Source organism: Mucilaginibacter sabulilitoris (assembly GCF_034262375.1).
Taxonomy (GTDB): Bacteria; Bacteroidota; Bacteroidia; order Sphingobacteriales; family Sphingobacteriaceae; genus Mucilaginibacter; species Mucilaginibacter sabulilitoris.
Window position 1 is genome coordinate 6224380 of the sequence record NZ_CP139558.1, and the last position, 115343, is coordinate 6339722.

The 115343-nt window shown below is 43.7% G+C and carries 95 protein-coding genes and 1 pseudogene (1 of these 96 running past the window's edge); 39 read left to right on the forward strand and 57 right to left on the reverse strand.

The features are described 5' to 3' along the window. The first annotated feature begins 448 nt into the window (after nt 1-448). The 3 genes from SNE25_RS26265 to SNE25_RS26275 all read left to right on the forward strand — a co-directional run bounded on the left by SNE25_RS26265 (nt 449) and on the right by SNE25_RS26275 (nt 3973). Nucleotides 449-2044 (forward strand): pentapeptide repeat-containing protein, encoded by a 1596-nt coding sequence (locus SNE25_RS26265; protein ID WP_321561993.1) that lies wholly within the window; start codon nt 449-451, stop codon nt 2042-2044. Nucleotides 2045-2577: 533 nt separating this feature from the next. Then, complete coding sequence (locus SNE25_RS26270; RefSeq protein ID WP_321561994.1) at nt 2578-3552, forward strand: hypothetical protein; 975 nt, start codon at nt 2578-2580, stop codon at nt 3550-3552. Nucleotides 3553-3799: 247 nt separating this feature from the next. After that, nucleotides 3800-3973: a hypothetical protein gene (locus SNE25_RS26275; protein WP_321561995.1), complete on the forward strand. Its 174-nt coding sequence runs from the start codon at nt 3800-3802 to the stop codon at nt 3971-3973. Between the two features lie 259 nt (nt 3974-4232). Here the strand turns inward: SNE25_RS26275 and SNE25_RS26280 are convergent, their stop codons facing one another. From SNE25_RS26280 to SNE25_RS26320, 10 genes are all read right to left on the reverse strand, one after another. Then, complete coding sequence (locus SNE25_RS26280) at nt 4233-4541, reverse strand: hypothetical protein (RefSeq protein ID WP_321561996.1); 309 nt, start codon at nt 4539-4541, stop codon at nt 4233-4235. A gap of 220 nt (nt 4542-4761) precedes the next feature. After that, nucleotides 4762-4971, reverse strand: coding sequence for a glycoside hydrolase family 78 protein (locus SNE25_RS31980; RefSeq protein WP_456085489.1), 210 nt, complete (start codon nt 4969-4971; stop codon nt 4762-4764). A 76-nt stretch (nt 4972-5047) separates the two neighbouring features. Then, nucleotides 5048-7393: a hypothetical protein gene (locus SNE25_RS26285; RefSeq protein WP_321561997.1), complete on the reverse strand. Its 2346-nt coding sequence runs from the start codon at nt 7391-7393 to the stop codon at nt 5048-5050. Between the two features lie 377 nt (nt 7394-7770). Continuing rightward, entirely contained in the window at nt 7771-10074 is a 2304-nt protein-coding gene (locus tag SNE25_RS26290; protein ID WP_321561998.1) for a family 20 glycosylhydrolase, read from the reverse strand. 62 nt (nt 10075-10136) lie between these two features. Continuing rightward, nucleotides 10137-11423: a glucose/galactose MFS transporter gene (gluP, locus tag SNE25_RS26295; RefSeq protein WP_321561999.1), complete on the reverse strand. Its 1287-nt coding sequence runs from the start codon at nt 11421-11423 to the stop codon at nt 10137-10139. Between the two features lie 2 nt (nt 11424-11425). Continuing rightward, nucleotides 11426-12196, reverse strand: a complete 771-nt coding sequence (locus SNE25_RS26300) for a phytanoyl-CoA dioxygenase family protein (RefSeq protein ID WP_321562000.1) — start codon at nt 12194-12196, stop codon at nt 11426-11428. A gap of 10 nt (nt 12197-12206) precedes the next feature. Continuing rightward, a complete protein-coding gene (locus tag SNE25_RS26305) occupies nt 12207-13025 on the reverse strand; it encodes a sugar phosphate isomerase/epimerase family protein (RefSeq protein ID WP_321562001.1) in 819 nt (272 codons plus the stop codon). Nucleotides 13026-13036: 11 nt separating this feature from the next. After that, entirely contained in the window at nt 13037-14779 is a 1743-nt protein-coding gene (locus SNE25_RS26310) for a RagB/SusD family nutrient uptake outer membrane protein (protein WP_321562002.1), read from the reverse strand. 13 nt (nt 14780-14792) lie between these two features. Next, nucleotides 14793-17999, reverse strand: a complete 3207-nt coding sequence (locus tag SNE25_RS26315) for a SusC/RagA family TonB-linked outer membrane protein (RefSeq protein ID WP_321562003.1) — start codon at nt 17997-17999, stop codon at nt 14793-14795. Between the two features lie 118 nt (nt 18000-18117). Beyond that, nucleotides 18118-19704 (reverse strand): beta-N-acetylhexosaminidase, encoded by a 1587-nt coding sequence (locus SNE25_RS26320; RefSeq protein WP_321562004.1) that lies wholly within the window; start codon nt 19702-19704, stop codon nt 18118-18120. Between the two features lie 68 nt (nt 19705-19772). Here SNE25_RS26320 and SNE25_RS26325 point away from each other — a divergent pair, with 68 nt between their 5' ends. Next, the gene (locus SNE25_RS26325; protein WP_321562005.1) at nt 19773-20660 is read left to right on the forward strand and encodes an AraC family transcriptional regulator; all 888 of its coding nucleotides are present in this window, start codon (nt 19773-19775) and stop codon (nt 20658-20660) included. A 1000-nt stretch (nt 20661-21660) separates the two neighbouring features. Further along, entirely contained in the window at nt 21661-23592 is a 1932-nt protein-coding gene (locus SNE25_RS26330; RefSeq protein WP_321562006.1) for a glycoside hydrolase family 97 protein, read from the forward strand. A gap of 323 nt (nt 23593-23915) precedes the next feature. On the opposite strand, the gene SNE25_RS26335 is transcribed toward SNE25_RS26330, so the two are convergent. From SNE25_RS26335 to SNE25_RS26345, 3 genes are all read right to left on the reverse strand, one after another. Continuing rightward, nucleotides 23916-24605 (reverse strand): TlpA family protein disulfide reductase, encoded by a 690-nt coding sequence (locus SNE25_RS26335; protein WP_321562007.1) that lies wholly within the window; start codon nt 24603-24605, stop codon nt 23916-23918. A gap of 420 nt (nt 24606-25025) precedes the next feature. Continuing rightward, on the reverse strand, nt 25026-25784 hold the full coding sequence (locus SNE25_RS26340) for a DUF3108 domain-containing protein (RefSeq protein WP_321562008.1): 759 nt from the start codon (nt 25782-25784) through the stop codon (nt 25026-25028). Then, complete coding sequence (locus SNE25_RS26345; protein ID WP_321562009.1) at nt 25781-26716, reverse strand: TolB-like translocation protein; 936 nt, start codon at nt 26714-26716, stop codon at nt 25781-25783. Before SNE25_RS26345 ends, SNE25_RS26340 begins: the two co-directional genes overlap by 4 nt. A gap of 157 nt (nt 26717-26873) precedes the next feature. Here SNE25_RS26345 and SNE25_RS26350 point away from each other — a divergent pair, with 157 nt between their 5' ends. The 4 genes from SNE25_RS26350 (at nt 26874) to SNE25_RS26365 (ending at nt 30110) form a co-directional block, all read left to right on the forward strand. Next, nucleotides 26874-27551: a hypothetical protein gene (locus SNE25_RS26350; protein ID WP_321562010.1), complete on the forward strand. Its 678-nt coding sequence runs from the start codon at nt 26874-26876 to the stop codon at nt 27549-27551. 19 nt (nt 27552-27570) lie between these two features. Next, a complete protein-coding gene (locus SNE25_RS26355) occupies nt 27571-28578 on the forward strand; it encodes a sensor histidine kinase (RefSeq protein WP_321562011.1) in 1008 nt (335 codons plus the stop codon). After that, nucleotides 28575-29267, forward strand: a complete 693-nt coding sequence (locus tag SNE25_RS26360) for a LytR/AlgR family response regulator transcription factor (protein ID WP_321562012.1) — start codon at nt 28575-28577, stop codon at nt 29265-29267. Before SNE25_RS26355 ends, SNE25_RS26360 begins: the two co-directional genes overlap by 4 nt. 192 nt (nt 29268-29459) lie before the next feature. Continuing rightward, nucleotides 29460-30110, forward strand: a complete 651-nt coding sequence (locus SNE25_RS26365; RefSeq protein WP_321562013.1) for a hypothetical protein — start codon at nt 29460-29462, stop codon at nt 30108-30110. Nucleotides 30111-30221: 111 nt separating this feature from the next. On the opposite strand, the gene SNE25_RS26370 is transcribed toward SNE25_RS26365, so the two are convergent. Then, on the reverse strand, nt 30222-30647 hold the full coding sequence (locus SNE25_RS26370) for a DUF4267 domain-containing protein (protein ID WP_321562014.1): 426 nt from the start codon (nt 30645-30647) through the stop codon (nt 30222-30224). Nucleotides 30648-31474: 827 nt separating this feature from the next. Then, complete coding sequence (locus SNE25_RS26375; protein ID WP_321562015.1) at nt 31475-32947, reverse strand: DUF1593 domain-containing protein; 1473 nt, start codon at nt 32945-32947, stop codon at nt 31475-31477. Between the two features lie 519 nt (nt 32948-33466). Between SNE25_RS26375 and SNE25_RS26380 the strand changes: the two genes are divergently transcribed. Next, nucleotides 33467-37153: an ABC transporter permease gene (locus SNE25_RS26380; protein ID WP_321562016.1), complete on the forward strand. Its 3687-nt coding sequence runs from the start codon at nt 33467-33469 to the stop codon at nt 37151-37153. Nucleotides 37154-37372: 219 nt separating this feature from the next. Here the strand turns inward: SNE25_RS26380 and SNE25_RS26385 are convergent. The 4 genes and pseudogenes from SNE25_RS26385 to SNE25_RS26400 form a co-directional block, all read right to left on the reverse strand. Continuing rightward, a pseudogene (locus SNE25_RS26385) lies at nt 37373-37630 on the reverse strand (oxidoreductase); the annotation flags it as partial. Between the two features lie 83 nt (nt 37631-37713). After that, complete coding sequence (locus tag SNE25_RS26390) at nt 37714-38700, reverse strand: type II toxin-antitoxin system HipA family toxin (protein ID WP_321562017.1); 987 nt, start codon at nt 38698-38700, stop codon at nt 37714-37716. After that, nucleotides 38697-39026 (reverse strand): HipA N-terminal domain-containing protein, encoded by a 330-nt coding sequence (locus SNE25_RS26395; RefSeq protein ID WP_321562018.1) that lies wholly within the window; start codon nt 39024-39026, stop codon nt 38697-38699. Before SNE25_RS26395 ends, SNE25_RS26390 begins: the two co-directional genes overlap by 4 nt. Further along, the gene (locus tag SNE25_RS26400; RefSeq protein WP_321562019.1) at nt 39026-39241 is read right to left on the reverse strand and encodes a helix-turn-helix domain-containing protein; all 216 of its coding nucleotides are present in this window, start codon (nt 39239-39241) and stop codon (nt 39026-39028) included. The genes SNE25_RS26395 and SNE25_RS26400 overlap by 1 nt, the downstream gene beginning before the upstream one ends. A gap of 482 nt (nt 39242-39723) precedes the next feature. Between SNE25_RS26400 and SNE25_RS26405 the strand changes: the two genes are divergently transcribed. Then, nucleotides 39724-41163 carry a sensor histidine kinase gene (locus tag SNE25_RS26405; RefSeq protein WP_321562020.1) on the forward strand — a complete coding sequence of 480 codons (1440 nt, stop codon included), beginning with the start codon at nt 39724-39726 and terminating at the stop codon, nt 41161-41163. A gap of 18 nt (nt 41164-41181) precedes the next feature. On the opposite strand, the gene SNE25_RS26410 is transcribed toward SNE25_RS26405, so the two are convergent. Beyond that, complete coding sequence (locus tag SNE25_RS26410) at nt 41182-41553, reverse strand: response regulator (protein WP_321566251.1); 372 nt, start codon at nt 41551-41553, stop codon at nt 41182-41184. Nucleotides 41554-41906: 353 nt separating this feature from the next. Here SNE25_RS26410 and SNE25_RS26415 point away from each other — a divergent pair, with 353 nt between their 5' ends. Continuing rightward, nucleotides 41907-42563, forward strand: a complete 657-nt coding sequence (locus tag SNE25_RS26415) for a hypothetical protein (protein WP_321562021.1) — start codon at nt 41907-41909, stop codon at nt 42561-42563. Next, a complete protein-coding gene (locus SNE25_RS26420; protein ID WP_321562022.1) occupies nt 42560-43906 on the forward strand; it encodes a PAS domain-containing sensor histidine kinase in 1347 nt (448 codons plus the stop codon). The genes SNE25_RS26415 and SNE25_RS26420 overlap by 4 nt, the downstream gene beginning before the upstream one ends. Before the next feature lie 65 nt (nt 43907-43971). On the opposite strand, the gene SNE25_RS26425 is transcribed toward SNE25_RS26420, so the two are convergent. Further along, nucleotides 43972-44340 (reverse strand): response regulator, encoded by a 369-nt coding sequence (locus tag SNE25_RS26425; protein WP_321562023.1) that lies wholly within the window; start codon nt 44338-44340, stop codon nt 43972-43974. A gap of 40 nt (nt 44341-44380) precedes the next feature. Beyond that, complete coding sequence (locus SNE25_RS26430; RefSeq protein ID WP_321562024.1) at nt 44381-46351, reverse strand: PAS domain S-box protein; 1971 nt, start codon at nt 46349-46351, stop codon at nt 44381-44383. A 291-nt stretch (nt 46352-46642) separates the two neighbouring features. Here SNE25_RS26430 and SNE25_RS26435 point away from each other — a divergent pair, with 291 nt between their 5' ends. The 3 genes from SNE25_RS26435 to SNE25_RS26445 all read left to right on the forward strand — a co-directional run bounded on the left by SNE25_RS26435 (nt 46643) and on the right by SNE25_RS26445 (nt 47817). After that, entirely contained in the window at nt 46643-47083 is a 441-nt protein-coding gene (locus SNE25_RS26435) for an Hsp20/alpha crystallin family protein (protein WP_321562025.1), read from the forward strand. A gap of 234 nt (nt 47084-47317) precedes the next feature. Then, nucleotides 47318-47611 carry a hypothetical protein gene (locus tag SNE25_RS26440; RefSeq protein ID WP_321562026.1) on the forward strand — a complete coding sequence of 98 codons (294 nt, stop codon included), beginning with the start codon at nt 47318-47320 and terminating at the stop codon, nt 47609-47611. Continuing rightward, nucleotides 47608-47817: a hypothetical protein gene (locus SNE25_RS26445; RefSeq protein WP_321562027.1), complete on the forward strand. Its 210-nt coding sequence runs from the start codon at nt 47608-47610 to the stop codon at nt 47815-47817. Before SNE25_RS26440 ends, SNE25_RS26445 begins: the two co-directional genes overlap by 4 nt. A 134-nt stretch (nt 47818-47951) precedes the next feature. Here the strand turns inward: SNE25_RS26445 and SNE25_RS26450 are convergent, their stop codons facing one another. Next, nucleotides 47952-48332, reverse strand: coding sequence for a single-stranded DNA-binding protein (locus SNE25_RS26450; RefSeq protein ID WP_321562028.1), 381 nt, complete (start codon nt 48330-48332; stop codon nt 47952-47954). A 451-nt stretch (nt 48333-48783) separates the two neighbouring features. On the opposite strand from SNE25_RS26450, the gene SNE25_RS26455 reads away from it, so the two are divergent. The 9 genes from SNE25_RS26455 to SNE25_RS26495 all read left to right on the forward strand — a co-directional run bounded on the left by SNE25_RS26455 (nt 48784) and on the right by SNE25_RS26495 (nt 54363). Next, nucleotides 48784-49671 (forward strand): isocitrate lyase/PEP mutase family protein, encoded by an 888-nt coding sequence (locus tag SNE25_RS26455; protein ID WP_321562029.1) that lies wholly within the window; start codon nt 48784-48786, stop codon nt 49669-49671. A gap of 5 nt (nt 49672-49676) precedes the next feature. Beyond that, nucleotides 49677-50531 carry an SDR family oxidoreductase gene (locus SNE25_RS26460; protein ID WP_321562030.1) on the forward strand — a complete coding sequence of 285 codons (855 nt, stop codon included), beginning with the start codon at nt 49677-49679 and terminating at the stop codon, nt 50529-50531. 55 nt (nt 50532-50586) lie between these two features. After that, nucleotides 50587-50766, forward strand: coding sequence for a DUF6496 domain-containing protein (locus SNE25_RS26465; protein ID WP_090463211.1), 180 nt, complete (start codon nt 50587-50589; stop codon nt 50764-50766). A gap of 21 nt (nt 50767-50787) precedes the next feature. After that, complete coding sequence (locus SNE25_RS26470) at nt 50788-51792, forward strand: SDR family oxidoreductase (RefSeq protein WP_321562031.1); 1005 nt, start codon at nt 50788-50790, stop codon at nt 51790-51792. Between the two features lie 85 nt (nt 51793-51877). After that, on the forward strand, nt 51878-52423 hold the full coding sequence (locus tag SNE25_RS26475; RefSeq protein ID WP_321562032.1) for a YciE/YciF ferroxidase family protein: 546 nt from the start codon (nt 51878-51880) through the stop codon (nt 52421-52423). Nucleotides 52424-52522: 99 nt separating this feature from the next. Next, complete coding sequence (locus SNE25_RS26480; RefSeq protein ID WP_243483828.1) at nt 52523-52711, forward strand: DUF2188 domain-containing protein; 189 nt, start codon at nt 52523-52525, stop codon at nt 52709-52711. 47 nt (nt 52712-52758) lie between these two features. Continuing rightward, nucleotides 52759-53424, forward strand: a complete 666-nt coding sequence (locus SNE25_RS26485) for a flavodoxin family protein (protein ID WP_321562033.1) — start codon at nt 52759-52761, stop codon at nt 53422-53424. 43 nt (nt 53425-53467) lie between these two features. Continuing rightward, a complete protein-coding gene (locus tag SNE25_RS26490; RefSeq protein WP_321562034.1) occupies nt 53468-53767 on the forward strand; it encodes a DUF3175 domain-containing protein in 300 nt (99 codons plus the stop codon). Nucleotides 53768-53880: 113 nt separating this feature from the next. Next, nucleotides 53881-54363, forward strand: coding sequence for a CinA family protein (locus SNE25_RS26495; protein ID WP_321562035.1), 483 nt, complete (start codon nt 53881-53883; stop codon nt 54361-54363). Between the two features lie 52 nt (nt 54364-54415). On the opposite strand, the gene SNE25_RS26500 is transcribed toward SNE25_RS26495, so the two are convergent. From SNE25_RS26500 to SNE25_RS26520, 5 genes are all read right to left on the reverse strand, one after another. Then, nucleotides 54416-54970, reverse strand: a complete 555-nt coding sequence (locus SNE25_RS26500; protein ID WP_321562036.1) for a YciE/YciF ferroxidase family protein — start codon at nt 54968-54970, stop codon at nt 54416-54418. Nucleotides 54971-55064: 94 nt separating this feature from the next. Continuing rightward, a complete protein-coding gene (locus SNE25_RS26505) occupies nt 55065-55553 on the reverse strand; it encodes a DUF421 domain-containing protein (RefSeq protein ID WP_321562037.1) in 489 nt (162 codons plus the stop codon). A 146-nt stretch (nt 55554-55699) separates the two neighbouring features. Beyond that, nucleotides 55700-56155: an inorganic diphosphatase gene (locus SNE25_RS26510; protein ID WP_321562038.1), complete on the reverse strand. Its 456-nt coding sequence runs from the start codon at nt 56153-56155 to the stop codon at nt 55700-55702. A 30-nt stretch (nt 56156-56185) separates the two neighbouring features. Beyond that, nucleotides 56186-56647, reverse strand: a complete 462-nt coding sequence (locus SNE25_RS26515) for a low affinity iron permease family protein (RefSeq protein ID WP_321562039.1) — start codon at nt 56645-56647, stop codon at nt 56186-56188. Beyond that, nucleotides 56644-58860, reverse strand: coding sequence for a hypothetical protein (locus SNE25_RS26520; protein ID WP_321562040.1), 2217 nt, complete (start codon nt 58858-58860; stop codon nt 56644-56646). The genes SNE25_RS26515 and SNE25_RS26520 overlap by 4 nt, the downstream gene beginning before the upstream one ends. A gap of 197 nt (nt 58861-59057) precedes the next feature. Between SNE25_RS26520 and SNE25_RS26525 the strand changes: the two genes are divergently transcribed. Genes SNE25_RS26525 through SNE25_RS26535 form a run of 3 tightly spaced genes read left to right on the forward strand, consistent with a single transcriptional unit; the run spans nt 59058 to nt 60359 of the window. Then, entirely contained in the window at nt 59058-60005 is a 948-nt protein-coding gene (locus SNE25_RS26525; RefSeq protein WP_321562041.1) for a manganese catalase family protein, read from the forward strand. Then, the gene (locus SNE25_RS26530) at nt 60005-60166 is read left to right on the forward strand and encodes a hypothetical protein (protein ID WP_321562042.1); all 162 of its coding nucleotides are present in this window, start codon (nt 60005-60007) and stop codon (nt 60164-60166) included. The genes SNE25_RS26525 and SNE25_RS26530 overlap by 1 nt, the downstream gene beginning before the upstream one ends. Beyond that, a complete protein-coding gene (locus SNE25_RS26535) occupies nt 60135-60359 on the forward strand; it encodes a hypothetical protein (protein ID WP_321562043.1) in 225 nt (74 codons plus the stop codon). The genes SNE25_RS26530 and SNE25_RS26535 overlap by 32 nt, the downstream gene beginning before the upstream one ends. Nucleotides 60360-60462: 103 nt before the next feature. Here the strand turns inward: SNE25_RS26535 and mnmE are convergent, their stop codons facing one another. Continuing rightward, a complete protein-coding gene (mnmE, locus tag SNE25_RS26540; RefSeq protein ID WP_321562044.1) occupies nt 60463-61854 on the reverse strand; it encodes a tRNA uridine-5-carboxymethylaminomethyl(34) synthesis GTPase MnmE in 1392 nt (463 codons plus the stop codon). 166 nt (nt 61855-62020) lie between these two features. Between mnmE and SNE25_RS26545 the strand changes: the two genes are divergently transcribed. After that, nucleotides 62021-63079, forward strand: a complete 1059-nt coding sequence (locus tag SNE25_RS26545) for a nucleoid-associated protein (protein WP_321566252.1) — start codon at nt 62021-62023, stop codon at nt 63077-63079. Between the two features lie 87 nt (nt 63080-63166). On the opposite strand, the gene SNE25_RS26550 is transcribed toward SNE25_RS26545, so the two are convergent. From SNE25_RS26550 to proS, 4 genes are all read right to left on the reverse strand, one after another. After that, nucleotides 63167-64465 (reverse strand): IS110 family RNA-guided transposase, encoded by a 1299-nt coding sequence (locus SNE25_RS26550; protein WP_321562045.1) that lies wholly within the window; start codon nt 64463-64465, stop codon nt 63167-63169. A gap of 272 nt (nt 64466-64737) precedes the next feature. Then, nucleotides 64738-65556: a TIGR02757 family protein gene (locus SNE25_RS26555; RefSeq protein WP_321562046.1), complete on the reverse strand. Its 819-nt coding sequence runs from the start codon at nt 65554-65556 to the stop codon at nt 64738-64740. Between the two features lie 116 nt (nt 65557-65672). Beyond that, nucleotides 65673-66812 (reverse strand): cystathionine gamma-synthase, encoded by a 1140-nt coding sequence (locus tag SNE25_RS26560; protein WP_321562047.1) that lies wholly within the window; start codon nt 66810-66812, stop codon nt 65673-65675. A gap of 158 nt (nt 66813-66970) precedes the next feature. Beyond that, a complete protein-coding gene (gene proS, locus SNE25_RS26565) occupies nt 66971-68443 on the reverse strand; it encodes a proline--tRNA ligase (protein WP_321562048.1) in 1473 nt (490 codons plus the stop codon). Between the two features lie 97 nt (nt 68444-68540). Between proS and SNE25_RS26570 the strand changes: the two genes are divergently transcribed. From SNE25_RS26570 to SNE25_RS26580, 3 genes are all read left to right on the forward strand, one after another. Next, nucleotides 68541-69422: a hypothetical protein gene (locus SNE25_RS26570; RefSeq protein WP_321562049.1), complete on the forward strand. Its 882-nt coding sequence runs from the start codon at nt 68541-68543 to the stop codon at nt 69420-69422. Nucleotides 69423-69442: 20 nt separating this feature from the next. Continuing rightward, a complete protein-coding gene (locus tag SNE25_RS26575; RefSeq protein WP_321562050.1) occupies nt 69443-70933 on the forward strand; it encodes an OmpP1/FadL family transporter in 1491 nt (496 codons plus the stop codon). Nucleotides 70934-71070: 137 nt separating this feature from the next. Next, on the forward strand, nt 71071-71472 hold the full coding sequence (locus SNE25_RS26580) for a hypothetical protein (protein ID WP_321562051.1): 402 nt from the start codon (nt 71071-71073) through the stop codon (nt 71470-71472). A gap of 24 nt (nt 71473-71496) precedes the next feature. Here SNE25_RS26580 and SNE25_RS26585 read toward each other — a convergent pair whose 3' ends face one another. After that, complete coding sequence (locus SNE25_RS26585; protein WP_321562052.1) at nt 71497-72030, reverse strand: lipocalin family protein; 534 nt, start codon at nt 72028-72030, stop codon at nt 71497-71499. A gap of 122 nt (nt 72031-72152) precedes the next feature. Between SNE25_RS26585 and SNE25_RS26590 the strand changes: the two genes are divergently transcribed. Continuing rightward, a complete protein-coding gene (locus SNE25_RS26590; protein ID WP_321562053.1) occupies nt 72153-72959 on the forward strand; it encodes an SDR family oxidoreductase in 807 nt (268 codons plus the stop codon). Between the two features lie 20 nt (nt 72960-72979). On the opposite strand, the gene SNE25_RS26595 is transcribed toward SNE25_RS26590, so the two are convergent. From SNE25_RS26595 to SNE25_RS26670, 16 genes are all read right to left on the reverse strand, one after another. After that, on the reverse strand, nt 72980-75289 hold the full coding sequence (locus SNE25_RS26595; protein WP_321562054.1) for a glycoside hydrolase family 3 N-terminal domain-containing protein: 2310 nt from the start codon (nt 75287-75289) through the stop codon (nt 72980-72982). 153 nt (nt 75290-75442) lie between these two features. Further along, complete coding sequence (locus SNE25_RS26600; RefSeq protein WP_321562055.1) at nt 75443-78232, reverse strand: glycoside hydrolase family 78 protein; 2790 nt, start codon at nt 78230-78232, stop codon at nt 75443-75445. 148 nt (nt 78233-78380) lie between these two features. Further along, on the reverse strand, nt 78381-79874 hold the full coding sequence (locus SNE25_RS26605) for a RagB/SusD family nutrient uptake outer membrane protein (protein WP_321562056.1): 1494 nt from the start codon (nt 79872-79874) through the stop codon (nt 78381-78383). A 43-nt stretch (nt 79875-79917) separates the two neighbouring features. Beyond that, complete coding sequence (locus tag SNE25_RS26610) at nt 79918-83241, reverse strand: TonB-dependent receptor (RefSeq protein ID WP_321562057.1); 3324 nt, start codon at nt 83239-83241, stop codon at nt 79918-79920. 247 nt (nt 83242-83488) lie between these two features. Continuing rightward, entirely contained in the window at nt 83489-84652 is a 1164-nt protein-coding gene (locus tag SNE25_RS26615; RefSeq protein WP_321562058.1) for a FecR family protein, read from the reverse strand. A gap of 83 nt (nt 84653-84735) precedes the next feature. Then, nucleotides 84736-85317 (reverse strand): RNA polymerase sigma-70 factor, encoded by a 582-nt coding sequence (locus SNE25_RS26620; RefSeq protein ID WP_321562059.1) that lies wholly within the window; start codon nt 85315-85317, stop codon nt 84736-84738. A 332-nt stretch (nt 85318-85649) separates the two neighbouring features. Then, nucleotides 85650-86267, reverse strand: coding sequence for an alpha/beta hydrolase (locus tag SNE25_RS26625; RefSeq protein ID WP_321562060.1), 618 nt, complete (start codon nt 86265-86267; stop codon nt 85650-85652). A 19-nt stretch (nt 86268-86286) separates the two neighbouring features. Then, nucleotides 86287-87222 carry a ring-cleaving dioxygenase gene (locus SNE25_RS26630; RefSeq protein ID WP_321562061.1) on the reverse strand — a complete coding sequence of 312 codons (936 nt, stop codon included), beginning with the start codon at nt 87220-87222 and terminating at the stop codon, nt 86287-86289. Between the two features lie 370 nt (nt 87223-87592). After that, the gene (locus tag SNE25_RS26635; protein ID WP_321562062.1) at nt 87593-88387 is read right to left on the reverse strand and encodes an FHA domain-containing protein; all 795 of its coding nucleotides are present in this window, start codon (nt 88385-88387) and stop codon (nt 87593-87595) included. A 12-nt stretch (nt 88388-88399) separates the two neighbouring features. Further along, nucleotides 88400-92554, reverse strand: a complete 4155-nt coding sequence (locus SNE25_RS26640; RefSeq protein ID WP_321562063.1) for an FtsW/RodA/SpoVE family cell cycle protein — start codon at nt 92552-92554, stop codon at nt 88400-88402. Between the two features lie 3 nt (nt 92555-92557). Then, nucleotides 92558-93982 carry a PP2C family protein-serine/threonine phosphatase gene (locus SNE25_RS26645; RefSeq protein ID WP_321562064.1) on the reverse strand — a complete coding sequence of 475 codons (1425 nt, stop codon included), beginning with the start codon at nt 93980-93982 and terminating at the stop codon, nt 92558-92560. Nucleotides 93983-94072: 90 nt separating this feature from the next. After that, complete coding sequence (locus tag SNE25_RS26650) at nt 94073-95035, reverse strand: hypothetical protein (RefSeq protein WP_321562065.1); 963 nt, start codon at nt 95033-95035, stop codon at nt 94073-94075. Between the two features lie 39 nt (nt 95036-95074). Then, complete coding sequence (locus tag SNE25_RS26655) at nt 95075-96517, reverse strand: serine/threonine protein kinase (protein WP_321562066.1); 1443 nt, start codon at nt 96515-96517, stop codon at nt 95075-95077. Between the two features lie 239 nt (nt 96518-96756). Beyond that, complete coding sequence (locus tag SNE25_RS26660; RefSeq protein WP_321562067.1) at nt 96757-99048, reverse strand: glycoside hydrolase family 20 protein; 2292 nt, start codon at nt 99046-99048, stop codon at nt 96757-96759. Between the two features lie 352 nt (nt 99049-99400). Then, nucleotides 99401-100234 carry an N-acetylmuramoyl-L-alanine amidase family protein gene (locus tag SNE25_RS26665; protein ID WP_321562068.1) on the reverse strand — a complete coding sequence of 278 codons (834 nt, stop codon included), beginning with the start codon at nt 100232-100234 and terminating at the stop codon, nt 99401-99403. Next, nucleotides 100231-100677, reverse strand: coding sequence for a Fur family transcriptional regulator (locus SNE25_RS26670; RefSeq protein ID WP_321562069.1), 447 nt, complete (start codon nt 100675-100677; stop codon nt 100231-100233). Before SNE25_RS26670 ends, SNE25_RS26665 begins: the two co-directional genes overlap by 4 nt. A gap of 309 nt (nt 100678-100986) precedes the next feature. Between SNE25_RS26670 and SNE25_RS26675 the strand changes: the two genes are divergently transcribed. Both SNE25_RS26675 and SNE25_RS26680 read left to right on the forward strand, forming a co-directional pair. Beyond that, the gene (locus SNE25_RS26675) at nt 100987-101619 is read left to right on the forward strand and encodes a phosphatase PAP2-related protein (protein ID WP_321562070.1); all 633 of its coding nucleotides are present in this window, start codon (nt 100987-100989) and stop codon (nt 101617-101619) included. Between the two features lie 107 nt (nt 101620-101726). Beyond that, nucleotides 101727-102929, forward strand: a complete 1203-nt coding sequence (locus tag SNE25_RS26680; RefSeq protein WP_321562071.1) for a GTP-binding protein — start codon at nt 101727-101729, stop codon at nt 102927-102929. A gap of 2 nt (nt 102930-102931) precedes the next feature. Here SNE25_RS26680 and SNE25_RS26685 read toward each other — a convergent pair whose 3' ends face one another. Both SNE25_RS26685 and SNE25_RS26690 read right to left on the reverse strand, forming a co-directional pair. Then, nucleotides 102932-104431 (reverse strand): gluconokinase, encoded by a 1500-nt coding sequence (locus SNE25_RS26685; RefSeq protein WP_321562072.1) that lies wholly within the window; start codon nt 104429-104431, stop codon nt 102932-102934. Between the two features lie 4 nt (nt 104432-104435). Further along, nucleotides 104436-105551: a bile acid:sodium symporter family protein gene (locus SNE25_RS26690; protein WP_321562073.1), complete on the reverse strand. Its 1116-nt coding sequence runs from the start codon at nt 105549-105551 to the stop codon at nt 104436-104438. A gap of 187 nt (nt 105552-105738) precedes the next feature. On the opposite strand from SNE25_RS26690, the gene rhaT reads away from it, so the two are divergent. The 4 genes from rhaT to SNE25_RS26710 all read left to right on the forward strand — a co-directional run bounded on the left by rhaT (nt 105739) and on the right by SNE25_RS26710 (nt 111859). Then, a complete protein-coding gene (gene rhaT, locus SNE25_RS26695) occupies nt 105739-106824 on the forward strand; it encodes an L-rhamnose/proton symporter RhaT (protein ID WP_321562074.1) in 1086 nt (361 codons plus the stop codon). A 54-nt stretch (nt 106825-106878) separates the two neighbouring features. Beyond that, nucleotides 106879-108999 carry a bifunctional aldolase/short-chain dehydrogenase gene (locus tag SNE25_RS26700; protein ID WP_321562075.1) on the forward strand — a complete coding sequence of 707 codons (2121 nt, stop codon included), beginning with the start codon at nt 106879-106881 and terminating at the stop codon, nt 108997-108999. 193 nt (nt 109000-109192) lie between these two features. Continuing rightward, entirely contained in the window at nt 109193-110467 is a 1275-nt protein-coding gene (locus SNE25_RS26705; protein ID WP_321562076.1) for a sugar isomerase, read from the forward strand. A 3-nt stretch (nt 110468-110470) separates the two neighbouring features. Further along, nucleotides 110471-111859, forward strand: coding sequence for an FGGY-family carbohydrate kinase (locus tag SNE25_RS26710; RefSeq protein ID WP_321562077.1), 1389 nt, complete (start codon nt 110471-110473; stop codon nt 111857-111859). Between the two features lie 91 nt (nt 111860-111950). Here SNE25_RS26710 and SNE25_RS26715 read toward each other — a convergent pair whose 3' ends face one another. The 5 genes from SNE25_RS26715 to SNE25_RS26735 all read right to left on the reverse strand — a co-directional run. After that, the gene (locus tag SNE25_RS26715; protein WP_321562078.1) at nt 111951-112877 is read right to left on the reverse strand and encodes an alpha/beta fold hydrolase; all 927 of its coding nucleotides are present in this window, start codon (nt 112875-112877) and stop codon (nt 111951-111953) included. A gap of 290 nt (nt 112878-113167) precedes the next feature. After that, nucleotides 113168-114016, reverse strand: a complete 849-nt coding sequence (locus SNE25_RS26720; RefSeq protein WP_321562079.1) for a ThuA domain-containing protein — start codon at nt 114014-114016, stop codon at nt 113168-113170. A gap of 309 nt (nt 114017-114325) precedes the next feature. After that, nucleotides 114326-114496 carry a hypothetical protein gene (locus SNE25_RS26725; RefSeq protein WP_321562080.1) on the reverse strand — a complete coding sequence of 57 codons (171 nt, stop codon included), beginning with the start codon at nt 114494-114496 and terminating at the stop codon, nt 114326-114328. A 95-nt stretch (nt 114497-114591) separates the two neighbouring features. After that, nucleotides 114592-115236: a response regulator transcription factor gene (locus SNE25_RS26730; protein ID WP_321562081.1), complete on the reverse strand. Its 645-nt coding sequence runs from the start codon at nt 115234-115236 to the stop codon at nt 114592-114594. 75 nt (nt 115237-115311) lie between these two features. Continuing rightward, on the reverse strand, nt 115312-115343 hold the final stretch of the coding sequence (locus SNE25_RS26735) for a glycoside hydrolase family 88/105 protein (RefSeq protein ID WP_321562082.1). Its footprint extends 1021 nt past the window's final position; only the last 32 of its 1053 coding nucleotides appear in the window; the start codon falls outside the window, past its right edge — the gene reads right to left on this strand; its stop codon occupies nt 115312-115314.

Below are 115343 nucleotides of genomic sequence, written 5' to 3' on the forward strand. Positions count from 1 at the left end.
AAATCAATCATTTGTATCTACTTATACAAATATGAGTAGCCAAAAAATCTGGCACTATCTAAAAACGTTTTGCTAAAGCGTTTCGGCAACTTGCGACGGGGATGTTCCGGTCCGCATTGGGTAAAGGCTTCAATTTTACACAGTTGTACTTTTTGAATTTACTTTTGTATTTTTAGATGCCTTCAATTTTTTATTGGTAAGCACTGAGCACTTTATCTAACAAGTATTTAAAGTGGATGAAATCAAACATTCGTGTCATTACGTAAGTCTTCTTTGGCGAACGCTTATAGAGTGTTTGTTCATTTCTATGCTCTCATTTGCATCTTTTGCACAAAAGCAATCTCATCAAGGCAGGGAAATATTTGTTTTGAATAAAACCAATTACACTGACTTGTTAAAGGATACATGTCAGTATAAACTTGTTTCCTACGCGGAGTTAAGGTCGAAGATGAAAAGTAATAAACGGCTGTTTAAATTAAAATTTTCGGGTAAGGATTTGGCGAAAATACTTTCTGAAGACATAGGGCAAAAAGCATCCTTTCTTGATATCACCAGATGTTATATCTATGATGGATTGAATTGTAGTCATAAAAATATTAATTGGAATTTGGGCGTTGAACTTAGCTATTTTGATGGTGAAATACTATTCGATAATGCAATATTGAAGCGTTCTATAGGATTTGAACGTTGTGCTTTTCTGAACGGTTTCAGTGCTGAAAACGCTGTATTTGAAGACCAATTTTATTTGGACAGATCTTATGTACAAAAAGGAGTTTACTGTAACGGAGCTGTATTTCAGGGCCCGCTCGATCTTAGTTCCGATTATTTCGATAATGATGACGGCACACCAGTAAATATCTCAGTAAGTTTTAGGAATGCCAAGATTCAAAAAGAGGTAACTTTTAATCATTCAATATTTGATGTAGCTGTCATTTTTGACGAGGCGGTTTTTAATGCCCATACTTCATTCAACAGAGCTATTTTCCACGGAGATGAGAGTTTTGATCGTACGCAATTTAATGATTTGACTTCTTTTCAGGGAATCAGGATTGCCGGATTAATGAGATTTTCAAAGGTCAAGTTTCAGAAATCCGCCTTTTTCCAATCCATTGATACATTGAGTGGTTCAGAGTCTAATGATGTAAGAGGCACGCTTTGCTTTTTTGGAGCGGAATTCCAGGGAAAGGTATTTTTTGACAACTCCAGATTAAATTCAATTCTCTTTCCAATCAGCAACATTAATTTCTATCGTAAAGCACAGGATATTGAACAGGACTTTGAAGGGCTACTTTGTAAAAATTTGGCAAGTTTTAAAAGTCTAAATTGTCGTACGATTGATCTTTACGGGGCGGAATTTCAGAATTTTGTCGATTTCAGCAACGCCGATATTGGCGACTACTTAAATTTTGACAATGTTATTTTTGAAGACAAAGTCAGTTTTTATCAGACCCACTTTCCCGGAACGGAGCGTGATAAATTAAAAAAGACAACTATTGGAGTTTCATTTGAAAATGTGCGATTTGCTAAAGAAATTGAGTTGGATTATAATCAGATAATAAACTGGAAGCTAGCAGATAATAGCGCTCGCGTATGGGCTAACCTTGAGCATGAATTTAAGATAAGCGACAATTTGCTTGCCCAAAATCAGGCTATGTATCAAAAAAATATACTTTTAAAGAAGGGTTTCACAAGTGAGATTTCCTACCTTTTCTGGGGTTTTGGTGTAAGGCCCATCAGGGTGTTATTCTGGCTATTTTTGTTACAACTCATGTTTGTAGCCACATATTGGACACAGACATCGGCACTTGGACTGGATGGATTTATCGGAAAAAAGACTTTATCCAGGTTTAAATTTGTTTGGTCGTTTAGCAGAAAAACAGCAGTGTCGCTATCTTATGGCGTTACGCACTCGAAAACTCCTTTTTTTAAAGGCCTGACTGTTATACACGCTATACTCATAAAAGTGCTCCTCGTTTTTTTTTTAATTTCATTATCAAATGTTTCGCCTTTATTACATGAAATATTTAGCAAGCTTTTGCCATGATAGCTTTATTTACAATGAATCTTATAAAATCATTTTATCTTGAAACTACTCCATATTAAGAGATACGCTGGATTTATTATTTTCGATATCTAGCCTCCAATAAAAAATCACAAATAGCTCTTAATCTAAAATGGAAAGAAAACATCCCGCAATTGTTTCAGATTTGAGAGATAGCTGGCGAAGCTGTAATATCAACAACAAACCAGATTTTCTCAGTGCATTTGAATCACCATTCTTCAAGGCATTGCAAGGCCGCAAATAGCCGCAAATCTTCTAAAAAGGATTCGCGAAGTTCCGCTAAGGGATACCAAAGAACTTTTCTACGGTATAGCTAGTAGCAAGAATATGATTCAGGTCAGGAAATTCAAATGAGATGACTAATAATTGAAGAAATTAAATCCGCTCATCGGTCAATGAGATACAGCGCTGTAAAATACATTGACTATATTGAATAGAAAATATGGCAGTTACCTTAACCATTCGCTATATTTAAGATTTATAAATAGGCATCGAAAAATTCAACCAAAACATCGATGGATAGCACCTTTTTCCAATATATTTTACCGGTCTTGAAGTTTTCGGGATTACTCGCAGCAACGTTTTTTGGAATTGCAGAGCATTTTAATAAGCGGGATAAATCAAAAGAGTCAGAAAGGAGAAAGAGAAAGTGGGGCATTGTTGCCATTTTAATTTCATTTATTATTGCCAGTGGTTCTGAGTTAATAGAGACAATTTCAAAAAGACAAGAAGCAATTGACTCAGCAAAAGCAGCGGAAAGGGCCGCACGTAATGCAGAACGAATTATAAACGATGTGAACCGGACCTTGCACCCGATCTTTCCTATTTCCATAAATATAACTATAGAATTTCGGCTTGACTCGCCAATATTTCATTCGTACCGTAGTTCACTAATCAAAAAGTTGCCTGAGGATGATGAGTTCGCTTTTACAAATCATACCAAATATTTTCCAGACAAAAATAAGTTTCCTGATGCATATGCGCTACTAACGACATCACCCAGAGCAACTTTATTTATCAAAAAGCATGGTTTTGGTAAGATTCATGAAACCAACCTGTCATTTAGATTGGATATTACTGACATCAATAAATTATCAAAAAATAAACTGCTAGACATTCAGAAGAGCAATAACCAACTTGAATATGAAATGACTTTTGAGCATAACATTTGGGTTACTTATCCAACTACGGTAATCACTAACCAAAATAGTTTTTCTGACGGTGAAATAATGTCGACACTTGATTTGTTAAATGCTGATCTTGAAATAGAGATAATGCCATTTAACTACATTAGAAATACAAGATTCAATAATCAAATGGGAAATGCAGTATTTTTAAGCTTTGTTACCCTTACATTTCCCGGAAGACCAGACATATTTATTGAATCTGAAAAAGTGACGAAATTTACTGAACATGGAATGGGGACAAAGCATCGATATCTTTACCGTTTTCCTAAAACTTTTCAGGAATGGAATAAAACAGCGCTTTGAAAAAATAAGGGCCTTAGTGACATTTAACCTGAACTGGCAGGTGATCTAGACAACCTGTAACTGGCCACCATGCAGGCCGATGATTACCGCCACTACAGGTAGTCGGGAATTGCTGCTGATAAATTCAGGGTAAATTGTCAACTTTACTAACAGGATATGTGCAGGAGATTGTTACTCCTGGCAACTTCTGACAATATGATAACCTATAAAATCAGAAATTTTAGTAGAATATGTTTCGACGGAAGACGTGGAAGAAAACTACCAGAAAATCAAAGCAGCAATAAGTACGCTTATTGCTAAGGAAATGGAAAAGATTGAGGTCAGGAAACCGAAAGAGTCAGCTCAAATTGAGGGCGACGAAAAGAAAGAAAAAACAAAAGGCGGGGTTGAAAATAACCAAGAAAAAGATATATCGATGTAAAGCTAAGGCGCTAAATGCACTTTCACTTCCAGGCCGCGTTTTCGTGACAGCGTACTTGATAACCTGCTCTATCTCGAAAGCGCACTCAGGGTTTCGATACTACCGCTACGGGCCGGCTACCAGCGCGGGGTACGCCGAAGCTACAGGGCTTACTGAATACTTGCGAAAACCAGTACTAAGTTGATCCCAAAATGCACCAAAACTAAAAAGCAAGAAAGCCGGTCAATCGACCGGCTTCTCCAAGTAAACATTCATAACCTCAGGGCTTGTTATCGCCCAGGAAGATCCGTTCCGTTAGCGGAACGACCAAGCCCGTATACAGAATCAGAATAACCGAACCCAGAACAGAACTGTACCGACCGCTAAGGTCATAACAGCCGCTGTTTGCTGGCGCATAACAACCGCAGAGCCATGATTTAAAGAGGATATCACCGATCGCATACACCCAGATCACCAGGGAAATCAGTGCGATGACTGCATGAAAAATAGCCCGCTTCTGCTTTTTATCCGGCGGAGTAGTTGGCGAATCGATCACCGCGAAATAAGTCCACACCGGCGTGAGCACCAAGATAATATTGCAAAAGAAGTTTACTCGTATTTTGAAAAATTAAACATGACCATTTAAGTGTTTATCGTGATCAATTTTTGGGTATTTTAGTACATGTTGAATACTTTGTCCTTAGTACTGTTTTGCATATGCTTTTACCAATATTTTAGTAAAACCCCGAATATAAATTCAGGGCTAAGGCGACATTGCGAATTATCCCTAATGCTCCAATGTTTTCGGCTTACCAATTTATGTAACGCTCGGACAAGCGATAACCGCTGATAATCCTGTAAGCTGTTTGTTTTTGCCCAAAGGTATGCGGATCTACAGTTGTCAAGGTCCAACCCAGGCCCGGCGAGAGTTCGTCGATACCATTGGGGTGAACCAAATATTCGCAACGCAAATTTTGAGTGTAGATGCTGCTTTGTGCCTTCAGTAAAAAGGCATGCACAGCATTATAAACAATAATATTTTTTTCAATGATGTAAATTTATTTGTTCACGAAAACGTAAAGCTGCTGGCATATATCAATTAGCCACACTTGATTTGGCCAGCATTTCCCGCCCTTCCAATAATTTGAGTGTGAGCCGGGCTTTAAGTGGCAAACCGGCATCCATCAGCGCATCAAATGAAATTTTATGATTACCTGCTGTTAACTTTGGAATTTTGCCATCAAGCGTAACGTGATCAATCATTTTTCCTTTTTGATCATAAATAACGCCGACATTGCTATTGAAAATAACCAGGCTTTGCCCGGCAAGCAATGTAACCGGAATGCTGAGCCTAAAGGCATTATCAATTTCGATAACCGGATTTTTAATGCCTCCTTTTTCGCCGTTTGCTGCGATAATAAGCTGCGGGCTTTGTGCAGCCTGCTTGTTTTCAAACTCCCAGGCAGATGAAGTTGGCTGACCAGGTTGTAACGTTTGGGCTTGATAAATAAACTCAAATTTATCGAAACGCTGCATGTACCATTTGCCGGCATCTTTTAATAAATGCGCTTCATTAGCCGGGTCTTTAAGCCATTGCTTTTGTTGCCGGTTAAACAAGCCCTGGTGCTGTGCTTCCGTCCATAAATTAATAAGGCTTATAATGTCATTCATATTAGGGTTGGCCAATGCATCCTGGCGTACAACCAGGGCGTAACCGGCGTTAAAGCCCGCTGCCCGCGCCAACATCCAATCGATATCATCTGGACTCGTTTGAGCGGTTATTAAAAACCAGCCAAGCATATTTGGCAAATAATTGTCTTCGTAAAACTTTTGGTTGGCGATCCTGAGATCTGACTGGCTTTCACGAAAGGCCCCATACCAGGGCTCTCCCCAGTTGAGGTAATTATTGATATGCCAGAAATAATGGTTAGCCCTGCTTGAGCCTAACACCATAGGATGGTTGGCCTTTTTAAAAACATCCTCAGCAAAAGTGTTGAACGAAAGATCCCCCATTCCGCTGGCATATGTTCCCTCGTGCCCGTCAAAGTCCATTTGATCTACCCCGGTTTCGTTGATAAAATTTGCGATATTTGCCGCCATTTCCTTTTGCAGTTCCCAGTTAGGGAAAAACACATTATACGGATGATCGATAAGACGGCTTACCTGTTCACCTGCAAGGTGTTCGGTTTTTCGGGTGCCGAAAGCGCCACGAGTACAGCCTGTTAAACGGTAAGGGACACTTTTAGTAACATCCATAAAGCGCACAATTTCATCGCCTATGCGCACACTGTTCAAATCGCTCCTCAGTTTAAAGTATTTATCAGATTTTACTTCAATTTCCGTAGCGTCTGCCGTTATCTTTGCCATGATCGTATCCGTACCGGCTAAAGCCAGGCGCGGATCCGGTACCGGGTTTATATAAGCATCATTAGTGGTAATAAAATTGGAAAGCACATGAAATCCCAAACGTAAACCAATCGCGTGGGCTTTGTCAACACAGGCTTTAAATCCGGCCCGCCCGTTAGGAAAAAGTGACTTCTTGAGCACAAAATGGCCCCAGGTTTCAAAAGGATCCTCTTCATAAACACCCGCCATGCCCATTTTTTTGGCATAGGTTAAAAAGGTATCAATATTGGTTTCGTTAAAGGTACTGATCATGTATGCTTGCCCACTGCCTGTTGATTTTTTAATCCACTGTTTTTTCAGCGTTGAATATGGCAGGCCTTCCTGCCTGATTATAGATTCAATTGCATTTAACACACCAGCGGGCTTACAGCCAAACAATGCTATTGCCGAGCCGTTCAGGCCGCCATCTGAAATAGCTTTTAACGGCACATCCGGCCACCTGTCCCATACTTTAATGTTACGGTCATGGCTCCTGTTAACGGTAAAAGCCTGCAATGACGAACCAAATGGCTTCGCAACGGCTGTTGTTCCCCTTTCATAAACCGCTCCTTCATCGTTAACAAATTCTCCGCCCGATGTTTTTTTGTTAAGGCATTGCAGCCCAACAGCGAACCCTGCCGAACGCACAACACCTACGGTGTTGCCTATCGTATCCGCGATAGTGGTATTTAATGGGCCCCAAATGAGCGCATCGATGCCTTTGCTGATCTCAGTTACCCTAAACGTAATATAACTATCCTTTAGGCCCGTTCTTATTTTTGCAGATTTGCCTTCGGGAAAAAAAATGGTAATTGCATCTTTACCCAAATCAGCACTAACCGGGCAAATGGTTTTACCGGCCTCTACTACCTGCAATAAAAAACCAGGCTTATCTGTAACCGCATAATCCTTTAATGCCGATGCATCTTTTATAGACACTACCTGCCCTTTATTGTCTATTTTAATGGAGAAAGCTTTATTGCGATACTCCTGCTGCGCATGAAGCATCTGTTGAAAAAGCAACAGCAAAAAACAGCTTATGACATTTTTTATCATACCCGATTATTTTTTCTTTTGAATTATTTTGTTCTTAATCCGCTATAACTTATAGAAAATAAAACAATTGTTAAGGCGATCCACTTTATTCTATTAAAAAATACTATTAGGCCAAATTAATCCATTGCAGGCCTTGGTTCGCCATCATCCAGATTCCTAAATAAAACTATATTCAAAACGCCTATTGGTCGAGAAAAGGGTAAATAGCTTTGATAAGATTCGAATTTTGATCGATTTGAAAAACGCACGCTTGTGATTAACCAAGCGTAGAGAACTTTGTAGTTTTATTTCATCTCGACAATTGCTTTAGTGCTACCATCATTCATAAAACAGCAATCTAAATTACAGTTGACTAAAGTTATTGTATTTAACTGGTATTAATTACTTAACCATGATACTGGTATTGGTTTTAACGGGCCGGTTCCCGTACTGTATTTAAGCTCGAGATGAGAATTGCCATCGCCTTGTATATAATTCAGCCGGATGGGATGCATACCTTTTTTTAAAGCGGCCTGCCCGGCTTTTTCCGACTCGCTGTGCATGCCATCATTATTTATAACCTCATCCTCGCCGATATAGAGAACGCCACCGTCGTCGCAGGTTAAAGCGAATGTATAAATTGCTGTTTCTGGTACTTTTATAAACCCGTTAAATTTAATTGCATAGGACGGGCCCTTCAATGGTGCCGAAATTTCAAATGCGCGGATGTTAAAAACACTATCCGGCTCCTGTTTTATGCTTGTTGTAAGCTTAAACTTCCCTCTAAAAAGAGAGCCGCGCAGGCCTGCCTCAGCTATAGTTTTTTCTATGGCTTCTTTGTATGACACTCGTTTAAAATGCAGCGTATATACATCTCCCTGCCTTCCGGCAAGCGTAAATGTCGCCAGTTTCAGGTCAAGTGTATGACTGATCTTAATTGCCTTATGCATAGCCCGCGACTTTACGGTTGGCTGGCTGCCATCTGTCGTATATCGTATTATAAAATGGGGTCGCGCCGGTTGAAAAAAAGAAGTGTGTTTTACAAAAACATGATTTTCAACGATATTTTCAGGATCAGGTATCTTGTAATTGATTTTTAACGCATTCCACCGGAGGTAATGAATATTTAAGCGTTGCAAATAGGTGTTATACAATGGGCGGTAGGTCCAGCCCAGTTCGGCGAGCGCGGTCATCCTGGGCATAAGTAAATAATCGGCCCGTTTTTCGGAGGGTAGCAGTTCCGACCATAAATTTGCCTGAACGCCCATAACACGGCTTTGCTCATCTTTATTCAGGTTGTAGATGGTATCCAGCGGATTATAATGATATACGCTGAATAAGGCATTCCCTTCCGGGGGCGCATCAAAATAAAGGGGGCCATCCGGCGACATAATCAGCTTATTACCGTTGGCCGCTGCTCTCCTGGGGGCGTCAGGTGCCCATGGCCTCCAATACATGACCGTTGCCGATGAATCGATACCACCATCTACTATTTCGTCCCAGCCGATAAGAATTTTACCTTTTGTACGGAAGAAATCTAATATGTAATTATTAAAATAACTTTGTAACTGCGCCGTCGAATGAAAACCTTTAGTTTTCATAAAAGCCTGGCTTACCGGCGATGTTTCCCAGTGGCTTTTTTCAACTTCATCCCCCCCTATGTGAATATACCGCGACGGAAAGAGGGCTGCTATTTCAGTGAAAATATCTTTAGCAAATGCAAGTACAGCAGGATTGCAAGGGCAAATGGGATTGGAAAACCCGTTGGTGAATTTCACCACCGTATCGCACGTTAAATGCGGATAGATCATTTCGGCCGCCATCATATGTCCTGGCATATCTATTTCAGGAATGATCTCGACATGTCGTTCAGCCGCATAATTTATAAAGCCTTTCATTTCTTCCTGGGTATAAAACCCGCCGTATAAGGTTTTTCCGTTAACCTGTTTTAGATGCTGAGGATCAATTTTGAAGTCGGTATTTCCTGTTTGGGCAAATGCTTTCATGCCATTGGAGTCAATATCTATAAATTCGCGCCAGCCGCTTTTGAGGGCAAGGTCGGGATATTTTTTAATTTCAATACGCCAGCCCTGATCATCAGTTAAATGCAGGTGAAGCTTGTTTAACTTATACATCGCCATCATATCAACCATCTTTTTAAGATAATCCATGGAAAGGAAAGAGCGCGCTACATCAAGCATCATCCCGCGCCATTTAAAAGCCGGCCGATCTGCTATTTCTGCCGCGGGTACAGGTATGGAACTGCTTCCGTCATTCCTGCGGTCGGTTGGTATTAATTGCCGCAACGTTTCCGCTGCATAAAAAACGCCTGCAGGTTCCTTTGCCGAAATAACGATTGACCTGGTACTGATACTGAGTTTATAAGCTTCAGCGCCAATTGATGCGTCGTATTGAACAATGATATTATTGCCGCCGGTTGCTTTTTTTAACGGAGAGCTTTCGCCGTCGAAGTAATTGCCAATCACATTTTGCAGAAATACCAGTTCATTATTAAAAATCTCTGCTCCGGGTCTTGCAACAACCGCTGTATGGCTATTGATATTGAAATAACCCTTCGCCGGTTTAAGTATAGCAGGGTAAGGTATAATGTTATAGCGCACCTGTTTTACCGGCTGCGCCTGCAGGCGTGTAAAAAACATGCCGGTTAATATAATACACGCTATAGTTAGATGTTTTTTCATGTTATTTATTTAGGCCTTGAGGCATTTTTTATTTGCTTATGCTTACGTATTGACTGTTGCTGCTAATTCAGCACAGGCTTTTTCTCCGGCTGTTTAACTGACACCAAATATTGCTGAATGCCTGCATAGCCCCACGAACTGTAATAAAGTAAAAAAACATACAGCGGGAACATTACCACATATGCCTGCTGCAGGCCGAGCCTGCCAGCTATCGAGCCAAACAATAACGGTGTTAAAGCACCGCCAACAATGCCGGTAACTAGGTAAGCGGATGCTCTTTTTATATCTGCTGCCAATCCCTCAAGCGCCAACGGCCAAATAGACGGCCAAAGAAGCGCATTGAAAAAACCCGCCAGTACCAGTTCCCATATTGCCCATTTACCCGGCGTAAACAGCAAACCGCAAGTGATCAGCAAACCTGCTGCCGACGAGTAAAACAGCGCCATCCGTTGTTTAATATACCGGGGTATGGCAATAATACCGATAAGGTAGGCTATTATCATTGCCACAAGTGTGAAAGTGGCGAAATATTTTGCATTATAAAAAGGCACCCCTTTATATTCGGCGAAGCTGATGATAGTATCAACAGCCAGCACTTCGGCACTTACCCCGCAGAAGATTGCGATTGCCCCCAGTAGCAGGTAACGGGCTTTTATTGTGCTGCGCCCGGTGTCAGTTGTTTGCTGTTCTTTTATATCCGGCAACGAAGAGTACCGTACCAGCAAGCCCAAAAACACAAGGATGATACCGAGCGAAAAATAAGGCATAACCATACGATGAATTAGGTCAGTCATTACCTCCTGCGCTTTAAGAGGCGATAGCAGCGGCAGCAACTTCTTAACATGATCAATCTCGTCAGGTGTTTTAGTTACAATCTTCAGAAAAATTAAAGGGGCAAATGCGCCCGCTATCTTATTGCATATTCCCATGATGCTCATACGCTTCGCAGCGCTTTCCATCGGCCCCAATATGGTTACATAGGGATTAGCGGCAGTTTGCAGTAACGTAAGACCAGTTGCCTGTACAAATAATCCCGTCAGAAACAGGGTGTAACTTTTGAAATTAGCGGCTGGAATAAACAAAATAGCACCTGCTGCCATCACAAATAATCCATACATCATCCCTTTTTTGAAACCGGTAACCCGTAAAATCCGCGAGGAAGGAAATGCCATTACGAAATAAGAAATGTAAAAGGCGAAAGTCACCATCATCGCTTCGTTTATCGATAGCTGGAGTGATAGCCTGAAATAAGGTATCAGGATAGCGTTAAGCCAGCTAACAAATCCGAAAACAAAGAAAAGGAAACCAATAATCAGCATAGGTGAATTTTTCTTAGCGAATAAAGCCATGCTCATGATTTAACATCGGAATTACGTGCCTGCCGCTCGGCAGCATTACCCGTTCTGCCATGGTCAAAGCCCTGTTCGCGCTCCAAATCGATCATTTGCTTCGGTCTGAAATTAATAATTAACGCGCGCCGGTTGCTCCCAGTAGTATTGCCCCTGCTATAGTGCAAAGTTGCACCATGGTGCAATACGCATGAGCCAGCCTTCAGTTCAATTCCAATACCTTCGGTTTCAGTTGCCTCACATGATAGGGCGCTCCCTGCACCGCCCGCACTGCGATGTGTTCGCAACGGCAGCAAATGCGAGCCGGGAACATACCACATACAACCGTTATCAAGTATGGCTTCATCTAAAGCAAGCCAGAAACTCACTGCCCGTTTATCGGGCATATTGATCCAGTAAGCGGCATCCTGGTGCCACGGGGTAATTGTAGCTGTGTGAGGCGCTTTGTTAATCAGCATATCAAAGTCCATCGCCATATCTTCTCCTTCAAGTTCCTTTGCCAATTTCAGGGATTGTTTATGATATGCCATATCAACCAGGGGTGGAAAAAAGTCGCTCGGCCACATAATTTGGGTTATGTTTTCTACGCTTTTATTATTCCCTAAACCGACCCCAAGGTCAGTCCGGTTTTTGCCGGCATCAATCGTGCCGTTCAGAAACTGGTCATAAATTTCGCAATAGTTGCGAAGTTCTTCGGCAGAAATGATGTTTTCTACCACCAGGTAACCATTTTTTTCAAAAAAAGCCTTTTCGGCCGGGCTTAAAATATTCATATAGGTCTGATTAATTGTCATTATATCTCCGTCTTAAAAATTGCATCATGTAATGATTGATTTCCCACTGGCTGGCCAATGGCTGCCCAGTGAACGGACTGGCCGGCATATAAGGCACAGGCCCAAACTCGGGGGTGATGCTGAGTGTCGCAGCATTGCTGTTTTTCCTTATTTCAAAAATGTTATCCCACCAGTTGAGGTGTACCTGCAATGCCGCGGAATATTCCGGCAGGCGCGGATCAATTACCTGAGGCCCCTGAGGATGGCCCACCCGCGCATGGATATGAAAGCACCTTTCCCTGATCTGACTTAAAGCCAGCGCCTGATCTTCGAGGTACGATTCGCATACGGTGCAGAAATGTGAAAAATCGGCAGTAAAGCCTAAACCCGGGAACCCGTCAAGATACTGTATACATTGCAGAGGATGAAATGCGAAACGGCCGCGGTGTGTTTCATGAAGTATTTTTACACCTGATGCCAGCTCAGCCTCGGCCGCTATTTGAATGAGTTCCCGGTTTTGGTTAAAATTGTAAAAATCTCTTCCGGTATGGCTGTTAATTAATAGGGGGTTAAAAGATATTAACCATTCGATGTTTTTCCTGAAACTGGACCTATAAGCTTTAAAGTCACTGCCAACGGCAAAGCACTGCTGCCCGATGATCAACAGGCCAAGCGCAGCTGCCAGTTCTATAAATTCTTCTTTGTGCATGTAATCGGGAGTAAAACCAAATTCAATACCATCATATCCTGCATTTTTTATTTTATGCAGCATTTGGGGGACCGGCATATCGGCCAGTCCCCACATCGGACAAAAGAACAGTACTTTCATTATCGTTTTTTTTACCAGCCAGGATTATTACCCCCAAGGGCAGGATTGAGTACTAACTGATCTGACGGCAATGGCAGCAGGTAATCTCTGTTATTATTAAACTTGTAGCCATTTGTTAGGGCAGGCACTTTTCCGAATGGCAGGATATAGCCTTTGCTGTCAACGGTGTATTTACTCAACACCGCAGCCGGGAACAGGGTGGCCCATTGTTTTAGTTTAGCACCTTTTGGCTGCCAGCCTGCAATGAGCGTTTTTGCGGCTGCCCATCTGAATATATCATCATGCCTGAAGCCCTCACACGCAAGTTCAATCCTGCGTTCGCGTCTTACCTCGTTAATAACCGGAGAAAGATCAGGGAATGTCCAGTCAGGGTCATTTACAATGCCGGATATATTGAGCGATGGCATCCCAACCCTGCCCCTCAACTTGTTGATGCTTTTATCCGCATCGCCCTGAGTAAGGATGCCCAATTCTGCTTTAGCTTCAGCAAAATTGAGTAATGCCTCGGCAAACCTGAAATAAATAAGCGCTTGGGTTGAGTTTTCAACCTGTTGTGAAGCATCGCTTATATTTCCCTTTAACAGTTCATAACCAGTTGGCGCATTTGCCGAATTGGCAAAATCCGGTTTGGTAAAGATCACGTCAGGAGCGCCTCCTGCCCTGTTACTTGTAATTACAGCACCGTTTGTAAATATAGTTTGCCGTAACCGCGGATCACGATTTTTAACCACCTGCTGCAGCGAGTCATCACCCTGATACAGCGGGCTTACACCAATAGGCTTACCATCGGCACATAAGTAATCATCAACAAGGTTTTTGGTAATACCCCTGTCAAGTCCCAGCGGTACAAAAAGATACCAGTGCTGATATATCCCCAGCGAATTATCAAACTTGCGCCAAAACATCACTTCATTGCTATTGCTGTAATCTGTTTGATTAAATAGCTTTCGGTAACCATCCGCAACACCAACATTATCCAGCGTAAACCCTGCCTCATTATCAATTAAAGTACCGGCTGCATCGGCCGCTTTTTTTAAAAAATCGTTCCCGTTCGCTCCTGTTACACCAAACGGTGTCCCGCTATGGTATTTTTCCCAAGTTCCCTCGTATAGGGCTACCCTTGATTGAAGAAGCATGGCCACCTCTTTATTTATCCTTCCCACCTGGCTGCCGTTCCTTGACGGGAGATACGCGATAGCGTGATCTAGATCGGCCAAAATAGAATCAGCAACAATGTTTCGCGGCAGACGAGCTCCGTACAGCTTTTTATCATCTGAGTTTAAAGCCTTATTGATCCAGGGTAAGGGGCCAAATTTTTTCAGCATATCAAAGTAAAACATCGCTCGAAGAAAGAGCGTTTCGCCAACATAGGGTTTAAGGTTATCCCAGCTATCATTTACTTTATGATAATTGTCCATAAAATAATTGAGTGTGCGTAATTTAGTCCAGTCCCATCCGCCGCCGCTTGCCGGCACCACCGTTTCGCCATTCAGGGCCGAGTTGTAAGGTAATTTAACCATATTATCGCTGCCCATGTCGGCGTCGTCGCCATAAACTCCCACCTGGAAATAATCTGAATATGGAGGGAACATGGTATTATAGTAGTTATTGGTATACAACTTCAGGTCGTTGGTTGATTTCCAGTACTCAGCGTCACTGATAATCACATTAGGCTTCTGATTAAGAAAGTCTTTGGCACATGACGTAACCAGCAAACAGCAGGCAGCCAGGTAAAATATATATTTAAGTTTCATGTTGATTATACTATTAAAGTGTAACATTCAGGCCTGCAGAAAATATTCGCTGTATCGGGTATAGTTTGGCATCACCAACCGCAAGCTCAGGATCTATTGATTGTTGTAATTTGGTAAATGTTGCAAGGTTATCGCCGCTCAGGTAGATACGTACTTTTTGCACACCGATTTTTGAAATAAGCAATGCGGGCAAAGTATAACCTACCTGTATATTTTTAATGCGCAAGTAAGCTGCATTTTGAAGGTAACGGGTTTGTACCTGCATGTTCTTGTTCATTTCCCCGGTCATGTAATACTTAGGAAAAAATCCGTTTGGCGCATTCGGTGTCCACCTGTCAAGATTTTGATCAAGCACAGTACTTTGCCATTCACCTCCAATGATTCCCCAATACATATTAGAGCCTATCCACACATCGCGTTTGGCGACGCCCTGTACAAAAAACGATACATCAAAGTTTTTAAATGATCCGCCCAGCGATAGGCCATAAGTATATTGCGGTGTGTTATTGCCAATAATTTTGAGGTCGCCGTGATTGGATAATGTATTATTTCCGTAATCGATTATCCCGTCTTTATTAAGGTCGTTGTATTTAACATCGCCCGCGGTCCAGTTTCCGCCAAAAATTTTCTGCTGATTAGGCGATGAGGCGACTTCCGCAGCCGATTGGAAAAGGCCGGCTGTTTGATAGCCCCATATTTCGCCCATCTTCATGCCCTCATACCAATCCGACAATAAGCTTGTGGAGTTAGGGTATTTAACCACTTTGCTGGTTGCGTTGCTCAGCACCCCCTTTGCGAAGTAATTGAATTTTCCGATATGGTCCCGCCATGAAACTGTTAACTCAAAACCAGTGGTACGCATGGCTGCATTATTTGCCTTTGGAACGCTGGTACCCAGCACCGACGGCAATGATTGAGCAGGGCCCACAAAATCTGACGCATTGCGCACATACCAGTCATAGGCTATAGCAAGCCTGTTCTTTAAAACTTCGGCATCAAGACCAATATTGGCCGACTTGATGGTAGCCCAGGTAAGGTTCGGGTTAACGAGGCCGGGAGGGGCTATGTAAGCCTGCCTTCCGTCTCCAAATATCCAGTTGGTTGATGTCGGGGCGACGGTGCCCAGGCTTGGGTAGAACGGGTAATAGTTATTGCGGTCGGGATTATCGCCCCACTGATCGCCTAATGAACCGTATGATGCCCTTATCTTCAATACGTTTACCGTCGGTTGTATGGATTTCCAGAATGCCTCTTCAGACACCACATAGCCGGCCGAAACCGATGGATATAAATTCCACCTATGCCCTGCCAGAAAACGCGAAGAAGCATCATATCTTCCGTTCACCTCAAGCAGGTACTTATCTTTATAATTATAATTAAACCTGCCAAAAAAACCTTCAATAGACAGCCGCATATCGTTATCACCAACAGAAGGGGTAGGATTATAGGTTAAATTCAACGAAGGAATATCATTGGAATACAGCAGCGAGTTGCTGGCGTTTAAAGATGTTAAACGAGTGTAATCTTTAATATATCCTCCCAGTAGCTGAAAGTTGTGCGCACCGAAATGCTTATCATAAGAAGCATATATATTGGTAATATAATGATCCTGCTTCAGGTAATTTTCTGCCAAAGAATTGTTTGGATCGGTTTGAAATTCTACAACTTTATTTCCGCTTGGCAGCACGGTGTACACTGTTTTGTTAAAATCGCTCTCGTTGTAATTTTGCCCGTCGTAGGTAAAATTGGCTGTCAAGTTTAATCCCTTAACGGGCTTCAGTACCACCTCGCCGGTTAACATGGGCTTGTCATTGGTATAAATGTCCCGGCCACCCTGGGTAAACAGGTTTATGTTAGAATAATCGGAATAATTTCCGTCGGGATTTTTCAAAGGTGTTGTTGGTAATTTACGGGCAATCTGGTGCATATAGTTCCCCCCTGTTGCCGCGGCATAGGTTGCAGGCGTATTGCTTAACTCGCGTGAAAATGAACTTCTGAAGTTAAGCGTAATGATATCCGACACATTGGATGAAATATTAGCGCGCAGGTTATATCTTTTATAAGTATCCTTCATAAAATTGTACATGCCATTTTTATCCAGCAAACCAGCTCCCACATAATAACTGGAATTGGCACCGCCTCCGTTTACACTTATGTTATGCTGCTGGCTGAATGACCATGGTTTAAAAAATATTTTAAACCAGTCGTTATTGCCATTGCCGGTGTTGGGCCCTGTGCCTGTAAAATAACCTATTCCGGAGCCCAGCCAGTCGTCGTTATTAGGGTCCTTAATGGTTTCGGTTTTCAAAGCACCTGCCTGGTAATCTTTTATGCGCTGGATAGTTTCATCACTGAACCATGGTGCCCTTCCGGAATTTACAAAGGCCTCATTGTAGATGTTTGCGAAATCCAATGAATTAACCATATGCGGAAGGTTAATTGTTTGCGCCAGGGAAAAGTTGTTATTATAGGAAATTGTGGTTCTCTGATTTTTTTTACCTTGCCTGGTGGTAATGAGCATGACACCATAGGGAGCGCTTGAACCGTAAATGGCAGAAGAGGCGGCGTCTTTGAGTATGGATATTGACTCAATATCCGCAGCGTTGATATTGTTGATATCTCCGCCCGGCACACCATCAATAACAATAAGCGGAGATGCTGAAACGCCGAAGCCGGTGTATCCCCTCACATTGATATTTGGAGCTGCAGCCGGCGAACCGCCGCCTGATGACTGGGTTATATTTAAATTGGCTACCTGGCCCTGAAGTGCCTGCGCAACATCAGTAACCGGCCTGTTTTGAAGATCTTTTGATGATACAGTGACAACAGAACCGGTAAGGTCTACTTTCTTACGCTGTCCGTAACCGACTACCACCACATCCTGAAGCGAATTACTGGATGCCTCCAATTGTACTTTTAGCGGCGCGGTCCGCTTAACTTCAACCTCCTGCGTAATAAAACCGATAAACGAAACCACTAACCGGTTTGACGTCCTTTTCAAAGCGATGGTAAAAGTGCCGTCCTGCGCGGTAGTTTTCACATTGCCCGTATTTTTTTCAGTAATAGTTGCCCCGGAGAGCGGCAAACCATCGGCAGATACCACACTCCCCTTTATTACTGTACCTGCTCCGATCCTTTCCTGGGCCAAAAGCAAACATGCAGAGCAACAAAGGAGCATTGCGCATGCAAAAAAAGATCTCAGAAGTAGTTTTCTTCTCATAACTTCTTGTTTTTAAATTGTTTATAATTAATTATTTGGTTTATTCAGGCATAATACTCTCCCTCACAGGTAGTTGGGGCCACCCGTAACACATGGTTATAATAAAATGAGGTAAAGCTTAGTTAAAATCTCCAGCGTAGTAATTTACGCCCATAAGCTCAAGCCAGCGCCTGTGGTATCGCTGTCGGAGCCGGAATGCCGCATAGTCAAGATCATCGGCGGCCGACCAGGCCCGTTCGGCAAGGCCCAGTATGCGGGGAAATAACTGATAGTCGGTTTTGGCGGGTGTTCGGTCTATGTGCGACCAAAAGTTCGCCTGTATTCCCAAAATGTGCTTCTTAAGCGTATCACCAGGCGCGGCGCCTTCAAACGGATTAAAATCAAATACTTTTTTGGTATTTATGGCATCATAGCCATAATCAAAGTACATGTGGGAAGTTGGGGTCATTACAACATCGTAACCTTTTGACGCCGCCTGAAGCCCCGGCTGGCTACCCGTCCAGCTCATCACGATCCAATCTTTTGTTAAAAACTCATTATCATGCAGTATTTCGTCCCAGGCAACCGGCCGCTTGCCTTGCTTAACAACAAAATCATGTAGTTTCTGCATAAAATAGCCTTGAAGCGCACTGGTATTCGGGAGCTTTTCGGCAAATACTACTTCCTGGCACCTGGGGCAGCTTTGCCAATAATTTCTCGGAACCTCGTCGCCCCCAAGATGTAAATATCCGGACGGGAAAAGCTGGGCTGTTTCGCCGATAACCGTTTGAAAAAAATTCAGGGTGGCGGGGTTGCCAACACAAAACACATCATTTACCGCAGGCCCCTTTGAAAATGGCGCTACCGGTGATATTTTATAATTACACAAAAGTTCGGGGTAGGCAAATAAAGCAGCATGACTATGCCCCGGCGATTCAATTTCGGGTACCAGCTCAACATTTCTTGAAGCTGCATAACTCACCAATTGCTGAATATCAGTGGTTGTATAGTACCCTTCAACCTCCTTAGGCTCATGGTATAAGGTATCAAACCTGGATGCTTGTATGTTTAATTGCGAATAGCCTTTAACCGGCATTCGCCAACCCTGATCATCGGTTAAATGAAGATGCAAGATATTCAGTTTGTAAAAGGCCATCCTGTCGATGGTGCTTTTTACATAATCCGGCGACATGAAAGTTCTTGACACATCGAGCATTAACCCGCGCCATTTAAACCGTGGGGCATCTGTAACGTCAACGGCGCGTAGCAATATGCCTTGTTCTTTAACATCTGTCGTTGTTTCAGGCAGCGGCAACAACTGCACCAGGCTAACACAGCCGTAAAATAATCCACCCGAAGTGCCTGCCTCTATCACAACCCGGTTGGATGTAATATTCAAATGATAGGATTCGTTGCCTGTTACTCGTATGTTATTTTTCAGGGAAATACTGTTATTTATAGTCTTTTTTGATTCATTAACTATCGCAAGGCGGTAGCCGGTTAAAATGGCTATCTTTTCCTGAAGAAAAGCGCCCTGATTTGTCAAGTTACCGGCAGCTACAATTTTAGTTGCCGAATTAATTATAAACGCCCCCGGCCTGTATGCTATGTGCTGTGGTTGGGGAATGATATTTTGTGCACCTGCTGTAACAGCGGCCAGCATGCCGGCAAAAAGTGCGACAAATATCTTACTAAGCTTTAAATGGTTATAATAATTTCTTAACATGTTACTAAGGTATATGGCTTATAAATAAAACATTCATAGATTTGAATGATAGTACTATTTTATAAATCATGCACGTAAAAATAAACGCCTCAAAAACAAGAACAATCATTGATTTCCGCCAAAGCGGTTTTAGTGAACTGGTGGTGCTGGGGAAATATAATTACAACAAAGCCGAAGATATTCTGGAAAACCATGTACACGATCGTATGATTGAGATATGCTACAGCGATAAAGGCAGCCAGTGGTTTGCTGTAGAAAAACAGCGGTATTTAGTAAAGGGAGGCGATGTTTTTATACATTACCCTGATGAATTGCATGGATCTGGAGGCTATCCTGAGGAAAAAGGGTGCCTATATTGGTTTATTATCAAGGTCCCTAAAAAAACAAAGGCGCAAAGCACCACCGCTTTCCTGATCAATCAATTAATTGATATGAACAGACGGCATTTCAGGGGTGATGGTTCTATCAAAAAAATGCTTGAAGAAATTTTTAAGGTCAGCCGGTCGGAGGAAGAATCAATGCAAATGCTGAAAATAAAGATTAATCTTTTGTCGCAGCTGTTTTTATTAAAGTTGATTGAACTGGCCAACAAGAAAACAAATGATACGGACAATGAAAGGCTAAGTAAGATCTACGAGTTGATTAACAACAGCATTACCCAAAACTTAACGATAGAAAGGCTGGCCAATGAGGTGAACCTTTCTGAATCCCGTTTTAAGAACTGGTTCAGGGACCTGTCAGGCTTTACCCCCCTGGATTTTGTACAGCGCAAAAGAGTAGAGCATGCTATGGACAGGATCAAACAGAACCCAGATATTAATTTCAAAGACCTTGCTTTGGAACTCAATTTTTCTTCCCAGCAATACTTTACAACGGTTTTAAAAAAATTTACCGGGAAAACACCCAGTGAAATAAAGCAATCAACACTTGAATTGAATACGCCCGGGGAACCCTGACTCCTTCACTCCGAAACGAATCCCAACCGCCGCACCCGTCTGGAGGCATTCTTTTTTACTCCTGAAAACTGCCTGCATTAACAATATACCGCCAAGTATCCTTAGCTGTTACAGTTGCCGGATCAATTAAATCTCTTCGGGGGAACCCATCGCACGCTTAGAATAAAATAAGTCCCTCATAAAATACCGCTGACATCCGTGACGGATAGCGCAACTTCGGTATTTATTACTTACCACCGGCACCCCGGCTTATATCATTTGTCCAACGCCGAAATAGCTTATTTCAGCTATTGAAGACCGTTTGGCCGCGCCATAGATTTGCATTGTCAGAAAACAAGGAAACCATACTTAAACAACTGTTTTACAAAACAATACACAAAAATCTGAAGAAAAATACAGGTATTTAAAAGCAAAAAATCATAAAAAACTAAACCAGCCGGGCCAACAGCCATCGGTGTTGCCTGCGGAACAATAACCGTGTTTAACCTTATTTGGGGCGTTTCCTGTATACTGGATTCCTGGGGGCCGCTTACGCCCACTACTCCGCTAAGTTGAAACTAAATTTTGCACCTTAATGTGTCCTGCAAAATTGTGTCACAGTATTATAACACTCGAACCCGGATTTCTATCACCTTTCGGGTACGCGTGTTTATGGTCGTATTTATTCCTGGAAGAATACGGCGAGTATTACCACCGCATTTTTTTGCTTACAATTTTGATTTCAAACAGTTTTTATCGTATGAAAAAAATACTTCAATGATTGAATCGCTCTTTTTGAAACTAGTACGACATTTTTCGACATTTGCAATAGAGTCCTTCCTTTCAATTCTTTTAACTTAAAAACATGAAAATTTGAATTCTCTCTGTTAAGAATATTAATATAGAGGCGACCAGCTAATTCGCAGTGATAATAAAGTCCATTCATGTAACTATATTGTCCATTTTTTTAATGATGGTAGTTGTTTTAATTTAACAACTGTATTATTACGCCTCTGATCACATGAAAAACAGATTTATTTATTGCGCTTTAAGCTTAACAGCGCTTAATGTATTTTTTTTAACTGCGAACTGCCTTGCTCAAACAAAAGCGCTCGACGTACAATCTGAAGATCACCTGAATAAAATTACCTTGTTTTTAAGCGGAGAGGGAAGGCTATCTTATAATGTAACCCGGAGAAATAAAATAATAATTGCCAGCTCTCCTCTTGGTCTGAGTTGCAACGATCAGGATTTTACATCCGGATTGTCGGTTGTTGCTATTTCGCCTGTTCAAAAAAAAAGAGAACAATATGAATTAAAAGTAGCAAATAATAAAAGTGTAGACCATGTTTTTGAAAGCAGGAGCATTACTCTTAAAAATGAACTAGGAGCATTAATCATAATGGATCTGGTTGCCGGAAAAGAAGGTGTGGCGTTTCGTTACCGGTTTCACGATGGGGCAAAACAAGTTCGGTCAATAAAAGATGAACTTACCGGTTTTCATATTGCACCAAATTCAAAAGGCTGGATGGAGCCGTATAATAAGGCCGGCAAATATACCCCTGGGTATGAAGATTTTTACCTGAACGTAAATTCGGGCGACTCTATTTTCAACCCACGGAACCCGTCTGTCGGTTGGTGTATGCCTGCCCTTTTCAACGTAAATAACAACAAAAATTGGGTATTGATTGCAGAATCGGGCACGGATGGCTCTTATCCTGGCTGTCATTTACAACCAGATGCTAAAGGTGGCATTTATCGAATTGCGTTTGCTGAAAAAGACGAAAAATACACCCTCCCGTTGGCCGACAAAGAACATGCTTATCCCGAGTCAAGCCTTCCCTGGACTATGCCATGGCGGACCATTGTTATAGGAGATCAAGCAGGAGATATATTGCTGTCAACTTTGATCACCGATCTGGCGCCTGCTTCAAAAATTGAAGATATTTCGTGGATAGAACCGGGGAAAGCGGCATGGTCATGGTGGTCTCACCCGGATGATCATTCGCCAGAAATTTACAATGAATTTACAGATCTTTCAGCATCCTTAGGCTTTAAGTATACTCTTTTTGATGCCGGGTGGGAAAAAGCTAACAGAGAAGGAAAGATTATTGACCATGCTATTGCAAAAGGCGTTAAGCCATTGGTTTGGGGTTATTCATCAGAATATTTTGATCCGAAAAAAAGAAAAGCAAGGTTTAAGCAACTGGCCGAGATGGGGGTTAAAGGGGTTAAGATAGATTTTTGGTGCTCGGACAGGCAGGAAGTAATGGCAGCTTTGCAATCGGTTTTTGAAGATGCGGCTAAAGAGCATTTATTAATAGATCTTCACGGCACCACCGTCCCGAGGGGCTGGCAAAGGACCTGGCCAAATTACGTAACAGCCGAGGCCTCACTGAGAACAGAGAGCTACTTTTACGAGCCTAGATTTCCTGAAAAAGCTGCGGAACAAAACACGGTAGTGCCTTTTACCAGAAATGTAGCAGGCCCTGTCGACTATACGCCCTTTGCATTAACCATAAGAAAGTACCCCCGTTTAAACACAGCAGTTCATGAGCTTGCTACAGCCATGACATATACATCGGGGATTATTCATTTTGCAGATTCAAAAGAGGTGTTTGATTCGCTCCCGGTTGACGTTAAGAATCTGTTTAAAGAAATGCCTTCCACGTGGGATAGAACGGAATGCATCATAGCGGAACCAGGTAAATCGTTAGTGCTTTCCCGGCAAAAAGACGCACTTCATTATATTGTAGGAATAAACGGTACCAACAATAAATTACCCGTTAAACTGGATCTCCAAAAATGGGGCGACGGCTTTTCTAAATTCAGGTTAATATCAGAAGGAAAGGATCGATTAATGGAATTCAAAGTGCAAACGTATCCTATCAAGTCCGACTGGTCATATGTGTTGGTTCCTAAAGGAGGCTTTATTATTCAGTTTATTAAATAAGAATAATTTAGGGTTTTAACTCCCGACGCCTGAAAACAAATTTTTCCAAATATTCCAAAGTTAATGGTTTGCTGATGAACTGTATTGAAACCAAATGATTTACAGCACGTTCGATGTTATGTCTGATTATGGCCCTGGCATGCATGCCTTGTTGAGAATCTTTTCAGAGAGAACAAGATTTGCCGGGAAATTAATGTCTTTGGAGTTTGGTTCCCCTAATATACCGCCTGCACCTTCACCTACCGGGTAGGCAACCAGCCGCCACTGATGCAGTATTTGATCTTATAAAACCTTACGAACAAGGTCGCCTTAAATAAGGATTATCATTTTAAAACTTCTTTATTCAATGCTACAATAAGCTCGTCGGCAGTATTAACTACTTTTGTTATAATCCCCGATTTATTAACTATCAAGTGCGTTGGATATAGATTGATGTCTAATTTTTTTGTCAAATAATTCTTCTTGTCAGGAACTGTTGCATAATCGAACCGCGTTTTCTCAAAAAACTTGTTTACATCTTTTTTTTGATCAAATACGAGGCTGACAAAAAGTATATCTTTTCGATTTCTATACTGCTGAACAAGCCGGTTGAGATCTGGAATTTCTTCTCTGCAAGCCTGGCAAGATAAAAACCAACATTTTAGCACCAAAGTTTTTCCCAGACATGTTTGCTGATTATAATCCTTACCATTTAAATCTGTAAAATTAAAATCCGGCAACCGTCGCCCCTCCATTTGAAAATGTTGATAATCCAGCTCCCCCCAACCCTTAAGTGTGCCTTTAACATTGTTTAAAACAGGGCCCTTTACTTTGTAAAGTTTATATAAAGCGAGCTTAGGAGATTGTAAGCGTACAGGTAAGTAATTTCCGGTTGCGAAAAGTTTCAAAAATGTCCGTTTGTTTAAACGGTGTCCATTTGTATCGTAACCAATAAAATCTTCTGACAGCATTAAAAAATCCTGATTATAGTAGAGCAAACTCATAGTGTTCTTTAGAATTTGCGCCGGTTCCATAATTGGTGTCGCAGGGGTTACTTGCTGGCTACAAACAGCGTGTATAGATAAATACGCACTAATTAAGATACAAAAGCAAAATCTCATAATAGCAATTTTAAAATCAACTACCCAGTCGGAGTTCCCTTTTCCTTCATAACCTTGAATTTAAAGCAATCTTCATCATATTTTTTTAACGAAGGTTCTATTCATATAACGTTTACGCAACAGGCTATATTTTAGTTTTACAATATAGTTACCCCGTCGCAGCGCATGCCCACCGGCGGGATAAGGTTTTTCCATTTTCCCTCAATTATATTATAACGCATGCATAGTGGTAACTTCTGCATAGGCCTGTCTGGAAATAACAGCGTCTTCTTCCAGTTTTCTTGATTATACAGTATCTACCATCATTACTTACAATAGCCTGATTTGACGCAATTACATGTTGACATTTACGGGCATTTTGATCTTAGAGCGGTGCATACCCTGCCCGTAATCATCTTCTTCGCGCAGGAATTCATGATCCACTTTACTGATCCAGTAAGTTTCCGTGTAGCTGATTTTGCCGGAAGTGCCTTGGGTAAATAGTTTCCAGCAGTCCACAGGTTTACCGCCGTAGCTGATCACTTCACTGCCGGTCACTTTGTGGGTTACGTATTTAGGGGGACCCAGCCCGGCATCGTAAAAATTAATGGCAAAAACTTTTCCAGCAGCCAGCGGCAGCATTTCAAAAGTTTCAATGTCCAGGTTCCAGTTGTAATTGGGTGCGCTGAAATCAAGTGTAAAGCCTTTTTTGCTGTTATTAGCCACGCTGTCGGCTCCGTTAATGCGTGTAGCAGTCCAGTTATAAGCATTGGTTTTCCCCCTGACGGTCTCTGAGTGATAAATAGGGTCAAAATCGCTGGCCCGGTTAATAGAATAAACGCTGCGATAAGCCATGGTATCGGCGGCATACCAGCGTTGGGTAATCATGATTGCTGGGATGTTGTTGTGTTTTTCCTTTTTGATAGTCCGCAGCCAATACCATAAAAAGCTGCTTTTAGGCATTTTAGGGTTAGTCATCACAATCAGGTACTGGTTCATACCCGGTTTCAAATATTCTGTATGCAGTTGTTTACCGGGCAGTTTAATGGTATCGGTTTGTGCATTGGCCACGGTGGCCGTTGCAAGTAATAGGCAAAAGAATATGTTTTTCATGGCAGATGGATAGCGATCATTAAGATATTGCCACGGTTGTTATAAATGCTGTTGTTTTCCTGCACCAACTGGTCATAATTGAGTGCGGGTTTGGTGAGGTCGCGTTTATAAAAGCCTTTGACACGGTCGGAGGTATAATACAAAGTTTTGTTATCGGCAGAAACATGCGGCGACGAATTATTGTTGCCGTTATTAACCTCTGGGCCAAATTTTTCTTCAGGCGTCCACTGGCCGTTACGGTTAAAGCTGATACAAATATCGTTGCCATCTAAATAAACCAGATAACTTTCATCGGGCGCGATGAATGGATCCTGCACCTCTTTGGCGCCGGGCACCATTACTTGTTGGGGTATTTCGTAACGACCACTTTTCCATCTGGCGTAAAAACTTTGCATCCCTTCCAAGCCTTTGCGGCGTGAACAATAGTAAAGTGTGCCTTTTTGGCTAACAGATGGGGCATAATTATCTACCCCGGTGATGTTAATTGTCGAATCCAGGTGATGCAGGTTGCCCCAGGTATTCCCGGTACGCTCGGCATACCAAAGGTGGGTTACGCGTTGCGGGGTATCCTGATCGGCACCGGGCAGAAAGGGCCGGCTGGATATAAAAAAGAGCATACTCCCATCGGGGGCCACAAACGGGTCGGTGTCGCGGAAGCGGCCGGAAAATGGCACCACTTCGGGTTTTTGCCATACGCCATTTACTTGTTTGGCGCTGATGATCGTCCAATATATATCACCTAAAGAGCTATAAGCGGTAGTACCGTCGGGTGAAAATGATACAGACCATTCGCTGTAAGGGGTGGACAATATGCCGGGGGCAAAAACCTGCGACGTGGCACCACTGTCAATAAGCAGACGTTTTTTTCCTTGCCCAAACAATAGCGCCGGCAGCAGCATTACGGATAAAAGATAAAGGCGGATCCTGGTCATGATTCAAACCTGTTCATTATCTTTTTACCGGACAAAAGAAATCAATCATTACCCTTTTTTTTTCAATGAATTGAACGTGGTGTCCAATCGATTAAAAATAGCAGGGTATTAATTGAAATGCTTAACACCCTGGCTTCGCTGGAATTAATTTGGCAGCATGAAAAAATATTTCTTGTTGGCCCTTTTTACTGGGCTTCGCTTAGTGGGCTTGGGCCAAAACGTGATTATTCCCGGCGATGCGCACTTCAAACTGGAGCGTATTAAGCCTACGCATGATTTTTACCGGAACATTGTTCGGGATGAAAGCGGGAAAATCATGTATGATTTTATGATGGAAAATTACTTATTGATAGATAGCGTCAAAAAGGAATTTGTTTTTGCCCGTTACCGCCAGGTGCCTGCGGGTTATTTTTCAACCGATACTTCCTTTACAGACTGGCATCTTAAACCGTTGCATATGCATGAGATTCACTATAAACAAAAGGTCGATATTCAAATGGGCTTTCAACCAAAGATGGCGACAGTTACCAGAAATGGTATAACTAAAACGTACGCCATGCCTGAAAGCTACTTTGAAGATAACATGATCGAATATCTATTCGGATACCTGGAACTGGAGAAAGGCGTAATTTACACATTAAATAATTTCAATCCCCCTGCGTCGGGCAATGATCCTTATACCATCCGGCGAATTGACGACGAAGCGAATACAACCATATTGGAATTTACACATGCCGAAACCAAGGGCCGCATCTGGATCGATCAGCAAAGCCATGAAGTGTTGAAGCAGGAAGGGCGCAACTCCAAATATCATTATGTCATCACCAAAAAATAAATTCCGACCTTAGCGCCTGATGAAGATTGAGAGACTTTCTGTGCGGCAATTGCAATGGCTGATTTGGTGCGGCGTAGCGATGATCGTTTTTTTTAGCACTGTAGCCGAAGACCCACTGGCGCAGGCATTGGTCTATATGATGATCAATGTAAGCTTTTACGCAGTGATCATCTATGGCAATATCAGCTTCCTTTACCCCAGGTTCTATGAAACCGGGCGCCGGTTGGAATATGTCATTTATTCCGCTTTATATGTCTGTGCTTTTGCGATCGGGCGCGGCTATTTGGCAATTAGTATCTACAACCATTATTTTGCCAAAACACCGGAAAAGATCACTTGGCCGCTTATCCTGGCTTTTATTGCCGGCGGCGCACTGGATTTTATGATGAGCCTGATCTTCCGTATTGCGTTGGCTTATTTCAAACTGAAGCAACAATCCGAGGAGATCAAAGTGCAGAAAAGCAAAGCCGAACTCAATTTGCTCAAAGCCCAACTACAGCCGCATTTTCTGTTCAATACACTTAATAATATTTATTACGAGATCTACACCGAAGCGCCCCGATCAGCCAAACTGGTGGAGCAGCTGTCGGAGATTATGCGCTACTTTACTGATGAAACCCCGAAGGAACAGGTGCCACTATCGGCAGAGATAGGCTTTATCCAGAACTACATTGCTTTGGAAACAATCAGGCTACGCTATGGCGCGGAAGTGAGATTGGAGCAGGAATTGTATAAAGACTTTATGGTGCCGCCAATGCTGCTGATGACCCTGGTAGAGAACGTATTTAAGCACGGTATAGACCCGCAAATAAACAAAAACCCTGTGACGATAAAACTGTATGACCAGAACGGGTACCTGTATTTTCAAACCATTAACGCCAAGGTTGAGCGGGCCGGGCTGCCGCATGGCCTGGGGCTGAAGAACCTGCGGGAGCGATTGTCAATCCTGTACGATGATCAGTTTGAATTGAACCACACCGAAGAGAACGGGCTCTTTATTGCCTCTTTAAAAATACCGGTATCATGAACCTGACTTGTATAATTGTTGACGACGAACCAAATGCAGTAAAGCTGCTGGAGGTGCTGGTGCAAGAACATACTGCCTGGAAATGCCAGGCGCTTTGTTACAATGCGGCAGAGGCGCTGGCTTTTTTAAAAGCTAATCCGGTTGATTTTATATTTCTGGATATCAATATGCCCAAACTGACGGGGATGGAACTGGCAGGTTTATTACCGGCAAATACGCGGATTGTATTTACCACGGCTTATTCGGAATATGCGTTGGACAGTTTTAACTTCCAAACGATTGATTATTTGCTTAAACCAATTACGCTGAAGCGCTTTTTAGTGGCGGTGGGCAAGATCGAAAATTATTTTACGGCGGAACACAAGATCAATACGGAGCAGCGTGTCTTTTTCAAATCGGGCAAAGTGCTGAAGAATGTCCGGCTCAGCGAGATCCTGTATTTTGAAGGGGAGCAGGAATATATTCGGGTGGTGACCCCGGCGGAGCAGTTCCTGATCTACCGGCGGTTAAAAGAATTGCAGGAGCAATTACCGGCAGGTTTTGTGCGGGTTCATAACTCCTATATCGTCAATGCCGAGCATATTGACCAGATCAAGGACAACCATGTGCATATCGGTGATAAAGCCATATCGGTGAGCGAGAAGTTTCGCGAGGAGCTGATGCGACTCGTGGGTCAACGCTTGTTTTAATAGTATTGGAGACTACCCTATTCATTGAATATTTAAGGCAAAGCGTTGATGTGATTTGTTTGGCTTTAGTAGCTGCATTTGATTTGCCGGATGAAAAATTTACTTGTCTTTTTAATTTCACTGTGTAGCCTTGCTGCTGTCGCGCAATCTAATCGCTTTTATTTTAAATTTAACCTTAAACCTGGCCAGCAAATGGGTACAGTGTTCATGCGCACCATTGCCATTTCAGGAAAAGATTTTCCCGGGCTGGTAAGCCGGGTGAGCGGAACTGCAGACTACACCGTAAAAACGGCGACGCCGGATACTGCGAGTTTTACAACGGTTTTCCGTGTCGATGGGCACCCCGCTTCTACACTGGATATTGCCATTAGTGACCAGGGCAGGTCAATTGCTTTTTCAGGTAAAAGGTCTTTGAACCATGAAGGCAGCGGCTTGACATATAACACTTTTTTATGGGGTAACCCGCCGTCAAATTTGAAAGTGGGCGACACCTGGACAGTAAATTTGGTTCAGCCCTGGGAAAGTGGCGGCCCTGGTAAACAAACAGTACGTGTGGAATGGGTAAATCCAAAAAACCACACGATCTGTTTGCGCCGTGACGGGGACAGCGAAGGGTTCTTTGAAGATGAGGCTAAAGAGCTAACGATCAATAAGGGCGGTAAACCGTTGAAGGTAGCGATAGTTCCCGGCAAAACGCATTGGACAGGCTATACCATCTTCAAAGAAGGGTTAATTATCAGTGACGAACTGATGGCGACACGCAATTTGCAATTATGTGCCGATGATCAAATTTACCCTGCCGATGAGCGCGAATATATGATGCTCAATAGCCGGAGTTTCTAAACAGGCCCGGGCGCTAATCATTCCGCTTTGATTAGAATTACGGCTGCACCCCTAAAAAGAAAAGTAAGCGGCCCGGGCATCATGTTTATTTGACCTTTCATCAGCCCATTATCACCGTTTATTTACTGAAGCGTTGATCCGAAAAAGCATAATGCTATTGATAATCATCATTAATGCTGTCAAACCGTGAATTAATAGATGTCCAATATCCCGGGATCCGTTAGTATGCAAGATAATTAAACAGTCAGTTGCTGAGATTACAATAGCCAAAGTAAACACCCATGCCGCCGCTCTTTTCATCCTCATGAATAGAAAGGGCAACAATACCAGACATGAATAAATATCGCGAATTCCTTTGGTCAGACCGTAAGTGATATCATGGCCGTTATGAAAAGGAATGCCATAACCGAAGGCACCAACCTGCGGTTGTAAAATAAAGCGAATGCCGATAAAAATAAATCCCAGGGCAATCAGCCATGTGATCCAATAAAAGACAGAGCGTAAGCCCCAGTTTGCTTCTTTGATTTGTGTTTCCATTTTATTTATGATTTAATGGGATCTCTGGTATAAGTAACCGATACTCGTTCACCTGGGTTAACTAATGCAATCGGGATTACGATTATTGCGTGACCAGCTTTTTTCTTATCCGGGACAAGGATTGGGGTTTGATGCCGACATATGAGGCGATATAATATTGTGGTATCCGTTGTACTAAATCCGGATAGGATCGTAGAAACTGCTGGTATCGCTCTGTTGGGGTATCCTTATAAAAGGGTTTCAGCTGCCGGATGCTGTTTAAGAAAACGTTTTCGATCGCTACGCGGCCAAACCGCCCCCCTCACCTACTTTTCATACAGTTGTTGCAGACCAGCATAACTGATCACCTGTAAAGAAGTGTCCTCAATCGCCTCGATACTGGTATCAGAAGGAATTTTAGGAAGAAAACTCTGGTAGTTGCAAATAAACTCCCCTTCCTTGTTAAAATAGAGCGTTTTTTAGGTGCCCTTATTATCCATATGATAACGCACCAGGCCCTGTTCAATAAATCCAACGTAACAGCATAGCGCACCTTCTTCCAGAAAGTATTCACCTGCTTTTAAATGCATGGGTAAAACAATTCCTTAGCGCGTTTGAGCGACCTAAATGTAAAAACATATTTCAGGTAGCCGGATTGGTGTTCCAAAGTGTGTATTCGTAAGGACTGAAAAGGATTGGAATAAAACAAAAAAAACTCTATAGTAATAGAAATACACAAATAGAAATACACATTTCCGAACATTTTGAGATCCCAAGCTGAAATGAAATTTTTACCCTCACCTTTTTCGACTGTTATTGGCTGTAAAAAAATACCTTGTTGTTATCGTTCATTGCTTTGGAAGAATGGTTACGATTACTCTTTTATATCGGGTTAGCCGGGGCGTTCCTTTATCGGTAACCTTCAAGATGAAGTGAGTAGTTTGGAGACTACCTACCTCTGGCGCTTTTAACTCTGTAATGACAGACATGTTTTCTGCCGGAGTGACCGCTATTGTATTATCCAATGTTCCCGCTTCCCTGTATTGAAACCACTGAAAACTCAGGGCATCTCCATCAGGGTCATAGGATGCACTGCCGTCAAGACTAAATGTCTCGCCGGATTTTATAGTGAGCTGTTCAGGCATATTGAGTTTCGCAACCGGTGGGTGATTGGCAGCTTTATAATCCGTATTGCACCAAGCCATTCTTGCCGCAAAATCATTCTGGATTTCTTCTCTCCATCTCCAAATCGTTACATGATTGTCTTTGTATGTACCTGTATCTTTTACAACGGCTCTTCCCCATTTGCCCTGCACCCAAGGTGTAAATTCGTCTTCGGCATTTGTCCAAAATGGTCTCGTCTCTTCTTCCAGCGGAACAATCCATTTCATCTTGGGGTCAAAGGGTGGTTTGTAAAATTCATAACGTCCACCCCAACCTCCCCAGTTTGGATGCTCCGGATTGTTCAGTCCATTTGGAATCAGCGAGAGCCAGGACGGGGTATCACCCTCCATGCCAAAAGACACATCTGGATAGATGGCCCCGAGCGACCCATGTCCCTGCTGGACATTTCGCATAAGCCAATCATTGCTGACAACTTCGTTGTTGGCGCCGGGAAATACGCTTAAGATTGCTGACCATGTAGCCGCATAATAATTTCCCGGGCTTGCGATGTAGAATAGATCGGGGAAATTCTTGCGTATCCATGTCCCCGAATTATCCTGATCCGAAATCGTGTATACTCTGAGCTTACTTATCAACCTTTTTGCTTCCCCTTCGCTTTTAGTCTCCCTGATTTTCCAAAGTGCTTGCGCCAGTATATTCGGGCCGCCCCAAACAGTTACCCATAAAGGGCGGCTGTCATTCTTTTCAAGCATCTTGATGACCCAATCCGAACCTTCCGAATCTTCGCCTTTTCCTACGCCTTCCATCCCATAAACCGGAAGGCCTTTTTTTACCAGGCTTAATAATTTTTGCGCTGTTGGAAATCCTGGTTCATGTTTTAGAAGATTAGGTTGCACCTTCTCATAACTATGAATGACTTTTTCAATGAGTTCTGGGCTAACCTTTCTTGATTGGTGAATGGATGTTGAAGCAATAAGTCCTACAATGTCGATTTGATTTGCGTATAGCATTAACCGGACCATCGACATAAAATCATCAGGCTCGTTTCCGATGTCTGTAATGACAATCAGGCGATGTTTGGCAATTGTTTGTCCAGAAGCCGTAATGTGTGTTGCAAGTACAATACTTAATACAAGTAGCGCAATTAACATTAGTCTTGTTTTCATTATTTTACTTTTTAATTTGGTAGGTTTCATGTTTTGCTAATTGATTTTGAGTCGTTTTTACTGCAATCTTATTACCACCCGCCCACGGCCCAGGTTTTGAATGCGGGCATAAGTTTTTTTTGCATCTCTCCGCCGTTGAAACGTAACTCCCCGATAAGAATTCTCGTTAGTTTTATTGCGAAGTCGGGCTTTCCTAATTCAGAAATTTTGAGAGCATACGGACGGCCTGCCTTAAACTTCGGAAAATGCAACATCTATTTGCCATCTTTATCAGTTTTCGCTTTTGTACTTACTTTACCAAGCGTTGCAACAATCAAAGAACCCGGAGCCGCGTTGCCATTGTGAAGTATCTTGGAAAACGGGCGGATACCCCGGAAGTTTGAAAGCATGCAACGCTGTATTGTTCAATCAGGATTAACCTAACAAAATGTATAGTCTTTTCAGGACGGGTCAATGAACAGCGTAAAAGCGAACACCAGCTGTTCGGTTGTGTTACAGTTACCGCGTACCAAAGCGTTTTATCTTGGTGAATATTAAAGCATTGTAAATTTGGAACAGGAATTGAGTCCTTTGTACACATTGAAAACTTATACATTCCATATCAACGTTTACGACTTCGTGTTTTTGGAAGCTATTTTCGTCGGACTGGCTTGTGCCATGCTTTTATGGTTCGCCAAAAGGCCACAACAGACCGCACACAGAATTTTTGCCATAGCCTTGGTCATTATCGTTTTGTATATTGCCCGACTGTTAGCTATTGATGTTCGCCTGGCTACTTACATTCCTTATTGGAGCCGTATGCCGCTGCAGTTTTCGCTGGCTTTTGGTCCTCTTTTTTATTTTTACATATTAAAAATAACCCGCCCGGCGTATAAATTCAAGTCTAATGATCTGCTGCACTTCATTCCGTTATTGCTCGAGCTATGTGTTCAGCTATTGGAGATCAATGAAAGTATTAAAACGGGCAAAGCTACTTATGAGACACCGGCTTTTGTCCGGATTAACCCCTTGTTACAAATATTGTTGTTGATCTCAGTTTTCGTATACCTATACGCATCCCACAAGCTGATACGAAATTTTTATCGGCGTCTTCAATTTAACAATGGTGACCGGTATAGATATGAAATGCGGTGGTTACATCGCCTGGTAATCGGGTTCAGCCTGCTTGGGCTATTTTGGATGTCTTTTGCTACCGCAGACTATTTTTATTATCACCGCCAGTTAGGTATCCACGCCTATTATCCGTTATACCTGCTTTTAGTGATGCTGACTATTTATACAGCAGCCGTTACTTTCAAGAGGACTAAAACTTTGTTGCGCTCAGCTACAACTCCTGTTTTTAAACCGGCACCGCCGCCAGAATCGAAACAAAAGGGCATTTGGCTCAAGAAGTCCATGAAAACAAACATGTATTACCAGGACCCCGAGCTTAATTTGCCCTTGCTCGCTGAAAAATTAAATCTTCCGCACCATGAATTATCCCGCATAGTTAACACAGTATTGAAAAAAAGCTTTAGTGATTTTGTTAATGAATTCAGAGTTGCAGAAGTGATCCGGAAAATGCAGGATCCAGCTTATGGCCACCTGACCTTGCTCGGCATAGCATTTGAGTCCGGATTTAGTTCAAAGACCAATTTCAACCGAACTTTTAAACAAATGACCGGAAAAAGCCCGGCAGTGTATAAACTTGAGCTACAAAAAGAGCGACCGTATTATAATATGGAACGACAGCCACGTTTCGCCGGAGTAATTTTAAACCAGGAAACGGCTCAGCAGCGGGCCGTTAAGAAATCCAATCGGAACGGTATGTTTAAAAATTATTTCAAGATCGCCTGGCGCACCCTGGTACGTCATAAAAGTTATACCACCATCAACATAGCGGGTCTGGCGATAGGCATTGCAGCTTGCCTGCTCATATTTTTAGTTGTTCAATACGAAACTAGTTTCGATGACTTTCATACTAATAAGGACCGCATTTATCGCGTAGTATTAGTGCGAAACGGCCCTGACGGGTCACATGCGGGTTCCGGAACACCAATGCCCTTAGCTGATGGCATAAAGATTGACTTCCCACAGATAAAGCAGCTGGGGAATATCTTTCAAAATGGCGGATCGCATTACATGGTGGGCAATGAGCGTGATGGAGGACAATTGAAAAAGTTTAAAGAAGACCTCGCGTATTATGCTGATCCTGGTTTTTTTGAAATCTTTGATTTCAAGTGGCTGGCTGGAGATAAAAACACCGCTTTGGCGGAGCCTAATACCGTTGTTTTATCCCGCGATGAAGCCGATAAATTCTTTGGCGACTGGCATAAGGCGATGGGCAAAACAATAAGGTACGAAAATCAGCGGGACCTGAAAGTGACCGGCATTTTAGAGAATACCCCACCCAATACTGATTTCCCCATGAGACTCGCTATTTCCTGGGCTACAGTCACCGGACAAGGCGGCGATTTTAATCGCAGTATGCAGGATTGGGTAAGCACTTTCGGAAGCAGGAATTGTTATATGATTTTACCCTACGATGTAAATGAGAAGCAGTTTAACACCGCCCTGGCAACGTTGGCGAAAAAACATGTGCCAGCGCCCTATAATAAAAATGAGATCTTTCAATTACAGCCATTGAAAGATATGCATTATAGTACTGAAACGGGTGTTTACAGCGGTCGCACTTTCAGCAAGGAATTGATCAGTGCGATCAGTTTGATCGGCTTGTTCCTGCTCGTTATAGCTTGTGTAAACTTTATCAACCTGGCTACAGCCCAGGCCGTAAACAGGTCTAAAGAGGTTGGCGTGCGTAAAGTTTTGGGCAGCAACCGTTACCAACTGGTATTGCAATTTATTACCGAAACCTTGATCATAACTTCGTCTGCTGTTGTATTGGCTACTATAATCGCAATGGTGGTCTTGCCTATGTTAAACAATCTGCTCGAGGTCCAGCTAAGCGCCGCCTTCCTGGCCGATCCGATGGTAATTTTGTTTTTAGTGAGTGTCGTCATCGGTGTTACACTTTTGGCCGGCTCCTACCCGGCGCTCGTGTTATCTGGATTTAATCCAATAGAGGCGTTAAGAAACAGGATCAGCGCCAGTAGGGCAAGTGGAATTTCCCTGCGCAGGGTATTGGTAGTGGCGCAGTTCTGTATCGCACAGTTCCTGGTAATCGGTACCCTCGTGCTCATTTACCAAATGAATTATTTCAAAAATAAATCCCTCGGATTTAACAAAGATGCCGTGATCACAGTTCCTTTCCCTGCCGATAGCATTGGCAGATCAAGAGTTGATGTACTGAAAGGCCAGCTGCTGGAGCAACCGGGAATCAAAGACATTAGTATTAGTTTGTTCGGCCCTTCGGATAATAATGATTGGTACAGTGATTTTAAATTCAACAACTCGCCCAAACCTGTTGATTTTGCCGCATGCCTTAAATGGGCCGATCCGGAGTATTTTAGGTTATACGATATTCAATTTTTGGCGGGCAGCCCTTATAATAAATCAGATACCGTATCTGGCTATGTAGTTAATGAGAGATTAATACACATGCTTGGAATTACCGACCCGAGACAGGCCATAGGCAAATACATTATGTTATGGGATAAAAAGATCTTGAATGCGCAGATTACCGGTGTAGTGAAAGATTATAATGTGGGCTCGCTCCGTAACGCTATACCACCGGTTTTGATGGGGCCCTGGAAAAGACAGTATTCGAAGCTGAATATCAAAATCCAAACCGAGCACGTGAAACAGACACTTGTTGGTATTGAGCACCTGTGGAACAAAACATACCCGGAAGGTGTGTACGAATATCAATTCCTCGATAAAACAATAGCGGATTTTTATAGGAATGAAGATGAATTATCTACGCTTTATAAAATATTCGCTGGCATAGCCATATTTATTTCCTGTCTTGGTTTATATGGCTTAGTATCGTTTATGGCTGTTCAACGTACTAAAGAAGTAGGGATACGCAAAACTTTAGGTGCTTCCGTAGGGCATATCGTGTACCTGTTCTCCAAAGAGTTTACACTGCTTATTGTCATTGCGTTTGCCATTTCGGCCCCCATAGGTTACTATTTCATGCATAGATGGCTACAGGATTATACCTATCGGATCAACATCGGGCCGGATATTTTTATCGTCGCGATATTAGTCTCAGTGATAATTGCCTGGACAAGTGTAGGTTACAAGGCTATAAAAGCGGCACTGGCTAACCCTGTAAAGAGCCTGAGGAGCGAATAATTCAATTTATATAATGAAGTTTAAGTATAATCAAACAGGTCGAATGCTGGTCATCGGGTCCGGCTTACATTGATCAACACTGTTTATTGTAAACTTTCCGGCACCTGCCAGGATGCCGGAGAGTTCCTGCCAACACTTCAAACGGCGTCAGCATGATTTAACCCTGAGATAGAGGAATTAGTTGATTAAGCGGGCTTTCAGTTTTGATCATCCTATTTTTTAAAAGCTGGTTTTTAAGCCTGTTTTGTACCTGTTCTTAAACTCTTCGGCGAATTGTGCGGCTTTGTTATCGGACATACCTACCGGCCGGAATCCCTCCGGCAGATTAGCAGTATGGGCAATTCGACCGATATGCATTAATTGCAGAAATATCTTAGAGCCGCCCTCATACACAGCTTTGGTAACAGCTTCCCAGCCTTTGATCTGCGCTTGAAAAAAGATGCCGGGAATACGCGGATAGCCTAAACCCTCCTGCGTTGGTACGGCGCCTTTCCTTTGAGCTACCGCACAAAAGCTTGGCTACAAACTTGAGCGAATACTTTCTTTTCTTTAGTATTTCCCTATTTCTTTTGTAATTGTTTGAGCCGGCCTTGATAGGATTGCCAGTAGTGTCGTTTTGCGGTTTCGTCTAAGAACGAGGAAAACGTGAACCGCTCAACAGCATCTGATTGTGAAACCATTAATTCCATCATTTCATTAAATACTTTTTCCGCGATACCTGCTTCCCTGGCCAACACACTGAATTGATGGCTTAATTTACCTTGTGCCATGTTTTTTGGCAATAGACCGTCATCAAGTGCGAAGTCCCGGTCGCTTATATGGGCACGACTATTCAACAGATCATAAGCAGGGCTGAGACGGTAATCGCCAAGCGGCGTTTCCAGTAACGAGAAATTCTTAAAGTGAGCATCTCCATTCGAGAATAAATAATTGAAAATTAATAGTTTCAGTAGCTTTGGCGCTTCGAGTTTATATGCCGGTACGAATTTTTCCATCAGTTGGAATAGCTCAAGGTAATTTCCTTCGTATTTATAATGTTCACCGTGCGTTTGCGGTGTTCTGCCTGCAAGCGAAGCAAAATCATCTTGCGCCAGTTTGCTGCCATCCGGCTTAACGTCGAACCGTTTGGTAATATATGCAGGCGCGCCATTTTTAAAAAAAATCAGAGCATTCTCGGCGGTTTCAATACCGTAGACCTGGCGGGCGATTTGCATCGTTACATGCTCATTTGCCGGCATCTGATCTGATTTTCGGCCAGCATTTGGAATCGGTTTAAGAATATATTTTCCACGCTCCCCCTCGCTAATCAGCCTAAGTTTGTTCTTTTCCAGCAAGACCGAGAATTTCTCCTGTACACCTGAGATGGACATTCGTTTCCTGTTTTCTTCAAATAATTCATCAGTTTCCGGATTAGAAGCGGGAGAATCGTAAGGTAGAATGTGGCTGACCTTTTTGCCATTGAAAACCCGGACGAGACAAGTACGGCTATAGGTATCGTAACCGGGCGCTAATGTGCCGGGGCAATATTCAATTTCTGGTATACTCATTCGTTGTCAATTTTATGTATGGTTACCGCGCCGATGGTATCGTTTTTTGCAATAGTGATCAATAACCCGAAATAATCATCCCGGTCCAGGCGGTTGAGTTTACATACGACCTGCTTATTGGAGCCTTCCGGCAGCATATTATAAAAAAAGGGGAAAAGAAATTCGGAGTGATATGCTTGGTGCCTCTTTGGCAAGGTAAGGCTAATGGCCGCTTTGCCTGGGTCGTCGACCCAGGAAGGATCATACGCAAATGAGAACGATCCATCGTCATGCTGGGTTAATGTACCGGCTGCTTCATCTTTAAATAATACTTGTGCCGTTCTCATTAATTATTCGATTTCGTCTTTATTTTCATGGTTATTTCGAGGCCTAATGCATCTCCAAGTTTTTGCAATGTTATTATGGTTGGATTTCCTTTCCCGCTTTCGAATTGCTTGACGGTTCTCAATCCCACGCCCGACAATTCTGCCAGCGTTTCTTGTGTAACCTGGAGTGACTCCCGCCGCTCCTTTATCATCTTTATAAGTTTTTCAAAGTGCATTATGTTGCTCTATTTATTACAAATATATTATTTATAATTGTAAGGACATTAAAAAGTGTAGTACAATGCACTTTTTAATGTCGACTTCAGGTTTTGCAAAGAAGCCAAGCAAAAAGTGCAGTATATTGCTCTTTTATGCATAGATTACCTAGAGGAGCTTTTTATTTTCATGTATATTGCCAATTAAAGTTATGTAATTGAAAGTTTTCACCATGGAAATTGTAAACCCATCTGTATTTTATAACAGATGAGCAAATTTATACAAAGACAGATAGCACCTATCAAGACCCAACAAGCAAAATTTCCTGTTTTAAGTGTCACTGGTTTCCCCAGCAATCAGGTAAGACAACCTTGTTAAAAGAGCTTTTAATCTATAAATTAATCTTCTTATAGGTTGGGTAAGGATAGAGATGATGCTTCGGTTGGTATCAAACACTTTAGGGTCTAAACGTGTTTACTAGAAGTTGATAAATCGTTTGTCTATGCAACAGAAAACAGATCCCAAGGATTTCGAAAAAAGATTTCGGGAATGCGACGATAAATTTAATACCATATTTAAACGTACCAGTGCAGCCAGCAAGATAATTGCGCGAGATCTGACCATTTTAAAGGTCAATGACGCACTGGCAGAATTAATGGGATACAGCGCAAGTGAAATTGAGGGAACCAAGATACTGGAACATGCCTGTGAAGACTATCGCAAGCATTGGCATGAGCTACAAATGGAATTATGGTCAAATGAGGTCCCTTTTTTTAAACTCCAGGCCTGCCTTTATAAAAAAGACAAATCCTTGGTATGGGTAAACGTTACGACTATCCTTTTTGAGGACCGGGGCGAAACTTATGGGTTCACCGTTCTCGATGACATTACCGGGCTGAAAGATTTCGAAGAAAGTCAAAAACGGTTGAACATGGCTTTGAAGTATTCAAAAATGGCAGTTTGGCAAATGTCATTAAAAAACAATGCGGTTCACCGTTCCGAAGGACATGACGAGCTATTTGGCTATGACAAGCTGCAGCCAAAATGGACAATTGAAAGTTATCTGCCACTGATATGGGAGGAAGACCGCCCTAAGTTCTTGTCGGCAATCCGATCACTGCCCGACCATAAATCCGTGGATCTTCAATTACGGCTTATAACAAAGGATGGATCGCTTAAATGGGTGAATTTTCAAGGCACAATAGAAGATGATCCTTCCGGTAATGCCGACAAAATATTGGGAACAATAGCAGATATCACAAGGGATAAACTAACCGAGCGGCACAAAGACGATTTTATAAGTATCGCCAGTCATGAACTCAAGACGCCGATTACCAGCTTGAAAACATCCCTTCAGCTTCTTGCCAGGATGCAGGAAGACTTACCAGATAGGCTAAAAGCATTAGTAGCCCAGTCCAATCGAAGTGTGGATAAAATTGTTGTCCTGGTTGATGATCTGTTAAATGCTAGTAAGACACACCAGGATCAACTTAACTTGAAAAAGACGACATTTAATTTATACAGGGTTATCGAAGAATCCAGTGGACATTTGCGTCTCGAAGGTTCCCATGATGTAGACATTAGCGGCCGTTCAGACCTGATGGTTACTGCCGATGCCGAACGCATTGAAAGGGTCATTATTAATTTCCTGAGCAATGCCATTAAATATGCGCCAAACGCCCGGAAAGTTAATATCAATATCGAAAAGACCGGGGCGGCAGCAAAAGTATCGGTTACAGACTATGGACCGGGGATACCTGAAGCTAAGCTTTCTCTTCTGTTTAATCGCCATTATCAGGCGGGTAAATTGGATACTCGATATACCGGGCTTGGACTTGGACTATTTATCAGTTCTGAGATCATCAAAAGGCATGGTGGAACGATAGGGGTGGATAGCAAAGTCGGTTCCGGGAGTACCTTCTGGTTTACCATCCCACTTTAGGTGTGCGTTACGCCGCTTTTATTCTTTTTCTGACTTGTTTACATACTTGTGAACTATAAGATATAAAAGGTCCAGATCAAAAGGCTTCCTGATATAGGCGTCAAACCCGGCTTTATCGTAGTGTTCATGAATATTGCTGTTGCAACTCATCGCAATCACCGGAAGGTAAGGAAATCTAGATTTTATCGCCCGGCACATCTCAGCGCAGGTATCCCCGGAAAGTTTGTAGTCCAGCATAACGAGATGCGGCCGTGCCTGATCGATTAAATTAATATAATCGCTTTCACAATTTTCGATGGGACAAATAATAAAATTTTCCAGTTCCAGTGCAACTGTTAAGGCACGCATCACGTCTGCGTCCGTTTCCTGAATAACTATGGTTTCCTGCATCACGAAAGCGAATTAGATGTAGTTTCGATGGAAATAATTAAAGTTAAGAACTATTATCAGAAATTGCCAATTACTTTCTTGGTTACCGGCAATCTGGATTCCTGGTTATAGAAAGCTATTACAGCAAGGTAAGCGGCGACATCTGTAGCAGCCAGTCATATTGGCGTTCGATCAGCCGCTGATTCCTTGGTACCTGGTACAGGAACGTCTCAGTTTCCGATGGTTTACCTCAAAGATCAGTTTTTAATTGTTTAAACAAATGTTGTATTAGTTCGTTAACCCATTGCCCCTGGCAGTTCGGGGTACGAATTTCGCTTTTTTAGAGTACAGTAAATGCTTTCACTCGGTCCAATATGGAAAACAAGTACGAATTATACTTTGAAGGCGGCGGCGAAATGGGCGCTTTGATCCGGTCTTACGATTGGGCATCCAGTGACCTCGGAGATCCAAATACCTGGTCACTAAACCTGCTGAACACCATCAGTATTATGCTGAACTCCAGGTTCCCAATGTTCTTATGGTGGGGACCGCAATTAATTCAGTTCTATAATGACGCCTACAGACCCAGCCTGGGAAATAACGGCAAGCATCCCGGGGCCTTAGGCCAACGAGGGGGCCGATTGCTGGAAAGAAACATGGCCTACGATCAAGCCACTGATCGATCTGGTACTTTCTGGAGAAGGAAGCGTTTGGAACGAAGACCAGCTCATCCCCATCTATCGCAATGGCCGATTGGAAATGCTTATTGGACGTTTAGCTACAGTAAAGTGTTTGATAAGTGCAGCAAAACCGGCGTCCTGGTAATCTGCACAGAAACCACCAACAAGGTAAATGCCTTTAATGAACTGCTACAGGCTAAATCGGAGCTGGAATTTGCAATAACGGCAGCCGAGTTGGGTACCTGGGACCTTAATCCTGCCACCAACCATTTTACCTGCAATGAACGCCTGAAATCCTGGTTTGGCTACCTGCAAATTCGGAGTTACCCCTATCGCGTGCAACAGAGGTGATAGCAGAAACGGACAGGCAAAGGGTAATCGATGCTATTAGTAGCGCGATGTCTTTTGAGTCAGGTGGCAGATATGATATTGAATATACTATTCTTAATCCCGAACTGCAGGAACCACGGCTGGTTAAAGCAAAAGGTCGGGCGCTGTTTACCGAACAGCAGGAGGTAAAACGGTTCAGCGGTACACTTCAGGATGTCACCGGTGAGCGTAATGCTATGCAAGAGCTCAAAGATGCTAACAAAAAACTTGAAATGGCACTTGAGCAATCCAGGCTGTCCAAGACAGCAGCGCAACTGGGGACCTTCGACCTGGATCTTGTTAATGGTACGATGGAATGGGATGAGCGCTGCCGTATGCTATTTGGGATTACCCACCAGGACAGGGTATCCTATGGTCACGACTTTCTAACCGGACTGCATCCTGAAGACCGGGACAGGGTCAGCAAGGTGATTGAAAATCTTTATAACAGACCGGTTAGCAAAGGGGATTACGATATTGAATATCGCACCATCGGCGCAACGGATGGCAAATTGCGCTGGATAAGGGCCATTGGAAAAGTATTTTTCAACACCGAAGATGTTGCTGTACGGTTTATCGGCTCTGTGCTCGACATTACAGATAGAAAACTGGAAGAGCTGCGCAAGGATGACTTTATCAGTATCGTCAGCCATGAGCTGAAAACACCGCTGACGACCCTTAGTGCAATGATTCAACTGCTCAAGCTCAAATTTGAACATGATACTGAAGCGCTCATCCCCGGAGGAATAGATAAAGCATATGGGCAGATCAAAAAAATGAACGTATTGATCAATAGTTTCCTCGATGTTGCCCGTTTCCAATCCGGTAAAATAGATATGGATTGCAATCATTTTTACATCAGTGAACTGGTAAAAGAGATGGTAGACCAGGTAGTCTTCACCGCCAACCGCACACATTTGATAGACATTACCCTTTGCGAAGAGATCCTGGTGTATGCCGACAGAGAAAAGATTGGCTCTGTCCTGCTCAACATACTCAGTAATGCAACCAAATTTTCTACCCAAGGCCGCAGCATTGAAATCAGATGCTATAAGGAAGGCGACGAGGTAAAGATATCCGTACGGGATGAAGGTTATGGAATTTCGCTTGCGGACCAGGAGCATCTTTTTGAAAAATTTTACCGCGTCCGTAATAAATTCACCACCAACACATCGGGTTTTGGTATTGGCCTGTACTTGTGCCGGCAGGTGATGGATGACCATAACGGCCGGATACAGGTGGAAAGCATTGAGGGTAAAGGATCAACGTTTTTGCTGACGCTGCCAACGGCAACTATACCTATTATAAGCCATGGGTCGAATTAATCAAAGCAAGAATCCTCGACACAACAATTTATATTATATTCAGTATTTGCGTCCGTATTCCAGGGTCACGAAGCCATCATATATGCATCAATCTTCGCCTTGAATCGATTGATGTCAAAAGGCTTGCTAATAAATCCGTCGCTATGGGTATTTCCCTGGATTTCCCTCTGGCTTCGGTGTGCTGACATCAGCAGAACCGGAATATGAGCGGTTGCTGCATCCTCCTTCAGTTGCCGGCAGATTTCGACGCCGTCGCCGTCGGGCAGCATAATATCAAGTACAATTAAATCCGGTAATTCCAGGGAGAGGCCCTTCTTAAGCGTGTTTACATCTGGAAACAGCTGCACCTGGTAAAGATCATCTTTTAGGATATAATCAATGAGTAACCTAATGTCCTCATCGTCTTCAGCAACAAACACTTTTTTCGTGGACATACAATTTCAATTATATGTGATATACGTCTATACGGTTCTTTTAGCTTGTAAAAGCTGGTAGAGAAAATGTAAATGTCGATCCATAACCCGGGGTGCTTTCTACCCAGATCCTCCCGCCGTGCCGGTCAATAATGTCCTTGGATATATAAAGTCCCAAGCCGAGCCCCGAGGTCTTTCGTTCCTGTTCTTTTACACGGTAAAACTGGCTAAAAATGTGCTGCTGGTTTTCAGGCAAAATACCAGGGCCCTGGTCCTTCACAGAGATGCGAACCTCACTCCCGGTCCTGATAGCAATCATGCTTACCTCCCTGGCGTCCGGCGCATACTTCACGGCATTTCCAAGTAAATTGGTGAGCACCTGTTCCAATCGCATTTTATCACCTGACACGATAAGCTCTTCGTCTGCTGATACTTTCAAATTATAATGGGGGTGGGTCTGCTCAAACGTATCAGTAATCTCGTTCAAAAGATCAGAAAGATCAAAAGGTTCAAAATTCAACTGTAGTTTACCTGCCTGGATTTTAGATATATCAAACAGGTCATTGACCAGCTCGTTGAGCTTGGCCAATTGCTTCAGCGCCTTTTCTGCAAAACTTTTGGCAATGCCATCCGGAACCGTTCTTTCTAATATCTGCAAAAAACCGCTCATCGAAGTCAGTGGCGTCTTAAGCTCATGGGAGGCCAGGGCGATAAATTCATCTTTCTTATTGCTCAGATCCTTCACTTCCTCAAAGAGCCTGGAATTATCTATGGCAACGGCAGCCTGTGAAGCTACGGTAACAACCAGGTCCTCATGCTCTTCTTTAAAAATGCCAGCCTGCTGGTGACCAAAGAAAAGGCCGCCGATAACCACGCCCGAATGAGTAATAACCGGAACCGCCAGGTAGCTCACAACCGGTAAGTGGCCTTCGGGCATACCAAAATATGGCGAATTTTTTCCATAACGGGGATCTTTCGTAATGTCATCAACCCGGACTATGCCCTCGCCGCTAAAGGTCGGATGAAAAATAGCTGTGTTGCGGGGCATAGGGAAGTTCTCGAAAGCCGTCCTTGGCACCCCGGAAATGGTATAAAGCCAATAGGATTCGCCGGCCTGGTCTACCCGGTTATAGAAGAAGGCACCGAAATTCGCGCCGGTAAGCCTGGTAGTAGCATCGGTCACTCTTTGTAAGATGTGTTGCAGATCAAGGTCCTCGTTAATACTTTTACTGATCGAATTAAGGATTTCCAAACGCTCCATACTTTTAACGATGGACCGCTCCGCTTCTTTCTGCGCTGTAATGTTCCTGGCTATTTTGGAGGCTCCAATGATTTCGCCCGCTTTGTTGAGGATGGGAGACACCGTTAGTGATATGTGCAACTGCTGCCCCCCTTTGGTTCTGCGAATAGTCTGGAAATGATCAACTTTTTTTCCGGCACGAATGTTTCCGATAATAATGTCTTCTTCATCCAGGCGTTCCGGCGGTATTAGTAATGAAATATGCTGACCAATGGCCTCCTGCTCCGTATAGCCAAACATTTTTTCCGCGCCGATATTCCAGCTGGTGATGATGCCCTGCAGACTTTTACCGACAATGGCATCGTCCGAACTGGCAACAATGGCAGCCAGCCTGGCCTGCTTTTCTTCGGCAGTATTTTCTTCAATGATGCTGCGGGCAACCTGTGATGATCCTATAACCTGTCCCTCCTGGTCTCTGATAGGCGAAATAGTTATAGACACGGGGATTTCAACACCTTCCCTGGTTCTGCGAATTGTTTTAAATTGCCCGATCTGCTTCCCCTCTATAATATCACGCATGATATCACTTTTTTCCTGCTGTCGGTTTTCCGGGATCAGGAGGTAAACAGATTCATCGATTATTTCCTCATGACTATAGCCGAATAACCGTTCAGCTGCTGGATTCCAATGGGTAATCCGCATATCAAGGTCATGGCAAAATATCGCGTCGTCAATGCCTTCAAATATAGATTGCAGGGTTGATAACTCTTGTGAATGCTGAAGTCTGGTCATTAGAATTCGAGCGGCCAGAAAACGGCATTATCTGTTCAGTGGCTCTTGCTGTTTGATTTAATCTAATAATAACCTTAAAAACACAGAAAAGTTTTAAGCCTTTGAAAGAGGTCTGGCATCTGAAAATCTGGCAGCGAAGCTGTAATTTTTTCAGATGCTAGCTGCAAGAATTTCAGTTTTAATTCCATTTCCGGCTTTGGCATTTCACTTGTAGTAACACTGTCGGACAATCGTTCTTAAGTTTAATAAATAAATGGTTTGATCCTTTAAAATCAATTAAAAGAAAAAATTATGACATTAGTTAAATTTAATCCCGACAAAAGAAACAGTTCACTATTACCAGGTTTTAGTGACGTGTTCGATTCTATTTTTAATGACACTTTTTTCAATGACCGTATGGTAACCCGCGTACCTGCTGTCAACATCAGCGAAACGGAAAACAACTATCATGTGGAACTGGCTGCGCCGGGCCTGAAGAAAGAAGATTTCAAACTGAACCTGGAACGCAACGTGCTGAACATTGCTGTTGAGCAAACCGCCAATCAGGAAGACAACCAGAAAAATTACAGCAAGCGCGAATACAGCTACAATTCTTTCGTGCGTTCCTTTACGCTGCCGGAAAGCGCGGATGACAGCCAGATCAACGCAAGTTATACCGATGGTATCCTCCGCATCGATATTGCCAAACGTGAAGAAGCGAAAAACATACGTAGGCAGATCGAGATAAAATAACCGATTCCATCATATATCCGAAAAGGCTGCCGTCATGGCGGCCTTTTTCAGGATGTAACAAGAGGTCAGTTTAATTATAGTAGGACTTTAAATTTAAAGTTATTCGGCTTAACCGCCCCTGCTGACGCCCAAACACACGGCTAAATGACTGCATTTAACAGGACAGCATCTGATATGCGCCAGCGTTAAAAAGACAAGTGTTCCTCTTGTGATGGCTCTTTCATTATAACTGCTATGAAAACAGAATTCTATATCTTGTTAAGCCTGAAGACACCGCGTGGTTTTGTCGACTATGGACAGTACTTCTTCGGTGACGACCGCGGTACCGCTTATGGGTTATTCAGCCAGTTAAAAGGCAACCAAAATTTAAAAGATTCTTGCCTTTTACATATTGACCTCATGGAAACCGTCGGTGAACTGCCGGTAAAGGTCAAAACCATCTGCTGCACACTGCATGAATTGGCTTACAATTGTACATTGATCGCAAAAGAGATTTTTCGCTTAAAGAACCTGGAGGAAATGGAATGATGGATAAGTTTTTTTTATTTAGAACACTGATCGTCTCCACGATGATCTGCCTGTTGATCTTTGACGTACTGCGGATAGTGAGCCATTCGGCTGACGCCATTCCCGAGCAGCATAAAGAGCTATTGCTGACCGGGACTTTATTATGGATCGTCTCTGTTATTGTTAACCGGGGAAGTAATGACGATGATTGGGCAGGAGAGATTTAAGGAAATTTGGCCGATTAAAACTCGCAGAATACGGCAAAGGCTATTATTGTATAGCAATGCAGCATCCCGAAGGCATCCGCTACAGGTTCTGATGTCCATTTCCATCTTAAAGCGTATGTGGTACGTGAATACTTCTACTTCTTTGAATGAGCCACATTTTCCAGTAATTCATTAATTTCAAAATCACTGATCCGTCCCAAAAGGGTAAACGTTTCAGGAATAATTTCTGTGATGTAACGTTTGATACCTTCTTTATCTTCAAAAGAGCGGGTACGACATTTACCTTCTACATAGATCAGCTTTCCTTTACGGAGCGATCTATGACAGGCTTCCGCCAGCGAACGCCGCATCACGATATTGTGCCATTCTATGTGTTCTGTTTTAACACCGTTTTTGATGATAAACTCGGACGTAGCAAGCGGAAAACTTAAAACTGCAGCGTTATCCGACAAATACCTGAGTTCCGGGTCTTTTCCTAAATGGCCGACCAGGATAACTTTATTAACTCCTGACATAGCGTAAATTTAAGGTTACTTCAATTTCCCTAATGTGATAACACCCGTTACCGAATTGGGTTTTAAACAATTAGCCTTCTTGATATTTCGTTAAAGCTTAAATTGAAATCTTAGAAATCAGCTCCTCAGCCTCTACACGTCATTGAATAGCTCTGTTCTAAATTAATGACACAGATGGTTGATTTTAGTACAATTATTAAATTAAAAGAAATAATTTTAAGTATAGATAGCTAAAATGTAAAATATTTTTATCCATATATCCACTACTGGAATAATATTGGCGGTGATTTATTCAGATTATTTTGCCGCTCCCGCCCACTTTCAGCCGCCGCTAATTTTACTCATTTATCAAAGAATGAATCTGTATGATGCAAGCAGTAATTTTTCACAAATCAGGCAGAATTGCCAATAAAGAGGATCGTATTAAAGTAGTACTCAAAGGAGATGCGTAATGAAACACACGATCACCAAAAGAAAGAGCTGGAAAGCCATGCTGGCCGCAGCAGACAAACCGGTGCAGCTGCCCGTTGCACATGATGCGCTGACAGCCCGCCTGATTGAGCTGGCCGGTTTTGATGCCTACCAGATCGGCGGCTATGCGCTTTCCGGAGCTACACATGCGATACCAGATGTAGACCTGGAAAAATTCGGCGAAAAGAAATTCTCTGCAGACTGGATCATGCAAGCTTCACCTCTGCCGGTATTGCTTGATGTTGATGACGGCTATGGTGATGTGAAGAATGTTACACGTACCGTTCAGGAATACATCCGCCTGGGTGCTTCCGCCATGTTTATGGAAGATCAGCAACCTCCGAAAAAATGCGGACATATGGGCGATAAAAAAGTGATCGATACCGAAGCCATGTTACAAAAAATCAAAGCAGCCGTGGCCGCACGTGATGGTATGGATTTCTTTATCCTCGCCCGTACAGATGCCATTGATTCCGAAGGGATCGATAATGCTATCGACCGCGCAAAAAGCTACCTGGATGCCGGTGCGGATGGCGTTTACCTCGAAGGTCCGGAAACGATAGACGACCTCGAAAAGATCGGAAAAGAATTGAAAGGGGTATCCTTAGCCACCAGTGTATTGGAAAACGGAGGCAAAACACCCTGGGTGTCGCCAAAAGACCTGGGTGATATGGGTTATTCCATGATCTTATACCCCACTACGGTGATCTTCCAGGTGGCTCACACCATCCAAAAAGCGCTGAATAATTTAAAGCATGGCAAACCAATCCCTAAACCTAACGCGGTTAGTATGGATGAGTTTATGCAAATAGTTGATCTGCCTTTCTGGGCTAAAATTGAAAAGGAATTTGAAGGAAAAAACATTTGACCGATATGGAAACGAAAACAAAAAAGCCACAAAAACAGGATCGCCAGCCGGGTATTGAAGCGGAGATGGATCCGAAACCGGAATATATTAAGGATAGTTACAAGGCCGCCGGCAAACTCCAGGGCAAGATAGCCCTGATCACAGGTGGTGACAGTGGCATCGGCCGGGCTGTCAGCGTTCATTTCGCCGAAGAAGGTGCGGACATAGCCGTCGTTTACCTCGATGAAGATAATGACGCCGAAACAACCAAAAATCTGGTGGAAGCCGCGGGCAGAAATTGCCTGCTTATCAAAGGAGATGTGAAGGATGCCGCCTTCCGCAAAAACGCGGTCGAAAGGACCGTTAAGAAATATGGAAAGCTAAATATCCTCGTCAATAATGCAGGAATGCAATTTCCACAAAAAGATGTCAAGGCGATTGATCCCGAACAGCTGGACACCACTTTCCGCACCAATATATTTGCTTATTTCTACTTCGCTGAGGCGGCAGTAGCTTACATGCGCAGCGGTGACTGTATTATTAATACCACCTCAGTAACTGCTTACCGTTCCTCTCCTTCGCTGATTGATTACTCTTCGACTAAAGGAGCTATTACCACCTTTACGCGCTCTCTGGCAACAAATCTCGTTGAAAAAAAGATCCGTGTAAACGCTGTAGCGCCCGGACCGGTCTGGACGCCCCTGATCGTATCCACGTTCGATGAGGAGAAGATCAAAAATTTTGGAAGTGAAACCGCCATGAAACGGGCTGGACAGCCTTCGGAGCTTGGACCTGCCTATGTTTTTCTGGCTTCAGATGATGCTTCTTTTATAACGGGGCAGGTCATCCACGTAAACGGTGGTGAAGTAGTCAACGGATAAGGTTATATGATCAACGGAATAATTTATACTATGAATAACTATTAAATCAAAAAAAATGGCAAAGTATTCAGAAAAGGCACAGGACAAGGTCCACAAAGCCTTACATGAGGAAAAAGAAGGGACACTAAAAAGTGGCAAAAGCGGTAAAAAAGTAACGTCCAGAAAACAAGCTGTGGCAATCGGATTGTCGGAAGCCCGCAAGGAAGGCGCTAAGGTTCCAAAAAAGAAGTCGTAAAAAAATACATCCTACACTACCATGAACGAAGAACATAAAATCACCCGGCGGCAAGCGGTCGCCGGGTTAGGTGCCACTTTAGCTGTCGCATCAGTAACACCTGTCTTCTCAGCCGTCGGTAAAACAAAAAGTATAATGGGAACAAAAGCATTAGAAGATCCGATCACCAAATACCCCAAGCCGCCTTTTGAAGGCCAGTCACAGCCCTGGCCGGGCTTAGCCAGTAAAATGAACCCCAAACCGGATCACGGCGAAAAAAGCTATAAAGGTTCGGGACGGCTAGCTGGTCGCAAGGCGTTGATTACCGGTGGCGATTCCGGGATGGGACGAGCTGCCGCCATAGCCTATGCCCGTGAAGGCGCTGATGTGGCGATTAATTATTTCCCGACAGAGGAAGAAGATGCCAAAGAGGTGATCGCATTGATCAAAGCTGAAGGCCGCAAAGCCATCGCAATTCCCGGCGACCTGCGAGATGAAGGCTTTTGCAAAAAACTGGTAGACGAGGCGGTTAAGAGTTTGGGCGGATTGGATATTGTAGTAAATAATGCAGGCAGGCAGCAAAGCAACCAGTCTATTTTGGATATTTCTACAGAACAGTTTGACTGGACGATGAAAACCAATATCTATGCTCCTTTCTGGATCATTAAGGCGGCCCTGCCGCATTTACAAGCCGGCTCGGTTATCATCGGTACCACTTCTGAACAGGCTTACGATCCCTCACCCGACCTGTATGATTACGCGCAAACAAAGGCTGCGACAATGAATTATGTCAAGTCACTGGCAAAACAATTAGGGCCGAAAGGTATCCGTGTAAATGGTGTCGCACCCGGACCGATCTGGACACCGTTACAGGTTAGTGGCGGCGCCAGCCAGGAAAAGCTGAAGCAGTTTGGCGGACAAACACCATTGGGCAGACCCGGGCAACCCGCAGAACTGGCCTCTATCTATGTACAGTTGGCTGCCTCAGATGCCAGTTACGCGACCGGACAGATCTATGGTTCATCCGGCGGCTCAGGACAACCTTAATACGTAGAAGCTCACCCCCGGCCATAATCCGGCATTGACATCCAATTTAAAGAAATTACAAAATCATTTATCAAAAACAAATATCATGGAAACACAAACCGCACAGACTACCGATTCAAAACTCAAGGAGTTTTTTATCGATCAATTAGAAGACCTGCTTTGGGCAGAAAAAAAACTGGTTAAAACTTTACCAAAATTACAGGAAGCCGCTACATCCGCTGAACTGAAGGATGCATTCGGTAATCACCTCACACAAACTCAAAACCATGTTACCAGGTTGGAACAGGTCTTTGGTTTGATTGGTGAAGACGTGGACACCACCAAATGCGCAGCAATGGCCGGTATTGTTGACGAAGGCGAAGATATTATAGATGAAACCGAAGAAGGCACAGCGCAACGGGATGTAGGTCTGATCTTCGCCGGACAAAAGGCAGAACATTATGAGATCGCCACTTACGGCGGCATGGTCACACTGGCTAAAACTTTAGGATATAATGATGCGGCTGACCTCCTGGGCCAGACCCTGGAGGAAGAAAAGGAAGCAGACAACCTGCTGACCCGGATCGCCGAAAATAATATCAATTACCAGGCAAGCACCGAACCCAAAGAAGACAAGGGATTTTTTTCCTGATCTTTTTACAGCGCCTGTCATCAGACAGGCGCTGCTGAATGCCAATGCAAAACAAGGTTGAAATGAAAGTGTATTTAGGAAATATTTAAAAATTAGCTTATGCCATGGTATAACGGAAACTACCCGCCATCTTATAAGAACCAACCTAAGAAAATCAGGGAAAAGGCAACGGAGATCGCCAATGAAGTGTTGCGAACAACCGGCAATGAAGGGGAAGCAATAGCGACTGGTTTAAAGCAGGCACGCGCTCATTTTGCAAAAGAAAAAAAGAAGAACAGTGATAGCTGAACTACATCAGGCTGTTATTTTTCTAACTAATTATTAAAACAAACTTCATGAAGGCATTACTTATTAACTGTACGCTCAAACGCCAACCAGATTTTTCCAACACAGGCGCATTGGCTGACAAAGCCGCAAGCCAGCTTCGTGAGCAGGGGTTTGAAACAGAGATTATCCGTCTTAATGATTACCAGGTGCTTACCGGTAATTCTTCTGATGAAGGAGAGGGTGACCAATGGCCGCTTATCCTGGAAAAGATCAAATCCTGTCAAATTTTTATTATCGCCACGCCCATCTGGATGGGACACCTGGCCTCGACCGCTCAAAAAGTGATTGAACGGTTAGATGCTATTTTCCGGGACGAAGAACTAAGCAATCACGAAAACGGACAATATATGCCCTATAATAAAGTAGGCGGTTGCCTGGTCACCGGCAACGAAGACGGCGCCCATAGCTGCGCCGCGCAAGTACTCTGGGCTTTGCAGGAAGTAGGCTTTACAATTCCACCAAATGTTAACGCCTATTGGGTTGGCATGGCCGGAGGAGAAAAAGATTATGTAGAAGCCGGCGGCGAACGATATTTATATACCAATAAAACCTTGCGTTATATGACCGCAAACCTGGCCTGGTTTGCCAAACTATTAGCCACTAACCCTATCGGTACCAATCTACTGGAAGAGGATAAAAAAGCGGAAGGAGAAAGCGACAAGCAAGAAGGTTAGTATCAACTGATTCTAAAATCATTTACGGATAAACTATATTTCTATGACTACGCAAACCAAAAAAACAGTAAACAAATGGTCTGCAGATGTTACAGAGCACAGCGATGCGATGGACCTGGAGAAAGATATTTTTAAATCCGGAGATCCGGATAAGATCGCGGCATCAGTAAAACATTCGGCGGAGACAAGCAAACGGCGAAAATCTTCGCCTTATCAAAGCGCGATGTCCATGCTGACCTTTTATGAGAACCGGGCCGGAAAGAACTTAAACGCAGAGGAAAAAGACACGCTGGAAAAAGCAAAGGATAAGTTGAGGGAGTTATTCGGTAAGGACGATAAGTGATAAGCAGTAGTCGGTTCTGTATCCGGTAGTTATGATTGTTAGGAAAAGACCTGATGCTTGCGCAAAGCGTCTGTATATCCAAACCATTTTCAGCGCCAGATCGTTAAGTATAAATGGCAGAAAGCAAAATCGGCGTTTGCAGTAAAATCATAGCTCAACGAGGGCTGACTATCGCTTTTGCAGAAAGCGCGACAGCGGGCTGGCTCTGCTCCGAATTTGCGCTGACCGAAGAATCTGGTAAAGTGCTTAAAGGGGGCATCGCCTGTTATGACGCAAGTTTGAAAATCCGTTTATTAGGTGTACCACAGGAACTTATTGATAAATACACGCCGGAATCGATGGAAGTGACCCGGGAGATGGCTTACCGCTTAAAAACAATAATCGATTCGGATATTCAGGTAACCGTTACCGGCCTGACCACTCCCGGCGGCAGCGAAACACCGGACAAACCGGTCGGCACCATGTTCGTTTTTGCTTTGATCAGTGGTCGTGAAGCCAGCTTCCGTAAAGTGTTTTCCGGTTCCTGCGAGGAGGTCATTCATCAGACCATCGAGGCGACCGCTGAACTTTTGATCTCGGCGCTAAGCAAAACTTAAACAAAAAAAGGGATACCTTCCGGTATCCCCTGAAAGATCACAATTGCTTCTTTTATTCTATTTCGGCGGCAGCGGCTTCATTCACATAATTTTCGGCTACTTGGGTCAACAGGGTATCGGCATTTTTTTCTTCGGCTAAGTTTTCATCAAACAGGCGCTGCGCTTCACTATAACCCAGGGTTCCGGCTAAGGTGCGCAGGGTACCATAAGATGCGATCTCATAATGTTCTACCTTTTGAGCAGCAGAAATAATGGCTACATCCCTTACTTCTGTGCCTTTGTCGGTATCGGACAATAGTTCAGTAGCTTCGTTTAGCAGGCCCTCCATGGCCAGGCATTTCTTAGCCACCGCTTTTTCACCGATCGAAGCGAAAGCGCTTTCCAGACGGGTCACATGGTTCTTGGTTTCCTCCAGATGGTTACTAATGGTTTGTTTAAGGTCTTCCGAGGTCGCTCCTTTGATCAGCTTCGGCAAAGCCGAGGCTAAATGCTTTTCGGCCCAGTAGATGTCCTTGATCTCATCGATAAATAACTCTTTCAGCGCACTTTCAGCTTCTGGTGTGCGGCTGGCTGCTGCAGCAGACTTTTTGTTGTTTTTTGTAGGCATGATTGTAGATTTTATTTTCTTAAAACTATATTGAACAACGTTGTTCTTAAAAAAACAAGAAGCGTTCCAAACCACTGATAAATCGGGACAATTTTCATTTTTTCCGGATAGCACTGACCTCGCCGTTTCTTTCCATATAAACTTTTTCAATCCCCTTCATATCTTCAGTTAGCGCTGACTTCCGGACACCCTGCATGATGTCTTCTTCACAGACCAATCCTTTTTCCATACGGCTTTTAATGAACTTTCCCTGATCAAATAGCAGGATTTTATCGCCCTCCATAAAGCGGCCGAATGCCTTATGATGAACGATCAGCCAGCCAAAGACCCGGTGCAGGAAAACAATCACAAAACAGCAGATGATTACCGGTACAAAAGCCGATGCACCCACCACCGCCCGGCTCATGATGGCTCCCAATGAAATGGTAATAATATTGTCGAGCGGCGTCCGCACGCCAAACGAGCGCCGGCCCGAGACGCGGATGAGCAGGAAGGCAATTATAAAAATGACTACGCCCCGGCTGCTCATCTGCAAGGCATTGAGCTCTTTGCCTTCACCAAAAATTTTCAGCATAAGTTCCATAGCAATTGATTTTAGTTCTTATTTAGTTTCTTTTGCCGCATATAGCTGCGGGTTTCTTTGGCGCCGTTCCCGGCTTATGGCTTACGAGCCAGGCGGTGATTAACAGTAACACCAGCATGGGCCGTATGAGCAGCTGCTTTATTTCTTCATTGACTTAATAATTTGGCGGCCTGCGGGGCGTTTAACCTCGCGGTCACTTTAAATTTCTTGCCCGCCTGTTCGTTATAATTTTTGAAAAAGGCTTCGAGCTGATCAATGAGGACTTGTGGCAACTCCTCCAGTGTATGGATGTCCGAGTATAACTGGGAAACATCCGGAATACCGATAAAACGGTCATTCCGTACCTTGTGCCCGTTCCGTTCGGTTTGCTCCGCTTTTAATCCGCCAATAATCTGGCAATCTACCAGGCAACCGGAAAAAGTGGAACCTTCGGAGATCACGATGATATCCAGCGGGTCTCCGTCCTCTCCTTTGGTTCCCGGGATCATCCCGAAATCAAAGGGAAAGACCAGTCCGGCGGGCAGGATCTTATTCAGTTTAAAACGTTTTTCCGCCGGATCATAGTCGAACTTCTGGTTCGATCCCTTCGGACATTCGATCATCGCGGTGATTATAGTCGGCTTATTCATGGCTCAGGTCTTTTTAATCGGCTTCCGTGTCTGTGATTTTCTTTTCTGGTTTTCTGTAGCAGCATCTATTGAATGCGTGCGGGTAAGATCATTTTCCTTTTCTGCCAGATCAGACAAGCGGATATAAAATTTATAAAGATGGTCCAGTTCCTCTTCAGTCAAATCTTCAATATTAACCATGCGGTTACTGGTGCCCTCGTGCGAGGCCAGCAATTCATTCAGCTTCAGGTGGACGGCCTTGGAGTCTTTATTTTGCGATTTCTGAATCAGAAAGACCATCAGGAAAGTTATGATCGTCGTTCCCGTATTAATGACGAGCTGCCATGTTTCCGAATAATGAAATAACGGTCCGGTAACAGCCCAAATGAGCACGGTGGATGTAGCGATGATAAATGCAGCGGAACTTCCGGTGGCCGCTGTGGCCCAGTTACTGAAACGTTCAAATAAATTCTTACTCTTCTTCATTTGGTCTTCCAGTTAATATAAACTTCACTGTCACCGGGAATAGTAAATTCCAGGTGACCGTCTTTGGTTTTCCTACCTTTAGCAGGTTCGTTTCCCCCATTCAGCGTCACTGAAAATTCAGGCATTTTACCTTTATCCGTTTTGACCAGCATCAAACGGCAGCTGAGCCGTGTGTCTCCCGCCAGCGTAAATTTGGCCGGACGGTGCTTTTTTGGCGAGAAGCCATAAGTTGGGTAATCGGTATAGATCATGAAAGGCTCGTCTTCCACCTGCATATAATGGCGCGGCAGTATACCGAAAGCATTTCCCGCGCCGTATACTTCCTGTCCGACTTCGCCGGATTTCTCCCAGCCGTCATGCATATCCTCCAGCGCGATCCACAGGTTCGGGTCGACTTCACCAGTTTTGACTTCGTCTGATAACATCGCCTTCGGCAGCATCGTCGGATAATAATATACCGCCCGTTCTACCAGGAAACGTATATATTCGGCCATCAGCAAACGCAGGGAAGGCAGAATATCGAGGCCTTCCGCATGATGCAGGTAATCATGAAAGGCACAGAAGACTTCCTGCTCCTCGTAAACCGCCGTATAGGGCGCATCGTTCAGCGGGAACAAGGCAAAGAAGGATGAGAAGTTTTGGCCATAACCATAATTGCAGTCCCAGAGTTTTACGTTCCTGAACACATTAGCCAGGCATAAATAACTGAGCTCTTTATATACTTCTTTTTGGGTGACCTTATACAGCCGCAATAATGCACCTGCAGAGAAGGAGGTGTTATTCGCCTGGTAGAATAAGTCAAAACCTAAACCTTGCAGTTTTAAAGCGCCTCTTTCAGCTTCCGCCAAATAACGTTTGTTGCCTGTCAGTTCCCAGGCCTGCAGCATTACATGTGCATACAAACCCGGCACATCCTTTTCACCGCCTTTTCCAGGTTGTGTTTCCGCTTTGATCACCTCGAGCGTGTCCATTTTATAAAACACCGGCCACCTGTAATTGAAATGACGGGCCACCTTTATTGCGAATTCCAGCGAATCCAGGAACAGTTTTTCGGCAACTTTATCACCTTTGAGCGCTAAGCGTGACAAGTTCAGCAGCGGGTGATGCAGATACCAGGAATCCATAACCATTGGCTTTTTGTGTTCTTCGTCGCCTTCCATCTTATCGGCCACTTTAGGGTGCCAGCGCATGATCGTGCCAAGTTCCTCATTGTAAAAGGCGGGCAGGCCTTCCTTGATCTTTTTCATCACCTCCAGCTGCGAATCGTTCCATTCTACATAATCCAGCAAGGGCAGTAAAACCGCCAGCTGAACCATGATTTCGGGTGGTGTTGCATAATCGCAAACATATGCGTTCAGGTAATGATTCCCGTTCACCTGTGACCAGCAACCCGGGCTTTCGGTCAGGTCAGTTAAACCTTTTTGCAAAGTTTCCGGCCAGTTTTTATAAGTAGTAGCCGGTTTAGGCAATTGCAGATAAACTGCCGCTAATAAATCAAGATACTGGCGTACCATGGCTCCCTCATCTGCAGGTACTTCTTCAGAAAAGACAATAAACGCGTCACTCAGGGCATAAGTTTTCCCTGCTTCCAATGGTTTATTTTTCAAAGTAGGAGGCAGGGCAAATCCAATTTCCGGCCATTCGCCACCCACCGTATCTCCGGCCGAGGTTTCGGTCTGCTGGTTATAGTCCGCCAGTGAGGTCAGGTTCTGGAGGTAAAGCACAGAACCCGCCTTCGGCCGGGTCAGGCTAAAATAGAGCTGTCCGGAACGCGTGCCTACCTGGCTGACTTTGATCTCGCCTTCAGCCAGCTTATCGCTGCTCGCCGCGCCGAGCGGCACGATATCGCGCGGCCAGTAAGGGAACAAGACCGGCGCTGCCGCTCTCAGTGTTGTCGTCAGGCGCAGCACGGGGATTTCTCCAGCCGGTAACCGGACAACAGCCTCGTATTCGCCCATCAGGGAGGCGATCCGAAAAGTAATGTTTTGATCTTTCTCCAGGACCCTCCGGAGTTCAAGGTGATCGTTGGGTGAATAAGCAAGCCGGAAAGCGATCCGGCTGCCTTTCGGCCAGGCTAAAACCATCCAGCAGGAGTCGTCAATCAGGTAAACTTTAAAGGCATAACCTACTGCCTGCTGTTCATAAACCGCGGTCAGGCCGGGACTGTTCAATTTTGAATTAACAGCCAATAGCCAGGCTGAGGTTGCATTCATGGTAAAAAAATAATCTTTCAACAATTGGTTTAAATACTCCGTGAACGCTTACAGAAAGCGTTTAGAAAGTAGTACAACAACTATTTTCAGTTAAATAATGTTTTTATATTTCTTATAAAATTATTTAATTAATTAAAAACATAATAACAACTCCTATAGTTTTATCAATATCCATTTACCTAAAAACAAATAATATTATGTTTCACCATGTAAAAGATCTACAATTCAACGCCCGGGTATCCCGTCCGGATCCGCGTTTTGCCAACCTGTTGCTGGAGCAGTTCGGCGGCGAAAACGGTGAGCTGGCCGCAGCCATGCAATATTTCACCCAGGCCTTCGGCGCGAAAGTTCCGCATCCGGATAAATACGATATGCTGATGGATATCGCCACCGAAGAATTCAGTCACCTGGAGATTGTTGGCGCTACCATCCAGATGTTACTGAAGGGCGTGAACGGTGAGCTCAAAAACGCCGCCGACAGCTCGGAAATTATGCAGGTATTAAACGGTAAGGCCGCGAAGGAAGATATTATCCACGCAGCTGTATTCGCCAATCCACAGTTCGGCATCATCACTGGCGGTGGCGTAACGCCACGCAACAGCCAGGGTATTCCCTGGTGTGCATCTTACATCCACTCCAATGGCGACCTGACGGTTGATCTACGGAGCAACCTGGCTTCGGAATCACGGGCCAAGCTCGTTTACGAGCATTTGATGAAATTCACCGATGATCCGTACATCCACGAAACCCTGTCCTTCCTGATGACCCGGGAGGTTACACACTATAAAATGTTTGAGGCAGCTTTGGACAGCATCCAGCCTAATTTTCCGCCGGGGGTATTGGCTGCCGATCCCCGCTACCTGCAAAACGTTTACAACCTTTCCGACGGTACCGTTCGCGGGCCGTGGAATGAGGGTGAGATCAAAGGCATGGGCAAAGAATTTAATTACGTTGAAGACCCCATTGCACAGATACAGGAAACAGAAGGCCAAACGAAATTGCCGGGTGATTTCAGCGCGGAGGTAAAAGAAAGCGAAAAACTCAATAAAGACATGAGCAAAGTCAAAAGCGCTGAAGTAAAAAATGCAGAACCTAAAGGTGTTGCCCAATGGAGCACCTACGGGGCAGAACCAGTACAGGCATAATGGACGAGCACTTATTTTTATTTGGCCAGCGCGTACTGACGCCTTCAGGGGAAGGAGAAGTGGTGGATACCATTGGCGATAAGATCGTCGTCAAGCTGGATAGCGGATCAACAGAAACTTTTCCCTCTGATGACGTACAGGATAATAACAACGCAGGCTGATGAACTCCAAACATATCAGATGAAAAAAATAGTTATTCCGGTGGCCATCTTCATGATAGCCACCTTATTCACCAGCTGCACCGCGATAGCAGGTATTTTCAAAGCCGGCGCGGCTGTGGGCATTCTTGCGGTTGTTATCGTGATCGCCATCATTATCTGGATCATCTCGCTGTTCAGGGGGAAAAGCAACTAAGTAAAAAAATGAAAGAGCACTTACAACGTTTTAAAACTGCGCAGGACCGGGATTATGATACCGCGCTGGCGGAATCAAAGGCGGCGACCAATATTTAGTTTAATCATTTGCCAATACAAAACTTACTGAATATATTATCCAGCAGGTCATCTGTTGTAACGGCTCCGGTTATTTCACCGAGATAATGCAGGGCTTGCTTAATATCAATCGACAGGAAATCTGAAGTGATACTGCCGTCAATACCACCCAATATGCGGGTAAGTGCCTCTTCAGTTTTTTGCAGTGCCTCCAGGTGCCGGATATTGGTTACCAGCGTTTCGTCGCCGCTGAGCTGGTCTTTAATTGCGGCACTGTATATCCTATTCTTAAGGTCATCTATATGTAGCTTTTCTTTGGCCGATATAAAAATGGTTTGATTATCAGGCAATCCTGATGTTTGAAAGAATGCCTCTATATCGTCCTCTTTGCCTGCCGAATTTAATAAATCCATCTTATTGGCTACCAGCAGCATGGCCACGCCAGGTGTTTGCAGACTTGTTAAATCGCTTTTAAGCTCATCTAAGGTTATCTGCTCGGCGTCAAACACATAGATTAACAGGGCCGACTGGCTAATCTTTTCCATGGTACGCTGTACCCCTATCTGCTCAATGGCATCTGTGGCTTCGCGTATGCCGGCGGTATCTATCAATCTGAAATTAATACCTTGAATGTTCAACACTTCTTCTATAGTGTCACGAGTAGTACCGGGAATGTGGCTTACTATGGCGCGTTCTTCGTTTAATAAAGCATTCAGCAAGGTTGATTTACCCGCATTGGGCCTGCCTGCTATCACCGTATTAACACCCTGTTTTATAGCATTTCCCAGCTCAAAAGATTGTATTAGCCTGCCAATGATACGGGTAATGTCCACTATTAATTGCTTCAGTTGACCGCGATTGGCAAACTCCACATCTTCTTCGGCAAAGTCAAGTTCGAGTTCAATAAGCGAGGCAAAATTAACCAATTGCTCCCGCAGAGTTTGTAACTGGCTGCTAAAGCCGCCCCTTAATTGTTGCAAGGCAACCTGTTGCGATGCTTTGGAATTAGACGCGATCAGATCGGCCACAGCCTCTGCCTGCGATAAATCAAGCTGACCATTTAAGAATGCCCTTAGCGTGAACTCTCCGGGTTTAGCAGATCGCGCGCCCTTTTTGATAAATAATTTAATGATCGATTCAATGATATATCCTGAGGCGTGACAGGATATTTCTACCACATTTTCGCGTGTGTAGGAACTTGGTGCTATAAATAATGATGCCAATACCTCATCCAGCATCAGGTCGCCATCCATAATATGGCCGAAATGGATGGTATGTGAGGCCTCTTTAGTTAAATCCTTGCCTCTCCAAACGCTGTTGGCAATAGTTATAGCGTCCAGCCCCGAAAGGCGGATCACCGCGATAGCGCCTATCCCGTTTGGTGTTGCAAGGGCAACTATGGTTTCATTATTTGTCATGGATATTATTCCTCATTAAATCATTCAATAGTTAGCCAACTATTAAAATGCAAAAGTAAAACAAATTACCATGAACAATGAACCAGCAATTATGTACTACTTTCTGATGACTAATGAAGCCGCAGCAAATAATCAAACGCTAAAAAACTTTACCTTCGCATCAATTATGGTAACCTTTTTTGAAGCTTCGCTCAATACTATTTCGGTACATCACGTCGGCAACCAGTCGCAGGAAGAAATGTACGCTCTTTCTGATGTTCCGCTGGAACTCAAGGATGATATTATACCGAACCTGCTAATGCAGTACTTTTTAAAGCCATTTGAAAAGGCCAACGAGGTTTATCACCTCATGCACAGCAGCGGCGAACTTAACCTGAACGAGATACACCACTTTGCTACCCAGGTATTTGATGATAAGGAGAAATTTCATGAAGCATCGCAGCAAATTGCCAAACACTTATATAAAACCACTACACACCCTAACATTAAGGGCGGTGAGTTGTACGTGGTTTACTTTAACAAAGTACAAATTGAAGGTAACCCGCTGGATGTTATCGGTATTTTTAAATCAGAAAATAAGGAAACTTATTTGAAGGTTTATCCTGACAAAGGCGGTTTTCAGGTTGATTATGAGCAGGATGCCATTAACATCAACAAGCTGGATAAGGGTGTGCTTATTTTCAATATCGAAAAAGAAAACGGTTACAAAGTAGTTGTGGTTGATAAAACCAACGGAGGCCAGGATGCAGCCGTATACTGGAAAGATGACTTTCTGCAGCTGCGCATCCGTAACGACAGCTTTAACCAAACCAATAATACGCTGGGTATCTATAAAAACTTTGTGACCGAAAAACTGGATGATCAGTTTGAAATGAGCAAAGCCGATAAGATAGACCTGCTTAACCGATCTATGAAGTATTTTAAGGAGAAGGATGAATTTGATATGGACGAGTTCTCTAACGAGGTAATCGGTAACCCGGAAGCTATCGAATCATTCAAAAACTTCAAAAACCAGTATGAGCAGGAGTTTGATAGTCCCATTGCCGACAATTTTGTTATATCTGAAAACGCCGTTAAGAAACAAGCGCGAGTTTACAAAAGCGTTTTAAAACTTGACAAAAACTTCCATATCTATATCCATGGCGATAAAGAACTTATTGAAAAGGGGTTTGATGATGGCCGGGCAATGAATTATTATAAGGTTTATTTTAAGGAAGAAGCGTAAAAAGGCCTGTCATCCTGAGCTTGTCGAAGGATCACACGCAGAGGCCAGCCCACCATGCTTCGACGGAGCTACCCATGACATAATAATTTAAGCAGGCACAAGTTCCATATTTAATTCAAGGGCGAGTCTTTCTAATCGCCTTTGTTTCTGTTCTTTAAGAATGTTCTCATACGAGTGAAGGCCCTTCTCTACAAAGTCGGCGCCTTTTACGATTAAACGCCAGTATTGAGCAGCCAGTTTTCTGGCTGTAGCTTTAATAGCTATCGCGGGGCCTTTTCTACCCCTTAATCTTCTTGCAAATGAACCCCAGCCGATATACTTGCTGTTCAATAATCCATGGGCCATCTGTTTGAATATTTGCCCAACGGTCGGCTTACCCTTGCTTTTACTTTTGTTTTTCTTTCCTGAACGGTCATGCCCCGGCGATAAACCAAGCCAACTGGTGAAATGTTTTTCACTTGGCCATCGGCTAAGATCCGAACCTACCTCTGTGTATAACTGTAACCAGTTGTAATCTGTAATACCCGGGAGTTTGGTCGCGTCTTTACCATCAAATATTTTCAACAAGTGATCCCCCAGATTATCGATATTAGGTTTGTTGTGACGGATCGCTTTGCGTTTCCCGCCGCTTATTCCCGGCGGTAGGCTCTTGTCCCTGTTGATCCGCTGTAAAACACGATCAATCTGACTGTCGCATTCCTGTATCTGACCCTGATAAAAACCATAGCCCTTATAGGCCTGACCCAAGGCAAAAAGCCCCTGGGCTGTATAATGGCCCTGCAAGGCCTTCAATACTTCTTCTCCTTTATTCTCCCTGATCTTTTTATGGCACAGTGAAAACAACTTAGCAGGATCACGCTCACCCTGCAGTATCGCATCGATCAACGCCATGCCGCTTACTCCATGGACCTGGCTTAATACCTCCGGCAAACGGATATTCATTTCTATCAGTGCCTTCTGCATGTGTTGAACATGCATGGCCGCACTCCGAAGGTGATCCTCCCGAAGACGCTGATAACTACGCAATTCTTTGATATGCCCCTCTGAAACATAACAGCGGTTCAGTAAACCATAGCTATGCAACTGCTGTATCCACTGGCAATCCTTTACATCTGTTTTTCTGCCTGGTAACTGCCGTGTCTGCCGACCGTCAACAAGCCACACATCTAATCCCGCATCCAAAAGAATATCATAAAGCACATACCAGTAAACTCCTGTCGCTTCCATGGCTACCGTACTTACTTTATGCTCCAATAAATAATGCTTAAGTGATACCAGATCACTGGTGAAAGTTTCAAACGAACGAACCGGCTGACTTTCAAGCCCCACGAATAGCTTACGGGCGCCTATATCTATGCCCGCTGCATGAAAATGCATCTTTTCCATCCTTATATCCTTTTTTAAGAAGCCGTGCCCGAAGGAGTTTAAAGAAAAGACAGGCTACCCATCGGACAAATCACTCTTGTAAGGATCGTACCATACCTTCAGACTCTATACTTCAGAACCATACTCAGCAACAGGCAATAAGCACTATAACTTGATCGGACACACTGCACGGCTCAGCAAAGCTATGTCATTTCTCCTTCAGAGGCCAAGGATTTAATCACTCTCTCAGGATGACAGCTTGCCTCATAGTATTTTATAATGAATTTACATCATTAAAACTGCACGCCCCAACGCTCTTCAATCCCTAATCCAAACAAAGCGAAATCATACTTCACTGGGTCGGCGGGGTCAAATTCACGTAAACGGGCAGTGAGCTCTTCGGCGGCTTGCCAGTCGGTTTGCTTGCGGGTAATGAGCAGTAGTTTGCGGGCCACACGGTCGACATGCAGATCGAGCGGACAAACCAGGTCAGTCGGTTTAATTTTGTTCCAGATGCCAAAATCAACTCCGCAATCATCTTTCCGAACCATCCAGCGTAAAAACATATTCAATCGCTTACAAGTCGACTTTTGCGAGGGTGATGATACATGTTTCATTGTCCGGTGCGGAAAATCGGGCAAGGAGAAGAAGTATGATCGAAAGTGGTTGAGGGCAGCTTCAGCCCCCCGGCCCCCTAAAGGGGGAGCATGCAAATCAAAAAACTCCCCCTTTAGGGGGCTAGGGGGCACAAACGCATCCTCCAATGATTCAAACCGCTCATAATGCTGTCTGAAAAAGGCTATAAAATAAAGCGTATCAATATCGTTAAAGGTGCGATGCTTAAAGCTGAGTAGTTTTTTCAGATCAGGCTCTTCATGGTTAATGATAAAATCATAAGGTGCGCCATCCATAAGGGCAATCAGTTCCTTACATTTTTTGATAATGGTAACGCGTTGGCCCCAGGCCAGGGTTGCTGCCCAGAAGCCCATGATCTCGATGTCCTCCTTACGGCGGAACATATGAGGTATGGATATGGGGTCGTTCTCAATAAAACCGGGCTGGTTATATTGAGCCACCCTGGCGTCAAGGAATAATTTTATATTTTCGATCATGAAAGCAAATTAAACAACATATCATTGCGAGGTACGAAGCAATCTCCTACTTACAAAGCCGTTTTGTATAGCTTAGAGATTGCTTCGTACCTCGCAATGATATGTAAAGGTCTAAATTAACTCAGCGCTTGCTTCAAATCTTCCAGCAGGTCTTCGATGTCCTCCACCCCTACGCTCAGGCGCAGCAGGTTGTCTACCACACCGGCTTTTTCGCGCTCGGCTTTGGGGATAGATCCGTGGGTCATGCTTACCGGGTGATTGATCAGTGATTCTACACCACCTAATGACTCGGCCAGGGAAAACACTCTAAATGATGAAGCAACGCGGAATGTTTCCTGCAGATCGGCGCCTTTTAAAACTATAGAGATCATGCCGCCAAAATCACGCATTTGCCTTTTGGCTACGTTATGGTTCGGATGATCGGTAAAGCCCGGCCAGTATATCTTTTCAACCTTCGGGTGAGTTTTCAGGAACTCGGCTATTTGCCTGCCGTTTTCGCAATGGGCCTTCATGCGCAGGTGCAGGGTCTTTATACCACGCAGCACCAGGAAGCTGTCCATCGGGCCCGGAGTAGCGCCACAGGCGTTATAAATAAACCAGAGCTTTTTATATAACTCCTCGTCGTTCAGCATCAGGGCGCCCATCACCACATCAGAGTGGCCGCCAATGTATTTGGTTACGGAGTGCATTACCACATCAGCACCCAAATCAATAGGGTTTTGCAGGTATGGAGAGGCAAAGGTATTATCCACTACAAACAGCAGGTTCTTTTCTTTCGCTATTTTACCAATAGCCTCTATATCCACAATTTGCATGGTGGGATTAGTTGGCGTTTCTATCCAAACCAATTTGGTTTTATCATTGGTATATTCGCGTATGATCTCCGGGTTGGACAGATCAAGAAAATGAAACTTGATGCCATAATTGGCGAATATCTTGGTAAAGATGCGGTACGACCCGCCGTATAGGTCGTTCCCGGTGATTACCTCATCGCCAGGGGCGAGTAGTTTCATAACTGCATCCGTAGCACCCATGCCGCTCGAAAAAGCAAGTCCGAATTTGGCGTTTTCCAATGCCGCCAAACAATCTTCCAACGCCTTACGGGTAGGGTTTGTACCGCGGGAGTATTCATAGCCTTTATTATCGCCCGGCGACTTCTGCCAGTAAGTTGATGTCTGGTATATCGGCGTCATGATGGCGCCCGTTGTTGGATCGGGCTCCTGCCCTGCATGTATTGCTTTAGTTGCGAATTTCATAAGCCCCCTAACCCCCTAAAGGGGGAATTTTTGATTGGCTTCCTTCCCTAAAAAGAAGCCGATTTATTTTTATTATCCTTTAGGGAAGGATGTATGTCCCCGGAACTTTTGATATCAATAAGCAAATCAAAAGCTCCCCCTTTAGGGGGCTGGGGGGCTTAATACGCCCTTGCAAACAGTACCCTTTGTGTTGAGGGTTTGCCTGTAAAGATGCATTTGCCTTCTTCCTGTTTGTTATCCAAAGGTATGCAACGGATTGTCGCCTTAGTTTCCTCTTTTATTTTTTGTTCGGTTTCTGAGGTACCATCCCAGTGGGCGCTGATGAAACCAGGCTCCTCATCAAGCATGCGCTTAAACTCTTCCCAGGTATCTACTTCGGTGGTGTTTTCAGCCCTGAAGTCGAACGCTTTTTTGTAAATGCTATTCTGAATTTCGCCCAGCAACGCTTCTATAGTTTGCGCAAGCCCTTCCTGGTTTACGGTTTCCTTTGTTTTGGTATCGCGGCGGGCCAGCTCAACCGTTCCGTTCTGCATATCGCGGCTACCAATGGCAACACGCAATGGCACACCTTTCAGCTCATACTCGGCAAATTTTGCTCCCGGACGATGGGTATCCCTGTTATCAAATTTTACAGAGATTCCTTTGGCCTTAAGTTCTTTGCTTAGCGAAGCCACATAAGCCGAAATATTGTCAAGCTCTTCCTGGTGTTTGTAAATTGGCACAACTACAACCTGTATAGGGGCCAGTTTTGGTGGCAGTACCAATCCGGCATCATCAGAGTGGGCCATGATCAGCGCACCAATTAAACGGGTAGATACCCCCCATGAGGTTGCCCAAACAAAATCTTGTTTGTTATCCCGGGTGGTGAATTTCACATCAAAAGCCTTGGCAAAGTTCTGCCCTAAAAAGTGTGATGTTCCGGCTTGCAAGGCTTTACCGTCCTGCATCAACGCTTCAATGCAGTAGGTATCCAAAGCACCCGCAAAACGTTCGTTAGCTGTTTTACGGCCTTTTACTACCGGCAACGCCATCCAGTTTTCGGCAAAGTCGGCATAAACATTCAGCATTTGCTCGGTTTCGGCCACGGCTTCTTCAGAGGTGGCGTGGGCCGTATGGCCTTCCTGCCATAGAAATTCGCTGGTACGTAAAAACAGACGGGTACGCATTTCCCAGCGCATTACGTTGGCCCACTGGTTAACCAGAATAGGCAGGTCGCGGTATGATTGGATCCAGCCTTTGTAGGTGTTCCAGATAATAGTTTCTGATGTGGGGCGAATAATAAGTTCTTCTTCCAGTTTAGCCTCTTCATCAACAATGATATTTCCGTCACCATCGTTCTTTAAACGATAGTGCGTAACAACAGCACACTCTTTAGCAAACCCATCAACATGACTGGCCTCTTTAGAGAAGAAAGACTTGGGTATTAAAAGCGGAAAATAGGCGTTACTGTGCCCTGTATCTTTAAACATTTGATCAAGCACCGCTTGTATTTTTTCCCATATAGAATAGCCGTACGGTTTAATGATCATGCAGCCCCTAACTGGCGAGTACTCTGCCATGTCAGATTTAATTACTAAGTCGTTAAACCATTGCGAATAATCTTCGTCTTTACTTATAACACCTTTGCTCATATTGTTTGGAAATAGAATTGCCTGTGCAATTATTGTATATTGCGCCAAATTTATAAATTTAAAAGTTATTTGAACTCCTACTTTTCACATACCTGACATGAAACGGAACATTGCTATAGGAATTTTTCTGATCGGCGCCCTGGCGTTGAGTTCCTGCTCTACCACAAAGCTCGCAAACCCCGAAAGCAGTGATGACGTTTACTTTTCAAATGCCCGCGCGGGTAATGAACCAACATACGCCGCCGCGGATACTTACAGTCAAAATCCGGATCAGGACCAGGATTATGACGACGATGATTACTTTTATTACGACGACTATACTTCACGCATAAACCGTTTCAGTTATTTTTCGCCTTTTAGCTACTATGACAACCTGTATTACGGTTACAGTAACCCTTATTATAACAACGGATTTAGCTTAGGCTTTAACTATGGCCCCTTTGGTTATGGTTACTCGCCTTATGGCTGGGGATTGGGTTTGGGTTATGGATGGGGTGGCTACGGTTATGGTGGATGGGGTTTAGGTTTTGGCTATGGCTGGGGTGGCTTGGGTTATGGTTGGGGTTTAGGTGGTGGCTATTGGGGCGGCGGATATGGCGGCGGTTATTGGGGTGGCGGGTATGGCGGCTATTTCACCTCCGGCACTCCACGTCCAAACCGGGGGCCAGGTATTCCGTTTGGGGGCAACGGTTCAAGCAACAACAGCAGACCCGGCTTTGGTACCCGCGTACCGGCAAACAATGGCATAGGTTATATACCCGGCGGCAGGGGCACCAACAACAGTTATTCACGACCGGCACGTACCGACGCCCGGCCATCACGTACAAATGATCAGCCGGCTCGTACCGATACACGGCCGGTTATGCAGCAACCAACGGTTGATCGCACACCTTCAACCCCTTCCAACAATTCGGGCGGTGGTTCCAGAAGCTCCGGCGGTGGCGGAGGAGGTGGCGGCGGCAGACCAACCAGACCATAACTTTATTATCCTGAGATTCTATGAAAATAAAATATTTACTCAGTGTAATCGCTATAGTAGCCTTTACTAAAGATACATTTGCGCAATACTCGCAGGATGCGGTACGTTTTTCTACCTTTCAAAACGGATCAACATCGCGTATTAAAGCAATTGGCAATTCCGGTACCGCCATAGGTGGCGATCTGAGTTCTGTAAGCGGCAACCCCGCGGGTTTAGGTTTCTTTACCCATTCGGAGTTTAGTATAACGCCGGAATATAATGGATCAAAAGTAAATTCAAGCTATTTTGGACAGGCCAACAGCACCAGCAAAAACAATGGTAATTTGAGCAACGCCTCCATTGTGTTTTACCAACGCCTTAACACGCCAAAAGGACGCGATAAAAGCAAGGGCTGGCTCAGCATCAATTATGGCGGGGGTTACAGCCGTACCAATAATTTTTATGAGAATATAGTTTACGGCGGCAAAAATACTGCCAACTCGATATCTGATTACTACGCCGGCACAGCCAACAACTTCCCTGACGACGCCTTGGCTCAATGGGCATACGACGACAACCTGATTGATAATTTTGGCACAACTCAAAATCCAGACTTTGCAAGTACTGTTAATACACCAGTAAATCAAACCGGGGTAATTTCACGCATAGGTGGTCAGTCGGAATTTAACTTTGCCTTCGGCGCCAACTACAGCAATAAATTATACCTTGGTTTAGGCGTTGCTGTCACTGATCTGCGATATGATTATTACCGGCAATTTATTGAAGATGGTTCCGCATCTATAACTGCACCCGGCAGTACAATAGGCACGCCAACTCCTTTTAACTCAAACTATTCGCAAAACCAATCGACAAGAGGATCAGGTGCAAACGTTAAGCTAGGTGTTATATACAAACCTGTTGAGGCCTTACGTTTAGGGTTTACTTTTACCTCTCCTACTTTTTATAGCATTAACGATGTTTATAACGAAGGACTGGCGACTTCCATTAACGGAAAATCAAACCAACCCAATGGATCTGGAGATTATGCGTTAAATTACAATATGCGTACACCGCTCAAGTTAGCTGGCGGTGCTGCTGTATTTATTGGTAAATACGGTTTTATATCGGGCGATGTGGAGTATATTGACTATTCAACAACCCATCTCAGCAGTAATGATAGTTATATTGGCGATCAGGATAATGCAGCTATCAAAGCGAATTACAAATCGGCCATTAATATACATGCCGGTGCAGAAGCCCGTATAACCAGTATGTTTTATTTACGCGGAGGCTATAGCCAGCAAGGTAGTCCGTTTAAAAACAATACAACTTCAACAGATGTAACCAGCGATATCAAGACTGTTACCGGTGGTATAGGTATCCGGTTTGGTCAATATTATGTTGATGCCACCTATGCACACATTACGGGCTCTGAGTCATTTTCGCCTTATTTAATAAATAACGGGAACCCAACTGCCAATTTCAAAAAAACCAACAATAATGGTTTCCTGACCCTGGGATATCGTTTTTAATTAATAAAAATTCATATACCACAAGAGGCCCTTTCAGGTATATTGAAAGGGCCTCTTGTGGTATAAGCTATTTAAAACAAGACACTTATTAACACGTTTTATAAATGATGGCTATTTTTGCAAGGAGATCATAAACTATGTTACCAGTTGTAAAAAAAATATTACCCGCACTTTTTATTTTAGCCCTGCTTTATTCGTGCAAAAAGGATAAGATCCCTTATAGCAAGCTCTCTGGTGAATGGAAACTTTCTAAAACCGCGGTAATTTATTTTCCGCCCGATACACAAAAGAATGTTATTCATACAGCCGAAGGACCCAACGTTGAAATATTAAATTTCAATCATGATGGCTCAGGTGAAAGCAATGCCGGTTTGGGGGGATTTACTTATTCATTGAATACCCTAAAGTTCTTTTATGCCCGTACAGGCTACTATGAATACTGGAACATGGCACTAAATGCAGACACCCTTACGTTAACCAAAGAAACAGCTGGCCCCCCTAAGTCTGAAACCGTAAACTATTACATCAAAATAAAATAACAGCTTACATATAAAAGCCATACATTAAATAGCTGAAACATCGGCTATCTGCTCTGTTTTGACCAGTTGCCTTACGTCAAAACCTTTATCAGCCGCGCGTACAACAAGATGGTTGTAGGTTTGATCGTCAAGTGTAGGCCTCCGACTCAATATCCACAAATATTTACGATTAGGATGCCCAACTACAGCATAGCTGTAATCCTTAGCCAGATCAATGATCCAGTATTTACCTTTAAAGGGCCAAAAAAACTGTACATCAAGCTTGGCATTGCTATGATCGGTAACAAAGGCTTTGCCCTCACTTACTTTTAATTTATTATCCTTAATGCATCTGTTTTTCACTATTAAGGTGCCATCGGTACTTAAACCATAAGTTGCCGAAGTACAACTACACCCTTTTTCAAAACTTTGCGGGAAAGCGGCTATTTCAAACCAGGTACCCAGATATTTTTTTAGTTCTACATATTTAACAGTTTCTAAAGGTTTACTCCTGGCGTGCAACGCTAAAGCTGTTAAACCTAAAACAACAGCAGATGTTGCCAAAATCTCTTTCTTCATACAACAACAACGATCATAAAGTGCAAAAAGTTTAACGGAAAAGCATATAATTAGCTGTGATAAGGCGTTGTTATATTTAATTACCTTTGCGCCAATTCATTAGTTTCAGCAATCAACAAGCTATGCTACAGGGAACAAACATCAGTATTTTAGGTTGCGGCTGGTACGGCCGGGCGTTGGCAAAAGCCCTCATAAAAAAAGGTGCAAGAGTCAAAGGCTCAGCCACCTCTCCGGAAAAAATGGAAGCATTGGCAGTAGAGAGCATTAAACCTTATCTGGTGATTTTTTCACCTGATGAAGAGCACTATGACCCGGCTTTTTTTGATTGTGACGTATTATTTATTGCCATTCCGCCAAAGAGCAGATCGGGAGAGGGTGCAAATTTTATTTATAAGATACAAGGCATTATCAGCGCTATTAAGCAGCATGAGGTTCAGCATGTTGTATTTATCAGCTCAACCGGGGTTTATGCGGATTTAAACCTGGAGGTTGATGAATTAAGTAACCCTCAACCTAATACTGAATCAGGCGAGATATTGTTGACTGCTGAGGATCTTTTCAGAGCCGAAACCTCCTTTAAAACTACTATTATCCGCTTCGCCGGATTGATAGGCCCCGGCCGGGATCCGGGTCGTTTTTTTGCCGGTAAAACAAATATCCCTAACGGCAACGCCCCCGTTAACCTGATCCATCTGGATGATTGTATCGGTTTGAGTATAGCGATAATTGATAAAAAAGCTTATGGTTATTTATTTAATGCCTGCTCTCCCGACCATCCCACCCGTTCGGCTTTTTATACGCGGGCATCTGTCAACTCAGATCTGTTGGAACCTCAGTTTATTCCCGAATTAAAAGAATGGAAAATAGTAAAAAGCATTCATGTGGATGCTGTTTTAGGGTACCAATACAAGGTGAGCAAATTGATTTAATTCAGTAAACCTTAGCAAAATCAGTCTTTATACTCCAGTGTTTTTTTGAGCACCACATCCTCTGCTGACCGGGCTATCATTACATCAAATGTCCCCGGCTCGGTAACAAATTTCATATCGGTATTCCATATCGCGATATCCTCTGGCTTTATGATAAAGTGTACTGTTTGCGTTTCACCCGGTTTCAGGCTTATCTTATCAAACCCCTTTAGTGCCATTACTGGCGTGGTAACCGAGTTTACTTTATTGCCAAGGTACATCTGTACTACTTCTTTACCGGGCACGCTACCGGTATTGGTTACATCTACCGAAACCTGCACACTTTGACCTTTACCGAATGAGGCAGCCGAAACCCGCATATTGCTGTAGTTAAAAGATGTATAACTTAACCCAAAACCAAAGGGGAACAATACATCAGCTGACGAGAAAACATAGTCCTGACCCGGTTTATCGGGCGAGCCGGGATTGTGATAAAAACCTTTACCGGAACTTACATGATTATAAAACACCGGAATATGCCCCACAGATTGCGGAATAGATACATTTAACCTGCCCGATGGATTTACCTTGCCAAACAGAATATTGGCTATGGCGTTTCCGCCCTTTTCACCGGGGTACCAGGCCTCCAGAATAGCCGGGATGTTTTCCTTTTCCCAGCTGATACTCCAGGGCCTACCATGCACCAGCACCAGTATCATCGGTTTACCGGTTTTATATATTTCCTGAAGCAGTTGGCGCTGAACACCTTCGGGGTTTATATCGGTAACATCATAGCCTTCGCCACAGGTAAAAGGGTCTTTTGGCTCGCTTTCGGGCGCGTGGCCATTCCATCCGATTCCCGAAAACACCACGCTGGTAGTACCCAGCACTACAACTACGGCATCGCTATTTTTAGCAGCTTCAACAGCCTCTGCAAACCCGCTTTTATCGTGGCCAGATAAGGTACAACCTTTGACATAATTTATTTTTACGTTATTGCCCACCAGTGTTTTAATACCGTTTAAAACAGTAATACCTGAACGGCTGTCGCGGGTAGAACTGTAATCCCCATACTGTACCTGATTGGCATTAGGCCCTATCACTGCCAGTGATTTCAGTTTGTTGATATCCAGCGGCAATAGCTGCTTATCATTTTTTAACAGGATAAGAGATTCTTCTGCTATCTGCTGCGACAGGGTAACATGCGCCGGGGTATGCACCCTTTTTTTGAGTTGCAAAGTATCTACCAAAGGTTTTTCAAACAACCCAGCTTTAAACTTTACCGTAAGGATACGCGCCACTGCTGTATCAATCTGCGACTCTTTTACTTTACCCGCTTTTACCAGTTCAATAAGCTTGCTATACACATCGGGACTTGGAGCCTCCAGGTCGACACCTGCGTTTAACGCTATCGGAGCGGCATCAGCAGCATTTTTGGCTATGTGCTGAAAGGTATATAGCATTTTAAGCCCCTCGTAATCGGAGAATACATATCCTTTAAAGCCCCATTCTTTTCGCAATACCTTATCGAGTAAAAAATGGTTTGCATGCGCAGGGATACCATCCATTTCATTGTAAGACGGCATTACGGAGTATATATTGGCCTTTTGCACCGCGTCTTTAAAAGGAACCAAAAACATGGAACGCAACTCACGTTCGCCAATTGAGGCCGGAGCCAAATTGATGCCGGCTACCGGAATGCTGTAAGCTGCAAAATGCTTGGCTGTACACATTACCTTATCTTTACCTATACCCGAAATACTTTGTTCAACATCACCTTGCATACCTGTAACAAACGCTGAGCCCAACTGACTAACCAGATATGGATCTTCGGCATAACATTCTTCAACCCGGCCAAAGCGAGGGTCGCGGATCAGATCGAATAAAGGTGACAGGGCCTGATCAACGCCTGACGAGGATGCTTCATAGGCGATAACCGAACCCATTTGTTTAATCAGCACCGGGTTCCAGGTACTGCCTTGTGCTATGGCCTGTGGAAATATGGTAGCTCCCGATGCCAATTGCCCGTGCAAACATTCGCCAATTTGAACGGGCGGTATGCCCAAACGCGTTTTTTCACGGGCATATTTTTTAGCCTTTACCGAAAGTGATGCTATTTCATTTACGGTAATGAAAGGACTTTCGCAAACGCCATAAGCAATAGGATTAGTTAATGAACCTCTGAGACCGTTCATACTCATCTGTCCTATCTTTTCTTCCAGCGTCATGCGGCCGAGCAAATCGTTCACGCGGGCTTCAACAGGCGCCCGGGCATTTTTGTAAACCTGGGCATTGGTAGAGCCGATGATCAAAAATGCAGCGAAACCTAAAGTCCATTTTCTTTTCGTCATCTCCGTTAAGCTTTATAAATGAATATAAAGAATCCAAACCGCTGTGAATATGGCCGATATAAACCAAACATTTCCCGGCGGACCAACAACCATTATTGCAACCTTATTACCCGCTATGGTATTTGCCATAATTTAATTCACAATGTTAAATTGCTAATTAATGCGCTTACCATAAGTTTTCATGGTATACACAAAATGATAAGTGCCTGAGCCAACATTAAGCTGGGTATCGTTACCCGTTTTCTGTATGTCAGTTATCTCTTTAATCGTATTTATATCGAGCCCATTCTCGGTGATTTGATCGGTAGTGGATGGCAGGAGAATCTGGGCAGTAGTATTGGGCGGAATGATTACATCGAGCGTAAAAATACCATTATCAATACTCCATGCCGACTTTACCTTACCATACATGGTTTCCAGCTCGGCCTGTGTGCTGGTGAGTTTGCCACCGGGGCGCGGAGCTATTAATATTTCATGAAAGCCTGGATCAGTTTCGACAGGATTGATACCGGCTATTACACGGTACATCCAATCGCCAATGGCGCCATAGGCGTAGTGATTAAACGAGTTCATTTCCGGGTCCTCAAAACTACCATCAGGTTTGATGCCGTCCCAGCGTTCCCATATAGTGGTTGCTCCATGTTTTACCGGGTATAACCACGAGGGGTACGACTCCTTCATCAGCAGGTCATAAGCAATATCCGTTTGGCCAAAGCGGCTCAGCACGTGGCAAATGTATGGCGTACCCAGAAAGCCTGTAGTAATATGCTCGTCATAATCCTCGATGTTGTGTACCAGCCTTTTGGCTGCCGACTCCCGTTGTTTTTCAGGCAGCATATCAAAATTTAAAGCCAGCACGTATGAGGTTTGTGTGCCCGATATCATACGACCATTGGGGGTTACGTATTCGCTCTGGAAGGCTTTTTTGATATTATAAAGCAGCAAAGTATATTTTTGGACATCATCGCCACGCCCCAATACTTTGGCTGCGTTGATAAGCAGTTGAGTAGAATAAGCGTAAAATGCCTGCGCTATAAGGTTTTTATCGGTTAATGCTGCACCATCCTCATAGTTTGTACCGGCATAGAACAACCAATCGCCAAAGTGATTACCGGTATCCCAAAGATAATTGCGACTATGTGCCTGGATATACCCAACCCATGCCTTCATACTTTCATATTGCTGCTGCAGCACCTGCCTGTCGCCATATGCCAGGTAAATATTCCATGGTGCAATGGTAGCCACGTCGCTCCACCCTGAGGCACCCGCCGAAACGCTATCCAGCACATCAGGTATTACATAAGGTACAGCCCCATCTTTATGCTGATCTGCCGAAAGATCTTTCAGCCATTTGGTAAAAAAGCCGGCCACATCCATATTAAAAGTCGCGGTACGGCAAAAGGCCTGTGCATCACCTGTCCATCCCATACGTTCATCGCGCTGAGGACAATCTGTAGGTACATCTATAAAATTACCTTTTTGTCCCCATTGAATATTATGCTGCAATTGGTTAATCAGAGGGTTTGAGGTAGAGAACTGCCCGGTTTGAGCCATATCAGAATAAACAGCATAAGCCGCCAGATTGGTTGAATCGAGGGCTCCTTTGTAACCCACAACCTTCAGGAAACGAAAACCCTGGAATGTAAAATGCGGTTCAAAAGTTTCTGCACTATCGCCTTTAAAAATATATGTATTTTCCTGTTTGGCAGTACGCAGATTCTTGGTATAAAAATTACCTTTTTGATCAAGCACCTCGGCATGATACAGGTGTATGGTGTCGCCTGCTTTGGCCTTTAATTTAAATTGTACCCAGCCAACCAGGTTCTGGCCAAAATCAACAACGCGGTCACCCTCAGGGGTTGTAAAAACCCTAAGCGGTAAAAACTTCTCATGCTTTTTTACAGTTGGGCCGGATGTAGCTATCAGGTTATCTTTTATAGTTTCGTCGGTTTTTACAGTATCCCAGGTCAGATCCTTGTACAGTGGATTTGTCCAGCCGGCTTTTTCCTTTCGGGCATCATAAACCTCGCCGTCAAAAAATGAGGACGAGCGGATGGCCCCATAAGCAACCTTCCAGCTTTTATCTGATGAAATAACAACCCGTTTACCGGTAGTATAAATCACCTCAAGCTGATAAAGCAGGGCCAGTTTTTTACCATAAACATCTTTTTTACGGTTGTAAGTATAACCGCGATACCAGCCATCGCCAATGGTTACCCCGGTGGCATTGTCGCCTTTTTTAAGCATGGAGGTAACATCGTATACCTGGTATTGTATACGTTTATTATAGCTCGTCCATCCGGGTGCAAAGTAATCGTTACCAACCCTTTTGCCATTTATCTGAGCTTCGAACACTCCATGGGCGGATATGTATAAATGCGCCGCGCGTATTTTATGATCTAACTTAAAACCTTTGCGAAACATGGGACTTGGCCCGCCGGTAGTATCCGATACATAAGTGTCCTGTATCCATTTGGCAGTCCAGTCCTGGGGTTTAAGCAAACCCATTTTCCAGAAGTTTACCATGCTCCACGACGTTACCTGGTTCTTATTGTTCCATACCCTTACCTGCCAGTAACACTTTTGGCGTGAGGCCAGCAATGGACCACCATAATATACATGTACCGATTGATCTGAAGGTATTTTGCCAGAAGTCCATATTAAGCTTTGACCTTTGGTTAACGACACGGCATTGCTGCCCACACGTATTTCATAATAGGTTTGCTGGATATTCCTGTCCTGCGTTATCAGTTTCCAGCTCATACGCGGATTGGCGGCATCAACAGCTATAGGATTAACTTTATACTCACATGTCAGATTATCAACCCTGAAATTAACGGGAGGTTTCTGCAGTTGCGAAAAGCTCAGAAAATGAAACGAAAATAATATAACGATACTCAGGCATGCTCTTTTCAGCATGCCTGTTTTAGTAATATAATTCATGCTATTAAAATATAGCTTTAGAACGATTTTGTTTGTACATACAACACATTTTTTGCGTAATAAAACAAATATGATGCCTTTGTTACATTATAACCGTATAAACGTGGTATGGCCCCACAAAAGTTTCATGGGGCCATAAAATGTCTTATTAAAGCTCCAGGTTTGCTTGATTCAGCGGATATTGGAACAACAGCCTGATATTGGTATAAGCAGCTGAGTTCACATTCCAGTATGGTTTTTTAAATGCCTTGTCCCTCACACCATGAGCTGCCATTACAGCAGCAGCCTTGCCGGTGCGCAGCAAATCAAACCAGCGATGGTTTTCAAAAGCAAGTTCAACCTGCCGTTCGTGCGCTATAGCATCACGAAAAGCATCCTGATTTGGCACGTTTAACGCCGGGACACTATTACCTGCTGTTTTATCTTTTAATCCGGCACGTTCCCTTACCAGGTTTAAATATTTAAACGCGTCGCTGCCGCCCACAAACCCCTGTTCATTCAGACACTCGGCAAGCATCAGGTAAATATCAGAATAGCGGTAAACAGGAAAATTATTTCCGGTTATTCCCTGAACAGCGGCTATACTCTGATATTTTTTTATAAAAGGTAAATCTACACCGTATTCATCAGATGTAAACTCAATTACAGATGCAGCCCTCCTTTTATCACCGGGTTCAAATGCTGTCATCAGATCATGGGTAGGGATATTCCAGCCATTCTGGGCTCCGTTAGCAATTTCAAATCCGGTTACATCGCTGTCATAATAATCCCAGGGAATAAAGGTATCTATAAAGTCGCTGCCCAGTCCGTTAGGCCCTTCAATATACTGAATTTCAAAAATCGATTCGGGACCGTTCTCTTTCGATATATCAAAGTTATCGGCATAATTGGCATTCAACCGGTAGGCATTTGATGCTATAATGGTACGCAATAGCGGTGTAGCCAGATCAAACTTTTTCTGGGTCATGTAAACTTCAGCAAGCAATGTTTCGGCGGTACCTTTAGTTACCCTGCCTACATTACCTGTTCCGGAATATTTAACCGGTAATTTTGTAATGGCGGCCTGAGCATCGGCAATTATCTGAGTATATATATTGGCAGCAGGCGATTTAGTAGCTAACCTAAAGGCATCGCCTACTGATTGCACTTCCGTTATCACCAGCGGTATATCACCAAACATGCGCACCAGATTAAAATAGTTGAACGCCCGCAAAAAATTAGCCTGTCCGGCAATGGTGTCGGCAACCGCGGTATTGAGTTTAGCCGCTGGCAGGCGTTCCAAAATTATATTGCACCTGCCTATGCTTGTATAACTGGCGCTAAAAAAAGATTCAACCATATCATTATTATTCAGCTCCCTGAATTCATCGATTTCCTCTTTGTTAGTGCCCGAACGATCATACGGGTCGTACTCATACGATGTGTTATCAGACCGCATTTCGCCCATTGCCCAAAAGGATCCATTGTATAAGCCTTGCAGCGGAGCATAAGCACCATTAATTGCCTGTGTAAACTGCAGCTGTGTTTTAAAGAAATTGGCTTTATTTTCAGTATCTGTTGGTTGAAGTGCCAGATAATCCTTTTTACACCCGGCAATGCCCGCGGCAGTAAGGATCAAAAAAATGTATATATATTTTTTCATGTCTTCAGTTGTTGAGTGTTTAAATGTTCACTTTGTCTGTTAATTAAAATGTCACATTGCAGCCCAGGGTATAAACAGCAGAAACCGGATAACCTGTGAAATTTACGTTTGGTGAAAGCGACCTGTTGCCTTCCTGACCCTCAATGCCTACCTCAGGGTTACCACCTTTATAGCCGGTTATGAGTATTGCGTTTTGAGCGCTAAAGTAAACCCTAAAGTTTTTGGTAAACTTTGTTTTAAAATTGTACCCTATATCAATATTCTTAACAGCTAAGTACGAATTGCTCTCTACCCAATAAGAAGGATAATAGTCACGGGCCAGGTTGGTGTTTGATACCGTAGTTGGTAAAAGCCCCGCACCCGGCTGTTTTGCAGAGCGCCAACGTTGAATTACAGATTGTTCCACATTAAAAACTCCGTCAAGATTGGTAGTGAACTGTTTATACATATCAAACACATGGCCTCCTACCGAACCTGCCGAAATTATATTCATATCAAAGTTTTTATAGGAGAAATGGTTATTAAAGCCAAACGTAAACTGTGCCCATGGGTTACCAATATTGGTTTGGTCGCCACCGTCAATTACACCGTCGCCGTTAACATCTTTGTACCTGATGTTGCCAACTTGCTCTCCGTCAAAATGCGGGTATTTATCCAGCTCGGCCTGGTTTTGAAATATCCCTTCAAAAATATAACCGTAAAACTGTCCTAATGGTAAACCTACCTTGGTAATACTGGTTGGGTTATCATTTTCAGGTGCATCATATATTTGTGTAGTTGGCCCTAAATTAAGCACCATGTTACGGTTAAATGATATGTTAGCATCTGTACTCCAGTTAAACCCGTCACCAACAATATTTTTTGTAGTTAATGTAAACTCCCAACCACGGTTGCGGACATTTCCAACGTTAGTAAAGGTACCGCCATAGCCAGATGCAATGGGTATTGGAATAAATTGCAGCATCTTCTGAGTGTAACGATTATAATATTCTGCAATTAAATAAATACGGCCTTTAGCTAACGAGATATCCATACCAATATCCAGTTGCCTTGTTGTTTCCCATCCTAAACTTGTATTACCAAGTTCGGTTAAAGCCTTGCCAGGGGCCAGTCCGCCGCCAAATGTGTAATTAGCTTCATCAACAGCAGGTATTGATGCGTAATTAGGTATGCCATTATTTCCGGCAAGCCCATAGCTGGCAGTAAATTTTACCTGATCTACAATACTTATCTTCGGAAAGAATGATTCGTCAGAGATACGCCAGCCGCCGGATACTGAAGGGAACGTGCCCCATTGATGCCCTGATGCAAACCGGGAAGCACCATCCCGACGAATAGACGCGCTTAGTAAATATTTATCCTTATAAGCATAATTCACTCTGCCTATTAACGATAATAACCTCCACTCTTCATCACCTGCAGTCGCGGTGACAATTGTTGCCGCGTTAACCGATTGTATGGCATCATCGGGGAAACCGGTTCCGAAAGTTAAACGATCATGTGTATTTTCCTGCTGTACAGAGTAATCTGCCAGTGCCGTTAAAGTATGATTACCCCAGGTTTTTTTGTAGTTGATGCTATTTTCATTGAGCCAGTTAAAGCTATTGGCCGAAGTAAAAGAGCCGACGGCCTTTTGCTGGTTTCCATCGCGGTTAGGTACATTGAAGCCGCCCAGATAAGAAGGCCGGTAATAATCCTGTGATTTAGTTTGATAATCGACCCCGAAGGTTGACCTGATATTTAAACCTTTAATGGGCTCCCAATCTACATAAGTATTTGCAAGGGCGCGAAACTCGTTTCGCTTGTTAATGGTGTTTACCAACTCGCTTACAGGATTAACATTTTGGAAGGTTCCAGGCGAACCTACAACATTGGTATATGAGCCATCGGGCTGTTTTACCGGAATAAGTGGACTCTCTAAATATGCCTGGCTTAGCGCAGCCGAAAGAAAATGGCCGTCTGTTTGTTGTAAATTCCGAAAACTATAAGTAGGTGCTATGCTCAAACCAACGGTTAAATTTTTAGCCACATCGGCATCCATATTTCCTTTTAAGGAATATCTTTTAAACCCTGTATTTAGTACAGTACCCTGCTGATCAAAATAACCCAGCGAAAATAATGACCTTACCTTTTCGGTACCATTGGCAATGGTAACATCATAGTTTTGCATTGGTGCTGTTCTTGTTACCGCATCAAACCAGTCGGTACCGGCACCAAGCGATTTTGGGTTGCGGTATTCAATCGGTATAGGATCATTTGTACCGTTAATGGCATTGGCATCCTGTATAGCTTCTGTACGCCATTGCGCAAACTGAGATGCCGTCATCATTTTAAGCTTGCTTTGGGAAAGTACCCGCTGAAGCCCCGAAGATGTATTTACCGTAACTGTTGATTCTCCTTTTTTTGCTCTTTTGGTGGTAATCAGGATAACACCGTTTGCACCACGTGACCCATATATGGCTGTGGAAGCAGCATCTTTCAGTACGCTGATATTTTCTATATCATCCGGATTGATAGTACTTAACGGATTAGAGTACTGATCAAAACCCGGGGAAATAGGAAAACCGTCAACAACGTACAGAGGATTATCACCCGCACCCACCGAGCCGGCACCACGAATATTAATTGCCACGCCACCGCCCGGTGTTCCGGTTACCTGGTTTACCGTAACACCGGCAAGCTGACCCGCCAGTTTCAGATCAACACTGGCTGCCTTGATTTCTTTAATATTGCTCATTTTCACAGTACCCACCGCGCCCGTAACATCCTTACGTTCCTGGTTACCATAGCCCACTACCACCACTTCGTTTAGCTGGGTTTTATCGTCCTCCAATGTTACATTAATACTTGTACGCTTGTTTATGGGCTCTTCTTTGGTTTTAAAGCCTACAAAAGTGAATACCAATACCGCATTATCTTCTGCTTGCAAGCTAAATTTGCCGTCAATGCCTGTCACTGCACCTGTACTTGTCCCTTTTACCTTAACGCTAACGCCGGGCAGCGGCTGTTTTTGCGCATCCGTAACCTGCCCTGTTATCGTTATGGGCGCCTGGGTCGGAGCGGTGGTTACCGCATCCTTTTTATTAACGATAATAGTTTTATTGTCGATAGTATAAGTAAACGGTTCATTTTTAAAACACTGCTGCAAGGCCTCTTCCAGTGATGCATTCTTTAATGATAGAGAAACCGGCTTTGCCTGCTTTATATCGTTGTATTTGTAAAAAAAATAATACCCGCTCTGCTTCTCAATAGCATTGAATACTTTTTCAATAGAGGCCTCATTGGTACTTAGCGTAATAGTTTGCGAGAAACTTTTTGCACTAACGTGTAAACAGCCGATAATAATTAATAAGACCGTTAATTTCATGGTCAAAAACAGTTTTGAGAGTGATGTACGGGGTACGTAAAATACTTTCCCCCTAAAGTTTAATTGCATAACTTCGTCATGTTTGGGTTAATGTGTCTGTTAATGATACTCGATTAGCTTGATCCAAATATTCTACTCCGGAAGTGTTGCAGCACTTCCGGTTTTTTTTGGATAAGCAGGGGTTGTTTTATTGGATTTGTTGGAGTTTGGTCATACTTTATGCGTTATAATGTTAAAAAAAATCCTGTTACGGGGTTACCGTTATCTTTTTGTTTTCAATTTTAAAATGAACATGGTTAAGTTCCAGTATACGGAGCACCTGCGATAGTTTTACGTTCCTTTCAATCTTGCCTACAAACTCATCATCGGGTATTTTGCCTTCATAAACAACCTCGGTGTCATACCACCTGCTCAGCTGCTTCATAATGTCCTGTAAGCTGGCCCGTTTAAACTCAAAAAAACCATTTTTCCAGGCAATGGCCGCATCAACATCTACATCCATAACCTGTATGTTATTGCCTTTAACAACACCTTGTTGCCCGGGTTTTAGCAAATTACCTGCGCCGCCCCTGTTTAATTGAACTGAACCTTCCAGCAGCGTGGTTTTCATGGCGATTTCATCACTATATGCCATAATGTTAAAATGTGTACCTAATACTTTAACCTGCATATCATTCACCTTCACCGTAAAAGGTTTCAGCGCGTTTTTCGTCACCTCAAAATAAGCTTCGCCCAAGAGTTCAACGCGGCGCTGATTACCCGTAAAAGCCGTTGGGAATTTTAAGGAGGATGCCGCGTTTAACCAAACCCTTGTACCATCGGGCAGTATAACCTGGTATTGGCCTCCTTTTGGGGTTGAAATTGTATTATAGACAATGGGATCATTAGCTGTCGCATTATCTTCATGTGTAGCTGTGTACACCAACTGCCCGTCTTTGGTTTTGTTAATGCTGATTTTCCCTTTTTTGGCAAGCGTGCCGATCCTGGCGGAATCTAATATTACCTGCTCACCATTTTCAAGGGTTAGTATGGCTTTGTTGTTGCCGGGGTTTACGTCGTGCTTAACAGCTGATTTATTTTTTGATGCCAATAATTGTTTGGCCGGCTTCAGTATGTAATAATATCCCCCGACACCTATAACAGCAAGCAATGCTATGGCTGCCGCAATATTCCGAAGTGTAAAAAGCCTACCCATTTTAGGGTGCGATTGTGATTTTGACTTTTGTACCGCTTGCTGCAATCGGTTAAGCATTTTATCTTCCAGCTGTTTTTTTATACCAAGCGCTGATTCGTCCCACTCACTATCCGATTGAAAGCTTTCGAAAAAATTCAGTAACAGCTGTTCCTCCTCGGCAGATGCCTCTCCGTTCAGGTACTTATCGATGAGTTGTAAAAATTTCTGTTGCTGCACGCCATTTGGTTTTTAAGGGAGAGTATAAAAACAGGCGTATCCCCTATTTCATATTTAAAAATTTATTAAATATGAAGTAGACGTTATTTTTTTATAAAGAGAAACAGGATTTGCAGCAGGAAAACGCTGCCTATAGAAGTTCGCAATTGCCGCAATGCTTTGGTAAGGTGATTTTCAACTGTTTTAGTGGAGATGTTTAACTGCGACGCTATTTCCTTATGACTTAAACATTCCTCGCGACTTAATTTATACACTTCCCGGCATTTATCGGGCAGTGTATTTACTATAGAGCTTACCTGTTCGGTTAGCTCCTTATATTCAATATTATCATAAGCGGCCGGTGTATGGATACGTTCCAGAACATCATCATAAATATCTCCCCGCACTGTCCCCGTTCTTATCTGTCTGTAAACTTCGTAACGAATAGAAGCATATAAATAGGCTTTTAAGGAAACATTAATGGTAATACTATATCGATTGTTCCAAAGCTTGATAAATAGTTCCTGGATAATATCTTCACAAGCCTGACTATCCTTTAAAACATGATAGGCCGACATATAAAGCTGCTCCCAATACTCTTTATAAATGGACGACAGCGCAGTTTCGTCGTCCATTTTCAGACGGTCAATCAGCTGTATGTCTCTTAAAGCTATTTTATTGGGCATATAGTATACCGGGTTAATATTTAAACATAAGCTAAACTTAATTAATTATTAACTGAATGTTTATCACCGATACCAGCCGCACATTAACCTGTAGTTCAAACAGTTATTATCTGTAACAATTTATCTGGAAATTAGTTGTGTTAAATTAAAATGAACTTAAATTTAGCTTATTGGTAACACAAAGCAAGTGATATGCGCTATATTATTGCCCTATAGCAAATTTGTTACGATCCGGCACATATAGCGTTAAAAAGCCCCGACTTTGTAAGTTTTTAACAAAAAAACCACTTTTTAGTGGCTTTTTTTGTTAAAATATCGCTTTAAATGATGAATTATAATATCGAATTGGCCAATGCCAGTTCTTCACCGGTAATAGTGTGTGGCCGGCTTTTATAAATTTCGAGGGTGACGCTTGCGTTGAGCCTTTCCATAATGGCTACACTCTCATTTACCCTGCTTACCGGCACATGCGGGTCAGGGTCGCCGGTAGTAATAAGTACAGGGGTCTGATTAAAATCACCCTTGTAATTACTTTCAATTAATTTTTCGCCTATCAACCCTCCGGTAAAAGCTATTACGCCCCCATATCGGCCGGCGTTGCGGCTTACGTACTCCAGTGTTAAACAAGCGCCCTGCGAAAAGCCCAGGAGATAAATATTTTCCTGTGTTATCCCTTTATTCTTGATATCATTAACCAATTCGCCGATAAGCTCCAGTGCCGAATCAAGCGCGGGCTGGTTGTTACTTACCGGGGCCATAAAACTGTATGGGTACCAGCTGTGTTCGGTAGCCTGCGGTGCAAAAATGGCGTATCCATCTAATTGTAAGCGGTCGCTGAGTGTTATAATACTTGTTGCAGATGCTCCGCGACCGTGCAGCATAATAATAGCCTTTTGAGCTTGTTCTATGGGAACACCTGCTGTTATTATCTGTTTGCTGTGTGTATACATGATATACTGTTTACTCCTATTATATTAATGACGGAAGCGATTTTTCGATGTCTTCGCGTATATTTTCATATTGGGCAGGTAGTTTTAAACCTGTACCTAACTGGTCAACCGGTTCATCTACAGAAAATCCGGGGTTATCTGTAGCAAGCTCGAACAGCACGCCTCCTGGTTCGCGGAAATAGAGTGAATAAAAGTAATTACGATCTATTTTTTCGGTGATATTGAGACCTAAACCGGCTATTTTTTCACGATATTCCATCAATATTTGATCGTTTTTAACACGAAATGCTACGTGATGAACAGAACCACCTGCAACATGCCCTGCTATCTCTCCGGCCACTTCAACCAGGTCAACTATGGCGGCATTATCTACTGCATCGGTAACAAACCTGAAACGGTTCACATGCTGTTCTAATAATTTGTAACCAAATACATCGGTTAATATTTTGGCGGTCGCATCTATTTTATTGGTAGTGATGGTAATGTTGTGAAAACCCCTTGTAGCGTTTTCTGCTTTTACTTCATTAGTTTCCCAGGGTAGCCTTTTATCGGAAGTTTTAGGTACTATCAATTCCAGCTTTAAACCATCCGGGTCAAGTACGGTTAAATATTGTTCGCCAAATTTTTCGGCTGGTTTGTTATAGATCACATTATTGACCTCAAACCTTTTCAACCAGAAATCCAAACTGCCTTCGGGCACGCTGTAGCCAATTTCGGTAGCCTGGCGTGCACCCCTGCGACCGGCGGTTATACCTTCCCACGGGAAAAATGTAAGGATGGTTCCTGGGGTACCAAATTTGTCGCCATAGTATAAGTGATAAGTTTGCGGATCATCAAAATTTACTGTTTTTTTAACCAGCCTCAAACCCAATACTCGGGTATAAAAATCATAGTTTCTTTTGGCGCTGCCTGCGATAGCGGTAATGTGGTGTATGCCGTTTATTGTATTTTCCATTGTCTTCCTTTTCGATTCAAAAATTATTAATTTTTTTAATTGATGATTCAAAGTTACCCCGGAAAACAACTTTTACACTTGATGTAGGATAAGAAATAAGAAGGAAGTATTTTTTGGCGTAGACGACTCATCCCGCCTTCGCTTCGCTGGGCGACCCTCCACGCCTTCGCCGCAAAGAGGGTTTAGGAAATAGAAACAATATCACTATAAACAGTCGCAATTGCTTCGTTCCTCACAATTACGCGATTTTTTAGACTTAGTTTCAAAAACTTTGATTTTAGTGCACTGGGTTATCATGAACTCCGTCGAAGGATCGCGCGTTGATGCCCCCCCACCATGCTTCGACAAGCATGACACCGTTTTATATAACTTATCCTTCTGCCTTAGTACTAAATAAAAATACTGCCGATTCGCCGAGGATCACCTGATCACCTTCACTCATTGGGTGACCTATCTGGGTAGAATTGAGCTTGATCATTTTACCATCGGCTGCTATGTGTATCTTAGTTTTATTACGGGGTGGTACGCCGCCCTCATCGGCAAATATCATAAAGCATTCATTGTCCTTGTTCCACTCAATATGAGCATGCTGACGACTGATAAACTTGTTGCTTTCATCATCGCTTGCGGCCGGGAATACCAGTTTGTTTAAACGGTAAGAGCCATTATCGGTAACCGCTTTTTTATCGCGACCAATATTAATTTTATCGTCAGTTGCTTTTATTATATACTCTTCCTGCTCGGCTTCACCGCTCAGTATACGGATGTAGGCTACTGCCGATGCCGCGTTGTGCATTACCTGTCGGCGGGTATGCATCAGGAAAGCAGCATCGAGCCCCAGCATCGGCGTAGCCTCTTGTGGAAACTCATCTGTGAAAATCACTTCAATTGTCCAGTCGCCCGGTAGGTCAAGTGCGTAATCATCGGCTATTTTCTGTATTTCGTTCCTGAATTTTTCTTTATCATGAACATAAACCGCACCCTCATAAATATGCTTTTCCTCCGGTTCGGCCGCTATGTATAGCAAAAGCTCCTTGATATGGCTGCCTTCGCCGCCCTCTACTTTTTGTAATGCTTCTTTTATAAAACGCAACAGGGCATCTCGCAGACTTTTAACATCCCATTCCCGTTTTTCTCCTTTGTTTCTGAATAAATTAAACGCCATGCCTAATACTATTTATGGATTTGTTTGCTCTTCTTCTGTTATTGCGGCGGTATCTTCCGGTAAATTAATTTCTTCGGCCGGCGGCGCTTTTACAGTTATTATTTTCTTCTCGGGCTCAAAGCTTTTTATATAGCCTTTTTTGAGCAAAAATGGTATTACGTGGTTACCGGCCAGCCTCACCGCATCCGATGATCCACGGGTTGATTCAATCCTGATACAAACGACCATATTACCTTTGCCTTTAGCCTCGGGTGCAAAAAACACATACCAGCCATCGTTCACACTTTGATTTTTAACAATACGCTCGGGCGTACCGCTTTTCCCTGCTACCGTTATATGCAATATAGGCACTTTTGGTGCACTTTGCGTAATCATATATTGTTTAAGCAACGCGGCATATTCTGGCTTTTCGGCCAGTTTAAAAGCGGGCTTTACATTCATAACCGTATCATTTACCTTAAGCGCGAAACGATTTGGATGCAGCATACCGTCATTAGCTACGCCCGATACCAGCCTGGCTACCGCGGCAGGTGTGGCTATCAGCTCACCCTGTCCCCAGGCCATACCTGAAATACCCTTGGCCCTTGTTTTATGGATGTTATTAGGGTCGTAGCGTGGCTTGGTATTGAACTCGGTTTTACGCCACAGATTACGCCATTCTTCTTCCTGCGCGTCGTTTTCTGTTGGCTTGTTATAATAATAACCACCAACTCCATGCAAAAACATACCGGTTTTCATGTACAGGTTAACCATATACTCTTCCAGGTGCTGCTGGTTGGCCAGTTTTATAAAATATACGTTGTTTGATTTGGCGATAGCCCTTTCCATGGTGATCATGCCGGTTTCGTCGGGCTCGATACCTTTGGTTCGGATACGCTCGTTCATGCTCACATGGTAAACCACATCAGCCGCACCTATACCCAGTTTATTGAACGCCGACATAGCCGTTAGCACCTTGGCTGTTGAACCCGGCTGCGAAGCGTAGGTAAAACCCAGATCAGTGGTGGTCATCCAGGTGGCCAGCTTATTTTGGTCGGACTGGGCCATGGTGAGCTGATCCCAGTTACGCACTGGCGGCAGCGGGTAAACCGCCGATGTAAGCACATCGCCGGTATTGGCTTCCATGATCACTACCGAAACCCGGTTATCGAGTAAAGAAGTATCGGCAGCTATAGATTCCTGTATACTGGTTTGCAGTTCGGCATCAACAGTAAGCTGCACATCGCGGTTCTTGTTTTTAAAGGCGGCTATTTCCGGACCGTTAATATCGGCCAGCAGCAAGGGAGCCAGCGCGCTGTAATCGCGCTTGCTAACCGTCATTTCCTTCATGCCGCGGGGTAAAAAGCGGTCTTCCTGAAAGCGTGATGCCTTTACATTGTAACTGGTTACAGGCATTTTAAAACCACGTAGCTCTGCAGCATGTTCATATTCGCCAAAATAGCCATTGGTACTGCCATTAAATACACCGGTGTTGGCATCGCCCGTCCAAAAAAACATTTGTTCTTCAAACGGATAAAATCTGTCGAGCCGCTTATGCATGGCCGAATCCAGATCATAGTGCAACAAACCTGTGGAGGCCAGCTTTTCTTTCTGTTTTTCAATCAACGCAGGCTTGCTGGTTGCAAGTATTAGACCGTTACGATCGAGCAATGAGCCGGCCTGCAACCTGTTCATCAAAATAGCAATACGGGGGTTATAGCTAAACATGCGCAAGCCGCTTTTATCGGCAACCAGTGCTGGTTTTACTACCCAATGTGTATTATCGGCGCTATAGCGCGATACGTTTACAGTAAGTAATATTACCGCGGCAAGCGCAGCGGCTAATGCCGGTACCAGGTTTTTATCCTGCTGTTTGGTAATAAAGCTCATTTGCACCGCGGTACCCTTTACAGATGATACCGACAGCAGAAAACCCGCGGCCACCATATTAATTACCAATGATGACCCGCCATAACTTTCAAAGGGTAACGATACACCCGAGAGTGGCAGCGCGCCTATGGAGCCGCCCGCTATGAGTATAAACTGCACAAAGGTACAAACGCCGATGCCCGCGCTGAGGTAAAATAGCAAAGGCGTACCCGTTTGCCGCCCTATAATGATAGACCGGTGCAGATATAACAGGAATAATATAAATACTGCCGCCATGCCTGCCCAGCCAAACTCTTCGCCGATGGATGGTAAAATCATGTCGGTGTGTGCTTCCGGGATGGTTTTGGCAAAACCCTGCCCCACGCCGGTGCCGCTCAGACCACCGCTGGCCATGGCCCAAAGACCGTTGGCTACCTGGTCGCCGCCATATACCTCATTGTTCCAGGCGTCCTGCCAAATGGCTTTACGTTCTACCAAACGCTCAACCGGGCCGGGGATGATTTTATCCAGACCGGGTATCTTATCAATAGTTAAAAATGCTGTGATCACAATCAAAGCCATAAAGGCCGATTCGCTGAGCAATCGCGGCTTTAAAAACCCTACCAGCCCCCATACGCCAAAGGTAATGATTGCACTGAGCCAAACGTTTTCAAAAAGCCAGGTGCTTAATACAAATAATATTACATAACCTGCCATAAACAGGAAATCGCCACGCGAAAAGGAAAACAGGATAATGAAGGTAAAACAGATTACCATTGCCGGGCCCAAATCGCCCAGTACCAAAAACAGCAGCAGTGTAACAATGGTGGCTATCAACGCGAAGGAAAAGAACGACCAGCGCTTGCCCCAACTTGCATACTGGCTTATAAATTTCTCGTTAGCGGCAAAAAAGCCCGCCAGGAATATCACGATCAGGTATTTCACGATCTCACTGGGCTGCACACCCAGCAGGTTTACTTTTACGCCACTGCCTTCGGGCCCGGTACCAAATAAAATAGTACTGAACAATAAAGCCATGGCCACAATAGCCCAGGGCCAGCCGTTGGCCGCGCTGCGCGCGCCCTTAAAAAACAACAACCGGTAAAGTGTTGAATCGGCATTGAAGCGGCGCAGGTTAAAGAACTGCAGTATACAAATACCACCTACACCGATACCAAGATAGCTCAGTGTATCCTTAGCCAAAAACCTGTCGCGCAAGGGATCCTGCAGCGATAACAGCGTAAGAAAAGAAATGCCTGTTAGCAGCATCACCAGCGGTAATATCAGCTGATCTGCCTGTGGGTAACGCACGCTCAGCAACAAATGGATAATGAGGAGACCTCCAAAAAAACTGCCCGCTATTATCCAGTACCATTGGTTAAAATCACTCTGAGTGCGAACAATAAACGCACCTTCCTTTTTCAGGATATTAAAGTCGCGCGTGGACAGGAGTTTCATAGTATGTGTAACCCGCGCAAAGTTAAGCGTGTTGTCTTTCTCCAACTCCACCACACCTTGCGACCGGCCAAACTCAAAACCGGGTTGCAGCGGCAATACTTCAAAAGCCTTACCTTCGGGCAGGTTTTTAAATTGATAATTACCTCCGGCATCGGTACGTGCAAAAGCGGTTAACGACTGTAGCTGCCTCTTTTTATTGGCGTTGATTACATATACTTTTTTGTAGGCGTTAGTTACTTGCGCGGTACGTCCGCTTGAAGTTATTTCCTCGTCGGTATAAATACTATCCTGCGGCAATATCATGGCCAGGCGTACCAACACACCGGCGACTGGTTGTTTTTTATCCTTAATCGTTCCGCTGATACTGAACCCACTTAAACCCAAGTCTGTTTGCGCGGGCAACTGAGGCGGATTGGTTTTTTCCTGCGTAAAACGTATAGAATCATCGCCGGTATAACCTAAAAGCGAGCGGGATACAAGCACACGTTTTTTAAACGATTCGCCCCCGTTTGCATAAGCATCGTCGGCGTTTACATAATACCTGCGTTTATTGAGCTCTCCGGCATTATCAATTTCTTCGCCTGCATTTACCTTTGACGCTATCGTAGCACGGATATAGTCGACATCTTTGGGATCATCAAAATAATAGCCCTTTTGCAGCAAGGCCGAAACGTTACGGGCTGTGTTGGGAGCGTTTAGATTTACAATGGTACCGTCGTTCAGCCGCTTGTCTACATCAACAAACTTTTGCTGTAGTACAAAATAAAGCTTGCCAAACAGTATGGCCAATATAATACCGGTTAGCAGCAAAAACAACCGTTCCATTGCCCTGCCCGGAGCATTCTGCGTACCTTGATTCATTTATTATTTAGTAGGTTTTGATAAGGTATCTATCTTAAACATACCGCCAAACAACCTGCCCGAAATATACTTTTTATCGGGGAAAATATAGGCGGTTTGTACCGGAGAAACGCAATTGCTGAACACCACATGTTTTAACACCAGGGCATCATTGCGGGTGGCAATAGCTACCCTGAAACCATCAAATGCTACACTATCCAGCACAATATATTTACAATTGCTGGTGAGCGATATGCCCGGGCCATTATAAGCAGAATCGCGTTTGAAAATGATGTTCCCCTTTGCCTTAATGTACAGGCTATCCTGCTCAATGCGTAAGGTATCACTCAAAACAATGGGCTGTTTATAATCAGCTTCGGAAATGATGAGTGTATTGCCTTTTAATTTGTTGATGGTATCCTGCAGTTTTATTTCTCCGGCGTTTTTAACCTTTACAGGTTTAACAGCCACTTTTACCGGAGTTTGCTTTAGCTGATAGTTTAGCCAGAATTGCCATAAAAAACCAGCCAGGGCCAGCGCCAGTAATATGAAAAGCACCACCATTGTACCGCGGCTGCTTCGCTGTTTTACGGGTATGGTAGCCGGGCCATCAGGAAGTTTAGGCTGCGCCAGTGGGTCAATTATCTCGTCAGGTATATTTGCAACCGTAGCGGGCCGGGTGGCGCTGTGCTGCCGCGGCTTTTTATCGTTATTTACCAGTACTACGGTTACGTTGTCTTTTCCGCCTTTGCTGTTGGCGGCTTGTATCAGTTTTTCGCCTTTATCCTGTATCGATCCGCTGCTGGTTAATATTTTGGTCATCTGGTTTTTATCAACCAGGTCGGTAAGACCATCGCTGCAAACCAACAGAATGTCGCCGGGCAAAAACGGTGAGCTCCCGGTTTCCACAAAATTGGGTTCTTTTGATATATGCGGATTAAATCCCAGAGCTTTACTGATCTCGTTACGTTTAGGATGATCCATGGCAGCCTCTTCTGTGAGCCGGCCAGAGTCTTCCAGAAAACCTACAAAAGAATGATCTTTTGATATTTTTATCAGGGAATTATCGCGTAGCAAATACAGGCGGGTATCGCCCACATGGGCATAATAAAACTGGTTATTGGGGATATCAATTACAGCAAGTGTTAATACGCATGCCATGTTTTCCAATTGCCTGTTGCCTTGCTTTTTCTCGTATATCCGTTGGTTGGCCAATGCCACCGTATTTACCAGCAGCGGAATAATATCGCCCGCAATGTACGAGAGCTGCTCAACGATGCACTCCCGCGCTATGTCGGCGGCAACTTCGCCGCCGGCATAACCACCTACGCCATCAATAACACAGGCGATAATGAAATTATCATCGTCGGTTTTCTGGGCAATAAAGGTATCCTCATTATTATCCCTTTGCTTACCAATATCTGTTATTCCGAAAAAATTATTTGCCATGGTTTTTACTGGAATTTCTTATGTCGATAAAGTGAGCCGCCAATAATAACACACATATTGCCAGCAGCCCAAATGATAATATTTGTGACATTATGCCTCAGGTTTAAATACGTTGATGCCTATTATACCATTCAGTAATATTTTAGAGTTAAAAGGGAGCTCGACCCATTGCGGTGAGTTTACATCGCTCGGTGTTACTTCCTGTTCGTTGATCAGTGTGCGTTCACCAAAAGAGGTCATGTAAAGCTTGCCATCTGCCTTATTAAGCCTGATGCGCAGATGGGGCGTATTCACCCAATCGCTCGGTACTTTAAATACGGCCTGCTCTTCGCGGGTTTCATCATTGCCCGATACTACAATGTCATCGTCTTTCATCAGGTACTCGACCTTGCGGCCTACAAACTGCTTATCTGGCATTATGGTATCCAGGCGGGCCAGCACTTTTTCGCCAGGCTTGGCTATTTCCTTTTCGTTGTAGTGCAGGTCATTGGCGTAGGGCAATTCGTAATAACCTTCGCTGTAATAGGTAAAGCCTTTGAGTATATCGTTGCTGATGTCAAGCGTTTGGGCAACACCCGTATGCCGCGGAATGAAGGTTACGCGCAGGTTCTCTTCCTTCTTATTACTTCCGGGCAACAACTTACCTATAAAACCCTTATCACCTTTGGCATAATCAGGGTGCGATACGAGCCTGAATACCCATTTGGAACTTGAGGGCTCAACTTTTTTTCCAACTTCCTCGTGCTCGCGCAATAATTCGTAAAACTTTTTTACCGACTCATTCACGATGATACCAAAAAGGCCCGACCGGTTATTAATAAATTCCTGGTAATCTTCTTCATTAAAGCTGATGATGTACTCGTGATAAAACACTACACGATCTGCAAATGACAACTTGCTGATGGATTCCTTAAATTTTTCGATGATGTACATGTATACATCATCGGGGGTTAGCGCCTTAATTGTTGCAGCCGCGGCATTAACTGGTTTCCCGTTGGGCAGAAACCAATCCTGCAGGCCTATCTTTTGCCAAAACGTTGATTTTGATTCCATTCAGTTATATTTTGTATTAACTGGTTAGCATTATTGTAGTTAAAAATTCAGGTTAGAGGTATCCTTTGTTTTTGCACTGTCACGGTAAAACTGCGGATCTTCTGTGTTTGTTTTTTTATACTTTATTCCCTGTAAAATAGAATCGGCCTGTGAATCAATTTCGGGTGGAATGCCTGATTCATCATTAGCTGGCGTACTATCCTGCTGACGGGTAGGTTCCGCTTCCTGCTTTTTTGTAACAGGAACTTTAACAGCGCTCGAATCTGCAGGTTTATTTGATGATTTAAACAGCCGGTTATATACACCATGAGAAATTTGACTACCAAATTTGCTCATCACCACCGCCGAGAAAACAGTAAAACCGCACAGCAAAAGCATAAACACTATAAAAATAGGTTTTGACATGCGTACCTGTTTCCCGTCATTTACAGGCGGCTCCATGCTTTCGGTTATTACGGGCAGGGGCTTGTTATTTTCGGCCTCCTGGTAATATAACAGCAGGCCCTGTAAGCGTTCGTTCTCTTTTAAAAGCACCGAGGCATTCCAGGTATCTTCTTCCTGATTGCCACTTACAGCGCCAATGCTGCTGTACATGAGGGTTTCCTGCAGTTCAATGCCATCGGCAAACCTGTCATCAGGTTCTTTTTTAAGGCATTTAGCTACTATTTGCAGCAGCCATGCCGGTACCATCATTTCGTGTTCTTTCTTTTTATCGTTCCAGCTTTCGGGCAGGTTGCTCCGGCGCAGTTCCATTACATCGGGCACGGGTGTTTCCATGTGGGCCAGCATCACGGCATTACGAGCGGTTTCGCCATTGTCTTTTAACGGGAAAGGCACTTGCCCGGCTATCAATTCATATAGAATAACGCCGTAACTGTATACGTCGGTCTGGAAATACATCAGCCCTTCATTTTGCTCGGGGGCCATAAACTCAATAGCTCCGGCATGCCTAATGCTGGTACGCCGCTGATCGTCTGACATGGCCGATAATCCAAAATCAAGCAATACATAATTTCCGGTATGGATATTGAACTTTACGTTATTGCTTTTGATATCGCCGTGCTTTACCGAAACTTTATGACAGTGCGATAAGGCATTTGCCAGCTGGTCGGCCAGCTTGATGATTTCTTTTATGGTAAAAATTGGTTCGTGCGGAGGTTTCAGCAAATCCTCCAGGTCGGGGCCGTCAATGTACTCCATTTCAATAAATGGAAATGAGCCGCTTTCGGTAATGCCCGAATTTAATATCTTAACTACATTTGGATTAGGTTCTTCGTTTACCTTTTTCAGCTTTTCAACTTCGTTTTGAAAATTCCGGAAATTCTTATCGTCAGCGCTTTCGGTGTGAATGGGGGTAGGTAATAGTTTTACCGCTGTAATAATAGGACCGTAACGCCTGCCTTTGTAAACGGAGCCCTGTCCGCCCGTTCGCAAAGCTCCCATGTTCTCCAAACCCTCTGTTATTGTAAATACTTTGCTCATTGAGTAGTTATACTTGCGGTGCTATCAGCGTAAAATAACATCCTGTTTTAACCTTACGTTATTTCAACATAACGCACGCGTTAGTGTTTGGTATAAAAATAGGAAAAAAAAGATGGAACAGTTTAGGGATGTGCAGATATGCAAATTTCAAATGTGCAGATTTTAGAAATCACTTAGCGTTATAATTTTTCATTGAAAGTCAAGCAATCTACACATTTGCACATCTAAAATCTGCACATCTAATTAACAATCAGCTCATCAACCAGCAGCCAGGCTTTGGCGCCCGCTATGTACTCGCCGGGGGGGATAATACCTTTGTTGGTGCCTTTTACCCTAATATACCTCGCCTGTACAGGCTTAATATTTGCCCTTACCGCATTAATACCATTGGCATTAAAGGCAGTTTGACGGTACACTTCGGTATAGGCTTTCCCATCCACTGAGGTTTCAAAGGTCAATACCTGCGGCTCCCACATTTTTTGCCAGTGGTATTTTAAAATATTGATACCCAACTGAGATACCTTTTGCGTGGTACCCAAATCAACCACCGCGTCCAGATCATCGCCGTTAAAGCCGTACCATTGGCCATCGTTATACAGCTTATTGCCATAAATACCATTCACCAGTCCCCATATCCCTGTTGAATTATAAGTACCCTGCGGCTGGTTAGCCAGGGTCACTGTTTTGCCGATGGCTTTATGCAGGTGAAAATCCTTTTCGTAAACCCTACCCTGTTGTTTTGCTCCGCTAAGCACAACGGCCTTTACCTTTCCCGATGCGGTAATGATTAATGGCTTGCTATACTTTTTGCTTTTGAGGTTCGGTACAGTACCATTTGTGGTATAATAAATCTGGCCACCCGGTAAGGTACTATTTAAGGCAAGTTGTATTTTATCATCTGCCGATTTGGTTATGCTATCGGTGATCTCGTCGAAAGTGTTGGCTGTATTTACATTCAGCCGTTTTAGTAAGGGCAGTTCATAACGCAGGCGTTTAAGGAAACCATTATAATCTTTATTCTCTTTAGCCGTCCACGCAATTTCTGATAGTGCCAGCATCCGTGGAAACAACTGATGCTCGGCCTGTGCTATGCTGGCCAGGTATTCGCTCCAGGCATTGGCCTGTACCCCTTTTATATATTTGGCTTCATCGCCGGAGAGTTCTTTGGTGATGGGCTCATAATTATACATTTTGCTCAAAGGCGTATAGCCACCACCGGCCAAAGGCTCACTGGGGTACAGCGACTGATAATAATCAAGGTAAACATATTTTTCGGGCGTCATGATGGCGTCGTGATGCTGTTTGGCGGCTGCAATGCCACCCTCCTCGCCTGTCCAGCTCATAACGGTAGCGCCGGGTGCAAGACCGCCTTCCAGAATTTCGTCCCAGCCAATAATCTGCCGGCCTTTACTGTTCAGGTATTTTTCCATTCGGCCAATGAAATAACTTTGCAGTTCGTGTTCGTCTTTTAGATGCTCGTCTTTAATGCGCTTCTGGCATTTGGGACAGGTTTTCCATTTGGTTTTAGGGCATTCATCGCCGCCGATGTGAATATATTTAGACGGAAAAAGCGGCAGCACCTCGTCCAGCACATTTTGTAAAAAGGTAAACGTTTCTTCGTTACCGGCGCAATATACATCATCAAAAATACCCCAAAAGGTAGCTGCTTTATACGGGCCACCTGTACAGCCCAGCTGCGGATAGGCCGACAGCGCAGCCAGCGCATGCCCCGGCATTTCAATTTCGGGGATAATGTTAATGTGCCTCTCCATAGCATATTTTACTACGGCCTTAACTTCATCCTGAGTATAATAGCCCCCGTAGCGTTTGCCATCAAAGCGATGCGGACTATCTCTTTTATGGCCTATGATAGTTTCATCGCGCCAGGCAGAAATGCTTTGCAGCAGCGGGTATTTTTTTATCTCGATACGCCAGCCCTGGTCATCAGTCAGGTGCCAGTGAAAGGTATTTATCTTGTACAACGCAAGCAGATCAATCCATTTTTTTATAGCATCTACCTTAAAAAAATGACGGCTTACATCAAGGTGCATCCCCCGGTAGGCAAACCTTGGGTAATCTTCAACAACGCATCCTGCTGCCGTTATTTTCCCGTTTGATGAACGCAGCAACTGGATAAGCGACTGCAACCCGTAAAACACTCCTGCCTGGTCATGCCCTGTAATACTGATCTGTTTTGAAGTAACAGATAATATGTAGCCTTCGGGCTGTATTGCTTTGGCCGAGTCAATATTTAGTTTGATGGATGCAGCACTTTTACTGATAGGAAGACTATATCCGCTCAGAGAATGAAAATACTGATTAAAGAAAGTAAGGTTGTTGGCATCAATGCCAGCGCCAACTGATATACTTGTTTTAGGTGAAAAGGTAAATACCTCGCTGCTTTTTTGAATTTTAAAGGGCTGCGGAATTATGCCTTGTTCTTTGATTTGGGCATGTGCTGCATTAATGAATAACCCGCAGCATAAAATATAAAACAGCGCTTTAAAAACAGATTTACAGAAGCTTACCATCGGCGTATAATTGTTAAAGCCGAATATAGTTGTTTATGAGTAAATTGGTGTGCTAAAGATGGTTTTTAATATGAACGGGCAGGGAATATAGTTTTCAAAGCAGATTTCCAAAGCCTCTCCTTTCTAAAGTAACAGCCTATAACTGCGGACAAAAATGAGGCATCGTGCAGTATTTGAACGCTGGCAACGACTCACCCCAACATCGCTGCGCTTGTCGGCCCTTTCTACGGCTTCACCGCAAAGAGGGTTTTAGATTATTTTTTAAACTAATTAATTATAATAACCCTGTTTACGCCGCAGGCGTAGAGGGTGGTCCAGCGAAGCGTAGACCGGGTGAGTCGTACTCAACCAATTACATCGCCCCGATAGCCTTGCGATAGTTATTGATAGCCCTGATGATAGACTGTACAATTTCGTTCTGGCCGTCGTTGGAGTTCAGGTAATCTTCTTCCTCGGGGTTATTGATAAAGCCGGTTTCAATCAATACGGCTGGCATGGCGCTGTGGGCCAAAACCAATACGCCCTGCTCTTTTACGCCCTCGCTTTCGCGGCCATTGGTATCTTCAAATTCGGTGTTCAGCAAATCGCCAAAAAGAATGCTCTGTTTGCGGTATTTTTGAATGTAGGCGTTCAGGATAATAGCGTTTGCCGGGTCGCTCTGATCATAGGCCTCATAGGTTTCCTTGTAGTTTTTTTCGATAAAGATAGATGAGTTTTCACGCACCGCTTCTTCCTGCTCTTTCAATCTGTGAAAACCGTAAACCAGCAGCAGCACGCCTTTACGCTTGTGTGCTATAGCCGCGGTACCCTCTGGTGATGAATTGCAATGGATAGAGATAAACAGGTTACCATGAGCCTGGTTGCCAATGGTCGACCGCTGGTTCAATGGAATAAACGTATCGTCGGTACGCGTCATGATGGCGTTAACCGTAGTGATCTGCGAATCGATAGCGGCCTTGAGCTTTTTGGCTATGGCCAGGGTCACGTTCTTTTCCACCGAGTAAGAGCCGCGCGCGCCGGGGTCTTTACCGCCGTGCCCTGCATCTACAATAATGGTTTTAAACTTAAAGGTAGATACCGATGGTATAGTATCCTTCGCCGGAACGAATGAACAAAGGCTAAAAAACAAGAATAAAAGCCCGCAGTTAATGGCAGTTAGGTAGAAAATTCTGGTATTAAAGATCATTTTTTGATTGCCTTTTTACTGCATTTAGGACAAAGACCGGTAGCATACAGGGTAAAGCCTGCCGGCTCGAACCCATTGGGTAGTTTTATGGCAGGCAGGTGCAGCTCATCTAAACAATACACGTTTTTGCAGTTGGTGCAATTAAAATGCAAATGTTCATCGTGGTGATGGCCTTCATCGCAGTTTGATGAGCACAGGGCATAATTGGCGGTACCATCCAAATCAAATATTTTGTGAATAATACCTTTTTCTTCAAACGCGTTCAGGATGCGATAAAGCGTAACCCGGTCAATATCGTTCATTACACTTTCCAGATCGGGCTGCGAGGTGGCCGCATTCCTTGACGACATCATGGATAAAACCCTGAGCCGAGGTGCAGTTTTTTTTAAATGATGCTTGTTCAGCAAATCTTCAAAATGAAGATTGTTGCGGGCTTGTGCCATTTAATTTATTTAGGGAACATTATTTTAAGGATACAAATTTAACAAGAAATAACCATTGGTTTAAAATAAGGTGTAGTTAAATGGTAAAAGTTTGTTGCCATCGCACTTTATTTATCCCCTCTTTTCCTTCCGGTTCAAAACGGTTTCACTTGACCCTTTTTATGAAAATATAAACAAATATAAAAACAACGCAACACAATTGCATTTATTTCATTTGCTATTTTTATTGAATTTTATTTTAACTTTCTGGTAACAACTTATTAATATTGATGTCAATTATTATTTTGCAAACAACTCCATTTGTAAACTGTGACCGTTACAGCCCTTTATAAAATAAAACAAAACTGGCTAAACGCTTATGACACCAGTTTAAAACGCCTGAAATTACTGATAGGCGGCATACTGATAGCAGGGCTCATTAGCATCATGCCTTCCTTTTTCATGGGCATTGAGCACCGAAACGGCGTTGTGCTTAATGATTTTGTACTGGCCCATTTGCCGGCCTATGATGTTTCGCTGCTAATTTTTGCGCTGATATGGGGCATGGGTATATTGATGCTGGTTAGGGTAATGCACAAACCGGCTATTTGTGCTACCTATATATGGACGCTGATATTTGTTTGTATTGCCCGGTTTATTTCTATTAGCCTGGTGAGGCTTGACCCGCCAGCCGGTTTAGTACCCCTGGTTGATCCGCTTACCGGTTGCTTTTATGGACATGCCTCCATCACCCGCGATCTGTTTTTTTCGGGCCACACTTCAACCATGGTGATGATCTACCTCAACCTCGAGCGAAAAAACGACAAGATCATTGCCTTTATTGCCACCATTGCGGTCATGATCCTCCTGCTTATACAACATATCCATTACACCATGGATGTACTGGCCGCCCCTGTTATTGTTTACTGCCTGTACCGGTTTACCCGTTTGCTCGATCTGTAATTTGACACTGTTATTAACAGCATAAGGATTGGTATTTCTTAATTTTTAAATGCAACATTATTGCATTTAAAAATTAAATCTGCTATGTTTGTCCAAAATAACTACAGATGGAAAAGAAATTACCGGTGACCGTACTGAGCGGTTTTTTAGGCAGTGGTAAAACAACGTTATTAAATCATATACTGCACAACAAGCAGCAATTAAAGTTGGCCGTTATAGTGAACGATATGAGCGAGGTGAATATTGACGCCCGCCTGATAGCCAACGAAAAAAACCTATCCCGCACCGAAGAAAGACTGGTTGAAATGAGCAATGGCTGTATTTGCTGCACGCTGCGCGAGGATTTGATGATAGCAGTTGAACAACTGGCAAAGGAAGGCCGCTTTGATTATTTGCTTATTGAGAGCACCGGCATATCAGAACCCATACCCATTGCCCAGACGTTTAACTTTGCCGATGAAGAAGCCGGTATTGACCTGAGCCGTTTCGCGATGCTGGATACCATGGTTACCGTTGTTGACTGTTTTAATTTTTACAAGGATTTCGGCAGTTCGGAACTGTTGCTTAACCGCGACCTGGTGGATGACCCGAACGACCGCCGTACCATTGTTAACTTACTTACCGACCAGATTGAGTTTGCCGATGTTATACTGCTCAATAAAACCGATCTGGCATCGCAGCGACAGGTAAATGTGTTAGAAGCTGTTATCAAAAAACTAAACCCCGGCGCAAAAATATTACATACCCAATTTGGTCAGGTTGACCCTGCAGAAATATTGAATACGGGCTTGTTTGATTTCGACAGAGCCTCGCAATCTGCCGGGTGGATAAGGGAATTAAATGGTGACCATACTCCCGAAACGGAGGAATATGGCATTAGTTCGACCGTATTCCGTGCTAAAAGACCTTTTCATCCGAAAAGATTTTATAATTATCTGCATCATGATTTTCCGCAAAATATCATCCGTTCAAAAGGTTTGTTCTGGATTGCATCCGCGCCTGATGACGCGCTGAATTTTTCGCAGGCCGGTGGTTCTTCGCGTTTGGAAAATGCCGGGGTATGGTGGGCAAGTATGTCCTACCAGCAGCGTATAAGGTATAATGATTTTGTGGAGAACCGCGAGCTTATTGAAAAAAACTGGTCGAAAGAGTTCGGCGACCGCCATAACGAACTGGTATTTATAGGCGAACATTTAAACAAGGAAACCCTAATACAGGAGCTAGATAAATGTCTGATAACCGATGCCGAACTGGTTGACTTTTTAGCCGGAAAAAGCTTTGCCGATCCATTTAACAATCCGCCCGATTAACCCTATTCCGTATCAAGTCCGTGCAGCAGGTGCATTGAATCTTTCAGATCGAAGTACAGTTTCTTAAACAGCGGGAATATCCTGATATACCGTTCGTGGTTTGAGCTATTGGGTTGTATAACCGTCGCGTTACTGATATTGGTTAGTTCACTATACTTTTCGGGATGTAGTACTTGCATGGCCAAATAGATGGCACCTACTGCCGATGCATCCTCCGGTTGCTCCACTACCAGTATTTTTCCGGTAATGTCGGCCAGTATTTGTGTCCACACGCCGGAGCTTACAAAGCCCCCGCTGATATTTACCTGGGTAATGGTAACGGAGGCGTCTTCAACCGTTTTAAGTACATTGTACAAGGCAAAACAAACGCCTTCTAAAGCGGCCCTTAAAAAATGCGCACGGGTGTGGGCGGGTTTTATATTTATAAATGCCCCGCTGCTTTTGGTGTCCCATAGCGGTGCGCGCTCACCATACAAATAGGGTAAAAACAGCAGGCCATCGCTCCCGGCTGGCATAGTTTCAATGGTGTTAAACAGTTCATCATAATCGACTTCGGAAAGCTTTTCTTTTTGTAAAAAGTTTTTCAGCAGCCAGTTAATGGCAATACCACCATTGTTTATCGCCCCGCCGCAAACAAAAGTGTTTTGATTGAGCAGGTAATTGAATATCATACCTTCAAAGTTGTAAACCGGCCGGGGACTGGTAATACGGACCGCCCCGCTGGTACCGATTGTAAGCGCGGCAATACCCGGCCCGGTGGTATGGCTACCCAAATTAGCACAGCAGCCATCGCTAGCCCCGATAACAAAATCAGTTTTTTGTTCGATGCCCAACAGTTTGGCTGTAACAGCGTTAAGATCATTGCGGTAATAGGTAGTATTTTGAGGCGTGGATAATTTATCGGCAGAAATGCCGGCAAGGCTGCATGCTTCGGTGCTCCACTGCAGTTTTAAAATATCAAACAAACCTGTTGCCGAAGCAATGGAGTAATCAACCTCAAAGCTGTTGAAGAGTTTAAACCAGATAAACTCTTTTACAGAAATAAATTTGTGCGCCTGGGCAAACAGACCGGGGTTATTGGTACGCAGCCAGATCAGTTTGCACAAGGGCGACATGGCATGTACAGGCGTACCCGTAATGCGATATATCTTTTCACCATCGGCAGAATCTCTTAAATGCTGTGCAATATCTTCGCTCCGGGCATCGGCCCAGGTAATCATGGGGTAGAGCGCAGTGCCATTGTCATCAACAGGAATAATACTGTGCATGGCGCTGCTCAGGCTCACCACCTCGGGCGCGTGGCCAATTTTCGTCATTATTTCCTGCAAACATTTCACAAAGGCATCCCAGATCAGGGATGGATCCTGCTCGCTGTAACCCGGTTCGGGACTGTTAATAGGATAATGGTTTTGTGTTACCCCCAAGGTATCGCCGATTAAAGTAACCGCTACCGCTTTTGTGCTGCCTGTGCCTATATCGATGCCTAAAATATATGGTTGCATGCTTTTAATTTAAGTTAATGGGTACTACTTCTTTTTCTTCCTCTGGGATCTTACCATGCCACCAGGTAGCCAGTAAAGAACCCGATACGTTCATTACAGGGCCAAATATAGCCGGCGCAAGCCCAATAGTCGCCATCCCTCCCATCAACAGTGCCAATCCGGATGCCAGTCCGCTGTTCTGCATCCCCACTTCGAGCGATATTGTCCGGCAGTCCTTTTCTTTAAACCCTAACAAGCGACTAAACCAGTAGCCTAATGTATATCCCGAAATATTATGAATAAATACAGCCAAAACCAAGAGCGCACCCACTTTAATCAGGCTGTCGCGCCCGGCTGCAGTAATTACGACAATGATCAATCCGATGGCGGCCATTGAAATTACCGGCATCAGCCTGTCGAGCCACTTCACTTTTCCCCTTACCAAAAAGTGAAATAATAAACCTGCAACAATAGGTATGATCACTACCCGGGTGGTGTCCCAGGCCATATCCCAGAAATGTACGGCTACAAACTTGCCGGCCAGCACCCGCATCAGCAAAGGAGTTAACAATGGTGCCAGCAAAGTTGAAACTGTAGTAACCGCTATAGACAACGCCAGGTTAGCCCTTGATAAATAAGCCATTACATTTGATGCCAGCCCGCTCGGGCAGCACCCTACCAGGATAACGCCGGCCGCTATCTCTTTCGGGAAATTAAACATATTAGCCAGCGCAAAGCCAATAAGAGGCATAATGGTGTAATGGCAAACTATCCCTACCAATATGGCTTTAGGCATTTTAACAACAGTGGCCAGCTCCTTTAAACTCAACTCACTGCCCATGCCAAACATGATCACCTGCAACAGTGGGATAATAAGTCCCGAAAGTTTAAACCCTCCTACACTGGTAAAATAATGCGGATAGTACATAGCCATACTTACCGCCGCAAATATCATGGTGGTAAAGGAAAACCCTTTTAACCTTACATCGGTTTGAAAAACTATGGCCAGCGAAAAAAAGAAACCCATCAGCAACCAACCGCCGGGCCATACATACCCCCAGAAATTTAGGATGATATACAACAGCAAAAAAATAGCCGCCAATACGTAACCCACTACTTTTAAAACAGAGGTTTTAACCATTTATCGTGTTAGTTATCAGGATTTGCTCAGGTAAAATCTTGCACAAAATAACATTTATCTTTGGGATGAAAACAATAAATTGCCCATCTTAATCTGTCGCATCTGAATTGCATTCGCATGACAGACCATGACAGTTCCCCTGTTTTTAATATCTAAATTAGCTTTACCAATATAAACCAATTAACGTATGCAGATAATTTTCGGAGTTTTTTTCCATTTCATCGGCGGTTTTGCCTCGGGGAGTTTTTACATTCCCTATAAAAAAATAAAAGGATGGGCCTGGGAGAGCTACTGGATAGTAGGTGGCATTTTTTCATGGCTCATTGTGCCGCCGCTGGCAGCATGGTTAACCATCCCCGGCTTTACTGATATTATTTCCCATACAGAAGGCTCTGTATTAGGCTGGACTTATTTGATGGGTCTGTTATGGGGCATTGGGGGGCTTACCTATGGCCTGGGTGTCAGGTACCTTGGTGTATCATTAGGCAGTACCATTATACTGGGTCTTTGCTCGGTATTTGGCGCACTGATACCATCTTTTTATTATGATTTATTTCCGAAGGAGGGCAAGGATACTTTTAGCATGATGATACATAATTCCTGGGGGCAATTTGTATTATTAGGCGTATTACTTTGTGTTGCCGGTATAGTTATATGCGGTAAAGCAGGTATGATGAAAGAGCGGGAACTATCGTCAGCAAACGGCCACGTTGAAAAACAAGCTAATCAGGATTATAAATTTGGTCTGGGTATCCTGGTAGCCATAATATCGGGTATATTGAGCGCTTGTTTCAATTTCGGTATCGAGGCAGGTAAATCAATGGCCGACACTGCTAACCAAATCTGGCAGGCTGCTCATCCGGGACAGGGTAATTTCCTGTATCAAAACAACGTAACCTACATTATCATACTATGGGGCGGTCTTACTACCAATTTTATCTGGTGTATGATACTTAATGCACGCAATAAAACTTTTGGCGATTATACCGATAAAAAAACACCGCTGCTTAAAAACTATCTTTTCGCGGCACTGGCGGGCACTACGTGGTTTCTGCAGTTCTTTTTCTATGGTATGGGCGAAAGCAAAATGGGTAACGGGGCAAGTTCATGGATACTGCACATGGCGTTTATTATATTAATAGCCAACATGTGGGGGCTGGTGCTAAAAGAATGGAAAGGTGTAAGTAAAAAAGCATTCGCTACTGTAATAGCGGGTATAGCGGTTATAATACTATCGGTACTGGTTGTAGGTTATGGCAACTCTATCAAATAATTAAATTAAAAGTAAATCAAAACTCAATAACTCAGCAATTCAATAATTAAAAATATGTCTGTCAAAACAACACAATTTAAGCATGTAAGCTACCTGTGGGATGATGCAAAAGCCGCCGAACTTGCAGGCGACGAAGTTGCCCTGTTAATATACCGCTCAAACCTGTTGGGTGCCGATTTGCGCCTTACCAATTACGGCGGGGGTAACACTTCATGTAAAGTAATATCAAAAGACCCGCTTACCGGCAGCGAGGTTGAGGTAATGTGGATCAAAGGCTCTGGCGGCGATATCGGTACCCTTAAAAAAAGCGGACTGGCAGCATTATATGTTGATCGCCTGCGCAGCCTTAAAAACGTTTACCGCGGGGTTGAATATGAAGATGAGATGGTTGAATTATTTAACCATTGCATTTACGACCTGGCATCAAAAGCGCCCTCAATTGACACCCCTTTACACGGCTTTTTACCATTTAAGCACATCGATCACCTGCACCCCGACGCGGCCATTGCTATCGCTGCCGCCAAAGATGGCAAAAAAATAACCCGGGAACTTTTTAACGGCACTATAGGCTGGGTTGAATGGAAAAAACCGGGCTTTGAACTTGGCCTGCAATTAAAACAATGTCTGGACGAAAACCCTGGCATCCGTGGCATCATGTTAGGCTCACATGGTTTATTTACCTGGGGCGACACCGCTTACGAAAGCTATATGAACACGCTTGAAGTTATCGAGCGCTGCGCCGAATACTTAGAGGAAAACTATGGTAAGAAAGGCCCTGTTTTTGGCGGCCAGAAAGTACAAAGTTTAGACGAAGCCGGTCGTAAAAAACAAGCAGCTGCTATTGCGCCTATCCTGCGTGGTTTTTGCTCGAGCGAAAGGCACATGGTAGGCCATTTTACTGATGACGCTCGTGTGCTGGAATTTATCAATTCAAATGATCTTGACCGTTTAGCACCATTAGGTACAAGCTGTCCCGACCACTTTTTACGTACCAAGATCAGTCCGCTGGTACTTGACCTTAAATCCGGCGAAGACCTGAGCGATGTTAAAGCATTACAAGAGCGCCTTACCCCTGCTTTTGAGGCCTACCGCCAGATGTATACCGACTATTATAACACCTGCAAACATGATAACAGCCCGGCAATCAGGGATACCAATCCGGTAATTATCCTGTACCCTGGTGTAGGCTTGTTCTCTTTTTCAAAAGATAAACAAACAGCCCGCGTAGCAGCTGAGTTTTATACCAATGCCATCAACGTTATGAAAGGCGCTGAAGCTATATCTGAATATACTTCACTACCACACCAGGAAGCTTTTGATATTGAGTACTGGTTGCTGGAAGAAGCCAAATTGCAGCGTATGCCAAAACCAAAAGCATTATCAGGCAAAATTGCCCTCATAACAGGCAGCGCCGGGGGTATAGGTAAAGCTATAGCTAAGAAATTTGTTGACGAAGGCGCTGTTGTAATCTTAAACGATATGAACGCCGAACGCTTGGAAGGCGCAGGCGAAGAGTTTAAAAAACAATACGGTAAAGATTCGTATACTACCGCTACGCTTGATGTTACCAATGCTGAACAGATTAACAGCGCGCTGGAAATCGCGGCTTTAGCATTTGGCGGTGTTGATATCGTGGTGAACAATGCCGGTCTGTCTATCTCTAAATCAATAGCCGACCATACCGAAAAAGATTGGGAGCTGCTATATGACGTGTTGGTGAAAGGCCAGTTCTTCATTACGCAGGCCGCGGTTGCTGTAATGAAAAAACAAGCTATTGGTGGCGATATAATTAACATTGTAAGCAAAAACGCCTTAGTAAGCGGACCAAACAACGCAGGTTACGGATCGGCCAAAGCAGCACAACTGCACCTGAGCCGTTTGAACGCTGCTGAATTAGGTACCGATGGCATCCGCGTTAACGTGGTGAACCCTGATGCGGTTATCAGCGACAGCAATATATGGGCCGGCGGCTGGGCCGAAGGTCGTGCCAAGGCTTATGGTATTACAGTAGCCGAACTGCCTGCTTACTACGCAAAACGCACACTGCTTAACGAAATCATTTTACCTGCCGATATTGCTGATGCCTGCTTTGCCTTTACCGGCGGCCTGCTCAACAAATCAACCGGTAACGTGTTGAATGTTGATGGCGGTGTAGCTATGGCATTTGTGCGATAATTTTGAGTCTTTAGGCCGAAAGGACTATTGGACAAGGGACTTTAAGACAAGTACATTGGGAACAAAAAACCCACATGTCATTGCGAGCGAAGCGTGGCAATCTCACAGGCAAGGTTTATCAGCACGTGAGATTGCTTTGTCGTTCCTCCTCGCAATGACATATTTTAGAATATAATTACATAAACCAATAACCATGCAATTAGAGAAGAGCATAATTGACGAGGCTAATCATAAGCAACAGGCGGCGCATCAGCGCAAGTTTGATTTTGTTGCTGCCGATATAAACGGACTGGATACGATTATTCAAAAAATTTCCGATTTCAATATAGCTATACCCAGTTGGGCTTTAGGTACAGGCGGTACACGCTTCGGTCGTTTTTCGGGCGGTGGTGAGCCACGCAGCCTGGAAGAAAAAATTGAGGATGTAGGTTTAATACATGCGTTAAACAAAAGCAGCAATTCCATATCGCTGCACATTCCGTGGGATATCCCTAAAAACGCTGCTTCTATTAAAGCATTGGCAGCACAACTGGGCCTGCATTTTGACGCGGTTAACTCCAACACTTTTCAGGATCAGCCCGATCAGCAGTACAGCTACAAATATGGTTCTTTACACCATGTAGATAAGGCTGTACGCAAACAAGCAGTTGAACATAACATTGAGGTAATTAACTACGGTATTGAACTTGATTCAAAAGCGTTATCTGTTTGGCTGTCCGACGGATCAAATTTCCCCGGCCAGCTTAACATGCGCGGTGCGTTTGAGCGTACACTGGAAAGCCTTCACGAAATTTATGACGCCCTGCCTGCCGACTGGAAAGTATGGATAGAGTACAAACCTTACGAACCTAATTTTTATTCAACTACCATTGGCGATTGGGGCCAATCATACCTGCTGGCATCAAAACTGGGCAAAAAAGCGCAAACTTTGGTCGACTTAGGTCACCATTTGGGCAGCACCAACATTGAGCAGATTGTATCGTTGTTACTGATGGAAGGCAAACTTGCCGGTTTCCACTTTAACGATTCGAAATATGGCGATGACGACTTAACCGTAGGCAGCATTAATCCTTACCAACTGTTCCTGATATTTAATGAACTGGTTGAAGGCATGGATGCCCGTGGTTTAAATCATGCTACCGGTATAGGCTGGATGATAGATGCATCACACAACATAAAAGACCCAATTGAAGATCTTCTGCAATCTGTAGAAGCCATTAAAATTGCCTATGCTCAGGCTTTACTGGTCGATCAGCCAGCCCTGGTACAGGCACAGCAGAACAACGACGTAGTACTGGCGCAGGAAATATTACAGCACGCCTACCGCACCGATGTGCGTCCGTTATTGGCCGAAGCCCGCTTACGCTCGGGTGGTGCATTAAATCCTTTAGCTATATACAGACAGCAAACCATACGCAAACAACTGATAGAAGAACGTGGAGCGCTGGCAGTATCAACCGGCTTGTAAACTATGGAGCAAATACCTGTTATAGCTATTTTTGATGTGGGTAAAACCAATAAGAAGCTGTTCCTTTTTGATGAGAACTATAAAATAGTTTTTGAACGGACAGCCCGGTTTACCGAAACTCACGACGAAGATGGCGAACCTTGCGAAAACCTCGACAGCCTGCGGCTGTCGGTATTTGACTCGCTGAGGGAAATATTTAAGCATAAACAGTTTGACCTTAAGGCGGTCAACTTCTCAACTTATGGGGCCAGTTTTGTATATGTTGATGAAGATGGCAGGCCCCTTACCCCCTTGTATAATTACCTTAAACCATATCCACCAGAGTTGGGCAGGCAGTTTTATGAAACCTACGGCGATGAAGCCCGGTTTGCACGCGAAACTGCCTCGCCTGTTTTGGGTAATTTAAACTCGGGGCTGCAAGTGTACAGGCTTAAATACGAACAGCCCGAGGTATTTAAAAAGGTAAAATATGCGCTGCATTTACCTCAATACATGAGCTACCTGCTCAGCGGCCAAATGGTTACCGATCTTACGAGTATTGGCTGCCATACCGCACTGTGGGATTTTGGCAAAAACACCTATCATGAGTGGGTAGACAAAGAAGGCATCCTTCCCAAAATGGCGCCCCTAAAACCTGCTGATGGCGTCCTTTCGGCTGTATTTCCCGGGAGTACTTATAGTGTGGGCATCGGCCTGCATGATAGTTCGGCCGCGCTTATACCTTACCTCGTGAGTTTTAACATGCCGTTTGTGCTGATATCTACGGGTACATGGTCTATCAGCCTGAACCCTTTTAACCAAACACCGCTTACCGAAGAAGAGCTTAAAAACGATTGTCTCAACTACCTGCAATATAAAGGTGGCCCTGTTAAGGCATCAAGGCTATTTACAGGTTACGAATATGAACAGCAGGTAAAACGCATTGCAGCTCATTTTAACCAGGACATGATCAGGTACCGCACTATGAATTTTGATCCGGCTATAGTTGCAAAGCTACAGGCAAAAAAGGCGCTGCAATCCAGGCATCAGCAGGGCGAATTACAAAAATCGGTATTTGAACAACGTGAGCTTGCCGATTTCAGCAACGATGCCGAAGCTTATCACCAATTAATGATCGACATAGTTCAGCAGCAAACCATATCCACCGGCTATGTGCTGCAGGGTTGTAAAGTACAAAGGATATTTGTAGATGGCGGATTCAGTAAAAACACGGTGTTTATGCACCTGCTGGCTTTCGCTTTCCCGCATCTGGAGGTTTACGCGGCATCAATGGCACAAGCTACCGCTGTGGGTACAGCCCTTGCTATACACCAGGCATGGAACACCAAAACCCTACCTCATGACCTGATAGAGCTGAAATACTATTCAGGAGTTCAGAATGAAGTGGTGTGAGGTTGAGTTAAAGGGGTCATCCTGAGCTTGTCGAAGGATCGGGCGGAGAGGCCCCGACACCATGCTTCGACAAGCTCAGCATGACACCAACTTATAAAGTGGCCGTCTTCACCGCTTCTACAATATCCTGAATAAGCCCGGTGTCTTTAATTATCCGCTCGTGGCCTACGGCTTCATATTCTTTAATCAATATTTCGGGATGGTTGCTTAAAAACTTCTGCAAATAACTATAAGGAGCGGTTTTATCTTCCTTATCATAAACAAGCAGATGTTTTACGGCGGCATCATCCGGATATAAACCGGGTAGATTAAAATACGAGGCAGGCACTTCGACCAATAATTTGAAAGCTTCAAAAAACTTATCCTGAGCAGCAACAGGCACATCCGCCGCTGTCATGGTGGCAATAAAATTTTCCCTTAATCTCACCAATGGAGCTATGCTAATCAGTAAGGATGGCTTGATATTCGTACTATTAATAACAATGGTGTTAGCCATCGCTCCAAGTGAATGCCCTATTAATATATCGGGTGGTCCGTAGGTATTAACAATTGCTTCCGCGGCTTTTGCAAAAAGCGACAGGTTGGAAAGTTCGCCCTCTGAACTGCCATTACCCGGAGCATCAAAGGCAATAATCTGCAAATCGTCTATCATTCGAAGCGCGGTGATCAGCTCGGTAAAATCAGCTGCCTTAGAGCCCCAGCCATGCGTAATCAATACCCTGCGGCTGCCGTTACCCCATATAAAACCATTAAACTTTAACATCGAGCAGCTAAAATGCGGATCGTCTGCTTCCAACGTAAACGGGGTTGCCTCATCAAGCAATTGCTGGCTTTGTAACCTTACGGGCATTTTAGGCGAATAGCAGATCAGCTGCCAAAGCAAATCGGTTATATCTTGATTATCGCGATGGTCTATTGCTTTAACCCGGGTAAAAAGTTCTTTAAGTTTTTTCATAGATGATTTGTAACCTTCAAAGGTAGAAACCACTTTTAAAGTCAACTCATCTGCAAATGTCATTTTAAAGAAAATGACATCCTTTTTAAAAAGCTGTAAGCCTTAATTTTTACCAGTACCCAGCCATAACAAAGCATTCATGATTAGTTTATTCTGTACATCATTATCAAATGTTTGCGATAGTTCCTTACTTGATTATCGCGATGGTCTATTGCTTTAACCCGGGTAAAAAGTTCTTTAAGTTTTTTCATAGATGATTTGTAACCTTCAAAGGTAGAAACCACTTTTAAAGTCAACTCATCTGCAAATGTCATTTTAAAGAAAATGACATCCTTTTTAAAAAGCTGTAAGCCTTAATTTTTACCAGTACCCAGCCATAACAAAGCATTCATGATTAGTTTATTCTGTACATCATTATCAAATGTTTGCGATAGTTCCTTATTGGTTCCGCCATCATAATCCATATCATTATGGCCCATATTAAAATAAACCATACGATAATTCTTATTAGTCCATACAACAGGGTAATAGCCGCTGTGCCATATTTCATAAGGTTTGGGCCCGGTACCCAAGGGGAAACTGGTTGAGTCTATAGACAATAAAATTTTAATATCAGGATTGGCGCGCAGGTCTTTCTCCCATCTGTACCATTCGTTTGGCGATGCTTTGAAAGTGGTGGGCAGGCCCTTTGTTACCGGGTGTTTGGAATCCACCCTCAAAATAGCCGAAGTTGGGTGCCAGGTATTGCTCTTATACTGTCCCGAACCCAAAAATTCGTTGTGATACCAGTCCCAGTTTTGCGGATAGTCTGACGGGGTAAGCGCGAAAGCGGAGAAGTGGAAGCCCATCCAAGCGCCGCCATTTTTCATATACTGCTCAAAGGCTGCTCTTTGCGCCGGATCATCGGTACGGGTATCTAAAAATATCACTACCTGGTATTTAGCCAAAAACTCAGGGGTCATATCGCTCCAGTTTTTGGTAGAATCATACGTAAAGTTGTATTTTTTGGCCATCTCCGGGAACCACCGATTAGCCTCGTGCATAAAGCTGATATGCGCCTTATCCTCACGGCCGGTGTAAAAGGCAATCACTTTAAACCTGGGTTTAACGTTTTGCGCCTTAGCATGGTAAAGACTAAAACATACTATACAAATTGTAATTGCCAGCACGGCAATTTTTTGAACACCGGTACGAGAGGTCATGGTTTACTGTTGATTAATGATTGCTCCTATAAAACTAATTAAATTTTGGTAAACGTTTAATAGTAAAAGCAGCTATGAAACGAGACGCAGTAATATAACAGGGAGAATAAACGGAGCCTGTTCTTTTGCAAAATCAGAAAAACAAAATTGCTTATAACAAATAACAGCCGCTACACTTGCTGTAGACGGCTGCTTCTAAGTTACTATCCCTAATTATATAACTTATTATTTTTATTCAGAGCTATTGAATATTTCTGAGATTTGATTTATATCGTTTTGTAATAGTGTTATTTTATAATGTCAAAGATATTACCTCCAGCCATAAACCGCGACAGGGATATTACCTAAGTAATTTACGGAATTTACTGTATTTATTGCCAGTGAATTTACGTGAAATGCCATTTGCGGATGAGTATTTTTACGCAGATACTTATGCAGTATTTTAGCAATGGCTGTAAACAGAATACCCGTAGCTTTCATGACAATGGTTTATTTTACTATTACACGAAAATGAGGAATATACCTATACGGGTCAATCATATAAGCTTATGGTTTTTCACCGAAAAATATTACAGTTACATGCTGCCAACCAGTCTTTCACGAATGGCTTTGGCCACAGCTTCTGATTTGGAGTTTACATGCAGTTTTTTGTAGATGCTGCTGATGTGGGTGCATACGGTACCCATACTAATGTAGCAGCGTTCGGCTATCATTTTATAACTGTCGCCCTTTACCAGACACCCCAGCACTTCCCGTTCGCGCAGGGAAAGATCATACTCGTTGGCTACATCTGATCTCTTTTCCCTGAAAAAATCGAGCACCTTACGGGCTATGCTTGCATTCATCGGGGCACCTCCCTGATTTACATCCGTAATAGCTTCGAGGATCTTGGCGGGCGAGGTTTTTTTAAGCAGATAACCCGTTGCTCCCGACTGGATAGCCGCGAACACCTTATCGCTATCATCATAAGAGGTCAGGATCAATACATTTACATTGGGAAAGTGCGTTTTGATGAGTGCTGTGGCCTCTATGCCGCTGAGGCCTGGCATGTCTATGTCCATGAGTACCACATCCGTTGTATCATGCCGCATATGGTCGAGCACCTTGTTACCATCAGGATAAGTTCCGGCTATTACATAACCCGGTGTGCCTGATATTAAATAACTCAGGCTATCGCGCAAGGCGCTATTATCATCAAATACAGATACTCTGATGTCCAATTTTTTAAATTTAAACAGTAAAGTTAAAACCTAACTCAAAGCATTCCAATCATATATGCATATGATATTACGAGTTTAATTTTTATCTGCTGCCGGATGTTTGCTGA

What these genes read in the sequence shown, in the direction of transcription:
- SNE25_RS26265 (WP_321561993.1), top strand. Translation starts at nt 449, where the DNA reads ATGAAAAGTAATAAACGGCTGTTTAAATTAAAATTTTCGGGTAAGGAT.
- SNE25_RS26270 (WP_321561994.1), top strand. Translation starts at nt 2,578, where the DNA reads ATGGATAGCACCTTTTTCCAATATATTTTACCGGTCTTGAAGTTTTCG.
- SNE25_RS26285 (WP_321561997.1), bottom strand. Translation starts at nt 7,393, where the DNA reads ATGATAAAAAATGTCATAAGCTGTTTTTTGCTGTTGCTTTTTCAACAG.
- SNE25_RS26290 (WP_321561998.1), bottom strand. Translation starts at nt 10,074, where the DNA reads ATGAAAAAACATCTAACTATAGCGTGTATTATATTAACCGGCATGTTT.
- gluP (WP_321561999.1), bottom strand. Translation starts at nt 11,423, where the DNA reads ATGGCTTTATTCGCTAAGAAAAATTCACCTATGCTGATTATTGGTTTC.
- SNE25_RS26300 (WP_321562000.1), bottom strand. Translation starts at nt 12,196, where the DNA reads ATGAATATTTTAAGCCCGGCCGAAAAGGCTTTTTTTGAAAAAAATGGT.
- SNE25_RS26305 (WP_321562001.1), bottom strand. Translation starts at nt 13,025, where the DNA reads ATGAAAGTACTGTTCTTTTGTCCGATGTGGGGACTGGCCGATATGCCG.
- SNE25_RS26310 (WP_321562002.1), bottom strand. Translation starts at nt 14,779, where the DNA reads ATGAAACTTAAATATATATTTTACCTGGCTGCCTGCTGTTTGCTGGTT.
- SNE25_RS26315 (WP_321562003.1), bottom strand. Translation starts at nt 17,999, where the DNA reads ATGAGAAGAAAACTACTTCTGAGATCTTTTTTTGCATGCGCAATGCTC.
- SNE25_RS26320 (WP_321562004.1), bottom strand. Translation starts at nt 19,704, where the DNA reads ATGTTAAGAAATTATTATAACCATTTAAAGCTTAGTAAGATATTTGTC.
- SNE25_RS26325 (WP_321562005.1), top strand. Translation starts at nt 19,773, where the DNA reads ATGCACGTAAAAATAAACGCCTCAAAAACAAGAACAATCATTGATTTC.
- SNE25_RS26330 (WP_321562006.1), top strand. Translation starts at nt 21,661, where the DNA reads ATGAAAAACAGATTTATTTATTGCGCTTTAAGCTTAACAGCGCTTAAT.
- SNE25_RS26335 (WP_321562007.1), bottom strand. Translation starts at nt 24,605, where the DNA reads ATGGAACCGGCGCAAATTCTAAAGAACACTATGAGTTTGCTCTACTAT.
- SNE25_RS26340 (WP_321562008.1), bottom strand. Translation starts at nt 25,784, where the DNA reads ATGAAAAACATATTCTTTTGCCTATTACTTGCAACGGCCACCGTGGCC.
- SNE25_RS26345 (WP_321562009.1), bottom strand. Translation starts at nt 26,716, where the DNA reads ATGACCAGGATCCGCCTTTATCTTTTATCCGTAATGCTGCTGCCGGCG.
- SNE25_RS26350 (WP_321562010.1), top strand. Translation starts at nt 26,874, where the DNA reads ATGAAAAAATATTTCTTGTTGGCCCTTTTTACTGGGCTTCGCTTAGTG.
- SNE25_RS26355 (WP_321562011.1), top strand. Translation starts at nt 27,571, where the DNA reads ATGAAGATTGAGAGACTTTCTGTGCGGCAATTGCAATGGCTGATTTGG.
- SNE25_RS26360 (WP_321562012.1), top strand. Translation starts at nt 28,575, where the DNA reads ATGAACCTGACTTGTATAATTGTTGACGACGAACCAAATGCAGTAAAG.
- SNE25_RS26365 (WP_321562013.1), top strand. Translation starts at nt 29,460, where the DNA reads ATGGGTACAGTGTTCATGCGCACCATTGCCATTTCAGGAAAAGATTTT.
- SNE25_RS26370 (WP_321562014.1), bottom strand. Translation starts at nt 30,647, where the DNA reads ATGGAAACACAAATCAAAGAAGCAAACTGGGGCTTACGCTCTGTCTTT.
- SNE25_RS26375 (WP_321562015.1), bottom strand. Translation starts at nt 32,947, where the DNA reads ATGAAACCTACCAAATTAAAAAGTAAAATAATGAAAACAAGACTAATG.
- SNE25_RS26390 (WP_321562017.1), bottom strand. Translation starts at nt 38,700, where the DNA reads ATGAGTATACCAGAAATTGAATATTGCCCCGGCACATTAGCGCCCGGT.
- SNE25_RS26395 (WP_321562018.1), bottom strand. Translation starts at nt 39,026, where the DNA reads ATGAGAACGGCACAAGTATTATTTAAAGATGAAGCAGCCGGTACATTA.
- SNE25_RS26400 (WP_321562019.1), bottom strand. Translation starts at nt 39,241, where the DNA reads ATGCACTTTGAAAAACTTATAAAGATGATAAAGGAGCGGCGGGAGTCA.
- SNE25_RS26405 (WP_321562020.1), top strand. Translation starts at nt 39,724, where the DNA reads ATGCAACAGAAAACAGATCCCAAGGATTTCGAAAAAAGATTTCGGGAA.
- SNE25_RS26410 (WP_321566251.1), bottom strand. Translation starts at nt 41,553, where the DNA reads ATGCAGGAAACCATAGTTATTCAGGAAACGGACGCAGACGTGATGCGT.
- SNE25_RS26415 (WP_321562021.1), top strand. Translation starts at nt 41,907, where the DNA reads ATGGAAAACAAGTACGAATTATACTTTGAAGGCGGCGGCGAAATGGGC.
- SNE25_RS26425 (WP_321562023.1), bottom strand. Translation starts at nt 44,340, where the DNA reads ATGTCCACGAAAAAAGTGTTTGTTGCTGAAGACGATGAGGACATTAGG.
- SNE25_RS26430 (WP_321562024.1), bottom strand. Translation starts at nt 46,351, where the DNA reads ATGACCAGACTTCAGCATTCACAAGAGTTATCAACCCTGCAATCTATA.
- SNE25_RS26435 (WP_321562025.1), top strand. Translation starts at nt 46,643, where the DNA reads ATGACATTAGTTAAATTTAATCCCGACAAAAGAAACAGTTCACTATTA.
- SNE25_RS26440 (WP_321562026.1), top strand. Translation starts at nt 47,318, where the DNA reads ATGAAAACAGAATTCTATATCTTGTTAAGCCTGAAGACACCGCGTGGT.
- SNE25_RS26445 (WP_321562027.1), top strand. Translation starts at nt 47,608, where the DNA reads ATGATGGATAAGTTTTTTTTATTTAGAACACTGATCGTCTCCACGATG.
- SNE25_RS26450 (WP_321562028.1), bottom strand. Translation starts at nt 48,332, where the DNA reads ATGTCAGGAGTTAATAAAGTTATCCTGGTCGGCCATTTAGGAAAAGAC.
- SNE25_RS26455 (WP_321562029.1), top strand. Translation starts at nt 48,784, where the DNA reads ATGAAACACACGATCACCAAAAGAAAGAGCTGGAAAGCCATGCTGGCC.
- SNE25_RS26460 (WP_321562030.1), top strand. Translation starts at nt 49,677, where the DNA reads ATGGAAACGAAAACAAAAAAGCCACAAAAACAGGATCGCCAGCCGGGT.
- SNE25_RS26465 (WP_090463211.1), top strand. Translation starts at nt 50,587, where the DNA reads ATGGCAAAGTATTCAGAAAAGGCACAGGACAAGGTCCACAAAGCCTTA.
- SNE25_RS26470 (WP_321562031.1), top strand. Translation starts at nt 50,788, where the DNA reads ATGAACGAAGAACATAAAATCACCCGGCGGCAAGCGGTCGCCGGGTTA.
- SNE25_RS26475 (WP_321562032.1), top strand. Translation starts at nt 51,878, where the DNA reads ATGGAAACACAAACCGCACAGACTACCGATTCAAAACTCAAGGAGTTT.
- SNE25_RS26480 (WP_243483828.1), top strand. Translation starts at nt 52,523, where the DNA reads ATGCCATGGTATAACGGAAACTACCCGCCATCTTATAAGAACCAACCT.
- SNE25_RS26485 (WP_321562033.1), top strand. Translation starts at nt 52,759, where the DNA reads ATGAAGGCATTACTTATTAACTGTACGCTCAAACGCCAACCAGATTTT.
- SNE25_RS26490 (WP_321562034.1), top strand. Translation starts at nt 53,468, where the DNA reads ATGACTACGCAAACCAAAAAAACAGTAAACAAATGGTCTGCAGATGTT.
- SNE25_RS26495 (WP_321562035.1), top strand. Translation starts at nt 53,881, where the DNA reads ATGGCAGAAAGCAAAATCGGCGTTTGCAGTAAAATCATAGCTCAACGA.
- SNE25_RS26500 (WP_321562036.1), bottom strand. Translation starts at nt 54,970, where the DNA reads ATGCCTACAAAAAACAACAAAAAGTCTGCTGCAGCAGCCAGCCGCACA.
- SNE25_RS26505 (WP_321562037.1), bottom strand. Translation starts at nt 55,553, where the DNA reads ATGGAACTTATGCTGAAAATTTTTGGTGAAGGCAAAGAGCTCAATGCC.
- SNE25_RS26510 (WP_321562038.1), bottom strand. Translation starts at nt 56,155, where the DNA reads ATGATCGAATGTCCGAAGGGATCGAACCAGAAGTTCGACTATGATCCG.
- SNE25_RS26515 (WP_321562039.1), bottom strand. Translation starts at nt 56,647, where the DNA reads ATGAAGAAGAGTAAGAATTTATTTGAACGTTTCAGTAACTGGGCCACA.
- SNE25_RS26520 (WP_321562040.1), bottom strand. Translation starts at nt 58,860, where the DNA reads ATGAATGCAACCTCAGCCTGGCTATTGGCTGTTAATTCAAAATTGAAC.
- SNE25_RS26525 (WP_321562041.1), top strand. Translation starts at nt 59,058, where the DNA reads ATGTTTCACCATGTAAAAGATCTACAATTCAACGCCCGGGTATCCCGT.
- SNE25_RS26530 (WP_321562042.1), top strand. Translation starts at nt 60,005, where the DNA reads ATGGACGAGCACTTATTTTTATTTGGCCAGCGCGTACTGACGCCTTCA.
- SNE25_RS26535 (WP_321562043.1), top strand. Translation starts at nt 60,135, where the DNA reads ATGACGTACAGGATAATAACAACGCAGGCTGATGAACTCCAAACATAT.
- mnmE (WP_321562044.1), bottom strand. Translation starts at nt 61,854, where the DNA reads ATGACAAATAATGAAACCATAGTTGCCCTTGCAACACCAAACGGGATA.
- SNE25_RS26545 (WP_321566252.1), top strand. Translation starts at nt 62,021, where the DNA reads ATGGTAACCTTTTTTGAAGCTTCGCTCAATACTATTTCGGTACATCAC.
- SNE25_RS26550 (WP_321562045.1), bottom strand. Translation starts at nt 64,465, where the DNA reads ATGGAAAAGATGCATTTTCATGCAGCGGGCATAGATATAGGCGCCCGT.
- SNE25_RS26555 (WP_321562046.1), bottom strand. Translation starts at nt 65,556, where the DNA reads ATGATCGAAAATATAAAATTATTCCTTGACGCCAGGGTGGCTCAATAT.
- SNE25_RS26560 (WP_321562047.1), bottom strand. Translation starts at nt 66,812, where the DNA reads ATGAAATTCGCAACTAAAGCAATACATGCAGGGCAGGAGCCCGATCCA.
- proS (WP_321562048.1), bottom strand. Translation starts at nt 68,443, where the DNA reads ATGAGCAAAGGTGTTATAAGTAAAGACGAAGATTATTCGCAATGGTTT.
- SNE25_RS26570 (WP_321562049.1), top strand. Translation starts at nt 68,541, where the DNA reads ATGAAACGGAACATTGCTATAGGAATTTTTCTGATCGGCGCCCTGGCG.
- SNE25_RS26575 (WP_321562050.1), top strand. Translation starts at nt 69,443, where the DNA reads ATGAAAATAAAATATTTACTCAGTGTAATCGCTATAGTAGCCTTTACT.
- SNE25_RS26580 (WP_321562051.1), top strand. Translation starts at nt 71,071, where the DNA reads ATGTTACCAGTTGTAAAAAAAATATTACCCGCACTTTTTATTTTAGCC.
- SNE25_RS26585 (WP_321562052.1), bottom strand. Translation starts at nt 72,030, where the DNA reads ATGAAGAAAGAGATTTTGGCAACATCTGCTGTTGTTTTAGGTTTAACA.
- SNE25_RS26590 (WP_321562053.1), top strand. Translation starts at nt 72,153, where the DNA reads ATGCTACAGGGAACAAACATCAGTATTTTAGGTTGCGGCTGGTACGGC.
- SNE25_RS26595 (WP_321562054.1), bottom strand. Translation starts at nt 75,289, where the DNA reads ATGACGAAAAGAAAATGGACTTTAGGTTTCGCTGCATTTTTGATCATC.
- SNE25_RS26600 (WP_321562055.1), bottom strand. Translation starts at nt 78,232, where the DNA reads ATGAATTATATTACTAAAACAGGCATGCTGAAAAGAGCATGCCTGAGT.
- SNE25_RS26605 (WP_321562056.1), bottom strand. Translation starts at nt 79,874, where the DNA reads ATGAAAAAATATATATACATTTTTTTGATCCTTACTGCCGCGGGCATT.
- SNE25_RS26610 (WP_321562057.1), bottom strand. Translation starts at nt 83,241, where the DNA reads ATGAAATTAACGGTCTTATTAATTATTATCGGCTGTTTACACGTTAGT.
- SNE25_RS26620 (WP_321562059.1), bottom strand. Translation starts at nt 85,317, where the DNA reads ATGCCCAATAAAATAGCTTTAAGAGACATACAGCTGATTGACCGTCTG.
- SNE25_RS26625 (WP_321562060.1), bottom strand. Translation starts at nt 86,267, where the DNA reads ATGTATACACACAGCAAACAGATAATAACAGCAGGTGTTCCCATAGAA.
- SNE25_RS26630 (WP_321562061.1), bottom strand. Translation starts at nt 87,222, where the DNA reads ATGGAAAATACAATAAACGGCATACACCACATTACCGCTATCGCAGGC.
- SNE25_RS26635 (WP_321562062.1), bottom strand. Translation starts at nt 88,387, where the DNA reads ATGGCGTTTAATTTATTCAGAAACAAAGGAGAAAAACGGGAATGGGAT.
- SNE25_RS26640 (WP_321562063.1), bottom strand. Translation starts at nt 92,554, where the DNA reads ATGAATCAAGGTACGCAGAATGCTCCGGGCAGGGCAATGGAACGGTTG.
- SNE25_RS26645 (WP_321562064.1), bottom strand. Translation starts at nt 93,982, where the DNA reads ATGGCAAATAATTTTTTCGGAATAACAGATATTGGTAAGCAAAGGGAT.
- SNE25_RS26650 (WP_321562065.1), bottom strand. Translation starts at nt 95,035, where the DNA reads ATGGAATCAAAATCAACGTTTTGGCAAAAGATAGGCCTGCAGGATTGG.
- SNE25_RS26655 (WP_321562066.1), bottom strand. Translation starts at nt 96,517, where the DNA reads ATGAGCAAAGTATTTACAATAACAGAGGGTTTGGAGAACATGGGAGCT.
- SNE25_RS26660 (WP_321562067.1), bottom strand. Translation starts at nt 99,048, where the DNA reads ATGGTAAGCTTCTGTAAATCTGTTTTTAAAGCGCTGTTTTATATTTTA.
- SNE25_RS26665 (WP_321562068.1), bottom strand. Translation starts at nt 100,234, where the DNA reads ATGATCTTTAATACCAGAATTTTCTACCTAACTGCCATTAACTGCGGG.
- SNE25_RS26670 (WP_321562069.1), bottom strand. Translation starts at nt 100,677, where the DNA reads ATGGCACAAGCCCGCAACAATCTTCATTTTGAAGATTTGCTGAACAAG.
- SNE25_RS26680 (WP_321562071.1), top strand. Translation starts at nt 101,727, where the DNA reads ATGGAAAAGAAATTACCGGTGACCGTACTGAGCGGTTTTTTAGGCAGT.
- SNE25_RS26685 (WP_321562072.1), bottom strand. Translation starts at nt 104,431, where the DNA reads ATGCAACCATATATTTTAGGCATCGATATAGGCACAGGCAGCACAAAA.
- SNE25_RS26690 (WP_321562073.1), bottom strand. Translation starts at nt 105,551, where the DNA reads ATGGTTAAAACCTCTGTTTTAAAAGTAGTGGGTTACGTATTGGCGGCT.
- rhaT (WP_321562074.1), top strand. Translation starts at nt 105,739, where the DNA reads ATGCAGATAATTTTCGGAGTTTTTTTCCATTTCATCGGCGGTTTTGCC.
- SNE25_RS26700 (WP_321562075.1), top strand. Translation starts at nt 106,879, where the DNA reads ATGTCTGTCAAAACAACACAATTTAAGCATGTAAGCTACCTGTGGGAT.
- SNE25_RS26705 (WP_321562076.1), top strand. Translation starts at nt 109,193, where the DNA reads ATGCAATTAGAGAAGAGCATAATTGACGAGGCTAATCATAAGCAACAG.
- SNE25_RS26710 (WP_321562077.1), top strand. Translation starts at nt 110,471, where the DNA reads ATGGAGCAAATACCTGTTATAGCTATTTTTGATGTGGGTAAAACCAAT.
- SNE25_RS26715 (WP_321562078.1), bottom strand. Translation starts at nt 112,877, where the DNA reads ATGACATTTGCAGATGAGTTGACTTTAAAAGTGGTTTCTACCTTTGAA.
- SNE25_RS26720 (WP_321562079.1), bottom strand. Translation starts at nt 114,016, where the DNA reads ATGACCTCTCGTACCGGTGTTCAAAAAATTGCCGTGCTGGCAATTACA.
- SNE25_RS26725 (WP_321562080.1), bottom strand. Translation starts at nt 114,496, where the DNA reads ATGAAAGCTACGGGTATTCTGTTTACAGCCATTGCTAAAATACTGCAT.